Here is a 113,914-nt window from a genome sequence, read left to right on the forward strand (position 1 = left end):
CGTGTCGGAAAAGACCCGCCAGCGGATCGAGCACGCCATGCAGGCGCTCGACTTCGCGCCGTCCGCCGCCGCGCGCATGCTGCGCGGGCGTCCGACCGATCTCGTGGCCGTCATCGCGGACCAGCTCACCACGACCCCCGATTCGTCCGAGATCATCAAGGGCATCCAGTCCGTCTGCGAAGACCTGGGCAAGATGCTCATCATCGGCGAGACGGGCGGACAGGCGCACGTCGCCAGCCGCCTGGTGGCCGACATGCGCACCCGCCGTGTGGAGGCGATCATCTTCGCCACCACGTTCCACCGTCCCGTGACGGTCACCGACACGCTGGGCCAGACGCCGGCCGTGCTCGCGAACTGCTTTGAAGCGGCATCCCGGTTCGCGGAGGTCATCCCGGACGACGAGGGCGGCGGCTATGCGGCGGCCGAGACCGTGCTGCGCGCGGGCCACCGCAAGATCGCGTTCCTGCAGCTGATCGAGGGCATGGTGGCGACGCGCCTGCGCCTGCAGGGTTTTCGCCGCGCCATGCAGGACCACGGCGTACGGCCGAACGACGCCTGGCTGCTGCACGGCGCCACGCCCGGTGTCGAGGACGAGTTCGCGCAGTTGCGGACGACGATCGACGGCCTGTTCGCGGGCGCCGAACGTCCCACGGCCATCCTGTGCGGGAACGACAAGATGGCGATCCGCGTGATCTTCCTGCTGCAGCGGCGCGGCCTCCGGGTGCCGGAAGACGTGTCCGTCGTCGGCTTCGACGACTTCCGGCTTCTGTCGGAGGCGTCCGATCCCGGCCTGACGACCGTCACCCTGCCGTATCGCGAGATCGGTGCGCTCGCCGCGCGCCGGGCGCTCGCCAAGGACCTGGAGCCGGGCATCGTCCGCGTGCCATGCCGCGCCGTGCTGCGCGGTACCGTGGCGGCGCCGTCGGGCGGCAAGGCGGGACAATGATGAAACGGGCGCTGCTTCCGGTACTCGCCATGGTGGCGTCGCCCGCCCTGGCGGCGCCCATCGACATTACTGTGTGGCGCCACGATACCGGCGACGCCGAAATGGTCGCGAGCCGGAACATGGTCGACCGGTTCAACCGCGCCCAGGACAAGTGGAAAGTCGTCGTCGAGACGATCCCGCAAGGCACGTACACGGAATCGATCACGGCGGCGTCCCTCGTCGGGCACCTGCCGTGCGTCATGGCGATCGACCAGCCGGCCGTGCCGAACTTCGCGTGGGCCGGCACCATCCGTCCGCTCGACCGGCTGCTGCCGGCATCGGCGGTGCAACCGTTGCTGCCGGGCGGGCGCGGCACGTACCAGGGACGCCTCTACAGCGTGGGCCAGTTCGACGTCGTGCTGGCGCTGTTCGCGCGCCGGTCGCGGCTCGCCGCCGAGGGCATCCGCGTGGCGACCATCGAACGGCCCTACTCGGCGCGCGAACTCCACGACATCCTCCTGAAGGCCAAGCGCGCCGGCCATTACCGCTATCCGCTCGACCTGAACGGCAAGGCGACAGGCGAGTGGTTCAGTTATGCCTTCTCGCCCTGGCTCGAGAGCGCCGGGGCGGACCTGATCGACCGCGGCGACTACCTGCGCGTCGAGGGTGTGCTCAACGGCGACCCCGCCGTGGGTGTCGCCCGCTACTACGGCCGCCTGTTCAGGGACCGTCTCGCCGAACGCAATCCCGCCGACGACAAGAGCTTCGAACAGGGGCGCTCGCTGCTCCAGTACACCGGGTCGTGGAAGGCGCGCGACTACAGCGAACGCTTCGGCGACGATCTCGTCGTGATGCCGCCGCCCGATTTCGGCCATGGCCCCCGGATCGGCGCGGCGTCCTGGCAGTGGGCGGTGTCGAGCAGCTGTCCTTATCCGGCGGGTGCCGCGGCGTTTCTCGAGCACGTGCTGTCCGCACGGGAGATGGCCGAGTTCTCGCGCATGACCGGGCTGGTCCCGGTCACGGCGGATGCCGCGGCGCTCACGGCGCACTACCGCCCGGGCGGCGCCTGGCGCATCTATTTCGACTTCGCCGCTCGCTATGCGCGGCCGCGGCCCGCGACGCCGGGCTATCCCGCGATCTCGGCTGCGTTCGAGAAAGCCATGGCGGATGTCCGTGCCGGGAAGGATGCGGCCGAGGCGATGGACGAGGCGGTCGAGACGATCGAACACGACATCGCCCGCAACGGCGGCTACGGATTCATCCGGCACGAAGCGGTGGCGCGCCAATGAAGACACTGCCCGGCCGCGACCATCCGCTGGCGATCGCCGGCTTCGCCGGTCCGGCGCTGCTGCTGCTCGGCTTCTTCATGCTGTTGCCGCTGCTGATCGCGGCCGGCGCCACGTTCACCGATCACCGGCTGGTGTCGCCGGCGCCGACCCGCTACGTCGGCCTGGAGAACTACCGGCGCCTGCTGGCGCTGCAGGTGGTCGAGGTGGGGCCGCTGCGCGACGCGGCAGGCGCGGCGTTGCGCGACGAGGAGGGCATCCGCTTCCCCACGTGGCGCCAGACGCGCCGCGCGCAGCCGCAGCTGGCGCAATACCGGCCGGCGTGGCAGGTCCAGCTGGGCGAGCGCCGGTTCGTGCTGGCCGCGACGGACCCGCTGTTCTACCGCTCCCTCATCAACACCTTCCTGTTCGCGCTGCTGGTGCTGCCGCTGCAATGCGGCGCGGCGCTGGGGCTGGCGCTGCTGGTGAACCAGCGCATCGCCGGGCGCGTCTTCTTCCGCACCGTGTATTTCGCGCCCGTCGTGACGTCGATGGTGGTCGCGTCCATCGTCTGGTCGTTCATGCTGAACACCGACCGCGGCATGATCAACGAACTGCTGCGCGCCGTGACGGGCGATCCGAACGTCGGGCCGGACTGGCTGGGCGAGCCCCGCTATGCGCTGCCCGCCATCGCCATCATGTCGGCCTGGCAGGGCGCGGGATTCCAGATGCTCGTGTTCCTCGCCGGCCTGCAGTCGATCGCGCCGGAGCTGTACGAGGCCGCGACCCTGATGGGCGCGAATGCGTGGCAGCGCTTCGTGCACGTTACCTTGCCGGGGCTGCGCAACACGATCGTGTTCGTCGTCGTGTCGACCCTGCTGCTGGCGTTCGGCCTGTTCACCCAGGTCGACGTGATGACGCAGGGCGGACCGCTCGATTCGACGACGACCGTCGTGTACCACGCCGTGCGCTCCGGGTTCCGCCAGCAGGACATCGGGTACGGCTCGACCATCGCCATGGTCTTCTTCGGCATCGTGCTGCTGGTCGCCGTGCTGCAGCGCGTCCTCCTCGCGCGGGGAGAGAACGCATGAAGCCGTTCCTCCGCACCGCCTTCCTGGTCGCCGTCATGGGCGTGCTCGGCGTCGTGTTCGCGGCCCCGCTGCTGTTCATGTTCGCGTCGTCGTTCAAGCGCGACGACGCCATCTTCGCCAACCTCGCCAGCTGGTCCGCCTTCGTCCCCGATGCGGGATGGTCGCTGGCCAACTACGCGGCGATCTTCGAGCGCAGCAACCTCCCGCTGTTCCTGCTGAATTCCACGATCATCGCGGCGTGCGTCGTCGTCGGCGGCGTCCTGGTCAACAGCATGCTCGCGTTTTCCCTGAGCCGCATGCGCTGGCGCGGCCGCCGCGCGGTGCTGGCCGTCGTGGTCGCGCTGATGATCGTCCCGTTCGAAGTCATCGCCATTCCCCTGCTGTCGCTGGTCGCGCGCCTGCCCTGGCCCGGCATCGAACAGGGCGCGCTGACGTGGCACATCGGCTGGTTCAACAGCCTGCACGTGCAGATCATCCCGTTCCTCGCCAACGCCTTCTGCGTCTTCCTGTTCTACCAGTTTTTCCGCGACATCCCGCGCGAGCTGGACGAAGCGGCCAGGATGGACGGCGCCGGGCCGTGGACCCTGTTCTTCCGCATCATCCTGCCCAACAGCCGCCCGGTGATCGCGACGGCCGCGATCGTGCTCTTCATCGCGGCGTGGAACCAGTACCTGTGGCCGATCATGGTCGTGCAGGGCGAAGCGGCGCGCCCCGTGCAGCCGGGCATCCAGCAATTCTTCGGGCGTTCCAATTCCTGGGGCCAGATCATGGCCTACGCGTCCGTGGTCACGCTGCCCGTGCTCGCCGTATTCCTCGCGTTCCAGCGCCAGTTCGTCGCCTCGGTGGCGGGTTCCGGCATCAAGGGCTGAATCGATTCAATCATCATGACACTCAAACTCGACGACAAATACATCTGGGATTTCTGGCACTACGCGGAAGGCGACGCCCAGCACCTGTTCATGCTGCAGGCCGACCGCGCGATCGGCGATCCGGACCTGCGCCACTGGAACGTCTCCATCGGCCACGCCGTGTCGCGTGACCTGCGGCACTGGGATTACCGCGGCACCGTGTTCGGGCCGTCCGCCGGACCCGCATGGGACGACTTCACGACGTGGACCGGTTCCGTGATCCATGCGGAAGGCCGCTACCACCTGTTCTACACGGGCACGTGCCGCGCCGAGAACGGGCTGCGCCAGCGCATCGGCCACGCGACCTCGAGCAGCATCGACGGCCCGTGGACCCGCGTCGGCGACGGCCTCGCGCTGGATCTCGACGAACGCTTTTACGAAGAACATGCGGAGGGCCGCTGGCACGACCGCGCGCTGCGCGACCCCTGGGTGCTGCCGGACCGGATCGACGGCATGTACCACATGTTCTTCACGGCGCGCCGCAACGACGGCCCCATGTTCGAGCGCGGCGTCATCGGCCATGCCGTCTCGCCCGACCTCGTGCACTGGGAAGCGACGGCGCCCGTGTACGAGGGCGGCCACTACGGCCAGCTGGAAGTGCCGCAGGTGTTCGCGCGCGACGGACAGTGGTTCTGCACCTTCTGCAACGTGCGCGACCACTGGGCCGAGGCGCAGCGCGCGCAGCAGGGCGGCGGCGTCTCGGGCACGCACTACCTCGTGGCCGGGAATCCGCTCGGCCCGTGGCAACCGGCCGAAGGCTTCCTGGATGGCGACGTACCGTGCCGGCGCTACGCGGGCAAGATCCTGCGCGACCCGGTGACGGGCGAGGACTGCCTGATGGCCTTTCTCGATGCGGGGCCGGACGGCCGGTTCGTCGGCCAGATCAGCGACCCGATCCCGCTGCGCTTCGAGCATGGCCGCTACCGGCTGGACGACATTTTGGCACCGGAATGACAACGATGGACAACCATCATTGAGGAGACACCGTGATTCCCTTTGACCAGACAAGCCGGCCGTGGCGGCGCGGGGTGGCTGCAATGCTGCTGGCGCTGCTCGCGCCGGCCCGTGCCGGAGCGGCGACCGACATCGCCGCCTGGCCGCTCGACGAGCAGCGCGGCAGCAGGACGATGGAAGCCGTCTCGGGCCGCCACGACCCCGTCGACTACGTCTTCAACCATGCCCGCTTCAAGCCGGATTCCGATCCGCTGTGGCGCCCGGCTGCGGCGTGCGTCAAGGGCGGCTGCCTGCTGTTCGACGGCTACTCCACGGACATCACGGCACCCGGCCTCGCGGCGGCGCAGCTGGGCGCCGGCTGGACGATCAGTGCGTGGGTGGCGCCGCATGCGTTCGAATGGGGCGACGGCGGCCAGTACTCGGCGTTCCTCAGCCAGTTCGACGAGGGCAGCAAGACCGGTTTCGCGTTCGGGATGTATCGCTTCGGCACCTGGGGCATCAAGCTGGGATTCGGCAGCGCGGAATTCGACCTGCGCGTGAGCGACCGCAAGCTGCCGAAGGACGCGTGGTCGCACGTGGCGGCCAGCTACGATCCGCGCGGCCGCGTGGTCCGGCTATTCCTCGACGGCGAACAGGTGGCGGCCGGCACGGTGCCGGCGGAAGGCAGCTTCGCGTTGCCCGCGCGGGCGCTGACGATCGGCCGCTATTCGCAGCCGCGCACCGTGGAAGGCGTGTTCCAGCTGAATACCTTCCTCGGCCTGATGGACGAGGTCCGCATCACGGCGGGCGCCGCGACGGGGGAGGATATCGCCCGCAAGGTGCACGCCGACCTGGCGGCCCACGGCGGCAGCGCGCCCGCGCTGGCGCAGGCCGACGTGACCATCGCTCCCGTCACGTTCGCCGGCGACCGCCATCGCCCGCAGTACCACGCAATGCCGGATTCCGGCTGGATGAACGAACCCCATGCGCCGTTCTACCAGGACGGCCGCTACCACCTGTTCTTCCAGAAGAACCCGTTCGGCCCGTTCTGGCACCAGATCCATTGGGGCCACTGGGTCAGCCCGGACATGGTCCACTGGCGCGAACTGCCCATCGCGCTGGCGCCGGAAGACGACACGCTCGCGCCGGACGGCATCTGGTCCGGCAGCGCCACGCATGCGCGCGACGGCACGCCGGTGCTGTTCTTCACGGCGGGAAACGACAAGGCGCCCATCCACGAGCGCACCGGTCTCGCGCGGCCTGCGGACGCGGACCTGGTGCGGTGGACGAAGTATCCGGTGCCGGTGACCGAGCAGCAGCCGGGCCCCGGGCACACGGGCGATTTCCGCGACCCGTTCGTGTTCCGCGACGATGCCGGCGACCGCTGGTTCCAGCTTGTGGGCTCGCGCATCGCGGGCGGCAGCGGCACGGCGCTCGTCCACGAATCGTCCGACCTCGTCCACTGGCGTTATCGGGGGCCGCTGTTCACGCTCGATGCGAAACGCTATCCCGGCTTCGACAAGACGTTCGAGCTGCCCGTGCTGCTGCCGATCGGGATGGGGACGGACGGCCGCCCCCGTCACGTGTTCCTCACGGACGTGGGGGCGCAGGCGTACTACTGGATCGGCGTGTTCGACCCCGCCGCCGCGCGCTTCGTGCCGGACCGCGAGGCCCCGCGCGTGTTCGACCTGGGCGATCACCATTTTTCCGGTCCCAGCGGTTTTATCGATCCAAAGACGGGTCGCACCATCGTCTTCTCGATTGCCCAGGGCGAACGCAGCCTGCGCGACGAATGGGCGAGCGGCTGGGCCCACAACGCGGGCCTGCCCTTGACGCTCGCGATCGGCCCGGACGACGACCTGCGCCTGGCGCCCATCGACGAACTCCGGAGCCTGCGCCAGGAGGTGTTGCTGGACCTGGCCGACGTCACGCCCGCCGCAGCGGCGGCCCGGCTGGCAACGATCAAGGGCGACGCGCTGGAAGTGGAACTGGACATGGAACTTGAACCGGCGGCGGACGGCCTCGCGCGGCGCGGGCTCGTCGTCCGCAAGACGCCCGACGATGCCGAGCACACGGACCTCGTCGTGGATACCGCGCGCGAGCGTTTCGAGATCGACCGCACGCACACGACGCGGGATGCGGACGCCCGCTCGCGCGGCGTGCAGGGCGGCGCGTTCGACCTGCGCGGCGAGCACGTGCGCCTGCGCGTATTCGTGGACCGGTCGATGGTCGAAGCCTATGTCAACGAACGCAAGAGCATCACGAGCCGCATGTATCCGTCGCGGCTTGACGCGACCGGGCTCGGTTTGATCGCGGCGCCGGGCGACCGTGTCGTCAGGCTGAAAGTATGGCGCATGGGCGGGCTGGATGCGGGGGCCTCGGCATGGCATCCATCACGTTGACCGGCGTGGGCAAGACCTACGCCGGCAAGCACGCCAACCGCGTCCTCGAGAACATCTCGTTCTCGATCGCGGACGGCGAGTTCGTCGTGCTGGTCGGTCCTTCGGGCTGCGGCAAATCGACCGTCCTGCGCATGATCGCGGGCCTGGAAGAGGCCAGCGGCGGCGAGATCCGCATCGACGGCGCGCGCGTCAACGGGACGCCGCCGGCCCGGCGCGGCCTGGCGATGGTGTTCCAGGGCTATGCGCTGTACGCGCACATGACCGTGTTCGAGAACATCGCCTTCGGCCTGCGCCTCGCACGCGTGCCGAAGCAGGAGGTCGAGGCATCCGTACGCACGGTCGCGTGCATGCTGCAGCTCGAGCACCTGCTGGACCGCAAGCCGCCGCAGCTGTCGGGCGGGCAGCGCCAGCGCGTGGCCATCGGCCGCGCCATCGTGCGCAAGCCGCGCGCCTTCCTGTTCGACGAACCGCTGTCGAACCTGGACGCCGCGCTGCGCGCCGACATGCGCGTCGAGATCGCGCGGCTGCACAAGCAGCTGGGCGCGACGATGGTCTACGTGACCCACGACCAGGTCGAGGCAATGACCCTGGCCGACCGCATCGTCGTGCTGGGGCCGACGGGCGTGCAGCAGGTCGGGGCGCCGATGGCGTTGTACGAGCGGCCCGCGAACGTGTTCGTCGCCGGCTTCATCGGCATGCCGAAGATGAACCTCGTCGACGGCACCGTCGACGCGCAGGGCCGGCTCGCGCTGGGCGGCGTGGCGCTGGACTGGCGCGGCCCGGCCGCAAGCGGCACCCCGGTGACGGTCGGCGTGCGGCCCGAGCACCTCGTGCCGGATGCCGCGGGGCCGATCCGCGGCGGCGTCGCGCTCGTCGAGCGGCTCGGCGCGGAATCGCACGTGCACCTGGATGTCGCGGGGCTGGCGCGGCCCCTCGTGGTGTCCATCAAGGAGACGCCGCCGCCGCCCGGCAGCGCCTGGGCCGTCGCGCCCGCGGACGGCGCGCTGCACGTGTTCGGACCGGACGGCAGGCGTATCGAAAACAATTTCAATCGGCAGGAGGAAGCATGATCGTTGTGTGTGGTGAAGCGTTGTTCGATGTGTTCGCGGCGGAGGAGGGGGGAGAGAAGCGGGCGGCCGCCATCGACCTGTCGGCCTGCCAGGGCGGTTCGCCGTTCAACCTGGCGACCGGCGTGGCGCGGCTGGGCGGCACCGCGTCGTTCTTCGGCGGCCTGTCGCGCGACCTGTTCGGCCGCAAGCTGCACGCGGCGCTGGCGGCCGAGGGCGTGGACCTGTCCGCCGCGCCGCGTCCGGACGCACCGACCGCGCTCGTGATGGTCAGCGTCGACGAGCGCGGCGTGCCCCTCTACACGTTCTACGGCAGCGGCACGGCCGACCGCATGGTGACCCAGGCCGACCTGGCGAGCGTGCCCGCCGACGCGGCGGCGATCCACGTGGGCTCGTACTGCATGGTCGTCGAGCCCGTGGCGTCCGCCTTGCGCGCGCTGGTCGACCGGCAGCGCGGCCGCAGTCTCATCGTCTACGACCCGAACGTCCGGCTGACCATCGAGCCCGATGTCGACACCTGGCGCGAATCCGTGCGCTGGATGCAGCGCCGCGCCGACGTGCTCAAGGTCAGCGAGGAAGACATCCACGCGCTGTATCCGGGCATGCGCGTCGACACGTTCATCGCGCAGTCGCTGGAAGCCGGCGTGGCCCTCGTCGTCGTGACATGGGGCGAGCGGGGCGTGGTGGCGGTCACGCGCTCGCAGCTGGCGGTGGAAGTGCCGGCCGTGCCCGTCACGGTCGTGGACACGGTCGGCGCCGGCGACACGTTCCAGGCCGGCCTGCTCGCCTGGCTGCAGCGCGCCGGCAAGCTCACCCGGCGCGCGGTGGAAGGCCTGGTCCAGGACGAACTGGTGGAGGCGTTGCGTTTCGCCGCGCGCGCCGCCGCCGTCACCTGCTCGCGCCGCGGCGCGGACCTGCCGTACACGAGCGAACTGGCCGATGTGGAAGGTTTCGAATTTTTTTAAAAATTTTTTCAAAAGAAATGACAACGTTGGACATCCGGTTCAAAAGACCGGCAGCTGGAAAAGCGAAGGCAAAGAAGTCAATATCACACAGGAGATAAATACAAATGCGTTACTCGCTCACCCCCTATATCGGCCGCTCGGCCGCCCTCGTCATCGCGCTGGCGCCCGCCCTCGCGTTCGCGCAGCAGCAGGCCGGCGCGGCCGCGGAGCAGTCCGCGGCCAAGGCCGACGAGCCCAATAACGTCGTGATCGTCACGGGCGTGACCCGGACGACGACCAAGAAGAACGCCACGTTCTCGATCAACACGCTGAGCGCGGAAGACATCCAGCGCCTGGCGCCGATGAGTACCGCCGACCTGCTGGGCAACCTGCCGGGCATCTATGCCGAGGGCAGCACCGCCGGCGAGGCCAGCAACAACATCACGGTGCGCGGCCTGCCCGTGGTCGGCGGCTTCCGTTTCGCGCCGCAGCTGATCGACGGCCTGCCGGCGTACGAGGAATCGGAAGCCCCGTTCCTGAACAACGACGTGTTCGTGCGCGACGACCTGATGACGGAAAGCGTGGAGGCGGTGAAGGGCGGCCCCGGCGGCATCTTGTATTCGAACGGCCTGGGCGCGACCATCAACCACATCACGCGCACGGGCGGCGACCACCTGGAAGGCGGCTACAAGCTCGAATACGCGGACTACGGCTTCATCCGCCAGGACGCGTTCGTGTCCGGCCCGCTGGGCAGGAACCTGACCGGCGCCGTCGGCGGCTACTATCGCAGAAGTCAAGGTATCCGCGATACGGGCTACACGGCGGACCGCGGCGGCCAGATCCGCGGCAACGTCATCTACACGAGCGACGACCGCCGGACGACGGCCCGCTTCGACGCGCTCGTCATCAACGACCGCACGGCCTTCTACCAGAACCTGCCGATCTCGGTGCCGCGCTTCACCCAGTCCGGCACGCCGGCGCATCCGACGGTCCTCAGCCAGGACACCATCCAGCCGCTGGGCATCGATTTCGCGCACGGCACGACGGCGTCGCCCTACAACCGCCGCTTCAACCTGATCGGCGAATACGGCACGCGCACGATCGACCAGGCCGACGGCATCCACCCCGACTTCAAGATGTTCACGCTGAAGCTGGGGCATGACTTCGACTCCGGCCTGAAGGTCACGGCCGGCCTGCGCCGCACGGGCGGCAGCAGCGGGTTCAATTCGGTCTTCACGGGCAACGACACGGCGACTGCGGCCACGTTCCTGAACGCGCGCTTCCAGAACGACGTGATCTCGCCGGCGCACGGGGCGGCGCTGGGCTGCAACCTGAGCAATGCGAAACTGGTCGGCTACTTCAAGAGCGGCACGTGCGCGGACTTCGCCAACATCAGCCGCGAGGACTTCATCGCGAAGTACGGAAAGGGCGCCGGCGTCGTCGGCACCTACCGGAACGACGGCACGCGCGTGGCGCCGGGATCCTACATGAACTTCCTGGTGCCGTTCATCGCCGACACCGACGCGGCCAGCACGGTCCTCGACCTGAAGGGCCAGCAGACGTTCAAGGCGGCCGGCACGCACGACCTGACGTTCGGCGTGTACCGCAGCCATTACACCTACGATCCGAACTTCCAGGCCGGGCTGCTCGTGTCGGAAAGCGCCCCCAACGCGCGCCTCATCGACCTGACGGTGGTCGATGCCGCCGGCAACCAGGTGGGCCCGTCGCTGACGTCGGGCGGCGCGATCCTGCCCGGCTGGTTCGGCTGGGTCAGCCACATCAAGGCCGATGGCCATGCAGCCTACCTGCTCGACCACTGGGAAACGCTGCAGGGCAAGCTGAAGATCGACGCGGGCGTGCGCTGGCAGGACGTGCGGGCCAACGTCGACCGCCGCGAACGCAACACGGCGGTCGACCTGACACCGGCGAACGTCGTCGTCGGCTCCACCCAGGATACCGCGGCGGACAACGAGATCCAGTTCCCCGGCCAGCCCAACCTGCTGAACAAGACCTATCACGGCATCGGCTGGTCGCTGGGCGGCAACTACAGCTTCAGCCGGCCCCTCGCCGTGTACGCGCTGGCGTCGTACTCGTTCCGCCTGCCGAGCCTCGAGGACCTCAACAACCTGAGCACTGCGGGCGCAGTGGTGGTGAACGGGCGCCCCGTCGAGCTCAGCGCCGTCGAGCACATCCGCCAGTACGAAGGCGGCCTGCGCTACCTGACGCGCGAGTTCGGCGCCTCCGTCGCGCTGTTCTACAACAAGTTCTCGCCGCGCAGCGCCGTGAACATCTACAAGGACTTCCAGTCGCCGGCATGCTCCACGCTCGGCGGCGTCACGCAGATCAACTCGTGCCCGGACGTGGCCCAGCTGTACAAGCGCGGCGTGCGCAACGTCGGCACGGAGATCGAACTGAGCTGGCGTCCACGCATGATCGAAGGGCTCGAACTGAAGGGTAACGTCGTGGCGCAGAATCCGAAGGTCGACGGTGCGCGCTACCAGATCACGCAGGAGGACAAGGATCCCCAGGGCGTGATCACGGGCTACCACTACGTGCAGATCAGCGAAGACGGCCGCCGTCCGCGCCGCCTGGCCAAGATCATGGCCAACTTCCAGCCGTCGTACGACCTGCTCGCCATGACGGGCATCCCGATGACGGTGTACGGACAATACCAGTACGTCGGCGACCGGTTCTCCGAGGCGACCGATACCAACGTGACCCTGCTGCCGTCGTACCACATCATCAACATGGGCGCGCAATACCAGGTCTCGTCGCGCTGGATGGCGCAGCTGCACGTGGCCAACCTCACGAACCAGCTGTCGTTCACGGAAGGCGATCCGCTGTTCTCCGACCTGCTGTCGCCGGACGGCACCCGTAACCGGGGTATCGCGCGGCCACTGTTCGGCCGCACGATCCGCGCCAGCCTCACGTACCGCTTCTGAGCGCACCGACGACTGCATCACGGGCGGCCGGGAGGCTGCCCGTCTCCGACACCAACAAGGAATTCCTGTGGCTTTGACCTTCCGATTCTCTCTGCTCGCCCTCGGCGCGGCGCTGCTGGCCGCCGGCTGCGCGAGCAGCTCGCCCGATCCCGCCCCGACCTACGGTGAGCCATTCCGCCCGCAACTGTCGTTCTCCCCGCAACGCAACTGGATGAACGATCCGAACGGCCTCGTGTACCACGACGGCGAGTATCACCTGTTCTACCAGTACAACCCGAACCAGAACACCTGGGGCGACATGTCCTGGGGCCACGCGGTCAGCCCCGATCTGCTGCACTGGACCGAGCTGCCGCTGGCGCTGCCCGTCGAACAGGATGCGAGGGGCGAACCCACGCAGATGTTCTTCTCGGGCAGCGCCGTCGTCGATCACGCCAACACCAGCGGATTCGGCCAGCCGGGCAAGCCGGCGATGGTGGCCATGTATACGTCCATGTTTCCGCAGGCGCGCACGGTGAACGGCAAGCCTGTGCGCGCCGGCACGCAGGCACAGTCGATCGCCTACAGCCTCGATCGCGGCCGCACGTGGACGCAGTACGCCGGCAACCCGGTGCTGCCGGAGCCGCCCGCGCCCTACGCGGCCGAGTACCGCGAATTCCGCGACCCGAAGATATTCTGGTACGAGCCCGGACACAAGTGGATATTGGCGACGGTCGTCGCGAAGCAGCACAAGGCATTGTTCTACAGTTCGCGCGACCTGGTCCACTGGGAGTGGACGGGCGAGTTCGGCCCGGCCGGCGCGACCGGCGGCGTGTGGGAGTGCCCCGACCTGATCGAATTGCCGGTCGACGGCGACCCGGCGAAACGTAAATGGGTTCTCGTCATCAGCCTCAATCCCGGCGGTCCGGCGGGCGGGTCGGGCATGCAGTACTTCGTCGGCGACTTCGACGGCAAGACCTTTACGCGCGACCGCGATGCCGCGGGCGACGCGCCGCGGTGGCTCGACTACGGCGCCGATTTCTACGCGGGCGTGACGTACAACGATGCGCCGGGCGGCCGCAAGCTGCTGGTCGGCTGGATGAACAACTGGCTGTACGGCGAGAAGGTTCCGACGGCGCCGTGGCGCAGCGCCCAGTCGCTGCCGCGCGAACTGGGTCTGCGCACGGTGAACGGGCAGGTGAAGCTCGTGCAGCAGCCGATCGCCCAGGCGCGGGGTTTGCGCGGCCCGTCGCTGTACAGCGGGGCCGGACAGGCCATCGCGCGCGGTACGAAGGCGGTGCCGCTGGCCGGCACGGCGAGTGCGCCGCTGGAATTGAAGATGGTCCTGCAACCGGGCACCGCGACGCGCGCCGGCATCCGCCTGGGACAGGGTACCTATACCGAGATCGGCTACGACGCGAAGCAGGGCGCCGTGTACGTGGACCGCACGAAGTCGGGCGAAACCGGCTTCCATCCGCAGTTCGCCGCGCGCCACGCCGCGCCGGTCGCGCTGCGCGCTGGCGGGCTGCCGCTACGCATCCTCGTGGACCGGGGCTCGGTGACGGTGTTCGCCGGCGACGGCGAGGCGGTACTGACCGACCAGGTGTTCCCGCCCGCCGGGGCGGGGGGCGTGAGCCTGTTCAGCGTGGAGGGCGACGCGCAGGTGCGCGACCTGGACATCTGGTCCCTGAATTCGATCTGGAAGGAAGCACGATGAATACGTTGTTGAAGGGAACCCTGGTTGGCGGCCTGGCGGGGCTGCTGTTCGGTTTCGATACGGCGGTCATCGCCGGCACCACGCAAGGCCTCACGCAGGCCTTCCGGCTCGACCCGTCGGGCCTCGGCATGACCGTGTCGAGCGCGTTGTGGGGCACCTTGCTGGGCGCGCTGTTCGCGGGCCGCCCGGGCGACCGCTTCGGGGCACGCAACTGCCTGCGCGCCATCGCGGGCCTGTACATCGTCTCGGCGCTGGGCTGCCTGTTCGCGCCCAGCCTGGCGGTGCTGGTCGCGGCGCGCGTGCTGGGGGGGATCGCGATCGGCGCCTCGTCCGTGCTGGCGCCGATCTACCTGGCGGAGATCGCCCCGGCGCACCGGCGCGGGATGCTGGTCGGCGCCTTCCAGTTCAACATCGTGCTGGGCATCCTCGTCGCGTACCTGAGCAATTACCTCGTCGGCCTGGCTGACCTGGGTGCCGACGAGTGGCGCTGGAAATTCGGCGTGGCGGCGCTTCCGGCGCTGCTGTTGTGCGGCCTCCTGTTCGTGATTCCCAACAGCCCGCGCTGGCTGGCCGTGAAGGGCAGGACGAAGGAGGCGGAACAGGTGCTGCGCGAGATCGGCGCCGCCGACGTCGCGGGCGAGCTGGCCCGCTACGCGCGCGGCCACGTCGCCGCGGGTTCGACGCTGTCCTGGAGCCGCTACCGCAAGCCGATGCTGCTGGCGTTCGCGATCGCGGCGTTCAACCAGCTGTCGGGCATCAACGCCATCCTCTACTATGCGAACGACATCTTCGCGGCGGCCGGATTCGGCAAGGTATCGGCGGACCTGCAGTCGGTGATGATCGGCGCGACGAATTTGCTGTTCACGCTGCTGGCGCTGACCGTCATCGACCGCCTGGGCCGCAAGACGTTGCTGATCGTGGGCTCGGTCGGCATGGTCGTCGCGCTGACGGGAACGGCATGGATCCAGTGGAGCGGCATGCACCGCGACCTGCTGCTGTGGGCGCTGGTGCTGTTCATCGCGGCGTTCGCGTTCTCGCAGGGCGCGGTGATCTGGGTGTACATCTCCGAGATCTTCCCGACCGAGGTGCGGGCGCGCGGGCAGAGTCTCGGCGCGTCCACGCACTGGCTCATGGATGCCATCGTCGCCGGCGTGTTCCCGGCGATGGCGGCGCGCTCGAACGGCCTGCCGTTCGTCCTGTTCGCGCTGGCGATGCTTGTGCAGCTGTTCGTCGTGGCGCGCTGGTTCGTCGAGACGAAGGGGACGCGGCTGGAGGATATCGACGTGTGACAGGCGTGCCCGCCAGGCCGTCAATGCGGGAAGACGGCCTTGGCGGCTGCATCCGGCCGGTCCGCCGGCTGTGTATACATCTGCATCTGCGAAACGGGATGGTAGCGCCGGTGCCACGGCCGCGTCAGGACGCGCAGCGCGACGTCGAACGGCACGCCGTTTTCGCACAGGGTGCGCGCCGCATACGCGGTACCCTCGGCGGCGCTCGCGCTGATCACGGCGTCGACGAGGAGGGCGGTGACCAGGTCGGTCCGCTGCCCGGAACCGGCGGGTGCCGGCTGTGAGGTGGTCGCGCAGTGCGGACAGGCCACCCGGAGCGTGCAGCCGCACCCGGTGCACGTGCACTCGACGATGTTCTTCGTTGTCATCTTGCTATTCTACATCTGGAACGTGATAGCTGGATGACTCGGCCCGCTTTTCGCAACCGATATTTTCCGGTCAATGCGCCAGCAACACCGGAATGCGCGCATCGGCCAGCACCGCGCGGCTGGCCCCGCCCAGGCAGAGTTCGCGCAACTTGCTGTGGCCGAAGCAGCCCATCACCAGCAGGCCGCAATGCAGTTCGGCGGCCAGGTCCAGCAGGTCGTGGCCTGCGTCCCGCCGCGGCGCCCGCACGAGCATGTGCGGCGTGACGCCGTGGTGGCCGAGGAACCGGAGCAGGTCGGGCCGCTGGGACTCCAGTTCCGCCGCGCCGGCGTCGGGGCCAGTGAGCGCGGCGATCGTCACGGCACTGGCGCGGTGCAGCAGGGGCAGCGCGGCGGCCAGGGCGTGCGCGGCTTCCTTGCCGCCGTCCCATCCCACCAATACGTCGCGGGCGGCGCCCGGCGCCGCGTCCGTGCGCGGCAACACGAGCACGGGTCGGGGGCTGTTCAGGATCACGTAGTCCGGCAGGTGGACGGCCCGGTCCGGCAGCGCCTCGTCGGGGTCGTCCTGGCTGATGACGACGAGGTCGGCGAAACGGGCCAGCCGCGCCAGCCCGTCGTCGGCCTGGTCGCACACGAAGCGGGACTCGTGGGGGACGCGCATTGCGGCGGCGATCGCTTCGAATTGCGCCAGTGCCCGCCTGGCGTTCTGCTCGAGGGGATCGAAGTAGCTGGCTTCGAGCGTACCCGGTCTCGATGTGTAGCCGAGCGGGAAGATACTGCGCGACACGCCGAACATGGCCGCGCCCAGCAGGTGCGCCTGGTGCGCGTGCGCCAGCGCGGCCGCGTAATGCATGCGTGCGGGCGCGTGGGACGACTGGTCGACGTGCACGAGGATGGTTTTGTAGTTCATGATGACCTCCCTGCCGCCTGCAGGCCCAGCACCATGACGGCGGCCGTGAGCGCCGCCAGCACCAGCCAGGGACCCGGTGGCGGCGCGAAGCGGAACAGGTCGGCCAGCGCAGGCAGCCATAGCGCGGCCGCCAGCAGGCCCAGTGCGCCGAGGACGACGGAGGCGAACACCGGATTCGGCGTGCGCAGTGCCGCGCCGACCCCATGCTGGCGGTGGCTCAGCAGCAGGCCGAGGTTGCACAGGATGAGGGCGCTGAACGCCGTCGCCCCCGCCTGCGCGGGAGGAAGCCGTGTCAGCGCCCAGCCGTAGCAGGCGGCGAGCAGCAGCGCTGCCCACAGTCCGCGCAGCAGGGCCGCCAGCAGCGCGCGCCGGTCGAGCACGGATTCGTCGTGCGGGCGCGGCGGGCGCCGCATCAGGTCCGGTTCCTCCGGCTCGTTCTCGAACGCCAGCGAACAGGCCGGATCGATCACCAGTTCCAGGAAGACGATGTGCGGGGGATACAGCAGGACCGGCCAGCCGAGCAGCGGCGGCAGCAGGGCCAGTACGGTGATCGGCACGTGCGCGGCCGCGACGTAGCGCATCGACTTGCGCATGTTGCTGAAGATGCGCCGCCCCGCGCGCAGTGCCTGCACCAGCGCCGGGAAGCGGTCGTCCAGCAGCGTCAGTTCGGCCGCCTCGCGCGCGACGTCGGTGCCGCGCAGTCCCATCGCCACGCCCACGTTCGCCGCGCGCAGGGCGGGCGCGTCGTTGACGCCGTCGCCGGTCATCGCCACGACGGCGCCGTGCCGTTGCAGCGCGCGCACGATCGCCAGCTTCTGGCCGGGCACGATGCGTGCGCAGACGCTCACGCCTTCGAGCCGCGCCGCGAGCCCTGCCGCATCCAGCCGGGCGATCTCCGGGCCCGTGACGGTGCCGCCTGCCGCCCGGCCGGCCTGGCGCGCGATGGCGCATGCGGTCTCGGGATGGTCGCCCGTGATCATCAGCACGCGCACGCCCGCGCGCCGGCACTCCGCCACCGCCTCCGGGATGTCCGCGCGCAGCGGGTCGGCCAGCGCCACGAGGCCGAGGAGGCGGTAGCGCCACGCCGCCGGATCGTCCGGCCAGGGCGGGGCGACATCGGGTGCCTCGGCAACGGCGAGTACGCGCAATCCGGCGCGCGCCATCGTCGCCGCAGCCGCGAGCGCCGGTGCACGCTCTTCAGGCGAGCACAGCGCCACGATGGTTTCCGGCGCACCCTTGGCCGCGGCGACGGCCTCGTGGCCATCGCTCCAGACCCTGACCATTGCCGGCCGGTGCGCCGTCAGGCCGTATTCGCGCACCATCCGCGCCGGCGGCCCCGGTGGGGCGCGCGCGGGCTGGGCTGTTGCGGCTTGCCGCAGCGCTTCTTCGATCGGGTCCGGCGAGCGGGGCCGGCTGGCGCGCACGGCGGCGTCGAGCAGTTCGCGCAGCGCCGGCGGCAACGGGTCGCCCGGCACGACGTCGTGGCCGGTGCCGGCGCGCCACAGGCTGCGCAGTACCATGCGGTTTTCCGTCAGGGTGCCGGTCTTGTCGACGCACAGCACCGACGTCGACCCGAGGATTTCGATGGCCGCCAGGCGCCGCGTCAGCACACGGCTGCGCGCCAGGCGCCAGGCCCCGATCGCGGGGAAGACGGTGAGGATGACGGGGAACTCGGCCGGCAGCACGGAGATCGACAACGCCACGCCCGCCAGCAGCGCGTCGAGCCAGTCGCCCGAGCGCCAGCCGAGCAGCAGCACGAGCAGCAGGCTCACGGCGAGGCCGAGGATGGCCAGCCGGCGCGCCAGCAGGCGCGTCTCGTGCTGCAGGCGCCCGGACGGCGGGCGGATCGTGCCGAGCGCTGCGCCGATGTGTCCCAGCTCGCTGTGCGCGCCGGTGGCCGCGACCAGCGCCAGGCCGTCGCCCTGGACGACGAGGGTGCCGGCGAAGACCCACGGCAGGTCCGCGCCGCCCGGGCGGACCCGCGGCGCGGTGGGCAGCCCGGCCCGTTTGCCGACGGGCACGGACTCACCCGTCAGCAGCGATTCGTCGGCCTGCAGGCCGTTCGTTTCCACCAGCACGGCGTCGGCCGGCACGCGGTCGCCTTCGGCCAGCACGACGAGGTCGCCCCGCACCACGTGCGCGGCCGGCACGCGCTGGAGGCGGCCGTCGCGGATCACGGCCGCGGCCGGCGCGCTCAGGTTGCGCAGGGCCTGCAGCGCGCGTTCCGTCCGCCCTTCCTGGTACAGCGTCATGCCCAGCATGAGCACGACCATCAGCAGCAGGAAGATGCTCTCGCGCGGCTCGCCCAGCGGCAGGTAGAGCAGCGCGGCGCCGAGCAGGAGCAGGAACATCGGTTCGCGCGCCGCCTCGCCGAGGATGGCGTGCCACCCGCGCCGCGCGTGGTCCGGCAGGGCGTTGGGGCCGTCGGCCGCGAGCCGGCGCGCGGCTTCCGCGCCGGTCAGGCCGTCGCGGCGCAGTTCCGGGGACGTCTCCTGGTGGCCCAGGTGCGCGCCGTCCACGTCCACGACAGCCTCAATGGGCCAGCAGCAACGGTACGGGCGCGCGCTCCAGCAGCTCGCGCGTCACGCCGCCCAGCACCCATTCGCGGTAGCGGCTGTGGCCGTACGCGCCGGCGACGATCAGCCCGGCACCCGCGGTGCGCGCAAGCGCCATCAGGGTGTCGCCGACGGTCGCATGCGTGCGCTCGAGCACGACGTCGACCTTCACGCCGTGGCGGGCCAGGTAGAGCGCCATGTCGGCGCCCGGCTGTTCGCCGTGCGCGTCGGACAGCTGGTCCGGATTGACGAGGACGAGCCGCACGCCGTCCGCGCGCGCCAGCAGCGGCAGGGCGGCGGCGAGGGCGCGCAGTGCCTGCGTGCTGCCGTCCCAGCCCGCGACGACGGTGGCGGCGATCGGCGCGTCCGCGTAGCCGGGCGGAACGACCAGCACGGGCCGCGGACTGCGCAGCGCCACGTGTTCCGGCAGCCTGCGCACGCGGGGCGGGATGCCGGGCCCGGGATCGACGTCGCGGCTGAGCACGATCAGGTCGGCATAGCGCGCCTGCAGCAGCAGCGCGCCGTCGGCCGTGTCCTCGACGAGCCGCGTTTCCACCGAGGCGACGCCGAGTTTAGCGGCCTGGTCCGTGAAGGCGCGCAGATGCAGCGCCGCGGTCTCGCGCAGGCCGTCGAAATCGGCTGGCGGAACCGGCGCGGCCATGGATCCGGTGAGTAACAGGTAGTCCGTCCACGAGATGCCGGTCGCCGCGCTGCCCACCAGGTGCGCGCCGTGCTCGCGGGCGAGGCGGGCTGCGGCGGCCATGCGGCTGTCCTGCTGCTCACTGCCGTCGACGTGAACGACGATGGTCTTGTACATCGCAAATCCTTTCGAAGACGCACCGCGCTGCCGGAATGGCGTGGTGCAGTCGTTCGACCGGGATTTGCCCGCTTAGTGCCGCGTGTCGTTGTGGAAGCGCGCTGTCAAGCGCTTCGGTCAAGCCGGCACGGTGCCGACGAACGCTTCCAGCTGCCGGTTGAACTCCGCCGCATGCGTCACGTTCATCCCGTGCGATGCGCCGGCAATGGTCCGCGCCGCGGCGCCTGCGATCCATGCCGCGAGCTGCCCGACATTGTCGCGATACATGCGCGGGCTCTTCTCGCCGGCGATCAGCAGCGTCGGGCAGCCGATGGCCTGTGCCGCGGCGCGGGTGTAGGCGGGCAGCGGGTCGCGGAACTGCATCGGCAGGGTGGCCGCGTTGTCGATCGCCATCGTGCGGAACGCCGCGGGGCTCTTGCGCCAGATGCCCGGCAGGCTGACGGAATCGACGAACAGTTCCAGGCCCGCGTCGACGTCGCCGTCTTCGATCAGCCGGGCTGCCCTTGCGCGCAGGGCTTCCGTCGCGGGCGGCAGCGACGCGTCGGCGTGCAGCGGGCCGCCGGGATCGGCCAGGGTCAGCGATTTCACGAGGTGCGGATAGTCGCGCGCCAGGTGGAACGCCACGCAGCCGCCGCGCGAGTGGCCGACCAGGTGCACCGGACCGAGGCCCATGGCGGTGATGAATTCGGCGAGTTCGGCGACGTGCGTCCACCAGTTGAACGCGCCCTGCAGCGCGAGGTCGTCGGCCGGCCAGTAGTGGCTGAGGCTCACGGAGACGCACTGGAAGCGTTTCGACAGCGCGGTCGTCTGGCCGTTCCAGTAGCGGTAGTCGCACAGCGAGCCGTGGACGAACAGCAGCGGCTCGCCGGCACCGCGCATCACGTACGGCATGCGCACGCCGGACGGCAGGGTGGCGAAGTAGATCTCGGGGACGGACAGGGCGTGCTGGTCGGTGCGTGCGTTCATCGTTGACTCCTTTTGCGCTACTATGCCGCACACGAAGTCCCAAGAAAATCGCATAATACTGAATCTATCAATCAGATTTTCTGATACCAATGAAAACACTCGACCTCGACGTCCTGGCGATGATCGTCGCCGTGGCGGATACCGGCAACATCAGCCGCGCGGCGGAAGTGGTGCACCGCTCGCAGTCGGCCGTGAGCATGCAGATCAAGACCCTGGAAGGCGCGCTCGGCAAGCCGCTGTTCGTGCGTGGCCCGCGCAGCGTGACGCCGACACAGGACGGCGAGGTCCTGCTCACCTACGCCCGGCGCATGCTGGCCTTGCGCGACGAGGCGTGGGCCGCGGTCGTGCGGCCGGACATCACGGGCCGCGTGGTCATCGGCGTGCCGGACGATTACGCGTCGTCGCTGTTTCCGCCGATTCTGAAAAAATTCTCGGCGACGTATCCGAAGGTGCAGATCCAGGTCGTGGGCCTGCCGAGCGTGGCGCTGGCGCCGATGGTGAAGGATGGCTCGGTCGACCTCGTGTGCGCGACGCGCGTGAAGGGGCTGTCCGGCGAGTTCGTCCGGTTCGAGCCGATGGTGTGGGCCGCGACGCCGAGCAGCCGCGACCTCTGGCGCGAGCGGCCGCTGCCCATTGCCGTGTTCCTGCCCGGCAGCGTGGCGCGCGAAAACGCGATCCGCAGCCTGGAAAAGGCGAAGATTCCCTACCGGACGTCGTACGAGAGCCCCAGCCTGATGGGCCTGCTCAGCATGGTCGAGGCGGGCCTCGCCGTGGCCCCGCTCGCGCGCTGCGCCGTGCCCGCGCACCTGAGCCTGCTCGGCCAGGCGCAGGGCCTGCCGGAAATCGACCCGCTCGAAGTCATCCTCGCGCGCAGCACCAAGTCGAAGCGGCCGCCGTGCGACTTCCTGGCCGAGAAAATCATGTCGGAGTTGCGGCGCTGACCGGCCGTCAGCGGGCCGCGACCTTGTCGATCCCGCCCGGTTCCCATCCGCCCCCGAGCGCCTTGTAGGCCGCCACGGCCGCCCGCGCCACGTCCGTCTGGGCCTGCGCGCGCGCATCGGCCGTGCGCAGCAGCGTGTCGTCCGCGCGCAGGACCTCGATCAGGCTCGCGGCGCCCCGCCGGTAGGCCGCGAACGACGCCGCGCGCGAACGGGCGAGCGCCTCCTCGCCGCGCACGAGGACGGCCGTTTGCTGCGTGCGGTTGGCCAGCGCCGAGAACGCGTTCTCGACGTCCTCCGTCGCGTGTAGCACGGCGAGGCGGTAGGCCGCAAGCGACTCCGCTTCGCGCCCCTTGGCCTGGGCGATCTGCGCGTCGATGCGGCCGAAGTCGAACAGGCGCCAGCGCACGCCGAGGAGGGCGGCGCCCTCGCCGGCACCGCTGCCGAACAAATGGCCGGCGGACAAGGTCGTCGCGCTGCCGAGCAGGGCGCCCAGCGACACGTGCGGATAGTATTCCGCCATCGCCGCGCCGATGCGCGCATTACCGGCGGCCACGCGCCGCTCCGCCGCGATCAGGTCGGGCCGGCGCTGCAGAAGGTCGGCGGGCGTGCCCATCGTGCCGATGACCGGCACGGCCGGGATGGCGGCCGGCGCGCGCAACTCGGCGCGATGCGTGCCGGGCGGCGTGCCGAGCATGACGTCCAGTGCGTTGAGCGCCGCGTCCAGGCCGGCCTGCAACGCGGGCACGGCCGCTTCGGCCTGCGCCAGTTCTCCCTCCGTCTGGTCGACCTGGTATGCGGGCGCCACGCCCTTGTCGTGCAGCAGCCTGACCTTGGCGAGCAGGTCGCGGCGCGTGGCGACCTGCTGCTGCGCGATGCCGAGGCGGGCCTGCAGGCCGCGGATGCCGATGTAGATGTCCGCCGTCTGGGCGGCGACGGCGAGCCGGGCCGCGACGAAGTCCGCCTCGGATGCCTGGTAGTCGGCACCCGCCGCTTCGCGCCCGCGGCGCAGTCCGCCGAACAGGTCGATCTCCCAGCTGGCGGCCGCGTTCACGTCGTAGGCGTTGCCCCAGCGTTCGTAGCCCGGTGTCGCACCGAGGACCCGGCCCAGCGGCGTCTCCACCGACTGGTACGCGCGTGTGGCGGATCCATTGACCGTGCCGGACGGCAGCAGCGCCGCGTCGGCCGCGTGCAGGCCGGCGCGGGCCTGGGCGACGCGCGCGGCGGCCTGTGCGAGGTCGAGGTTGCTTGCCAGGGCCTGCGCGACGTAGCGCGCCAGTTGCGGGTCGCCGAAGCTGCCCCACCAGGCGGTCAGGTCGGCGGCCCGGCCTTGCACGGTGACGGGTTGGCCGAGGTAACGGTCAGGGACGGGCGCATCCGGCCGCCGGTAATCGGGGCCGACGGCGCAGCCCGTTGCCGCGACGGCGACGACGGCGGCCGCGAGCAGGCGAATCGTGATCATGGTGTATCCTCGTGTTTTGTGACTAGTGACTATAATACTTATTGGTCACACTTTGTCAAACGTTTCTTCAACGCGTTAAGCTATCGCCATGAACACGACAATCACTTCTTCTTCCCCGAGCAGGGGCCCGCTGGATCACGACGTACGCACGCAGATCGTCGACGCCGCGACGGATTACTTCACCCGCTACGGCTATACCAAGACGACCGTGTCCGACCTGGCCAAGGCGATCGGTTTTTCCAAGGCCTATATCTACAAGTTTTTCGATTCCAAACAGGCGATCGGCGAAGTCATCTGCGCCAACCGCCTGGGCGAGATGATGCGCGCCGTCGATGCCGCGGTCGCCGCAGGGACCAGCGCATCCGACCGCTTCCGTCGCATGTTCCGGGCGTTCGTCGACGTGGGCACGACGCTGTTCTTCGAGGACCGCAAGCTGTACGACATTGCCGCGACGGGCGCCAGCGAGGCTTGGCCGTCGGTGCAGGCCTACGAGCGCTATATCGAGGAGCTCATTGCGAAAATCGTCCGCGAAGGGCGCGAGGCGGGCGAATTCGAACGCAAGACGCCTCTGGACGAGACGGCGAACGCGATCTGCCTCGTCATGAAGCCGTACATCAATCCGCTGCTGCTGCAATACAACCTGGACGGGGCGCAGGACGCCACGGTGCACCTGTCCAACCTCGTGCTCAGGAGCCTGGCCCCGTAAAAAATATCGGTTGTGACCATTGACTTATTTGGTCACTAGTAGAAAAATGGGGACTTTCTTACCAAAGGGAGCTCCCATGTCCATTCGCTCACGCAGCGCGCAGGTCCTGTGCCTGCTGCCGATCGCCCTGGCGGCATGCGGCGACAAGCCCGCCGCCGACGCCCGCACGGCGGCACCCCTGGTCGAGACCGTTCTCGTCCAGGGCGCACCGGCCACCGCCCGTTCATTCACCGGCGTCGTCGGCGCCCGGGTCCAGAGCGACCTGGGCTTTCGCGTGCCGGGCAAGGTGGTGCAGCGCCTCGTCGACGTCGGCCAGACCGTCCACCGCGGCCAGCCCCTGATGCGCATCGATCCCGTCGACCTCGGCCTGCAGGCGCGTGCGCAGGCCGGGGCCGTCACGGCCGCCCGCGCCCGCGCGCGCCAGGCGGCCGACGACGAGGCCCGCTACCGCGACCTCGTTGCGGCAGGCGCGGTGTCGGCCTCCTCGTATGAGCAGCTGAAGGCCGCCGCGGACTCGGCGAAAGCGCAGCTGAGCGCGGCCGAGGCGCAGTACGACGTCGCCCGCAACGCGGCCGGCTATGCGCTGCTCGTGGCGGACGCGGACGGCGTCGTCGTCGACACGCTGGCGGAGCCGGGCCAGGTCGTCGGCGCGGGCCAGACCGTCGTGCGCCTCGCGCACGCGGGGCCGCGCGAGGCGGTCGTCCACTTGCCCGAGACGATGCGGCCCCGGCCCGGATCGCAGGCGCAGGCCACGCTGTATGGCGGACAGGCTGCCGGCGTGGCCCGCCTGCGGCAGCTCGCGGACGCCGCCGACCGCCTCACGCGCACGTACGAGGCGAAATACGTCCTCGACGGGCCGCTGGCGGACGCGCCGCTCGGCGCCACCGTCACCTTGCGCCTGGACGGTGAACGTGGTGGCGACAGTGACGGCAAGGTCGGCGCGCTGCAGGTCCCGGCCGCGGCCGTCCTGGACGCCGGCAAGGGCAGCGGCGTCTGGACCGTCGCGGGCGATCCCGCCAAGGTGACGTGGCGCCGCGTCGACGTGCTCGCGATCGGCGACGACATGGCGCGCGTGACGGGCCAGTTAAAGCCGGGCGAGCGCGTGGTCGCGCTGGGTGCCCATCTGCTGCACGAAGGGGATACCGTGCGCCTCGATCGCGTGCCGGGCCGGCTTGCCGCCGCAACCGTATTGCAAACCGCGCCACAAACCACGCCACACTTCGCGCCGGGAGCCGCACGATGAGCCGCTTCAACCTGTCCGCGCTGGCCGTGCGCGAGCGGTCGGTCACGCTGTTCCTCATCCTGCTCGTCTCGCTGGCCGGCGTGCTGGCGTTCCTGAAGCTGGGCCGCGCGGAAGACCCGCCGTTCACGGTGAAGCAGCTCACGGTGATCACGGCCTGGCCCGGCGCCACCGCCCAGGAAATGCAGGACCAGGTGGCGGAACCGCTCGAAAAGCGCATGCAGGAACTCCGCTACTACGACCGCACGGACACCTATACCCGTCCGGGCCTCGCGTTCACGACGGTCACGCTGCTGGACAGCACGCCGCCCGCCGACGTGCCCGACCAGTTCTACCAGGCGCGCAAGAAGCTGCAGGACGCGCAGGCTTCGCTCCCGGGCGGCGTCATCGGCCCGATGGTCAACGACGAATTCTCCGACGTCACGTTTGCCCTGTACGCCCTGAAGGCGCGCGGCAAACCGTCACGCCTGCTGGTGCGCGATGCCGAAACCCTGCGCCAGCGCCTGCTGCACGTCGCCGGCGTCAAGAAGGTCAACATCATCGGCGAACAGGCCGAACGCATCTTCGTGTCGTTCTCGCACGACCGCCTCGCCACGCTGGGCATCGCCCCGCAGGACATCTTCGCGGCCCTCAATGCGCGCAACGTGCTGACGCCCGCCGGTTCGATCGACACGAAGGGCGCGCAAGTATTCGTCCGCCTGGACGGCGCCTACGACGAGCTGCAGAAAATCCGCGACACGCCGGTCGTCAGCCAGGGCCGCACCTTGAAGCTGTCCGACATCGCGACGGTCGAACGCGGCTACGAGGATCCAGCCACCTTCCTGATCCGTAACAACGGCGAACCGGCGCTGCTGCTGGGCGTGGTGATGCGCGACGGCTGGAACGGCCTCGACCTGGGCAAGGCACTCGATGCCGAGGTCGGGTCCATCAACAAGGACGTCCCGCTGGGCATGAGTCTCGCCAAGGTGACCGACCAGGCCGCGAACATCAGCGGCGCCGTCGATGAATTCATGGTCAAGTTCTTCGTCGCGCTCCTCGTCGTGATGGTTGTCTGTTTCCTCAGCATGGGCTGGCGCGTGGGACTCGTCGTCGCCACGGCCGTGCCGCTGACCCTGGCGGCCGTCTTCATCGTGATGGCCGCGACGGGCAAGAACTTCGACCGCATCACCCTCGGCTCCCTGATCCTCGCGCTCGGCTTGCTCGTCGACGACGCCATCATCGCCATCGAAATGATGGTCGTGAAGATGGAAGAGGGCTACGACCGCGTGCAGGCGTCCGCGTACGCCTGGAGCCATACGGCGGCCCCCATGTTGTCCGGCACGCTCATCACGGCCATCGGCTTCATGCCGAATGGCTTCGCGAAATCGACGGCCGGCGAATACACGAGCAACATGTTCTGGATCGTGGGCATTGCCCTCGTCACGTCGTGGATCGTCGCCGTCGTGTTCACACCCTACCTGGGCGTCAAACTCCTGCCGGCGATTCCGAAGATCGAAGGCGGTCATCACGCCATCTACGACACGCCGAACTACAACCGGTTCCGGCGGCTGCTGGGTACCGTGATCCGGCGCAAATGGCTGGTCGCGCTGATCGTGATCGGCACCTTCGTGCTGGCCGGCGCCGGCATGGCCGTCGTCAAGAAGCAGTTCTTCCCGACGTCCGACCGGCCGGAAGTGCTGGTCGAGGTGCAGATGCCCTACGGGACCGCGATCGGGCAGACGTCCGCCGCCGCCGCGAAGATCGAGGCGTGGCTGGCGAAGCAGAAGGAAGCGCGCACCGTCACCGCGTACATCGGGCAGGGCGCGCCGCGCTTCTACCTGGCGATGGCGCCGGAGCTGCCGGATCCGTCGTTCGCCAAGATCGTGATCCGCACCGACAATGAACAGGAACGCGAAGCGCTCAAGCTGCGCCTGCGCGGCGCCATCGCCGACGGCCTGGCGCCGGAGGCCCGGGTGCGCGTCACGCAGCTGGTGTTCGGCCCGTACTCGCCGTATCCGGTCGCGTTCCGCCTGTCCGGCCCCGACCCGGACACGCTGCGCGCCAGCGCCGCGAAGGTGGAAGCCATCCTGCGCGCGAGCCCGCAGATGCGCACCGTGAACACGGACTGGGGTACGCGCGTGCCGACCCTGCATTTCACCCTGGACCAGGACCGCCTGCAGGCCGTCGGCCTGACGTCGGCCGCCGTGGCGCAGCAGCTGCAGTTCCTGTTGAGCGGCGTGCCCGTCACGGCGGTGCGCGAGGACATCCGTTCGGTGCAGGTCGTTGCCCGCGCGGCCGGCGACGTGCGCCTCGACCCGGCGCGGATCAATGCCTTCACGCTCGTCGGCGCGGCCGGACAGCGCATCCCGTTGTCGCAGGTCGGCACGGTCGACGTCCGGCCGGAAGAACCGGTGTTGCGCCGGCGCGACCGCGTGCCGACCGTCACCATCCGCGGCGACATCGCGGAGGGCCTGCAGCCGCCGGACGTGTCGCTGGCCATGCAGCAGGCGCTGCAACCCGTCGTGGCGGCGCTGCCGTCCGGGTACAAGCTCGCCATGGCCGGGTCGATCGAGGAGGCCGGCAAGGCGAATGCCGCGCTGCTGCCGCTGTTCCCCGTCATGCTCGCGTTCACCCTCCTGATCATCGTGTTCCAGGTGCGCTCGATCGCGTCGATGGTGATGGTGTTCCTGACCAGCCCGCTGGGCCTGATCGGCGTGGTGCCGACGCTGATCCTGTTCCGCCAGCCGTTCGGCATCAATGCGCTCGTGGGCCTGGTCGCGCTGTCCGGCATCCTGATGCGCAACACGCTGATCCTGATCGGGCAGATCGACCACAACCGCGCGGAGGGACTGAATCCGTTCGACGCCGTCGTCGAGGCGACGGTGCAGCGCGCGCGCCCCGTCATCCTGACGGCGCTGGCGGCGATGCTGGCCTTCATTCCGCTGACGCACTCCGTGTTCTGGGGCACGCTCGCCTACACGCTGATCGGCGGGACGTTCGCAGGCACGGTCATGACGCTCGTGTTCCTGCCCGCGATGTACGCCATCTGGTTCCGGATCGTTCCGGCGTCCGAGCCCGCGCCGGCACTGGCCGAGGCGGCGCCGGCCTGAGGCCGCAACAAAAAGCCCGGGCGGGCCTTGCGGCACCGCCCGGGCTGGCGTCGGTCGTGACCGGAATCAGAACTGGTTCATCGTGTTGTGCTTGCCGCCGGCCTTCAGCGCCGCTTCGCCGCTGAAGTATTCCTTGTGGTCGTCGCCGATGTCCGAACCGGACATGTTCTGGTGCTTGACGCAGGCGATGCCCTGGCGGATTTCCTTGCGCTGCACGCCGGCCACGTAGCCCAGCATGCCCTGATTGCCGAAGTAGTCCCTGGCCAGGTTGTCCGTGGACAGGGCGGCCGTGTGGTAGGTCGGCAGCGTGATCAGGTGGTGGAAGATGCCCGCTTCGCGCGCCGCGTCGGCCTGGAACGTGCGGATGCGCTCGTCGGCGACCTTCGCCAGGATCGAGTCGTCGTACTCGGCGCTCATCAGGTGGGCGCGGTCGTAGGCCGACACGTCTTCGCCGCGGGACTTCATGCCGTCGTACACCTGCTGGCGGAAGTTCAGCGTCCAGTTGAACGACGGGCTGTTGTTGTACACCAGCTTCGCGTTCGGGACGACCTTGCGGATTTCCTTGACCATGCCGCCGATCTGGCCGATGTGCGGTTTCTCGGTCTCGATCCACAGCAGGTCGGCGCCGTTCTGCAGCGACGTGATGCAGTCGAGGACGCAGCGCGCTTCGCCCGTGCCTTCGCGGAACTGGAACAGGTTGCTCGCCAGGCGTTTCGGGCGCAGCAGCTTGCCGTTACGCTGGATCACGACGTCGCCGTTCTTCAGTTCGGCGGCCGCGATTTCTTCCGCGTCCAGGAAGCTGTTGTACTGGTCGCCCAGGTCGCCCGGTTCATGGGTGACGGCGATCTGCTTGGTCAGGCCGGCGCCCAGCGAGTCGGTACGGGCGACGATCACGCCGTCGTCCACGCCCAGTTCGAGGAACGCGTAGCGCACGGCGCGGATCTTCGCGAGGAAGTCCTCGTGCGGGACTGTGACCTTGCCGTCCTGGTGGCCGCACTGTTTTTCGTCCGACACCTGGTTTTCCAGCTGGATGCAGCAGGCGCCCGCTTCGATCATCTGCTTGGCCAGCAGGTAGGTCGCTTCCGCGTTGCCGAAGCCGGCGTCGATGTCGGCGATGATGGGCACGACGTGCGTGACGAAGTTGTCGATCTTGTCCTGGAGCGCGGCCTTGGCGGCGCCTTCGGCCGCGTCCAGCTGGCGGAACAGGCCGCCCAGTTCACGGGCGTCGGCCTGGCGCAGGAACGTGTACAGCTCCTTGATCAGCGCGGGGACGGCGGTCTTTTCGTGCATCGACTGGTCCGGCAGCGGGCCGAATTCCGAGCGCAGCGCGGCGATCATCCAGCCCGACAGGTAGAGGTAGCGGCGGTCGGTGCTGTTGAAATGCTTCTTGATCGAGATCAGCTTCTGCTGGCCGATGAAACCGTGCCAGCAACCCAGCGACTGCGTGTACCTGGACGGATCGGCATCGTAGTTCGCCATGTCGCGGCGCATGATCGCGGCCGTGTAGCGGGCGATGTCGAGGCCGGTCTTGAAGCGGTTCTGCGCACGCATGCGGGCGGCGGATTCCGGATTGATGGCGTCCCAGCCGCTGCCGTAGCGCTGCTTGAGGGTGGCGATGGCCTGGATATCGTTTTGGTACTCGGACATGTCGAACTCCATGAAAAGTGAATCGAAAGTGGTGAAGCGCATGGGTTCATCATACGAGATCCAGGTGTCTAAATCTTCTGTCTTATATAAGACATAGAACTAAAATTAAACGATTGTATTCAATGGGTTATCTCAAGCATTCCGCAATGCGGCAAGAAATTTTGCGAAATGGAATATTCATCCCACCTATTGAAAGGCAAAAATTTCATATTGTGGAATGTTATTCAGCCGAGTGAAAAATGGCGCCGGATCCGGCCCGGGAGCGTAGGGGCGAAAAAAAAGCCCGCTGGTTGGCGGGCTTGAATCTATTTTCTTGGAGGAAGATAGAGGAGACAGGAAGCATTATGCTGCGTTGCACAAAAAACCGTCCAATGATGTTTCGTGATGACTGTCATCCGCCAGGCGCATGACTGGGCATGCGCGGCGGTCAGAGGTGGTAGTGACCGGCGCGTTCCGGCTGGTAGATCACCTCGACGACTTCCACGCCGAGCGTCCGGCCGTCCGGGTGGGTCCACTCGATGCGGTCGCCTTCCGCCAGGCCCAGCAGGGCGCTGCCGACGGGCGACAGCACGGAGACCGTGTCGTCGCCCTCGCCGATTTCCTTCGGATAGACGAGCGTCTTGCACCACTCGCTGTCCTTGCCGTCCAGGCGGAAGCGGACGGTGGAACGCATGGTCACGACGCGGGGCGGCATGTCCCAGGGCGCGACGACGTCGGCCCGCGCGAGTTCATCGGACAGCGCGTCGCGCGCGGCCGCCTGGGCCAGCGGGAGCCGGTCCAGCATCAGGTCGATGCGGTCGAGGTCGAGCGTCGAAATGGTGATGGCGGGATACATGGCGGTCCTCCTTCAGTCGACATGGAGCAGCAGCCAGCCGAGCGGCAGGCAGACGGCGAGGGCGAGGCCGATGCGCTGGCGCAGGCGCTTGCGGTGCGCGATCAGGTCGTTGATGGCCCGGATGCTGGGCGGGCGGCGGAACAGCGAGGGTCGATCGAGTTTCATAATAAGTCTCTTGATGTCCTGGACAGGAATGGGGCATGGCCGCCCGATGCGGGTCGGGCGGATCGTCATGTTCTGTGGAGCCCGGCCAACGGCTGTGCCGCCGCCGAGCTTAATGAAGCCGGGCGAGGACGCGCGGCAGGGCGTAATCGGGCAGGCGCAGGCAGGCCGCCGTCGCGCGGACGGGGGCGTGGGGCTGTCGGCAGATCAGGAACTTCTCGTGAGCCATTGCGCTGCTATGTAACGAAGATCGATCGTTCATTGTACATCCGGTCGGGGCAAAGTGGCGCGCCGTTAGGCGTGGCCAGGCGCCGGTCCCATGCGTCGATAAACGAAGTAAGATGCAGGATTGTTGATACACCGTGTAATGAATGGGAACCTTCGATGAGCCGCCAGTTCGACGACATCCTGCTCGGCAGCATCGAGCTGTTCTGCTCCGCCGCGGAATTGGGCAGCTTCACGGCGGCCGCGACGGCCGCCGCCGTCACGCCGGCCGCCGTCAGCCGCGCGGTCTCGCGCCTGGAAGCGCGCCTCGGCGTGCGCCTGTTCGTGCGCACCACGCGCACCTTGAACCTGACGGAAGCGGGCCGCGAATATTTCGACCAGTGCCGCCAGGCGCTGGCCCAGCTGGTCGAGGCCGAGCGCGCCGTCACGGGCCGCCAGAGCGCCCCGTCCGGCCTGCTGCGCATCAGCATGCCCACGCCGTACGGCCATTACCGCGTGCTGCCGATCCTTCCCGAATTCACGCGCCGCTATCCCGACGTGAAGGTCGACTTCCACCTCAGTAACCGCAATGTCGACTTCGGCGACGAGGGCTTCGACCTCGCGATCCGGGGCCGCGCGCCGGCCGACTCGACGATGATCTCGCGGCCGCTGGAAGACGCCGAACTGGTGGTCGTCGCCGCGCCCGACTACCTGAAGCGCATGGGTAGGCCGAAGACGCCGGACGACCTGCGCGGCCACAACTGCATCCAGTTCGCGCTGCCCAGCACGGGCCGCAACATCCCCTGGCTGTTCCGCGTGGACGGCGAGGATATCGAACTGCCGACGGCAGGCCTGTACTGCTGCGCCGAGGACATCCTGGGCGCCGTCACGCTGGCGCGGGCGGGCGGCGGCCTGTTCCAGACCTACCGCTTCATCGCCGACGCCGACCTGAAGGCCGGCCGCCTCGTCGAGGTGCTGCCCACGTTCGGCGGCCGATCCAGGCCGTTCTGCCTGATCTACCCACATAACCGGCACGTGGCGGCGCGGGTGCGCGCGTTCGTCGATTTCCTCGTGGAGCATTTGCGCGAACCCCCGCGATTCATTACATGATGTATCGATTGTCTTGCTGCAACCCATCTTTTTCCGGCCGCAGCCTGTTCATATAGTTGTCTCCACGGACGACGCATCCGCGCCGTCGACAACCAGGAGAACAGCATGAACGCAGCAGTCCATCACCCTCGTACCGTCGTCATCACCGGCGCCTCCAGCGGCATCGGCCTTGCACTGGCCAAGGCATACATCGACCGCGGCGACAACGTCGTCGGCAATGCCCGCGGCGCGGCCCGCCTGGATGCCGCGGCGGCCCAACTGGGCAACCCGGCCAACTTCGTCGGCGTCGCCGGCGACATCGCCGAGCCGGCGACGGCGCAGGCCCTCTTCGAGACGGCGATCGCCCGCTTCGGCAAGGTCGACGTCCTGATCAACAATGCCGGCATCTTCAACGCGAAGCCGTTCCACACCTACACGCCGGACGAAGTCGACCGCCTCGTCGACACTAACCTGAAAGGCTTCTTCTATCCGTCGCAACGGGCCGCCGCACACATGGCCGCGAACGGCAGCGGCCACATCGTGAACATCACGGCGGGCATTGCGGTGCAGCCGAACGTGAAGGTCCCGGCGGTGCTGCCGGTGCTCGTGAAGGGTGGCCTGAACAGCGCGACGCGCGCGCTGGCGATCGAACTCGCGGCGAGCGGCGTGAAAGTGTCGGCCGTGGCGCCGGGGATCATCGAGACCCCGCTGCACGGGGACTACGAAGGCACGCGGGCCTTCTACAACACGCTGGCGCCGAGCGGCACGACCGGCACGACGGACGACGTCGTCGGCGCGGTGCTGTACCTGACGGACGCGCGCTTCACGAGCGGCGTCGTGCTGAGCGTGGACGGCGGCGCCACCGCCGGCACGTGGTAAGGCGGCCACCATGCCTTACATCCTCATCCAGGTGACCGACGAAGGGGTCACGAAGGAACAGAAGGCGGCCCTGATCGCGGGCGCGACCGACCTGATGGTGAACGTGTTGAACAAGGATCCGGAAGCGACGTTCGTCGTCATCGACGAAGTGAATACCGATAACTGGGGCCACGGCGGCGAAGTCGTGACGAAGCGCCGCCAGCGCGCGGCGGATGGACGCAAGGCCTGAAGCCATGGACGACCAGCGCGCCATCGCCGCCGTCCTCGGCGATTACTTCAAGGGCCTGTACACGGGGAACACGTCGCTGCTGCGCGCCGTGTTCCACCCGGACGCCACGCTGTTCGCGGAGCGGAGCGGGCAGCCGTACCACAAGCGCCTGGACGACTACCTGGACGGCGTGGCGGCGCGGGCGTCGCCCGCGGCGCTGGGGGAGCCGTACCGCATGCGGGTGCTGGCGATCGACGTCACCCACGACATCGCGATGGCCCGCGTGCACGTGCCGGCGCTCGGGTTCGACTACGTGAATTACCTGTCGCTCGTGCGCTGGCACGGGCGCTGGATGATCGTCAACAAGGTGTTTACGGATGTGCGGGTCAGCGGGTGACCGTCAGCGCGACGACGATGCCCAGGATGGCGAGCAGGACAATCCAGCACAGGCGCCGCAGGCCTTTGTACCTGCGCAGCTGGACGTTGAGGACGCTTTCGGCGATGGCTTGCAGGATCACGTCACCCGCCATGGGGTTTCTCCGGTGGTATGCTGGTCGGCATATATTGACAGATGCGGCAAGTCGTTGCAACCGGGCAGCAACGCATCCATCCAAAGACGGAGTCGTATTCGCGGGCGCGGGTGTAGATTCGGGCGATCCGTTTCAATCATCAAGGAGTCATCATGACCACACCCGATCTCAACCTCGCCAACGTCCGCGCCGCCGCACCCGCCGACGGCTTCGACCGCACGGTGCGCACCGCGGGCCGCGTGCTCGTCGGCGTGCTGTTCCTGTGGGCCGGTATCGACAAGGTGCAGGGCTGGCAGGGCGCGCTGCAGGAAGTGGTGACCGGCGGCCTGCCGGCGCCGACACTCCTGCTGGCGCTGACCATCCTGCTGCAGGTGGCCGGCGGCGCCGCGATCATCGCGGGGCGGCTGCTGAAACCCGCGTGCTGGGCGCTGGCCGGGTTCACGGCGCTGGCGACCGTGCTGTATCACGGCTTCTGGCACGCGACCGGTGCCGCGCGCCATGCGGAACTGATTCCGTTCATGGAGCACGTGTGCATCGTGGGCGGCCTGCTCGTCGTGTCGACGCTGGAACCCAAGCGCCGTTGATCAGCCGCCGACCGGGTTGCGCCACACGACCCGGTTCCTGCCTTCCTGCTTGGCGCGGTACAGGTGTTCGTCCGCCGCCTCGAACAATTCGGCCGCGCTCTCCGGCCCGTGGCCGCCGAGCGTCGCGCCGCCCACGCTGACCGTCAGCACCGGCGCCACCTGCGACGCCGCATGCGGCATTTCCAGCGCGGCGATCGCGGCGCAGATCTCGTCCACCACGTGGCGCGCGTGGACGATGTCCGTGTCCGGCAGCAGCAGCACCAGTTCCTCGCCGCCGTAGCGCGCCGCCAGGTCGGCCGGGCGGCGCAGGCCGGTCGCCGCCGTGCGCGCGATGGCGCGCAGCGCGCGGTCGCCGGCCGGGTGGCCGTAGTAGTCGTTGTACTGCTTGAAGGCGTCGATGTCGAGCAGGGCCAGCGACAGCGGCCAGCCGTTGCGCTGGGCGCGCTGCCATTCCTGCGCGTACAGCTCGTCGAAGCGGCGCCGGTTCGCCAGTTCCGTCAGGCCGTCCACGTGCGCCAGGCGTTCCAGCATGCGGCGCTGGCGCACGAGCTGCAGGTGCAGCGCCACGCGCGCCATCACGACGGTGGCGTTGAACGGCTTGGCGATGTAGTCGGCGGCACCCAGCTTGAGGCCGTTCGCCTCGTCTTCCGGGCGGTCCAGGCCGGAGATGAAGATCACGGCGATCTGCTCCGTCTGCGGATCGGCGCGCAGCCGGCGCAGCACTTCGTAGCCGTCCAGGTCCGGCATCATCACGTCGAGCAGGATCAGGTCCGGCGCGTGGCGCGTGGCCCGTTCCAGCGCCTGTTCGCCGTTCTTCGCCAGCAGCACCGTGTATTCCGGCTTGAGCAGCTCGGCCAGTACCTGGCGGTTGATCACGTCGTCGTCGGCGATCAGGACTTTTTGCGGTTCCACGTTCACGATGCGGCCTCCACGCGGCTGTCGATGGCGTGCTCCAGCACGTCGAGATGGACCAGCGCGCGCTCGTATTCGATCTCGTCGACGGCCGCGCGGATGGCCGCCAGCGGCGCCGCGTGGCGCGGGTCGGCCAGCGCGGCCTGCACTTCGGCCAGCGCGTCCTCGGCACGCGCGTCATCGGTCTCCAGGAAGCCGCGCAGGCGCGCCAGCAGGGCGCCCGCATCCAGGCCGGTGACGGCCGGCGCCTGGACGGCGTCGATGCGCGCGAGGCCGGACAGCACGCTGTCCAGCGCGACGATCAGGTCCGGCGCCAGCACCGGCACCCGGTCGATACGGCCGGCGCGGAGTTCCTGCTCCAGGCTGCCCGCGAGCGTGGCCAGCGGCATGGCGCCGATGTACGCCGCGCCGGATTTCAGGTTGTGCGACAGGGACTGCAGCGGCGCGTAGTCGCCGTGCGCCAGCGCGTCGCGCATCGCCTGCGGCGCCTGCACGTACTCGCGCAGGAAGCTGGCGATGCGGCGGCGCAGGCGCTGCTGCTGGCCGCCGGCGTTGGCCAGCGCGCGGTTCCAGTCGATGCCGCGCACGAGCGGCAGCGCCGTCGGCGCGGGGGCGGGCACGGGGACTGGCGCTGCGGCCTGCGGCGCCGTGCGGCCTTGCAGGCGTGCCGGCGCGATCCACTTGACGAGCGTGCGCAGCAGCAGGTCCGGGTCGATCGGCTTGACGACGTGGTCGTTCATGCCGGCGGCCAGGCTCTTTTCGCGGTCGCCGGCCATGGCATGCGCCGTCATCGCGACGACCGGCACGTCGGCACAGCCGGGCAGGGCGCGGATCGCGCGGGTGGCCGTGTAGCCGTCCATCTCGTGCATCTGGATGTCCATCAGCACGAGGTCGTAGTCGCCCGCCTTCGCCATGCGCACGGCTTCCTGGCCGCCCGTGGCGACGTCGATCCGCATGCGCGCCACGGCCAGGAAGTCGAGCGCCACCTCGCGGTTGTTGGCGTTGTCGTCGACGAGCAGGATGCGCGCGCCGGCCAGGCGGTCGGCGTCCGGACGGTGGCCGGCGGGCGCGGGCGGCTTGTCCGCCGGCGCGGCCAGGTCGGGGCGCAGCACCTGCAGCAGGCTGTCGTACAGCAGCGCCGGGCCGACGGGCTTGGTGAGGAAACCGTGCAGCGGCAGGTCGCCTTCCTGCTGCAGCACGCCTTCGCGCGTGCAGGCGCTGACCATCAGGATCGCGGGCGGCGCCGCGAAGCGCGCGTCGGCGCGGATGCGGCGGATCGTCTCCACGCCGTCCCAGCCCGGCATCATGTAATCCATCAGCACGACCTGGTACGGGCTGCCTTCCTGCACGGCCTGCGCCAGCCGCGCCAGCGATTCCTCGCCCGACGCGACGGCGTCGGCATGGATGCCGAAGCCGTCCAGCATCTCGACGAGCGCGTCGCGCGCGCCCGCGCTGTCGTCGACGACCATCACGCGCATGCGCTGCAGTTCCGCGCCCGGGGTGGTCGCGGCCGCGGCGTCGGCGTCGGCGATGCCCAGCGGGACCGTGAACGTGAAGCGGCTGCCGACGCCCGGCGTGCTGGTGACGGCGATCGTGCCGCCCATCAGTTCGACGAGCTGCTTCGAGATCGACAGGCCCAGGCCCGTGCCGCCGTATTTGCGGGTGATGGAGTTGTCGGCCTGCGTGAACGACTGGAACAGGCGCGCGAGCTGGTCGGCGTCCATGCCGATGCCGGTGTCGCTGACGGAGAAGCGCAGCACCACGCGGTCTGCCTCGCGTTCGACGACGTCGACGGCGACGACGATCTCGCCGTCCTCGGTGAACTTGACGGCGTTGTTGGTCAGGTTGATCAGCACCTGCCCCAGGCGCAGCGGATCGCCCACGAGGCGGCCCGGCACGCCGCGCGGCACGCAGAACACGAGTTCGACGCGGCGCGCATCCGTCTTGATGGCGGCGATGCTGGCGAGGTGCTCGAGCATGTCGTCGAGGTCGAACGGCACCTTGTCGAGAGTCATGCGGCCGGCCTCGATCTTGGAAAAGTCGAGGATGTCGTTGATGATGCCCAGCAGGTGCTCGCCCGCGCCGAGGATCTTGCCGAGGTAGTTGCGCTGCTTTGGATTCGGATCGGCCATCAGCGCGAGGCGGCTCATGCCGATGATCGCGTTCATCGGCGTGCGGATCTCGTGGCTCATGTTGGCCAGGAATTCCGATTTCATGCGGGTCGCCGCTTCCGCGCGGACCATCGCGTCCTGGATGCTCTTGGTGCGCAGGCCCAGGATGCGCATGAACACGAGCATGTCGAACGTGCCGCCGAACTGCGTCGAATTCAGCGTCCAGTAGGTGGCGTCCATGCCGCCCTTGATCACCTGCGCCTGGACGACGGAACTCATGAAGCTCGCGGCCCAGCCGACGAGGAAGTAGATGCCGACCGTGTCGCCGCGGCGCGCGCGGTTGAACGCGCCGGGGAGGCCCAGCAGCATCGGCATGATGCCCAGCGAGCCGACGACGGCGACCAGGGCCTCGTCGTGGATCAGGCCGAGGCCGAAGGCGATCGCGGCGATCACGCACAGCACGGCGCCCGTCTGCATCAGGCGCGGGAACACGCGGTCGACGCCGGGCCGCGTCAGCGCGGAGCCGACGAACAGGTAGGCGCCGCACGACGTCATCAGGGAGATGATGCCGGTGGCGTTCGCGGTGGCCCACGCGCTGGCGCCCCACAGGTATTCGGCGCCGAGGCCCCACCACGCGATGTTGTACAGGGCCAGGCCGCCGATCAGCAGCGAGTACTTGGCGAACAGGCTCTCGCGCAGGTTGGCCCATTGCGCGAGGCTGTACAGCAGCAGGCACAGGAACAGGCCCGTGAGGATGCCCTGCACGAGGCGGTCGCGCAGCGCCTCCTCGTAGAACACGCCCGGCTTGGCGAAGCTGATCGGGAGGATCTTCGGACCGTTGGTCTCCACGCGCAGCAGCACGTCGTAGCGCTGGCCCGGCTCCAGTTGTAGCAGGAAGGCCGGCACCGGGCCGCCGTGGAAGATCGACGGCCGTTCGCCCGTGCGTTCCGAGCCGGCCTGCGCATGGCGCTCGATGCGGCCGCCGCGCACGAGGTACATGTCGACGCGGTTGAGCAGCCCGAAATCGATCTTCAACGTCCACGCGCCGTCGCTGCCGGGCGCCGGCTGCACGGGCACGCGCACCCAGACGACGCCTTTTTCCATGCCCAGCGTCGCGTACGCCGATTGCGGGGCCGCGAAGCGCCCGGGCGCGGCGACGAGGTCGGCGACGTCGAGGCGGCCGGCGGGATCGCGCACGAGCGTGACGGCGGGCCACGCCTCGACGCGGGGCACGGCGTCGTCCAGCACGAGCGGCGCCGGGGCGGCATGGGCCACGTTCAGCAGGAACAACACGAACAGCGGCGCGAAGCAACGGAATACGGACATCGTTTATCCTTGATGGGCGGCGGGCTTGAGGCGCCCGGTGAAACGGCGTTCGAGGGCATTGACCCAGCGCGGCGCCTTGTCGTCATTGTGCCAGGCGTGGACGGCGTCGCCGACTTCGCCCAGCAGCGTGTCCGGCAGTTTCAGCGGACGGGTCTCGTCCATCAGCAGCTTGACCGTGAGGTTGTAGCCGAGGATGCGCGTGACGAGGCGCGAGATCGAGAACCCCGGGAACACGAGCCGCGCCATGGCATCGACGCCGCGGATGAAGCCGAACACCAGCACGAACAGGCCGCGCGACAGCAGCGACACGCGTTGATCGAGGCCCAGGTCGCGCGAGGACGCCTTGCCGATCAGGTGGCGGGTGAGGAGCACCGGGAACGGTTTCAGGATGCGCGGCGGCAGGTAGCGCTGGATGTTCGCCATCAGCGCGCCGGCCAGCGCCGGGCGCGGGTCGTCCTTGCGCTGCCGGGTGCGCGTCTCCGCCTGGATGGCGGTGAACATGCGCTCCGCGTCCGCCATCGTGTCCGTCATCTGCTCGCGTTCGATGCCGAGCACGGCGCCCAGCACGTTCCAGGCGTGCATGTACGCTTCCTCGTCACCCTGCTCGAGGCGCAGGCCGAGGCGGCGCAGGCCCTGCAGGAACACATAATTAAACGTCAGCAGCGTGTAGCCCAGTTCTTCCTGGTTGCAGGGCAGGCCGAGGCGGTCGATGTCCCAGCCGTGCGCGTACAGCACTTGCGGCATCGTCTTCGCCTGCGTCAGCAACCGGGGCAGCCGGCGCGGCGCCACGAGGGCCTCGGCCACGTCGCCGCGCAGCACGAGGTGGCGGATCATGGCGTGGATCAGGCGCACCTTGATGGCTTGCGCGACGCCGCCGCCGGACGGCGCCGTCAGGCCCCCGCGCATCATGACGGGGAAGATCATGGCGGCGGTGGCGCGCACGCGGTAGTCCGTGTGCTGTTCGAGTTCGCCGGCCGCATGCAGCACGGCCGCGAGGTCCGGCATGATGTAGCACTGGGGCAGGCTCGCGCAGAACAGCAGCGTGCACGACGCCATGCTCATTTCCATGAACAGCACTTCGGCGCGCGCGATCTTCGCGGCGTCGGCCCAGTCGGGCAGCACGCTGGCCTCGACCACGTACGCTTCGAGCGCGGCGGCCATGTCGGGCGGCAGGCCGGGGCTGGCGCGCCAGCCGTCCAGGTCCCCGTTCAACTGCCAGCGCGCGATCTCCCGGTTCAGGAGGCCGATCGTCGCCATGTCCGGACCGCCGGGCTGGCCGGGGCCGAGGATGCGCGCGATGGTGGCGTCGGCCAGCGGGTCGGCGCGCAGCGCCGGGTTGTCGACGAGGCCGGGTTCGAGGACGTCGCGTCTCACGCGGCCTCCTTCAGCGCTTCGGCCGGCACGGCAGCCGTCGGTTCGTCGATGGCCGGACGGGCCAGGATGCCTTGCCGGCGCAGCAGGCCGATGGTCGCCGCGAGCAGCGGGAATCCCATCGCGAACAGCGCGATCGTGCGCGCCTCGACGGGGTAGCCGAGCAGCACCTGGAACACCATCAGGCCGGCGTAGACGCCCAGCGGCACGAACACGTGGCGCATCGTCGGCAGCACTGCGCCTGCGTCTTCCGGCGCCGTGCGTACGCGCGCGAGGCGGCGGAACGCGAACAGGATCGCGAACGACACCGTCATCCAGCCGGCGAAGCCCTGCACCGTCTCGCCGAACCACCAGCCGTCCTTCTCCGTCATGATCCAGGCCTTCAGCACGTAGACCATGTACGGGTCGACGCCGAGGTCGTAGCACGTGACGACCATCGCGCCCAGCAGCGCCATGATCGCGTCGTGGCCCGGCGACGCGGGGCGGTCGACGGGGTCGTGCCACACGATCAGGTTGGCGATCACGTAGCCGACGTACGCCAGCGCGAACCACATCAGCGGGATCACGACCGGGACGTCGCCCAGCGCGGGCCCGAGCACGGGCGTGTACGTGTAGCTGCCGAAGAACCAGCCGTACGACGACCCGAGCTGCTCGGCCAGCCAGCCGACACTCGTGGCGATGGCGACGAGGCGCAGCGCGGCACCGCCGCCCAGCAGGTGGGCGGCGCTGGCCCAGCAGCAGCCGAACATCAGCAGCGAGCTGGCGACGAGGGCGACGGTGGTGTCGCCGCCGATGCGCTTGGCCAGGACGAGGAGGAAGGCCGCCAGCAGCGTGGCGGCAAGGACGGGCAGACGACGGCGCAGCAATGGGGTCATATGAGGCTCCAGGGGCACGACGTAACGGTGAAAATGCGGCCACCGGCGGGCGGCGGCCGCGCTTGAAATCAGAAGCGGTAGTCGAACCGGACGTCGGCCGTGCGCGGTTCGGTCGGCACGGCGAGGCCCGACGAACTGATCGTCATCGGCCGCACCTTGTCCTCCACGTTGCGCACGCGCGCGAGCACGCTCCACGGCGCACCGTCCGGCTCCCAGCCGAGGCGCAGGTCCGATTCCGTGTGGCCGGGTACGCGGAACTTCAGGCCCGCCTGCGGCACGCCCAGCAGGTAGCTGGCGCTCGCGCGCGTGCCCGCGCCGGCCGTCAGCACGCCGCCGTTGATGCGCGTCCGGTGCTCCCAGCCGAGCGACAGCGTGCGCGCCGGCGTGCGGTCCAGCTTGACCCCGGCCCACGAATGCACGCCGTCCGGCAGGTAGCTGGCGTAGTGCGCGTCGAGCAAGGTGAGGGCGTACGTGAAGCGGTCGGCGCTCGTCGCGAGCACCTGGCCATCCGCTTCCAGGCCGCGGATCGACGCCGCGCCCGCATTCGTCGTCTCGTAGCGCGGCCGGCCGTTGATCACGACCTCATTCGACAGCTGCAGGTTGCGGTAGTCGTAGTGGAACACGGCCACGTTGAGTGTCGCGCGGCCGTCCCGGAAGCGGGTCTTCACGCCCGCCTCGTAGGCGCGCACGGTCTCGGGCCGGTACGTGAGGCTGGCGGCCGGCAGCGCGGTGGCGGCGGGGCAGCCGACGCCGTTGCGCGAATCGCCCGCGGCGCAGCCGTCGTTGAAGCCGCCGGCCTTGTAGCCGGTCGCGATCGAGCCGTAGACGAGCGTGGCCGGGGCCAGGTCGTAGTCGAGGCCGAGGCGCCACGTCGTCTTGTCGGTGGAGATGCTGCCGGCGTTCAGTTCGCGCAGGTCGGTGGCCGCGTTGAAGGCCGCGGTGCGCTGGTAGCCGATCGTGCCGGTGCGCGACTTGTCGTCTTCCGTGTAGCGGGCGCCGGCCGTGGCGCGCAGGCCGTCGGCCAGGCGGACCGTCGCCTGCCCGAACACGGCCTTGCTGCGCGCTTCGACCGGGTCGTTGCCGAACACATAGTAGGGCGGCAGGCCGACCGCTTGCAGGTCGCGGAAATAATAGGTGTCGCGCGCCCGTTCGCGGAACCAGTACACGCCGCCCTGGGCGGTCACGGGGCCGGCGCCGTTCGTCGCGAGGCGCAGCTCGTGCGAATCCTGGCTGTACGTGCCGGTGAACGGCTGGCGCACGCCCAGCGCGATCGTCGGCGCCACGCGGTAATAGAAGTTGTACAGGTAATCGTGGTCGAAGCTGCGGTGCGCGCCCAGCCACGACAGGGTCGCGGGGCCGAGGTCCCAGCTCAGGTCCGCCGTCAGGCTGGACGCCTTCTTGCGCGAATAGCCCTGTTCGAAGCGTGTGTTCGGCGGGTTGAAGCGGTAGGTCAGCTGGCGGTCGGTCGAATCGCCGTTCCACACCGGCTGGCCAGTGGCGATGCCGTTATAAAAATTCGAGTCGGGCACCGTGCTGTCGTTGTTGCTGTCGTCGCGGCTCGCCTCGTAGCGGACGAGCAGCGTGGCGTTCTTTGCGAGCGCGAGCCTGGCCGACAGGCGCGCGGCGCGGTCGTCGCGGTCCAGGCCCAGGCCGCGCGGCGTGTTCGAACCGTTCTTCAGGTAAGCGTCGTGCTCGTTCCAGGTGGCGGCGGCGCGCAGCGCGAGCACGTCGTTCACGGGCACGTTGACCATGGCGCCGACCTTGCGCTCGCCCCGGTTGCCGAAGGCGGCGTTGACGTCGCCCTCGAAGCGGCCGACGGGCGCCTTCGTGATCACGTTGACGACGCCGGCCGTCGTGTTGCGGCCGTACAGCGTGCCCTGCGGACCGCGCAGCACTTCGACGCGCTCGACGTCGTACAGCGCCGTGTTCTGGCTCTGCGGCCGCGCGACGTAGACGCCGTCGGCCATGAAGGCGGCCGACGGGTCGCCCTTTTCCGTGACGTCGGCGTTCGAGACGCCGCGGATCGTGATGCGCAGGCCGTCGTACGAATTTTCCAGGTACGTATTCGGCAGGCGCGCGGCGAGGGCGCCGGGCGTGTCGGCGCCGATGGCGTCGAGCTGGCGCGCCGTGAGCACGCTCATCGCCACCGGCGTCTTCGATGCCGGCGCGGCCGTGCGCTGCGCCGTGACGATCACCTCCTGGATGCCGTCGCCCTGTGTCTCCACCTGCGCGCACGCCGGCGCGCTCCATGCGATCGCCGCGATCGACATGGCGAGCAGGTTGGGGGTCAACCGACCCTGCTGATTCTTCATGAACTATCCCAGTTTTTTTATAGTCGTTGCTTGGTGCGCCGTGTCGTTTGCACTGGCGTCGCCTGCCTGCGTGATTTTCGTGAGAGTTTATTGCAGGCGGGTGAAACGGAGGAGTCTATCAGGTAGTGCGAACGGGCAATAGTGCCCAGTAACCACAAAGTGGTGCAATAAGGTTCACAAGTCGTTGTTTCCGGGGCACGCGCACGACTGATCCGGCGCAAACGCGCGCAGCCTCGCCTCCTTATGCTTGTTGCATGACGACGACATCTGTCCAACCCCGCGTGAGCGTGCTGGTGCCGACCTTCGACCAGGCGCACTTCATCGCCCGCGCGCTCGCGAGCCTGCAGGCCCAGACGCTCGACGCGTGGGAGGCCGTCGTGGTGGACGATGGCTCGCGCGACGCCACGGCGGCCGTCGTCGCGCCGTTCCTGGACGATGCGCGCATCCGCTACCTCGCGCTGGACGCGAACGAGGGGCTGGGCCGGGCGTTGAACGTGGCGCTGGACGCGACGACAGCACCGCTCGTCGCCTACCTGCCCGCCGACGACGTGTTCTATCCGCGCCACCTGGAGACGCTGGCGGCGGCGCTCGGGGCGGCGCCGGAGGCGGTGCTGGCGGTGTCCGGCGTGCGCTGGCGCTACAACCGCGAGGCGGAAGGACCCGTTCCCGGCGAGGGCCTGCAGCTCGTCCAGGCGATGCACTGGCGCACGGGCCTGCGCTGGACCGAGCGCGCGGCGCTCGAGTCCGACGACCTCGACCGCCTGTACTGGTCGCGCCTGCAGGCGCTGGGCGCCAGCGTGGGGACGGGCGTCGTGACCTGCGAATGGGTCGACCACCCGCGCCAGCGCCACAAGCTGATGCGCGAACCGGCAGGCGGGATCAACCCGTTCCGCCGCCACTACCGCGTGCGCGCGCCGCTGCGCTTCCACACGCGCAGCGGCAATGCTATCGACGAGGTCGCGCTGTACCGCCGCCTGCGCGAGCGTCCGCCCACACCGCGCGCAGCGGACGGCCTCACGATCCTGCTCGTGGGCGAACTGGCGTACAACGCGGAACGGGTACTGGCGCTGGAAGAGCAGGGGCACACGCTGTACGGCCTGTGGACGGACACGCCATACTGGTTCAACACGGTGGGGCCACTGCCGTTCGGCCACGTCGAGGACCTGCCCCGCGACGACTGGCGCGCGGCGCTGCGAAGGCTGCGTCCCGACGTGATCTACGCGCAGCTGAACTGGCAGGCCGTGCCGTTCTGCCACGACGTCCTGCTCGCAAGCAGCGGCATCCCGTTCGTCTGGCATTTCAAGGAAGGGCCGTTCATCTGCCTGGAACAGGGCACATGGCCGCAGCTGCTCGACCTGTACCGCATGGCGGACGGCCGCATCTTCAGCAGTCCCGAGGCGCGCGACTGGTTCGAGCTGGCGGCGCCGGGCCTGGTGCGCACGCGTCCGTGCCACGTGCTCGATGGCGACCTGCCCAGGCGCGACTGGTTCGACGGCCCCGTGGCACCGCCGCTGTCCGCCGCCGACGGCGACGTGCACACTGTAGTGCCGGGCCGCCCGATCGGGCTGCATCCGCCCACCGTGGCAGCGCTGGCGGCGGCCGGCATCCACCTGCATTTCTACGGCGACTACACGCACGGCCAATGGCGCGAGTGGATCGCAAAGACGCAGGCGCTGGCGCCGCACCACCTGCACCTGCACGGCAATGTGGCGCAGGACCGCTGGGTCGAGGAATTCTCGCGCTACGACGCCGGTTGGCTCCATTGCTTCGCGAGCCGCAACGGCGGCGACCTGTGCCGCGCGGACTGGGACGACCTGAACCTGCCGGCCCGCATCGCCACATTGGCGGCGGCCGGCCTGCCGCTGATCCAGCGCGACAATGGCGATGCCGTCGTGGCCGCGCAAGCGCTGGCGCGCCGGCTCGGCGTCGGCGTCTTTTATGACGACATCGACTCACTGGCGGCGCAACTGCGCAACCGTCTGCACATGGACGCACTGCGCGCGCACATGTGGGCGCAGCGCGAGCAGTTCTGGTTCGATACGCACGTGCCGGCGCTCGTCGCGTTTTTCCGGCAAGTCATCGCCAATGCGGGCCGCGGGCCGCGGGTGGCGGGCTAGGCGGCGCTCATGGCGATGCGTGATCCAGGCGTTCGAGGTAGCCGGCGGCTTCGTTCACACCTTCCTCGGCCGCCTTGTGGAGCCATGTCCGCGCTTCGGCGATATTTTTCTGGATGCCGTATCCCTCCGCCAGGGCCACGCCATAGTGATAGCGGGCCAGGCTCGGATAGCTCGATCCGTCGTCCAGCTGGGCCGCCCGGCGCATCAGCGCCGTCGATTGTGCGGCGTCCTGCCGGATGCCGATGCCGGTTTCGTACATCTGCGCAAGGCCGATCATGGAAAACACGTCGTTCCAGCGCCGGATGCAGTCTTCGAAGATCTGGATGGCGGCCGCGTGGTCGCCTGTCTTGTTCGCCGCATAGCCGTACAGGCATTTGATGCGCTTGTCGCTTGTCACGTAGGACCGATAGCTCAGTTCGCTTTCGGCGGACTTGATGTCGGTTGCGCCATCGCCTGGCGGCCGGGCATGCGCCGCCGTGCCGTAAAGGGTGGCGCAGCATACGGTCGAGATAAGTAACGTTCGCATCGGATCTCCCTGGTTGTGAAGGTGGTTGATCCTCGAGCAATATCCGGGCCACATGTTGGCCGCCAGCGAGCGCGACGATGTGTCACGTTATGGCACATTCTTGTGCCCCCGCTGTGTTCAAGGCTGCCGCAACAGGTCCGCGCGCGGATAGCCCCAGTCCGGCATGGGACGGGGGCAGGGCGTATCTGCGAGGTGGGCATAGGCCAGCGTCGAGAAATTGGCGCTGCCCAGCGGGCTCCAGCGCGCATCCGTCGCCGTCGTGCCGTCGATGGCCGGCGCGCGGGCGAACCGCATCCAGGCGTTGAAGTGGCAATTGTTCTGTTGCAGGTCGTGAAGTCGCGCAAGGCTGTCACGAGCGTCCCCTTGCCAGGCCAGTTGCGCATCGGCGCCGGCGGCACGGCCCGCGATCCCGGCCGGGCAGGACGCGACCGGCGTGATGCCCGGTGCGACGCTGAGCTGGCCGCGGCGCAGGTGATAGCTGCCGTGCGCGGCATCGGTGGCCACCGTCACGAACGACCAGCACAGCGGATTGGCGGGATAGGCGGACAGGGCCGTATCGAGCAGGCGCTCGCCCGGATCGAGGCGGGCGATGGCGGCAGCGACCGTGTCCCGGGCCGTGTGCATGGCCGCCGCCTGGACGAGGACGAAGGCGAGCGCCGCGGCCAGCCCGGCAGCCAGTGCGGTGCGGCCACGGTCGCCGCCGGCTCGCCGCGCCCGCCAGCGTGCAATCCACGCCAGGGTGCCGCCGAGGGCCAGCAGCCCGGCCAGCGAACCCCATTGCAGGAACCCGGCGAACGTGACGGCGACGGGCACGCCGACCAGCAGGGCCAGCAGCAGTCCGCGCCATACCGGTCCCCTCGCCATGAGGGCGAGCGGGATGCCGAACGCGATCCAGAACACGGGTTCGACGATGAAGATGAGGTCGCCGTAATACCAGCGCGCATCGAACGGCCAGAATGGATGCACGCCGTAGACGTTGAGTCCGTCCATCGAGATGTGCAGCACCATGCCCACGCAGGCCATCAGGAGCGCCGCGAACCGGGCGCGCGGGCTGGTGCGCAGCAGTCCGCGCGCCGCCGGCCACAGCAGCCAGACCAGGCCCAGCAACAAGGCAACTTCGCCGAGTGCCGCCAGCAATGTGTGCGTATGGCCGCGGTGATGCAACAGATAGCCCAGCGGTGCCTCGAGCAGCTTCGTGAGCACGAGGTCCAGGTCGGGGAAATTGCTGGCGAGGCAGCCGATGGTGAGGAGCAGGCGCGTGCGGACGCGCTGCGCGTCGGATGCGGGCTCGGCAGGCACGCTGCGGTCGATCAGCGCGCCGATGCCGAGGCCGACGACGGAGTGGGTGAGATTATCCATCCTGCAATCTTACCCAAACCGCAAGCTGGCGGATCGAACTGCTTACTGCGCCGACGGTGCGTTCAACGCGGTCCGGCAGATCCGGGCCGCTTGCAAGCCCAGCCAGGCAGCGTTCGTCCAGAAGAAGACGTAAGGCAGGGCGACGAGGGCGACGCCGGCCGTCCGCGCGTAGAACGACAGCAGGATCGTGACCGCGCCGCAGAATGAGGCGAGCACGAACGCCGCGCTATGCCGTGCAGCCGTTTCCGACGTGCCGGCCGCGAAGCCGATCAGCAGCGCGATGGCGAGGCAGATGGCGATGACGGCGGTCGAGGCGATCCCGGAAAAGCTGTTGTGGAGGCGGGCAAGAACGACGACGGTCGCGAGGTATCCACCCAGGAAAACGGTAAGTTGGCGTAATTTCATTGGAACTCAGGCAAGCTGTGCCATCGTCGGCAGAAAATGCGACGATGCGCGAATGCCACAAGTATACATGCACTCAGGAAAACCTGCCGCGGCCTCGAACATTACTGCAGTAAAGGGATTCCCTGCAATTTGTCTGGATTCCGCACTACATATATACGCGAAATGGTGCCGTCGTGAATGCAAAACGACTGCACGGATTCGACTTTCCCATCGATGTAACGAACCAGTCCCGGTTCGCCGTTCACACGTGCCATCTTGTAGACAACCCGATCGCGGAACGCATTGTCAACCGCCCAATACAGCCCTGCTACGCGTCCTGTCCCGATGAGGACCTTGTGCAGGGACTCCACTTTTCCTCCGCCGTCCGCCCGGAATTCGACATCGGCCGACAGGAGCGTCTTCATCGCAGCGCGATCGGCGTTGGCGGCCGCCTGCATGAATTGTTCGAGGACGACGCGATGCATCGACTTCGAGACCGTGAAACGCGGACTCTCCTGGCGTATCCGTTCCTGGGCGCGGTGGACCAATTGCCTGCACGCGGCTTCGCTTTTGCCAAGCATGGCCGCGACGTCACCATAATCCTGGTCGAATACTTTGCGCATCAGGAATGCGGCCCGCTCTTCCGGCGTGAGCCGTTCCAGCACCCAGAGCATGGCGACGGAGACATCGCTGGCCAATTCGGCAGCGGCCTCGGGCGTGTCTTCGACGATCTCGACGACGGGTTCCGGAAGCCACCAGCCGGTGTAGGCGTCACGCTCGGTTTTCCGGCTGCGCAGGCGGTCGATCGACAGTCGCGTCGTGATGGTCACCAGCCAGGCCTCGGCCGACCTGACGTCGTCACGCACGCTTGCGCTGTACCGCAGCCAGGCGTCCTGGACGACGTCTTCTGCGTCGGCGCGCATGCCGAGCATACGATAGGCAATCAGGAAAAGACGTGGGCGTAATGCTTCGAACACAAGCAGGTCGGCAGACTTCATGGCTACCCCAGGGACTTGAACAATACTGACTAGACGATCCGGCACCGACCGTTGTGACGGATCCGTCCGGTGTGTCACGGCGGCGCGCGGTCGCACGTCTTGTGGAAAGCGGCGGGCAGGGTTGCCAACCGCATGACCAATCACCGCATGAAAGGAAAACGCACGATGAATCGCGCAAACTGGTTTCAAGTGTCGCAGGAAGGCGCCAAGGCGCTGGGAGCACTCCACCATTACGTAACGACGGGCTCGGGTCTGGAACCGGGACTCATACACCTTGTTTTCCTCAGGACGTCCCAATTGAATGGTTGCGCACATTGCATCGACGTCCATACCCGCGATCTCATCAAACACGGGATGTCCGTCGACAAGATTGTACTGGTGCCGGTATGGGAAGAAGCCGCCTATCTGTTTTCGGACGAGGAACGGGCGGCCCTGGCGTGGACGGAGGAAGTGACGCGCGTGAGCGAGACCCATGCATCGGACGCGGCCTACGCGGCGGCATTGGCCGCGTTTGGAGAACAGGCCCTGGTCGAACTGACGATCGTGATCGCGGCCATGAACGCGATCAATCGCATGGGCATCAGCTTCCGGTTGAAACCGCGCGCAAAGGCCTGAAACGGCGCCGGTGCCGACGGACCGTCAGCGCTGCGGACATGGCGCGGGCAGCACCGCGACGGTACCCGCGTAACCGTCCGGCAGCACCAATGACAGGCAGGTGCACGCCGCCAGCAGGGGTTCGTCGCAGCCCCCCCATTCCGCTAGCGCCAGCCCCCGGCATTTGAGCCTGGCTTCGCGCTCGCTCCACGCGCGCGCGAACGCGGGCACGCCGGCCAGCGTCGCCGCGGCCGCCGGGCCGAGATAGTCGCGGGCGACGGCTTGCCAGTCCGGGACGTCGGTGACCTGCATAACGTCGATGCCGACGGCGCCGCCATCCAGCCGCAGGGCCGCCACGGACAGGTCGCCGTCGTGGCTGATCGACAGCGCGACGCGGCGGCCATCGTCGAGCAGCGCCCAGGGCGCCTCGCCCGGCGCACCACACAGCCGGATCGACGACGGCGAGAGCCCGCTCGCCTGCGCCAGCGCGGCCAGCAGCGCCGAACGGATCGTGCGCCGGGCCGTCGCGCGGTCAGGTTGCCCGCGCACGCCGACGACGTGCATGGCCGCGTCGAAAGGCGCGTCCGCGAATCCGCCGCCGTCCCACCAGCGCACGGGCAATGCGCGATCCATCACACGCGCTGCGGCGCCGCCGGCAACCCGTTCCAGCTCGTCGCGGCCGGAATGTGCTCGCCCTTCATGACAAGGGTCAGCGGCCCGATGCGGGCATTGTCCCCGACCTTCGCGCTGTACAGCACGGCGCTGCGCGGGCCCAGGTACACCTTGCTGCCGATGTCGACGTGATCGATCTTCATCACCCGGTCTTCGAACAAATGGGTCTGCGGACAGGACAGCGCGTTCAGCTCGCTATGGTCGCCGATCGTCACGCAGTCGAATTCCGTGATGTCCGTCGTGTCCATGTAGACGCCGCGGCCGATGCGGCAGCCGAGCAGGCCGAACGCGACCGGCAGCCAGGGCGTGCCGCGCAGGTAGCGCATGAAGTTGGGCACGGCGATGCCTTCGTACATGTTCGTGACGCCTTCGGACAGCCAGACGAACGGCGTCCACATCGGCTCGGCCCGCTTCTTGTAGCGGCCCAGCAGCAGCCATTTGAACGCGAGCACGAACAGATAGTTGCCGATGCCGTAGGCGAGGCTGATCAGGGCGAGGTCCCAGATCACTTCGCCCCAGCGGCCGGCCCCGGCGATCGGCATCAGGTCCAGCACGACCGTGTAGCCGACGGCGATGACGACCGCGTGCGGCGCGACGATGCGGAACGCTTCCACGAGCGCGCGGCCCAGGCGGCGCGCCGGCGACGGGCGGTAGGTCAGGTGTTCCGGGTAGCCGCTGACCTGTTCGCGCGCGGGCAGGTGGATCGGCGGCGAGCCGAGCCACGTGTCGCCGCCCGTCATACGCTCGTTCGCGGGCGCATGCGTGTGCACGCCCACAAGGACGCCTTCCGGCAGCACGGTGCCGTCCGGGATGTAGCTGCCGTTGCCGACGAAGCTGCGGTTCGAGACGACCGTCGCTTCCATCGTCATCCAGCCGCCGTCGATCTGCTCGTCGCCCAGCATGACGGCGTCGGCGATGAAGGTCTCGTCGCCCAGCGTCAGCATGTCGGGGACGACGCCCAGCGCCGTCGAGATCTCGGCGTCGCGGCCGACCTTCGCGCCCAGCAGGCGGTACCAGAACGGCGCGAACACGGTCGCGTAGATGCCGTGCAGGACGTTCAAACTCGATTCCTGGATATGGCTCACGAGCCATTTCTTACAGTACGCGTTGCTGTGCACGGCCGAGCGCCCCGGCATCATGCGGGGCAGGAAGCCCCAGCGGATGGCGGCCGACACGAGCATCGTCAGCGCGATCAGCACGGCGGACGCGGGCAGTGCCAGCACGAAGTAGCGCAGCAGCTGGCCCTGGATCGAGTTCTGCGCGAGGATCGGCAGGGTGCCCCGTTCGTCGAACCAGTCGATCAGCACGAAGCTGGGGAACACGGGCATGAAGAACAGCGTGGCGACGAGCAGCATGCCGAACACGAAGAACAGGGCTTCGCCGGCGAGGCGGGCACGGCTGACGCGCGGGCGCGGCGGCAGGGTCGACGGGTCGAACGCGCCGGCGTCGCGCGCGGGCGAGCCGTTCCAGACGCGGCCGGCGGGGACAATCCCTCCATCCGGCAGCGCGGATTGTCCCTCCAGGTGGCCGCGCCGGCCCACCTGCGTATTGCCTTCCAGGATCGCGTACGACGACACGCAGGCGTCGTCGTCGAGCGCGATGCGGCCGAGGATCAACCGGCCCCGTTCCACGCGCGCGTTCTCGAAGTTGACGGCATTGCCGATGCTGACGTTGGCGCCGATGGCGAGCAGGTCGGGCGCGCGGATCGTCAGCGAGCCGATCACGACGTCATGCCCGATCTTCGCGCCCAGCAGGCGCAAATACCAGCCGTACAGCGACGAGCCGGCCAGCAAATAGGTCGGGGCCGCCTCGACGAGGCGGTCCGCGAGCCACCAGCGGAAATAGGTCGCGCCCCACAGCGGATACACGCCGGGTTTCAGGCGGCCCGCGACGAGCCACTTGCCCCCGATGGCGAAGACGAATTCCAGCAGGGTCGCGAGCAGGAACACGACTATCGACGCGGCGATGGCACGCGCCACGGAGTCGCCCGGGTCGCCCGTGAAGAAGTGGTACGTGAAGAACGGCGCCAGCCATTGGGCCATGCGCAGCGTGATCAGCACGGGCACGGTCGCCAGCTGGGCGATGCCGCACAGCCAGCGGCGCGCTTCCGACGGCGGCGTCCAGTCGGGCTCGACGGCGGCCGTGCCGGCGGCCTGGTCCAGGCTCGAGGCGATGGCGCCGATCTGGCGTTGCGAATAAATGTCGCGCACCGTGACGTGGGCGAAGCGCGGGTCGGCGCGCAGTGCCGCGGCGAGGCGGGCGGCGAAGAACGAGTGGCCGCCCAGGTCGCTGAAAAAGTCCAGTTCGCGGCGGATCGGCTGGCCCGGGAACAATTTCTCCAGCGCGGCGAACAGCGCTTCCTCGCCCGGCGTTTCCGCCACGTCCGATTCGGCCGGATCGCTCGGTAGCGGGGCCGACAGGGCCATCGCCTTCAGCGCCTTGCGGTCGATCTTGCCTGACGTCAGGCGCGGCATCACGGACAGCTGTTCGAAGCGGCTCGGCACCATGTACGGCGGCAGCTTCCCGGACAGCGCGCGGCGCAACGTGGCCGGTGCGAGCTGTTCCCGCGTCGCGCCGGCGGCCGGCACGAGGTAGGCGACGAGGCGGTCGATGCCGTCGTCCTTGCGCAGCAGCACGGCTGTCGTGCCGACGCCGTCCTGTTGCGCGAGCTGGGCCTCGATCTCGCCCAGTTCCACGCGAAAACCCCGGATCTTGACCTGGTCGTCCGTGCGGCCCAGGCACACGACCTGGCCGTCCGGCTCGATGCGCGCGAGATCGCCCGTGCGGTACAGGCGCGGATCGTCCGGTCCCGCGCTCCACGGGTTCGGGAGGAATTTCTCGGCCGTCAGGTCGGGGCGGCCGAGGTAGCCGGCCGACAGGCCCGGGCCGACGATGCACAGCTCGCCCGTGTCGCCGCGCGGCAGCAGTTGCAGGCCCTTGTCGGTCTCGGTGGAAATGACCAGCAAACCGTAGTTCGGCAGCGGCGTGCCGATCGTGATCAACCGGCCCGGCTCCAGGCGCGCGAGGCTGGCCGACACGGTCGCTTCCGTGGGGCCATACGTGTTGAACATCTGGCGGCCCGGCTTCGAAAAACGCTCGACCACCGTTTCCGGACACATTTCTCCGCCCAGGTTAATGATGCGCAGGCTGGGCACGTCGTCCGCGAACAGGGCGAGCAGGGTCGGCACCGCGTGCAGTACGGTGACGCCATTCTCCGAAAGCAGGCGCGGCAGCGCCTCCGGATCGCCGGCCGTCTCCTTCGGCCCGAGCCACAAGGTGGCGCCGACGAGGTAGGAAATCCAGATTTCTTCGAACGACATGTCGAAGGCGACCGAAAAGCCCTGGTAGACGCGGTCGGTGGCCTTGACGCCCAGCACTTCGTTCTCGCTGCGCAGGAAGTGGCAGATGCTGCGCTGGTCGATGAGGATGCCTTTCGGCTTGCCCGTCGAGCCCGACGTGTAGATGACGTAGGCGGGGGCGTCGCCGTCGACCTTGCTCCGGCGGCGCAGTTCGTAGCCGTCGGGCGCGGGCGCCAGCAGTGTTTCGGCGGTGTGGATCGGTTGCGTCACGGTGCCGAGACGGTCGCGCATGCGCTCGCTGCTCACGAGGGCAGGGGAGCCGGCGTCGTCCATGCACACGAGCAGGCGCTCGACGGGCGTGTCCTCGTCGACCGGCAGCCAGGCGGCGCCGGCCTTGGCGATCGCCGCCTGCATGACGAGCAGGTCGATGCCGCGCGGCATCCACAGGCCGACGATATGGCCGGGCCGGATGCCCGCGTCGATCAGGCGCGACGCGGCCAGGCTGGACAGGGCGTCGAGCTCGCGATACGTGAGGCGGCGGTCGCCGGCGATGAGGGCCGGCTGGTCCGGTGCGCGTGCCGCGCTTGCTTCCAGCAGGTCGGCCAGGATCTCGTCGCGCAACAGCTCGGGCTGGTGCGGGCCGTACAGGACATCGGGGTGCCGTGTCAGAGGAGAGATATCGTTCATCGACGGCTATCTTGGGGTTGGTTGAATTTCATCAAGACACAAAATGCAAACCTGGCAGCCACATCCGCGCAGGGTACTCCATTTTAACGGCCGGGCGGCGCATGTGTTCATTACGCCCGTGTTCATCAGCCAATCCGTCATTTTTGATCTGGATCAAGGATTTAGGCGGACCAGATTTCATAAAATTTCCAAAAAACAATATTTCCTCACTAAAAGCCAGGAGCCACGCTTGCGTACCAACCTACCCGTCACGGGCATCGAATACCCGGTGCATGACGGCCAGTCCATCGTGTCCAAGACGGACACCAAAGGCCGCATCACCTACGTCAACCCCACGTTCATCGAAGTCAGCGGTTTTACCGAAGATGAGCTGATCGGCAAGGCCCATAACATCGTCCGCCACCCGGACATGCCGCCTGCGGCGTTCGCCGACCTGTGGCAAACGCTGCAGGCGGGCGAACCGTGGACAGGACTCGTGAAAAATCGTCGAAAAAATGGCGATTTCTACTGGGTCGTGGCAAACGTCGTGCCCATCAAGCAGGAAGGGACGACGGTGGGCTACATGTCGGTCCGCACCCGTCCCGCGCGCGACCAGGTCGAACGCGCCGAAGCGATCTATCAACGCCTGCGCGACGGCCGGGCCGAGGGGCTCGCGCTCCGCCGCGGCGCCGTCGTCCGCACCGCGTGGTGGGCGCGCCTGCTGGACCTGCGCACCTTGCCGCTGGGCCGGCGCCTGGGCGTCATGATGTGCACGCAGGCGCTGCTGATGGGCGTGCTGGCCTGTGCCACCCAGGCCTGGGGCTGGCGCCTGCTGGCGCTGGCCGGGGCGGCGCTGACCCTGCTGGCCTGGGCCGAGCTGCACCGGTCCATCGTGGCGCCCATGCACCGGGCGCTGGAGGCCGTCCACGCGCTGGCCGGGGGCGATCTGTCGCGCCCGCCCGCACGGGGACGCGACGACGAGATGGGCCGCCTGCTGCTCGCGCTGCGCCAGTTGAACATCAACCTGACGGCGATCGTCGGCGACGTGCGCACGGGCGTCGGCGCGATCCATGCGGCCACGCGCGACATCGCGACGGGCAACCACGACCTCGCACGCCGCACGGAGGCGCAGGCCGCGAGCCTGGAGCAGACTGCCGCGAGCCTCGCCCACATCGCGGCCAAGGCGGGCCAGAACACGGACGGCGCCGAGCGCGCCGACAACCTGGTCGGCGAAGCCTCCCGGGTGGCGGGACGCGGCGGCGCGGCCGTGCTGGAAGTCGGCACGACGATGGGCCAGATCAGCGGCTCGGCCACGCGCATCGTCGACATCATCGGCCTGATCGACGGCATCGCGTTCCAGACCAACATCCTGGCGCTGAATGCCGCCGTGGAAGCGGCGCGCGCGGGCGAACAGGGGCGCGGGTTCGCCGTCGTGGCGGGCGAAGTCCGCAGCCTGGCCCAGCGCTCGGCGGGCGCGGCGAAGGAAATCAAGGCGCTGATCGAGGATTCCGTGCACCAGGTCGGGCAGGGCAACGAGCTCGTCGACGCGGCGGGCCAGACGATGCGCCAGGTCGTGGGCGCCGTGCAGGACGCGGCCGCCATCATGGGCGACATCACGGCGGCGTCGCGCGCGCAGAACGAGGGCATCGCGGAAGTGAATGGGGCGATGGTCGAGCTCGACGGCATCACGCGCGAGAACGCGGCCCTCGTGGAGGAGTCGGCCATGGCGTCCGCCAGCGTGGCGGAGCAGGTGGGCCATCTGGGACAGGTATTGTCGGTTTTTAAACTTGGACGTCGGTAACACACTGGCCTCGGTGATTTTTGATGCAAGTCAAGGATTTTGCGACCCCGCCTCAATAGACTCATCTTGTATGTTCACGCCGCAGGCCCAGGAGTTTCCCCGATGTTAGATGCAGTTTCCGCATTCCAGCCCGTCGTCGAGTTCGACGCGGACCTGATCGCCCGGCTGAGCCGCAACGGTCCCCGCTATACGTCGTATCCGACGGCGGACCGCTTCACGGAATCGTTCGGCTACCGCGATTTCCTGCACGCCGTGGCGGACCTGCGCACGCGCGGCGGCGGCAAGCCGCTGTCGCTGTACCTGCACATTCCGTTCTGCGACACCGTCTGCTATTACTGCGCCTGCAACAAGATCGTCACGAAGAACCGCGAGAAGGCGGCGACCTATCTCGCTTACCTGAAACGCGAAGTCGAGATGCAGGGACGCCTGTTCGCCGGCATGAACGAGGTCGAGCAGCTGCACTTCGGCGGCGGCACGCCGACTTACCTGTCGGACGCGCAGATGGCAGACCTGATGGCGCACCTGCGCCGCTGCTTCCGTTTCGCGCCGGATGCCGTCGGCGAATACTCGATCGAGATCGACCCGCGCACCGTATCGGCGGCGCGCGTGCACGGCCTGCGGCGCCAGGGGTTCAACCGCATCAGCGTCGGCGTGCAGGACTTCGATCCGGACGTGCAGCGCGCTGTCAACCGCATCCAGCCCGAGGCCGCGACGCGCGCCATCATCGCGGCTGCGCGCGATGCGCATTTCCGCTCCGTCAGCATCGACCTGATCTACGGCCTGCCGAAGCAGACGCCGGCCACGATGCGCACGACGCTCGACAAGGTGATCGATGCGGCGCCGGACCGCATCGCCGTGTACCACTACGCGCACCTGCCGCACCTGTTCAAGCCGCAGCGCCGCATCATTGAAGCGGACATGCCCGACAGCGACACGAAGCTGCGCATGCTCCAGCTGTGCATCGAACGCCTGACGGCCGCGGGCTACGTGTATATCGGCATGGACCATTTCGCCCGGCCAGACGACGACCTCGCCGTCGCGCAGCAGCAGGGCCGTCTGCACCGCAACTTCCAGGGCTATTCGACGCATGCCGACGCGGACCTCGTCGCATGCGGCGTGTCCGCCATCGGCGCGGTCGGGGCCACATACAGCCAGAACGTCAAGACGCTGGACGCCTATTACGATGCGCTCGACCGCAACGAGCTGCCGGTGGCGCGCGGTGCGCGGCTGTCGATGGACGATGCGCTGCGCCGCACGATCATCCAGAAGCTGATGTGCCAGTTCGAGCTGTCGATCAGCACCATCGAACTCGCGTTCCCGATCGCGTTCCACGCCTATTTCGCCCGCGAGATGGCGCAGCTGGCGGAACTGGAGCGCGACGGCCTCGTCGAACTCGCGCCGGACTGGATCAGCGTCACGTTGAAAGGGCGCCTGCTGATCCGCAACGTGTGCATGGTGTTCGACCGCTATCTCGCCACGCGCGGCCCGGCCGCGCATTCCAGGACGGTGTGACCCCATGAACGTCGCGCTCCTTCCCGTCTTCGTGGTAGGCCTGCTGGGCAGCGTCCACTGCGCCGGCATGTGCGGCGGGATCGTGGGCGCGCTGTCGGTGGCGCCTTCCGTCGGACGGGTCATCCCCGTGCGGGTAGCGACCAGGCGGGCGCCCGTCGCCAACGTCCTTGCCTACAACGCGGGGCGGATCGGCAGCTACATGGTCGCGGGCGGGCTGGCCGGCGGCTTCGCACAAGGCGCGCAGGCGCTCGCCAGACTGCCGGCGCTGCAGGCAGGCGCGTACTGGCTCGCGAACCTGATGCTGGCCGCGCTGGGCCTCTACCTGATGGATGCGTGGCGCGGCCTCGCGCGCCTGGAGCAGGGCGGCCGCTTCGTGTGGCGCGGCGTGCAGCCCCTGCTGAAAAGAGTCGGGCCGCTGGACCGGCCCGCGCGCATGTTCGTCGCGGGCGGCCTATGGGGCTGGCTGCCGTGCGGGATGGTCTACAGCGTCCTGGTCACCGCGATGCTGAGCGGTTCCGCCCTCCACGGCGCACTCGTGATGCTGGCGTTCGGCCTCGGCACCCTGCCGATGCTGCTCGGCCTGGGCCTGATGGGCGCGCGCCTGCGCGGCTGGCTCGCGAGCCCGCGCGTGCGGGTCGCGTGCGGCGTCCTCGTGCTGGGCTTCGGCCTGCTGGGCCTCGCGCGCGCGGCCGGCGGCCTGCCGCACGGCTGGGTGCAGGAGATCTGCGTCGCACCTGGAGCCGGCGCATGAGCGCGGCCGTCCTCGGCACCGCCGCGTGCTGGCACTGCGGCCAGCCGGCACCGGCCGCGAGTCCGTGGTCGGCCGTCGTCGACGGTGAACGCCGCACCATGTGCTGCCCCGGCTGCGCCGCCGCCGCGCAGACGATCGCGGACGCCGGCCTCGCCGACTATTACGACAACCGCACCGAATTCGCCGCGCGCATCGGGGATGACGCCGGCCTGGCCGCCCTGCGCGCATACGACGACGCGGTCGATGGGGACGATGTCGTCTTCACCATCGAAGGCATGCGCTGCGCCGCGTGCGTGTGGCTCATCGAACGCCGCATGAACGCGCTGCCCGGCGTGACGGACGCGCTGCTGAACGTGGCGACGGAGCGCCTGCGCGTGCGCCGCGATCCCGCCGTGGCGAAGGCCAGCGACATCATCGCGGCACTGCGCGCGATCGGCTACACGGCGTATCCGCTCGATGCGGAGCGCCAGGCGGCCCACCTCGAACGGGAGCGCAAGACACTGTTCCGCCGCCTGTTCGTGGCGGGCATGGCGATGATGCAGGTGATGATGTACGCCGTCCCCGTGTACCTGGCGACGGACGGCACGATGGATGCCGACATGCGCGCGCTGATGCACTGGGCCGCGCTGCTGCTGACCGTGCCGGCCGTCGCGTACTCGTCGTGGCCGTTCCTGGCAGGTGCCTGGATGGACTTGCGGCGCGGCGTTGCGGGCATGGACGTGCCGGTGGCGCTGGGCATCCTGGCCGCATCCGCCGCCAGCGTCGTCGCGGTCGTGCGCGGACACGGCGACGTGTACTTCGATTCGATCACGATGTTCGTGTTCCTGCTGCTGGGCAGCCGCTACCTGGAGCTGGACGCGCGCCGGCGCGCCGCGCGCGCGCTCGAGGGCCTGCAGCGTGCAGGGCCCGCGACGGCGCAGCGCTTCGTCGACTTTCCGGGCGCGCGCGCGATGGACACCGTCCCCGCCGGCGCGCTCGTGCCGGGCGACGTCGTGCTCGTGCCGCCCGGTCAGGCCGTGCCGGCCGATGGCGTCATTCTGGAAGGCGACACGGAAGTCGACCTCGCGCTGCTGACGGGCGAGAGCCGCACGCGCGCGCTGGGGCCGGGCGCGCCACTGCCCGGCGGCGCGGTCAACGTCGCGCAGGCGATCGTCGTGCGCGTGACGAGCAGTGCGCGCGACAGCACGCTGGCGCTGCTGGTGCGCCTCGTCGAGCGCGCCGGGCAGGACAAGCCCGCGCTGGCGTTGTGGGCCGACCGCGTCGGCGCGTGGTTCGTGCTCGCGCTGCTGGTGCTGACGGTCGTCGTGTGCGCGGGCTGGTATCTCGTCGATCCGGCGCGCGCGTGGCCGGCGGCGATCGCGGTGCTCGTCGTGTCGTGTCCGTGCGCGCTGTCGCTGGCGACGCCGACGGCGCTCGCCGCCGCCACCGACCGCCTGCTGCGTAGAGGCGCGCTGGCCGTCAAGCCGCATGTGCTGGAAACACTGGGCCGTGCGACGCACGTCGTGTTCGACAAGACGGGCACGCTGACCTACGGCCACCCCGTGCTGCGCCAGACGGTAACGTTCGGCGGCGCGAGCCGGCGCATGGCGCTGCAGCTGGCCGCCGCGCTGGAAGCGGGCAGCGCGCATCCGCTGGCGCAGGCGCTCCGCGACGCGGCCGGGCCGGCCGCGCTGGTCGCGAACCTGGTCAACCAGGTCGTCGGCAAAGGCATCGAGGGCGAGATCGGCGGCCGCCGTTACCGTCTCGGCAACGCCGCGTTCGTGGCCGGCATCGCGCGCGGCGGCGTCCCGGGCGGCCAGCCGGGCGGCGTCACGGCTGTGTGGCTGGGCACCACATCCGGCTGGGTCGCGCGCTTCGACCTCGTCGACGACATCCGGCCGGAGGCGCGCGACGTCGTGGCCGGCCTGCGCGCGGCCGGCAAGACGGTCGTGCTGCTGTCCGGCGACGACGACGAGGCCGCGCAGGACGTCGCCATGCAGCTCGGCATCGCGCACGCGCTGGGCCACCAGTTACCCGAAGATAAACTGACCGTCGTGCGCGGCCTGCAGCGCGAGGGCGCCGTCGTGGCGATGGTCGGCGACGGCATCAACGATGCGGCCGTGCTGTCGGGTGCCGATGTGAGTTTCGCGATGGGGCAGGGCGCGCAGCTGGCGCAGCTGCACGCCGACTGCGTGCTGCTGGGTGAGGGCCTGCGCCCGCTGGCGGCCGCGCTGGACACGGCGGCGGACACCTTGCGCGTGATCCGCCAGAACCTGGGGTGGGCGATGCTGTACAACGTGGCGGCGATTCCGGCGGCGGCGAGCGGCCTGCTGAATCCGTGGCTGTCGGGCGTGGGGATGGCCGCGAGTTCGGCGCTCGTGGTGCTCAACGCGGCACGGCTGAGGAGGGAGTCATAATGGAAGCCTTGTATTTGCTGGTGCCGCTGAGCGTGATGCTCGTTGCGTTCGCAGTGTGGATCTTTTTCGGCGCGGCGGACAGCGGGCAGTTCGACGATCTGGAGGGACCGGCGTTGCGGATTCTCAGCGACGACGATTGACGGACTCCGTCGTTCCCGCGCAGGCGGGAACCCATGCTGAAGATCAGCATTCAGTACGTCGGAAACACCCGGGCGGATCTCGGCGTTCGACTTCAGAGGCTCAGTATGGGTCCCCGCGTGCGCGGGGACGACGTTACATGCTCGGCCCGCGGCCCGTCCGCTGTTCCTTCTCGATCCGCTCCTGGCACGCGGTGCGGGTCTTCTTCGGGGCGGCGGACAGCGGGCAGTTCGACGATCTCGAAGGGCCGGCGTTGCGGATTCTCGGCGACGACGATTGACGGACTCCGTCGTTCCCGCGCAGGCGGGAACCCATGCTGAAGATCAGCATTCAGTACGTCGGAAACACCCGGGCGGATCTCGGCGTTCGACTTCAGAGGCTCAGTATGGGTCCCCGCCTGCGCGGGGATGACGGTGATCCGCGCAAGCGAAGGTATTACATGCTCGGCCCACGGCCCGTCCGCTGTTCCTTCTCGATCCGCTCCTGGCAAGCGATACACGTCCGCACCGTCGGCGTCGCCAGCAACCGCGCTTCCGGAATATCGCGCCCGCACGACTCGCAGATCCCGATCGCGCCCGATTCCAGGCGCCCGATCGCCGCGTCGATCTCGTGCAGCAGGTTCGCTTCGTGTTCGGCCAGGTGTTCCTCGTTATGGCTGAGCATCTCGCCCGCCGGCGCGTCGTCGTTCTGGCCCATATGGGCATTCGGCGAGATCGCCGGGCGGTCGTCGGTATCGCCATCCGTGCGCGCACGCACGGCGGCCAGCGCATCCTCGCGCGCCTTGTGCAGGCGCTGGCCGAGTTGCTCGTGGAGTTTAGGTGAAATTGGCGGCATGGTCCTCGTCCTCTTCGTTGTGAGCGTCATGTTTGACGCACTTCATATCGTCCGTTCAAAACGCCAGTCTGCTTTCAGCAACATCGAGGAAGAAGCCGGCTCCTTCCTTGGACCCAATCTGGAATTTTTGATTCACATCAAGGATTTGGAACCCCCAGGAAACCTACCCTGACGGTGTCGTCTTTCTTATTCTTCAGGGAGTGCACCTTGGACAGCAGTCTAAACTATAACTACAAGATCGTGCGCCAGTTTGCCGTCGCAACTGTCGTCTGGGGCGTGATCGGCATGCTCGCGGGCGTGTGGATTGCCGCGCAGCTCGCCTGGCCGGCATTGAACTTCGATATCCCGTGGCTCACGTACGGCCGCCTGCGGCCGCTGCACACGAACGCGGTGATCTTCGCGTTCGGCATCTGCGGCCTGTTCGCCACGTCGTACTACGTCGTGCAGCGCACCTGCCAGGTGCGGCTGTTCTCCGACCGGCTGGCCGCCTTCACGTTCTGGGGCTGGCAGGCGGTGCTCATGGCGGCCGCCATCACGCTGCCGCTGGGCTTCACGCGCGGCAAGGAATACGCCGAGCTGGAATGGCCGATCGCCATCCTGATTGCCGTCGTGTGGGTCGCGTACGCCGTCGTCTTCTTCGGCACCATCGTCAAGCGCCGCGTGCAGCACATCTACGTCGCCAACTGGTTCTTCGGCGGCTACATCCTCGCGGTGGCCATCCTCCACATCGTCAACGGCATGTCGATGCCCGTCACGCTGTTCAAGTCGTACTCGATGTACGCCGGCGTGCAGGACGCGATGATCCAGTGGTGGTACGGCCATAACGCCGTCGGTTTCATCCTCACGGCCGGCTACCTGGGCATGGTCTACTACTTCATCCCGAAGCAGGCCGAGCGTCCGGTGTACTCGTACCGCCTGTCGATCGTGCACTTCTGGGCCCTGATCTTCACCTACATGTGGGCCGGTCCGCACCACCTGCACTACACGGCGCTGCCCGACTGGACGCAGTCGATCGGCATGGTGTTCTCGCTGATCCTGCTGGCGCCGTCGTGGGGCGGCATGATCAACGGGATCATGACCCTGTCCGGCGCGTGGCACAAGCTGCGCTCGGACCCGCTGCTGAAATTCATGATCGTGTCTCTGTCGTTCTACGGTATGGCCACGTTCGAAGGCCCGATGATGTCGATCAAGACGATCAACTCGCTGTCGCACTACACGGACTGGGGCATCGCCCACGTGCACGGCGGCGCGCTGGGCTGGGTCGGTTTCATCACGATGGGTTCCCTGTACTACCTGATCCCGCGCCTCGCCGGCAAGAAGCAGATGGCCAGCATGGCGCTCGTCGAGACGCACTTCTGGCTCGGCACCATCGGCATCGTGCTGTACATCGCCGCGATGTGGATCGCCGGCGTGATGCAGGGCCTGATGTGGCGCGCCGTGAACCCGGACGGCACGCTGACCTACACCTTCGTCGAAGGCGTCAAGGCGACGTATCCGTACTACGTGATCCGTTTCGGCGGCGGCCTGATGTACCTGACCGGCATGTGCCTGATGGCGTACAACACGTGGCTGACGATGCGCGGCACGAAGTCCGTCGACGCGCGCATCCCCGCACTGCCTTCGCATGGCACGACGCATGCGGTCCCGGAACACGCCTGATAGAACACGCAGGAGCATAACCATGAAATTCACCCATGAGTGGATCGAGAAGAACCCCTGGCTGCTGATCGGCCTCGTGCTGGTCGTGGTCTCGTTCGGCGGCCTCGTCGAGATCGTGCCGCTGTTCTTCCAGCATTCGACCACCGAACCCGTCGCCGGCCTGAAGCCGTATTCGCCGCTGCGCCTCGCGGGCCGCGACGTCTACATCCGCGAAGGCTGCTACAACTGCCACTCGCAGATGATCCGCCCGTTCCGCGCCGAGACGGAGCGCTACGGCCATTATTCGGTCGCGGGCGAATTCGTCTACGACCACCCGTTCCAGTGGGGCTCCAAGCGCACCGGCCCCGACCTGGCGCGCGTCGGCGGCCGCTACTCGGACGAGTGGCACCGCACGCACCTCGACAACCCGCGCGACGTCGTGCCGGAATCGAACATGCCCGGCTATCCGTGGCTCGCCACGGCGAAACTGGACCCGCAGTCGATCGTGCCGAAGATGCGCGCGATGCAGCGCCTGAACGTCCCGTACACGGAGCAGGACATCAAGGACGCGCCGGCGCAGCTGGCCGACAAGACCGAGCAGGACGCGCTGGTCGCCTACCTGCAGGGTCTCGGCACGCAAATCAAATCGAGGAATTGAGATGGCCATCCAACATATATTCGACGACGCGAGTCGCGTGATGACGGTCGTGAGTTTCACCACCTTCCTGGGCATCCTCGCCTGGACCTTCCTGCTGCGCAAGGAACCGGATTTCGCCGCGACGGCCGCGCTGCCCTTTGCCGATGAAGAAGTGGAGGACGACTATGTCTGACTTCACGAGCGGTTTCTGGAACTGGTACATCGTCCTGATCACGGTGCTGGGCATCGCGGGCTGCGCGATCCTGCTGTGGTCGCAGTCGCGCCACAAGGTGCGCCTGGACGAACACGGCCAGCCCGAAAAGACGACGGGCCACGTGTGGGACGAGGACCTGACGGAACTGAACACGCCGATGCCGCGCTGGTGGATGTTCATGTTCTACCTGACGATCCTGTTCGCCATCGGCTACCTGGTGCTGTATCCGGGCCTCGGCAGCTATGCGGGCCGCCTCGGCTGGCAATCGGCCGGCGCGTACAGGCAGGAACTGGCGAAGGCCGATGCCGACTACGGCCCCCTGTTCGCGCAATACCTGAAGCGCGACCTCAAGGACGTGGCAGGCGATCCGCAGGCCCACGCCATCGGCGAGCGCCTGTTCCTCACGTACTGCGCGCAATGCCACGGCTCGGATGCGCGCGGCAACAAGGGCTACCCGAACCTGACGGATACCGATTGGCTGTACGGCGGGGAACCGTCGGTGATCAAGGAAACGATCATGAAGGGCCGCAACGGCCAGATGCCGCCGATGGGGGCGGCGCTCGGCTCGGACAACGACGTGGAAAACGTCGCGCACTACGTGATGAGTCTCTCCGGCGCGCCGGCCGACCCGATCAAGGTCGCCTTCGGCAAGCCGAAGTTCGCCGCCTGCGCCGCATGCCACGGCCCCGACGCGCACGGCAATCCGATGCTGGGCGCGCCGAACCTGACCGACAAGGTATGGCTGTACGGCGGCAGCGCGGAGACGATCATGGAGACGATCCGCAAGGGCCGCAACAACACGATGCCCGCGTGGGGCGAATTCCTCGGCGAAGGCAAGGCGCACGTGCTGGCCGCCTACGTCTGGTCGCTGTCCAACACGCCGGGCACGCCCCGCGAGGTGGCGGCAAAATGAACGCGCGCGCGCCCAAGGAGGCGGTCATCAAGATGTACGCCAGGCGCGAGGACATCCATCCGCGCGAGGTGAAGGGCCCGTTCGCCACCCTGCGCTGGGCCTGCGTCTGGCTCACGCAGGCGCTGTTCTACGGCCTGCCGTGGCTGTCCATGCACGGCCGCCAGGCCGTGCTGTTCGACCTGGGCGCGCGCAAGTTCCACCTGTTCGGCCTCGTGCTGTGGCCGCAGGATTTCATCTATCTCGCGGGCCTGCTGATCATCTGCGCGTACGGCCTCTTCCTCGTGACCGCCGTGGCGGGGCGCGTGTGGTGCGGCTATGCCTGCCCGCAGACGGTCTACACGGAGATCTTCCTGTGGATCGAGCGCCGCATCGAAGGCGACCGCAGTGCGCGCATCCGCCTCGACCGCCAGCCGTGGACACTGGAAAAGCTGGGCAAGCGCGGCGCCAAGCACCTCGCCTGGGGCACGGTCGCGCTGTGGACGGGCTTTACCTTCGTCGGCTATTTCACGCCGATCCGCGCGCTGGGCGACGCGGTGGCGCACCTGGGCCTCGGCCCGTGGGAAGCGTTCTGGATCCTGTTCTACGGCTTCGCCACGTACGGCAATGCGGGCTGGATGCGCGAGCAGGTGTGCAAGTACATGTGTCCGTACGCCCGCTTCCAGAGCGCGATGTTCGACCGCGACACGCTGATCGTCAGCTACGACACGGCGCGCGGCGAACCGCGCAAGATGGAACGCAATGCTGCGCGCGACAGCGCAAACGGTGGCGACCGCCGAGGCGACTGCATCGACTGCTCGCTGTGCGTGCAGGTCTGCCCCGTCGGCATCGACATCCGCGACGGCCTGCAGTACGAATGCATCGGCTGCGCTGCCTGCATCGACGCCTGTTCCGGCGTGATGGACAAGGTAGGCAGGCCCCGTGGCCTGATCCGCTATTCGACCGAGAACGCACTCGCCGGCGGCTGGAACGCGAAGCAGATCCGCGCCCGCCTGCTGCGCCCGCGCACGCTCGGCTACGGCCTCGTGTTCGTCCTGATGGCGGCGGGCCTGGGCACCGCGCTGGCGCTGCGCACGCCGCTGAAGCTGGACGTGATCCGCGACCGCGGCTCGATGGGCCGCGAAGTCGAAGACGGCAAGATCGAGAACGTGTACCGCCTGCAGCTGATGAACACGGGCGAGCGTCCGCACCTGTTCCACATCGGCGTCTCCGGCATCCCGTCGGCCGCGATCGCCGACGAAGACCTCGTCGAGCTCGACGGCGCCTCCGCGCGTGCGGTGCCCCTGCGCGTGCGCGTGGACCATGGCGCCGCACGCACGGGATCGAATGCGCTGACGTTCACCGTGACGGCGCAGGACGATCCGGCACTGCGCGTGACCGAGAAGGCCGTCTTCATCGTGCCGCGCTGAACTAATAAGGATAGAACATGCACGCGACTCCGACTCCCTGGTACACCCACCGCTGGCCGTGGCTCCTGATGCTCGGACCGGCGACCGTGCTGGCCGGCGGCGGCTACGTGGCCTGGCTGGCCGCCGGCCACCCGGACGCCCTCGTCGTCGACGACTATTACAAGCAGGGCAAGGCCATCAACCAGGACCTGCGCCGCGACCGCGCGGCGACGGCACTGGGCCTGTCGCTGCGGGCGGAATACGATCCGCGCGCGGGCACGCTGGCCGGCCGCCTGGCGGGACAAGCGGCGCCGTTCACCATCTACCTCGCGCATCCGACCCTGCCGCGGCGCGACCTGCGCGTGTTCGTGAAGCCCGCGCCGGACGGCTCGTTCAGCGTCGCGCTGCCGGACCTGGAGCGCACGCACTGGCAGGTCGTCGTGGAAGGGGCGTTGCGCGACTGGCGGCTGGCCAAGGGGTGGGATGGCGTGCGGGCGCTGGAGATCGTCGCGGACGAGCCCTGAGCGGACTCACAGCGCCTGGCCGAGGCGCTGTTCCAACTGGCCGCGGTAGGTGCGGCTGACCTTCGTCCGCCCGCCGTGCTTCAGCACCACGTCGAACTCGCCGTGCGACAGCGGTTCGAGGCGCAGGATGCTTTCGAGATTCACGATGGCCGAGCGGTGGATGCGCACGAAGTGGGCGGGATCCAGCTTGTCGGCCAGCACATGGATCGGTGACCGGTACAGCAGCGCCTTGCCGCCGACGTACAGGTTGACGTAGACGCCGACGGCTTCGATCCAGTCGATGTCCGTCGTCTTGACGATGTGCGTGGCGCCCGCGGTTTTTACCACCAGCCGGTCCCAGCGCGGCGGTTCTTCGGCTGGACGGTGTTCTTCCAGCCGCGCGAGGACGCGCCGCATGGCCGCCTCGAAGCGTTCGTCGCTGAACGGCTTCAACAGATAATCGAGGGCGCTGGCCTCGAACGCGCGGACCGCATACTGGTCGTAGGCGGTGACGAAGACGGTGACGGGCATGCGGCCGGCACCGACGGTGCCGACGACGTCCAGGCCGGACGGCCCTGGCATCTGCATGTCCAGGAAGACGGCGGCGGGGCGATGCTCGGCGATCATCCGCACGGCCGCCGCGCCGTCCCCGGCTTCGAGCACCTCGCCGACCCCGTCTACCCTGGCCAGCAGGTCGACGAGACGCCGCCGCGCCGGCGCTTCATCGTCGACGACGAGTATCTTCAATGGACTGGCGGGCGGCATGCGCGGCATCTCCTCGTTCAAGTCAGGGGCAGGACGATCGTCGCTTGCGTGCCGCCGCCGGGATGGGGCGCGATGGCGAACACGCTGGCACCGGACGGGTACATGGCCGCCAGGCGGTCGCGCGTCACGCTGATGCCCAGTCCGCGCGCGGCGTCCATCGTCCAGCCGGGCGGCAGCCCGACGCCGTCGTCGGTCACGCGGATCTCGACCTGGTCGCCCACGCGCCGCGCCGACACGTCGACCTTGCCGCCGGACGCGCGGACCGCAATGCCGTGGCGGATCGCGTTTTCCACCAGCGGCTGCAACAGCAGCGACGGGACGCGCGTGTGCGCCACGTCGGGCATGACGGACACCGTGACCGCCAGGCGCTCGGCGAAGCGCATCCGGTGCAGTGCGAAGTAATGCTCGAGGAACTCGACTTCGTCGGCCAGGCTCACCTCACTCCGGTTCCGGGTGTCGAGCGTGAAGCGCAGCAGGTCGCCCAGGTGCTCGATCATGCGGCGGGCCACCCTCGGCTCGTGCTCGACGCACGCGGAAATGCCGTTCAGCGCGTTGAACAGGAAGTGCGGATCGAGCTGGGTGCGCAGCGTGTTCAACTGGGCTTCGAGAAAGCCGCGCTGCAAGCGCTCGATCTGCAATGCGTCGACGAGCACCCGCCGATAGTATTTCAGGCCGGTCAGCGCACCGATGATGACGCAGTACACGAGCATCGCCCAATAGAACCAGTCGAGCAGGCCCAGGGGCTGGCTCCAGGGATCCCAGTCGAGCAGGCCGAGCCGGTCTTCCACGGCCGCCGCCGTCAGGACGTACAGCGCCGTCAACGCCAGCCCGCACACGGCATGGGTAGCCAGCAGGGGCAGGGCGCGCCGGAACGTCGCGGCCAGGCGGTCGTGCAGGCGCCTGATAAGCGGCGTCAGCGCGCCCCACAGCCAGCAATTGATGGTGACGGACAGCAGCGCGCTCCAGCCGGCGCCGCGCAGGATGTACGGCAGCGCGAACACGCCGCCGGCGGCCGTGCAGGCCAGGATTGCGACGACATAGCGTGAGGTGCGTTGTTTCACTGGTTGATCGTTGACGTGTAAGCGACCCGCGCACGGGGACGGGGCGCCGCCCGTTCGATGGGCGCCGCAACCGTCTCGCAACAGCGGAATCCGGACTGTGACAAAGCCATTGTAAATACCTATTGCACTCCGGCATTCTACCCAAAAAAACGGAGACCTCAACCTATGCCCCCGATGAAATCCCATTACGAAGCCCTCGATGGCCTGCGCGGTACGGCCGCGCTCTGCGTCCTCATGTTCCATTTCTGGGAAATGATGGTGCCCGACATCGCCCACAACCCGATGGGCCATGCCTTCCTGGCCGTCGATTTCTTTTTCGCGCTGTCCGGATTCGTTCTCGGCCACGCCTACGACGCGCGCCTGGCGCCGCACGCCGCGCCCCGCGAGGCGCTGTCCCTGTCCGGGTTCTTCAAGCGCCGCCTGATCCGCCTCCATCCGATGACGCTGGCGGCGCTGGCGATCAGCGTGACGGTGTACCTGCTCGATCCGTTCGTCGGCGACACCCAGCGCATCGGCGAAAAGATCTCGCTCGCGGCGTTCGCAGGCACGATCGCGCTGAGCGTGCTGTTGCTGCCGACGCCGAACGTGCCGAACAGCTTCGGCGAAACGCATTCGCTGAATGGGCCGTGCTGGACGCTGTTCCAGGAATACATCGCCAACGTCCTGTACGGCGTCTTCGGGCACAGATTGACCCGGCGCCTGCACGTGGGCCTGTGCGTGCTGAGCGCCGTCGCGCTGGTGTGGACGGCGCATCATTTCAATGACCTGAGCCACGGCTGGGGATGGGCCGATTTCTGGGCCGCTCCGGTGCGCCTCGCCTGTCCATTCCTGGCCGGGCTGCTGGTGTACCGGACGGGGTTCCGGCTGGCGGTGCCGCAACCGTTCGTCGTCCTGTCGCTGGTGCTGGCCGCGATCTTCGTGGCGCCCCAGATGGGCACCTGGAACGGCCTGTTCGAAGCGGCCTGCGTGATCGTCGTGTTCCCGCTGGTCCTGGCCGCGGGTGCGGGCGTGACCCGGACCGAGGGCGCGATCGGCGCACTGTGCCGGTTCATGGGCGAACTGTCCTATCCCGTCTACGTCGTCCACTACGCGTTCGTCTACCTGTTCGCGCACTGGAACTGGAATACGCATCCGGCGCCTGCGCGGGTGGCGCTGGTGGCGGCGGCATCGCAGATCGGTATCGTGCTTCTGGCGTACGCGTTGCTGCGCTGGTTCGACCGGCCGGTGCGTGCGTGGCTCACGCGGAAGTATGCGGGGCCGGTTCCCGTTTCCGCCGCGGTGGCTGAGGTAAACGCGTAACCCCGGCCCTCTTGCAGACTCATCCATGATAGATTGCCATCGCCAGGCTTACCGAGCCGGCGACTACCACTATCCATGGAAAAGAGAGAGATGCCCAAGAACCATCTTCACGCGCGCGCCCGCACGGCCGCCGCCATCGCCACCCTGTTCGTTCCCCTCGTCCTCGGCACCGCCGCGCCAAACATCGCGGCGGCCGCGCAAACCGCACAGGCGGTCAAACCCGACGCCGCCTTCGACACCTGGTCCGACCGTTTCGCCGCCGACTGGGTCCGCGCCAATCCGCAGCTCGCCACGTCGACGCAATACTTCGACGGCGCCGAGCAGGAAGCGCTGGATCGCCAGCTCACGCCGTTGACGGCCGCGCACCGCAAGAAGATGATCGCGCTGGCGCAGGCCGGCGTCGCGCGGCTCGATAAATTCCTCGCCGGACCACTGGGCGAAGAACAGCGCACGTCCGCGTCCGTGATGCGCTGGAGCCTGGCCAACACGGTCGCCAGCGCGCCGTACGAGGATTACCAGTTCGTCTTCAACCAGTTCGGCGGCACGCAGATCGGCCTCGTCAACTTCATGACGACGACGCATCCGCTGCGCCGCGCGTCCGACGTCGCCAGTTACCTGGCGCGCCTGGACCAGGTGGCCACGCGCATGGACGAAGCCCTCGCGCGCGCCCGCGCCGCCACGGGGCGTGGCCTGATCCCGCCCCGCTTCATCCTCGAGCGCGCGCAATACCAGGTCGACCTGTTCCTGAAGCCGGCGGCCGAGCAGAACGTCCTCGTGACGACGTTCGCCCAGCGCACCGAAAAGCTCGCGGACCTGGCGCCGGATGCGCGCGCCAACGCCATCGCCGACGCCACCCGCATCGTCGAGACGAAGATCCGCCCCGCGTACCTGCGCGTGCAGGCTTACATGGCGGAGCTGCACCCGAAGACGAACGACACGGCCGGCATCGCGCGCCTGGCGAACGGCGCGGCCGCCTACCAGCAGGCGCTGAAGACCTATACGAGCACGAATTTGACGGCGCAAGAGATCCACGCGATCGGCCTGCGCGAAGTGGCGCGCATCGAGGCCGAGATGGACAAGCACCTGCGCGCCCTCGGCTACGCGGAAGGCGGCATCGAAGAGCGCATGAAGCAGCTGGACGCGACGTTCCAGCCCAAGACCGCGGGGTTGGGTAACCCTGATCCGCGCCCCGAACTGCTGCAGCGCTATGCGGGCATCGTGCAGGACGCATTGAAACGCAGCGACGCGCTGTTCGACCTGAAGCCGCGCGCGCCGGTCGACGTGCGCCGCGAGCCGCCGCTGACGGAGCCGTCGGCCGCGGCGCATTATTCGCTGCCCGCGCCGGACGGCAGCCGACCCGGCATCTTCTGGGTGCCGATGCGCGGGCCGACGTTCGACGTGATCCGCATGCGCAGCCTGTCGTACCACGAGGCCGTCCCGGGCCACCACTTCCAGCTCGCGATCCAGCAGGAGCGCACGGACCTGCCGAAGTTCCGCGCCCAGCGCATCTTCGGCGGCGGCAGCGCGCACAGCGAAGGCTGGGCGCTGTATGCGGAGCGGCTCGCGGTGGAGCAGGGCTGGTACGAGGGCGACGTCCCGGGCCTGCTGGGCGCCCTCGGCTCGGAACTGTTCCGCGCGCGCCGGCTCGTCGTCGACACGGGCCTGCACACGAAGGGCTGGACGCGCGAGCAGGCGATCGCCTACGGCATCGGCGCGCAGGAAGTGGAGCGCTATGTCGCGTGGCCGGGCCAGGCGTGCGCGTACATGATCGGCATGCTGCGCATCATCGACCTGCGCGAGCACGCGAAGCAGGAACTGGGCGCGAAGTTCTCGCTGCCCGCGTTCCACGACGTCGTGCTGCGCAACGGTTCCGTGCCGCTGGACGTGCTGGGCGAGATCGTCGAGCGCTGGATCGCGGCGCAGAAGCGGGCTTAGAAGCAGGCCGCGTGATCAGAAGTTGTGGCGCATGCCGAGCACGTACGCCTTGAGCGTCGCGCCCGGCGTGGCACCCAGACCGTTGATCGCGAAGTCGTAGACCCCGTTCGCGCGGTTGTCCAGGCGCGTCGTGTACGCGTACAGGCTGCTGCGCTTGCTGAGCGTGTAGTCGTAGCCGAGCGTCGCATGCGTGGCGCCGGTGCCCGCGCCGGCGCGCACGAAGCCGATGCGCGTGCCGGCCGGCCCGCTCGCGTCGCCCGCGCGCGCGATGGCGATGCGGATGCCGTGCGGCCCCACCTGGTGCGACACCGACAGGTAGACGGCATTGCGCGCCAGCTCGCCGGCGCCCGTCCCGTATTTCAAACGTTCGGCGACGACGGCGATGCGCGTCTGCGGGAACTGGTAGGCGAGGGCGGCCTTCGCCCCCGTGTCGTCCAGGCCCGGTCCCTGGTACTCGTGGTGGCGTTCGCCCGCCAGTACGGCATACCACGGGCCCCGTTCGTAGATCGCGGCGGCCGACGTCAGCGACGGCTGCGCGCCGCTTGCCGGCTTTTCTTCGTTCAGGCCGTGCGTCACCCGCAGCGACAGGCCGTGCCAGGACGGGCTCCAGTAGTGAATCGAATTGGACTGGCGCCGGTCGAACGACGACTTGTCGCTGACGTTGTCCGCGTCCCCCGCGGATCCATTGCCCATGATGCTCATGTAGCCGGCCGTCGTCGGATAGAACGGGTCGAGGCCGGACGTGGCGCTGTTGTAGGCCGTCGTCCAGTGGCCCGCGAACAGCGTGCCCCACGTGCCGGCGAGGCCCACGCGGGTATCGCGTGCGGCGAGGGCGCCGGTGCCCGTGTCGGGCGACAGCGTGCCTTCGACCTGGAAGATGGCTTTCAGGCCGCCGCCCAGGTCTTCGCCGCCGCGGAAACCCAGCACGGAGCGGTTGTTCACGAGGCGCGTGAGGCCGGGGCCGGAGGACGCCGCCGCGTGTTCGAGGGCGACGTTGAGGCGGCCGTAGATCTGCACGGCGTTGTCTTGCGCGTGGACGGTGCCCGCGGCCAGCAGCATGGCGGCGGGGATTGACTTGATATGCATGGGGGATCTCCTTTGCCCGCATTGTCGATGCGGACGGGGAGACCGGGAACTACCGAAAGGTCAGGCCATCGGACTGCACTGCTCCGTCCCGGCCGCCATCGCCTTCAGGCGCGCCGGTTCGAGCAGCACGACCTCGCGCTTGTCGACCTGCACGAGCCCCAGCTTTTTAAAACGGGACAGCAGGCGGCTGATGCTTTCGATGGTCAGGCCCAGGTAGTTGCCGATGTCTTCGCGCGACATGCGCAGCTGGAAGCGCGTGGACGAATAGCCGCGCGCCGCGTAGCGGGCCGAGAGGTTGATGAGGAACACGGCGAAGCGCTGCTCGGCGCGCATGTTCCCCAGCAGGAGCATGACGTTCTGTTCGCGCGTGATCTCCTGGCTCATGATGCGGTGGAAGTGGCGCAGCAGCGCCGGCACCTGGCCGAACAGGTCCTGCAGGTTCCCGAACGGGATCTCGCACACTTCGCTGTCTTCCAGTGCGACGGCGTCGCAGTGGTGGCGGTCGGCGCTGATGGCGTCCATGCCGAGCAGCTCGCCGGCCATCTGGAAGCCCGTGATCTGCGCCTCGCCGGCCGCGTTGATCTGGTACGTCTTGAAGTGGCCGAAGCGCACGGCGTACAGGTTGCGGAACGGCTCTCCCATCTTGTACAGCGGTTCGTCGCGCTCCAGGCGGCGGCGCTTGCCGATGATCCGATCCAGGCGGTCGATGTCCGCGTCTTCCAGCCCCATTGGCAGGCACAGCTGGTGCATGCTGCAGGCCGCGCAACTGGACTTGAGTGCGGTGACGTTGACAGGGGGTGCGGACGTGGTATCAGCGGCAATCATGGCAAGTACCTTCGGGTGATGTCTCGATTATAGACGTGCAGCCCGACTGCAACGAGGGAATTTGTCCCGACGTTGGTTGCCTTGCCAACGAAATGTCGCGTGGACGTCAAGCGTGCGCGCCTTTGCGTTGTCAAGGATTACACTTCCCATGAATATTTGCCAACGGGAGAACCATGTCCGTCGAACAGCGTTCTGCTTCATCCGATTTGCATGACGGCGTGGAGAGAGCCGTCGCGCCGCCGCTGGCCGACGAAGACCAGGCCCGCGCCGACTTCTACGCGCTGTTCGCACGCCTGCTGCTGGCCCCGCCCGACGACGCACTGCTCGCGGCACTGGCCGCCGCGGATCCGATCGGCGCCGCCGGCGAATTCGCTCTCGAGGACGCCTGGCTGAAGCTGACCCAGGCCGCCACCGTCGTCGATGCGGCCGCCGCAGCCGATGAATTCTCGGCCATGTTCATCAGCACCGGCACGCCGCCGCTGAATCCGTACGGTTCCTTCTACCTCACGGGCCACCTGAACGATGCGCCGCTGGCCGACCTGCGCCACGACCTCGCGCGCCTGCGTCTCGCGCGGGCGCCAGGCGTGGGCGAGTTCGAGGACCACCTGGGCACGCTGTGCGAGACGATGCGCGTATTGATCCAGGGCGGACCCGGCATGCCGCCGCGTAGCCTGGCCGTGCAAAAACACTTTTTCGAAACGCATGTCCGGCCGTGGTATGCGGCCTGCCTGGCCGACATCGCGGGGAGTGCCGACGCGAATTTCTACCGGATCGTCGCAGGCGTCGTCGATGCCTTCCTGTCGATCGAAGCGCAGGCGTTCGCCGTGCTCGATGCCACCGACCCGATTGCCGCATGAGGACCATCATGAACGATGACAAGCAACCCGATCCGACCCGCCGCAGCCTGTTGAAGGCCGCGCCGCTGGGCGCGCTGGCCGTCGCCGCGGCCGCGCGTGCGCGGGCGCCCGAGCCGCAGCCCGAGCCTGCGGCACCGGCGGCGCCGCAGCGGGCCAAGGGCTATCACGAGACGGAACACATCCGGCGCTACTACCGCACCGCGGCTTACTGGTAGAAGGAGACCACGACCATGACCCTGGTGAAGACATCACGCGACAGCGGACTGAAACGGCGCCGCTTCCTCGTCGGCGCGGGCGTGACGGCCGGCGCGGGCGCCCTCGCGCGCCACCTGCCGCTGAACGTGATCCAGCCCGCGACCGCGGCGGACCCCGTGCCGGCCAGGCCGAACACGGAGGTCAAGCACACCGTGTGCAGCCACTGCTCGGTGGGCTGCTCGGTGGAGGCGGTCGTCAGCAACGGCGTGTGGATCCGCCAGGAGGCCGCGTTCGACTCGCCGATCAACATGGGGGCGCACTGCGCGAAAGGCGCGTCGGTGCGCGAGCACGGGTTCGGCGAACACCGCCTGCGCTATCCGATGAAGCTCGTGAACGGCAAGTACGAGCGCATCACGTGGGACCAGGCCGTGGGCGAGATCGGCGACCGGCTGCTGAAACTGCGCGAGCAGTCCGGGCCGGATGCGCTGATGGTGATCGGCAGCTCGAAGCACAGCAACGAGCAGTCCTACCTGCTGCGCAAATGGGTGTCGATGTGGGGTTCCAATAACTGCGACCACCAGGCCCGCATCTGCCACTCGACGACGGTGGCGGGCGTCGCCCAGACCTACGGGTATGGCGCGATGACGAACTCGTTCAACGATCTCCACTACAGCAAGGCCGTGCTGTTCATCGGCTCGAACCCGGCGGAGGCGCATCCGATCTCGATGCTGCACTTCCTGCATGCGAAGGAACTGGGCGCGAAGATGATCGTCGTCGACCCGCGCTTCACCCGCACGGCGCGCTTCGCCCACCACTACGTGCGCATCCGTCCCGGCACGGACATCGCATTCGTGTGGGGCATGCTGTGGCACATCTTCAACAACGGCTGGGAAGACAAGGCGTACATCGCCGCGCGCACGTACGGCATGGACGACGTGCGCAAGGAAGTCGCGAAGTGGACGCCCGATAAGGTCAGCGACGTGACGGGCGTGCCGGAAGCGTCCGTGCGCATGGCGGCCGAAATGCTGGCGACGAACAAGCCATCGTCCGTCGTGTGGTGCATGGGCATCACGCAGCACCACGTGGGCACGGCGAACGTGCGCGCGCTGTCGATCCTGCAGCTCGCGCTGGGGAACATCGGCGTGCAGGGCGGCGGCGCCAACATCTACCGCGGCCACGACAACGTGCAGGGCGCGACGGACGTCGGTCCGAACGGCGAGTCGCTGCCCGGCTACTACGGCATCGCGGAAGGCGCGTGGAAGCACTTCGCGACCGTGTGGGGCGTCGATTACGACTGGGTCAAGTCGCGCTTCGGCTCGAAGGAGCTGATGGAAAAGCCGGGCATCACGGTGTCGCGCTGGTTCGACGCGGTCCTGGAAGACAACCAGTACGTCGACCAGCCGACGAATCTCCGCGCCGTGTTCTACTGGGGCCACGCGCCGAACAGCCAGACGCGCCTGCCGGACATGAAGGCGGCGATGCAGAAGCTCGACTTCATGGTCGTCATCGATCCTTATCCCAGCATGACGGCGGCGATGCACGGCAGGAGCGACGGCGTCTACCTGCTGCCGGCCGCGTCGCAGTTCGAGACGCAGGGTTCCGTCACGGCGTCGAACCGCTCGATCCAGTGGCGCGAGCGCGTGATCCAGCCGCTGTTCGAATGCAAGACGGACCACGAGATCATGTACCTGTTCGCGAAGAAGCTCGGCTTCGGCGAACAGCTCGTCAAGAACATCAAGGTCGTCAACAACGAACCGGTCATCGAGGACATCCTCCGCGAGATCAACCGCTCCTGCTGGACGATCGGCTACACGGGCTGCTCGCCCGAGCGACTGAAACTGCACATGGAGCACAAGCGCGATTTCAATCCGACGACGATGCGTGCGGAATCCGGTCCGTGCAAGGGCGACTATTACGGCCTGCCGTGGCCGTGCTGGGGCACGCCGGAGATGAAGCACCCGGGCACGCCGATCCTGTACGACCTGCACAAGCCGGTGGCGGAGGGCGGCCTGCCGTTCCGCGCAAACTGGGGCGTGGAGCACAACGGCGAGCCCCTGCTGGCGGCCGACGGCTCGTTCACGAAGGACAGCGAGATCGACACCGGCTATCCGGAATTCGACCACGTGTTCCTGAAAAAGCTGGGCTGGTGGGCCGAGCTGACGCCGGAGGAGCAGGTGCAGGCCGAGGGCAAGAACTGGAAGACGGACCTGTCGGGCGGGATCATCCGCGTCGCCATCGCCCACGGCTGCGCGCCGTACGGCAACGCGCGCGCCCGCTGCAACGTGTGGAACTTCCCGGACCCCGTGCCGACGCACCGCGAACCGCTCGTCACGCCGCGGCGCGACCTGGTGGCCAAATACCCGACTTACGACGACAAGGCCGCGTTCTGGCGCCTGCCGACGCTCTATAAATCCGTGCAGGCGGTCGACTTCTCGAAGGAGTACCCGCTGATCATGACGTCGGGCCGCCTCGTCGAATACGAGGGCGGCGGCGAGGAGACCCGGTCGAATCCGTGGCTCGCCGAACTCCAGCAGAACATGTTCTGCGAAGTAAATCCGGAAGACGCGGCGCAGATCGGCGTGAAGCTGGGCGAATTCATGTGGGTCGAGACGCCGACCGGCGCGCGCCTGAAGCTGATGGCGATGGTGACGCCGCGCGTGCCCGTGGGCCTCGTGTGGATGCCGTTCCACTTCGGCGGCTGGTGGATGGGCGAGGACCTGGAAAAGCATTATCCGGACGGCGGCGCGCCCGCGGTGCGCGGCGAGGCAGTCAATACCGGGTGGACGTACGGGTACGACGCCGTGACGATGATGCAGGAAACGAAGGTGTCGCTGTGCCGGCTGGTGCGCGCGTAAGGAGACTGAGATGGCACGAATGAAGTTCATCTGCGACACGGAGCGCTGCATCGACTGCAACGGCTGCGTGACCGCCTGCAAGAACGAGAACGAGACCCCGTGGGGCGTGAACCGCCGCCGCGTCGTCACCATCAACGACGGCGTGCCGGGCGAGCGCTCGATCTCCGTCGCGTGCATGCATTGCAGCGACGCGCCGTGCCTGGCCGTCTGCCCCGTCAACTGCATCTATCACACGGAAGACGGCATCGTCCTGCACGACAAGGACCAGTGCATCGGCTGCGGCTACTGCTATTACGCGTGCCCGTTCGGCGCGCCGCAGTTCCCGTCAACTGGCCTGTTCAACCACCGCGGCAAGATGGACAAATGCACGTTCTGCTCCGGCGGTCCGGAGCCCGACACGTCCGAGGCCGAGTTCAGGAAGTATGGCCGCAACCGCATCGCCGAAGGCAAGCTGCCCGCGTGCGCGGAGATGTGCGGCACGAAGGCGCTGATCGGCGGCGACGCGACCGTCATCGCCGACATCTACCGCCAGCGCGTGGAGACGCGCGGCTACGGTCCGGAGCTGTGGGGCTGGAAGATCGCGTACGGCAAGCCGAAACGCGGCGGCGACATCAAGGCGACGGGCGAAGGCCCGCGCGAGAACCAGAATCTCAAGGACTCGCAGAACGACGAGGGGAGGCTGCCGACATGAAGCGCATCCTCATCCTCTGCCTGCCGCTGGCGCTGCTCGCGGGCTGCCTCGAAGTCGACCAGCATCCGAACTGGGTGCACGGCATGGTCGCCGGGAAGAAGGACGACCGGCCGTTCTTGCGCCACTTCCACAACGACAAGCTGTCGTGGTGGGGCACGATCAGCAACCGCAACATGAACCAGAACGAATACAACCGGGCCAACCCGTAACAGGAGCCGACCATGTCATTCACGCTACGATCGATATTGTCATTGCTCCTGTCGCTGTGGCTCGTCGGCATCGCGCACGCCGGCGTCCCGAACAACCGCGCCGAGCCTGCGTATGCCGAGGAACAGACGATCCTGCAGGCCGAGAAGGATTCGCGCACGCCCGAGCCGGGACTGGGCTCGTCGGCCTCCGGCCGCGTGCACATCGACCGTCACTACCTGGGCCAGTACGGCAGCACGGAAGGCACCGTCATCGTGCAGCGCGGCGGCAACCAGTGGCGCATCTGGCGCAACGGGCCGATCGCGACGGCGATGGGCACGATCCTCGTCGTCGTGCTCGTCGCGATTTTCTTCTTCTACCGCGCCATCGGTCCCGCGCGCACCGAAGAACCGGACACGGGCCGGCGCATCCGCCGCTTCACGGGCTGGGAGCGCGGCGTGCACTGGGCGACCGCGATCAGCTTCATCATCCTCGCGGTGACGGGCCTCGTCATCATGTTCGGCAAGAAGCTCCTGATCCCGCTCGTCGGCCACGACGTGTTCGCGGCGCTGGCCTACATCTTCAAGTACCTGCACAACTTCGTGGGTCCGCTGTTCATCGTGTGCTCCGTGCTGATGTTCTTCACCTTCCTGCGCCGGAACTTCTTCCGCCGCATCGACTGGCAGTGGGTCAAGCAGGGTGGCGGCCTCGTGTCGCACAAGCACGTGCGGGCCGGGTTCTTCAACGCGGGTGAAAAATCCTGGTTCTGGCTGGGGGTGACCCTGCTGGGCCTCGTGATGTCGATCAGCGGCCTGGTCCTGGACTTCGTGACCTTCGGACAAACGCGCTACATCATGCAGGTCGCGAACTACCTGCACATCGCCGGCGCCACGTTCTACATCGCGGCCGCGATGGGCCATATCTACATCGGCACGTGGGGCACGCCGGGCGCCTACGAAGCGATGCGCCACGGGACCGTGGACGAATCGTGGGCCAAGGCGCACCACGCCGTGTGGTACGACGAAGTGAAGGCGGGCGTGGAACCGGGCACGTTCGACGACCGCGTGCCGCCGGACCAGCGGCCGCCGGCCGGCAGTCCGCCGCCGCGGCCCGCGCATTGAGGAGCCGCCGATGAAAACGACGATGAAGGTCATGGCCGTGCTGCTGGCACTGGCCGCCGTGGGCTGCAAGCAGCATGGCGACGACGCCCAGCGCAAGACCAAATTCCCCGGCATGGTGACGGCCGACGGCGGCACGAGCGGCCAGGTGATGGCTGCACATGGCGGCCCGAAAACGAACGCCGTGTACGCGGGCGGCACGCCAGGCATCGCCGGCGGCAGCGGCGGCAACACCGCCGGCGCCGCGACCGGCGGCTCCGTGCAGGAGACGGGGCAAGGCCCGAGCCAGGGCGTGACGCCGCCCAGCGGTCCCGGGACGCTCGACACCACGCAGACCCAGCCCGGCGACCATGGCAAGCCGGCCGCGCCGACGCCGGCCGAAGTGGGGCCGCTGCCGGGCGCCGTCAACCGCGACCCGAGCCACTCGGCGGCGCCGGGACGATGAGGAGACCAGGATGAGCCACATGACCAGGATCGCGGCGCTCGCGCTGGCGCTGTCCGCCGCGACGGCCCACGCCGCGCTGCCGCCGCCGACACCGGCGCAGCAGGAGGCCGCCGCCGCGAAGAAGGCGGCCGCGGATGCGCAGGCGGCCAGGGACAAGGCGTTGCTTGCCGCATCGATGGACGCCATCACGGCCCGTTGGCGCAGCCGCGCGTCCGCGCAGGGCTGGAAGGCGCATGCGCAGGTCGCGATCGCGGCGGCCGCACCGGCGCAAGCGGCCGCACCGGCCGGACAGCCGGAAGGCAAGCTGACCGCGGCTGGCGCCGCCGCACCCATCAAGAGCGAAAAATTGGGCACGGCGCCGCCCAGCGCGGACGTGAAGGCCCACCCGACGCGGGCCGAGCCGGCGGGCACGCCGCCGACCGTCCAGAAAGGCACGCCGAAGGTGAACAACAGATGAAGATGGGATCCATGCCGATCGCCGTGCTGATGCAGCGGCGGACCCTCCAGCACCGCTGGGCCGACGAGGCCTGGGAAGCGATCGGCGTCGTGCCGGACCGCGGCGACCTGCCGCCGCTGCAGGTGCTGAGCCAGACGCCCGGGCGCGACTACTACCTCGTCTCCGGCCTCGAACTGGAACTGTATCCGGACGAGAACGAAGGCTATTACGAGAACTGCGTTGCGCCCGAATCGAAGGTCTTCGTGCTGTGGCGGATGGAGAACGGCCGCGCGATGCCCGTGCGCGCATCGGTCAGCTATGTCGAGGGCACGCGCATGTTCGACTCGGGAGAAAACGCGGACGGCGTGACGATGCCGGCCGAGATCTATGCGTGGCTCGCGGGCTATCTGCGCGCGCACTACCAACCGAAGCCGCGCCGCGGCCGCCAGCACGGATGACGGACGAAGGCTTCCTGCGCCGCTGGGCGCGCCGCAAGACGGAAGCGCGATCGGGTATCGAGCCGCTCCCGGAAGCGGCTGCGCCGGTCGAAGACCTGCCGGTTCCCGTCGTCGAAGCGCCTGCCGTGGCACCGGCCGACGTGCCGCTGCCGACGATGGACGACGTCGCCCGCCTGACCGGCGACTCCGATTTCTCCGCCTTCGTCACGCGCGGCGTCGATGCGGCCGTGCGCCGGACGGCGCTGAAAAAACTGTTCGCCGACCCGCACTTCAATGCGATGGACGGGCTGGACGTCTACATCGACGACTACACGAAGCCGAGCCCCGTGTCCGAAGCGATGCTCGCGTCGCTCGAGCACGCGAAGAATGCGTTGCAGCGGGTTGTCGACGCCGTCGAAGAACCGCCGGCCGCGGAAGATGCGCCGGAGGATTCCAATAAAACCACCTGAAACCGGGACAGCATGAACATCCGTTTGATCGAAGGGCAGGGCGTCGCCCTCGACCCCGTCCAGGACGACCGCGACCGCGTCGCCCGCAACGCGGCGCTGGCCGCGCTGTCCGAGATTCCCGCACCCGACCCGCTGGACACGGTCGGCTACAAGTCCGCCGGCCGCACGCTCGTCATCGGCACCCGCGCCGACGCGCTGCCGTGGGCCGAGCGCCTGGCTGCCGCGCTGCCCGTCACCGTGCTGCTGCTGGACGACGACGGCGGCGACACGGCGCTGCGCCTGTATCCCGTGTTCGCGGCGCGCGCGCTCGTCGTGACGGGCTGGCTCGGCGCGTTCGACGCGACGTGGCAGACGGGAGGCAGCAAGCCGGAACACGCGCGCTTCGACCTCGTGCTCGACCTCGGCGCGGCGCCGCAGATCGCGACGCACCAGCGCCCGCACGGCTATTACGCGCCGGGCCTCGATCCCGCCGCGCGCCAGGCCGCCGTCGACGAACTCGTCGGGATGGTCGGCGAATTCGAGAAGCCGAAATACTTCGCCTACAAGGAACGCCTGTGCGCGCACGGCCGCAACCGCAGGAGCGGCTGCAATGCGTGCATCGAGATCTGCTCGGCGGGCGCGATCTCGGGCGCGGGCGACCTGATCGCCGTGAACCCTTACCTGTGCGCGGGCTGCGGCGCGTGCACGACCGTCTGCCCCACGGGCGCGCTGGGCTATGCGTATCCCGGCGCGGCGCACACGGGCATGCGCATCAAGGCCGCGCTGAACGCCTACACGCAGGCGGGCGGACGCGAGCCGGTGCTGCTCGTCCACGGCCTGGAAGGCGCGGCGCTGCTGGAGGCCGTCGACGTGCCGGGACGGGTGCTGCCGCTGGGCGTGCACCACACGGCATCGACCGGCATCGACATCTGGCTCGCGGCGCTCGCCTGGGGCGCGGCCGGCATCACGGTCCTCATGACGGACGCCGAGGCCCCGCAGTACGCGGCCGCGCTGGATGAGCAGATGACGATCGCGCAAACCATCATGACGGGCCTCGGCTACGCGGGCGCGCACGTGCGGCTGCTGCGCGTGACGGGGCCGGACGAGCTGGCGCGCGCGCTGCTGCACGCGCCGCGCGGCGAGGTGCCGGCGCGGCGGGCCGGCTTCAACGTGGCGGCGGACAAGCGCAACACGCTCGACTACGCGCTCGAGCACCTGCTGCGCGAGGCGCCGCAGCAGGTCGAGGAGATCGCGCTGCCGGCCGGCAGTCCGTTCGGTACGCTCGACGTCGACGCCGGCAAGTGCAGCCTGTGCATGGCGTGCGTGGGCGCGTGTCCGGCGTCGGCGCTGCAGGATGGGCAGAAAGCGCCGCAGCTGCGCTTCATCGAAAAGAACTGCGTCCAGTGCGGGCTGTGTGCCGATACGTGTCCGGAAGATGCGATCCGGCTGGTGCCACGCCTGTCGTTCAGCGACACGCGCAAGCAGCCCGTGGTGCTGAACGAAACGCAGCCGTTCCACTGCATCCGTTGCAACAAGGCGTTCGGGACGCTGCGCATGGTCGAGAGCATGCTGGCGCGCCTGGCCGGACATCCCGCGTTCGCCGGTCACCTCGACCGCATGCGCATGTGCGGCGACTGCCGCGTGATCGACATGATGACGCCGACGGACGAGCAGACGATCCACCAGGCGCAGGAGCTGCGCCGGCGCTGACCGTGGCAGAATAGGCACGAGCCGCTATACGACCACCGGAACGGGCGCTCACGAGGCGCCCGTTTCGCAACCACAAGGAGACGACCGATGGCATCCCCGTACGAGCGCTTCATCCGCGCGCGCGACTTCCTGCACCAGCATCGCACCGACTACGCGACGGCCTACCGCGACTACGAGCCGCCCGGGCTCGACGAATTCAACTGGGCACTCGATTATTTCGACATGCAGGCGCAAGCCAACACGACGCCCGCGCTGTGGGTCGTGGAACAAGACGGCAGCGAGCGCAAGATCGGTTTTGCCGACATGGCGGCGCGTTCCAGCCAGGTCGCGAACTGGCTGCGCGATTGCGGCGTGCGGCGCGGCGACCGCGTGCTCCTGATGCTGCCGAACCGCGTCGAGCTGTGGGAGGTCATGCTGGCGGGGATCAAGCTGGGCGCCGTCCTCGTGCCGACGACAATGCTCGTGTCCGGCAACGACCTGCAGGACCGCCTGCAGCGGGGCCGCGTGCGCCACGTGATCGCGCAGGCGTCCGAGACGCACAAGTTCGCGGACCTCGCCGGCGATTTCACGCGCATCGCCGTCGGCGCAAGCACCCCCGGATGGCGCGATTACGCGGACAGCGCGACGGCGGCGGCAGGCTTCGTTCCGGACGGGGTCACGCGCGCCCTTGACCCGCTGCTGCTGTACTTCACGTCGGGCACGACCGCGAAGCCGAAGCTCGTGCTGCACAGCCACCAGAGCTATCCGGTGGGCCACCTGTCGACGATGTACTGGATCGGGCTGCGGCCGGGCGACGTCCACTGGAACATCAGCTCGCCCGGCTGGGCCAAGCATGCGTGGAGCTGCTTCTTCGCGCCGTGGAACGCGGGCGCCACCGTGTTCGTCTACAACTACGAACGCTTTTCCGCGCGCGCCTGCCTGGACACGATCGTGCGCTGCGGCGTGACGTCGCTGTGCGCGCCGCCGACCGTGTGGCGCATGATGATCAAGGAGGACCTCGCGCAGTGGCAGCCGCCGCTGCGCGAACTGGTCGGCGCGGGCGAGCCGCTGAATCCGGAAGTCATCGAGCAGGTCGAGCGCGCGTGGGGCATCCGCATCCGCGACGGCTTCGGCCAGTCCGAGACCACGTGCCAGATCGGCAATCCGCCCGGCCAGCCCGTGAAGCCGGGCTCGATGGGCCGGCCGCTGCCGGGCTACCGCGTCGCGCTGCTCGACATCGACGACCAGCCTGCGGAGGAGGGAGAGATCTCGCTTCGCCTCGATCCGGCGCCGCTGGGCCTGATGCTGGGCTACGAGAACGACGAGGCGAAGACCGCGGACGTCATGCGCGCCGGCCACTACCACACGGGCGACACGGCGCGCGTGGACGAGGATGGCTATTACTTCTACGTGGGCCGCAACGACGACGTGTTCAAGTCGTCCGACTACCGCATCAGCCCGTTCGAACTGGAGAGCGTATTGATCGAGCATCCGGACGTGCTGGAAGCGGCCATCGTCCCGAGTCCGGACCCGGTGCGCCTCGCGGTGCCGAAGGCGTTCATCGCGCTGCGTCCGGGCGTGGAGCCGACGCGCGCACTGGCCGCCGCGATCTTCGCCTTCGCGCGCGACCGGCTGGCGCCGTACCAGCGCATCCGCCGCATCGCGTTCGCGGACTTGCCGAAGACGATCTCCGGCAAGATCCGCCGGGTCGAGTTGCGCAGGGCGGAGGCGGCGGGCGATCGGGCCGTGCTTGAATTCAGGGACGACGAATTCGGCGCCTGAGCAGCCGACACGGTAAGATAAAGGCGTGCGGCAGGAATGCCGCGATCCGATCAATAATAGATCGTGTCCATCCAACCGAACGCCGATCCATGAACCCGTCCGTCAATCCGACCACATCGAAGCAGACCGCAAGCAAGGGCGCCGGCAAGCCGGCCCGCCCGGCCTCGTACGAGGTTCGGCAATCGCCCGTGCACGGCAACGGCGTGTTCGCGCTGCGCGACATCCCGGCCGGCGAGCGCATCATCGAATACCGCGGCGAGCGCATCACGTGGGACGAAGCGACGCGCCGTGCTGCCGAACGGGGCGGCCCGGTCAATCACACGTTCTATTTCAGCCTCGCCGACGGCAACGTGATCGACGGCGGCCGGCGCGGCAACGACGCCCGCTGGATCAACCACGCGTGCGAACCCAATTGCGAAGCCTACGAAGAAGACGGCCGCGTGTACATCCACGCGCTGCGCGACATCGACGCGGGCGAGGAACTCAATTACAACTATGCGCTGATCTACGACGAGCGCCACACGCCCGCGCTGAAGCGTTTGTTCGCCTGCCGCTGCGGCACGCCGGCCTGCCTCGGCACGATGCTGGCGCCCAAGAAGCGTGTGCGCAAGCAGGGGCCGCGCAAATCTGCCGGCGCCCCGACCTGAAGCATCCGGACCAGACATCGACACCACAACAACAGGAACCCCCGCCCGCCCATGAAACCCGTCGTCCGCAGCCTGCTCGAAACCGATCTCTATAAATTCACCATGTGGCAGGCTTTGATGCACATGCACCCGAACGCCATCGGCGAATACGAGTTCAAGTGCCGCAACACGCCCGCCTATCCGCTGGCGGAATTGAAAGAAGAAGTCGAACGCGAGTTGGACCATCTGTGCACGCTGATGTTCACGGAGGACGAGGTCAGTTACATGAGGTCCCTGCGCTTCATCAAAAGCGACTTCGCCGACTTCCTCACCTTGTTCCGTTTCCAGCGCAAGTTCATCCACGTGGAAACGGACGGGCCGCACCTGCGCATCCGCGCCTGCGGCCCCATCGTGCACGTGATGGGCTTCGAGATCTTCGTGCTGTACATCGTCAACGAGCTGTATTTCCGCCGCTTCGACCAGCAGGCCGCCATCGAGGAGGCGCGCAAGCGGCTCGACCAGAAAATCGCCGAGTTCCGCGCCTTCGACCAGGAACCGAAGAAGACCAACCCGTTCGAGTTCTTCGATTTCGGCGTGCGCCGCCGCTTCTCGGGCGACTGGCACGAGGAAGTCGTCGCCACGCTGGCACGCGAGCTGCCGCAGTTCTTCAAGGGCACGTCGAACGTCTACCTGGCGAAGACATTCAACCTGGTGCCGATCGGCACGATGGCGCACGAATACATGCAGGCGTTCCAGTCGTTCGACGTGCGCCTGCGCGATTTCCAGAAGAAGGCGCTGGAGGACTGGGTGCAGGAATACCGCGGCGACCTCGGCACGGCGCTGACGGACGTCGTCGGCATGGACGCCTTCCTGCGCGATTTCGACCTGTATTTCGCCAAGCTGTTCGACGGCCTGCGCCACGATTCCGGCGACCCGGTGGAGTGGGGCGAGAAGGCCATCGCGCACTACGCCAAACTGCGTATCGACGCGCGCACGAAGCGCCTCGTGTTTTCGGATGCGCTCACCGTGCCCAAGGCGCTCTCCCTGTACCGCCACTTCGCCGACCGCGTGATGACGGGCTTCGGCATCGGCACCAAGCTCACCAACGACACGCAGTACGACCCGCTGAACATCGTCATGAAGCTCACGCGCTGCAACGGCCAGCCCGTCGCCAAGCTGTCCGACAGCCCCGGCAAGGGATTCAGCACGGACGAGACGTTCATCGCCTATCTGCGCCAGGTGTTCGACCAGCACATCTGAACGGTTGCCGCTGTCAGTTTTTTCGCGACAAAGACTTTCGTGCTTTTTTATTGCGTTGAGTCTACTATTGTTTTGATATCGCTCACATTTGTATCGAATTCCCGGGGCGTCGCTCGGCCCTGACAGCAACGTCCACCAGGAGCGCACGTTTTGATAATGTTTTGGCAAAAAAATCCGTGTCGGGAGGGGCGGTCGCGTGCCATCACAAGAGGACCGGCCAGGCGCGCCTACCGGCTGACCGGATTGTTATTGGCGGTGGCCGGACTGCCGTGCCAGGCGACGCCGCAGGGCAGCGCGTTGCTCGACCTCAGTTTCGACCAGCTGGCCGATATCCGCGTTACCTCCGTGTCCAAGAACAGCGAGCGCCTGGCGGAGGCGGCGGCTTCCGTATTCGTCATTACGAGCGACGACCTGCGCCGCAGCGGCGTTGCCAGCCTGCCGGAGGCGTTGCGCCTGGCCCCGAACCTGCAAGTGGCCGAAGCAAGCGCCTACGGTTATACGATCAGCGCGCGCGGCTTCAACAGCAGTGCAGCCAACAAATTACTGGTGCTGATCGACGGCAGGTCGGTGTATACGCCGTTGTTCTCAGGCGTGTTCTGGGACGCGCAGGACGTGATGCTGGAAGATGTCGAGCGGATCGAAGTGATCAGCGGGCCGGGCGGAACCCTGTGGGGCACGAATGCGGTCAACGGCGTCATCAACATCATCACCCGTTCGTCCGCGGATACGCAGGGCGGCCTCGCCGGTGCCGGGGGCGGTAACCGCCGGGCCGATGGCGCGGTACGTTACGGAGCGAAGCTGGACAGCGGTGCGACCTACCGGATGTACGCGAAATACACGGGCCTCCGGCACACGTCGCTGGCAACCGGCGACCCCATCGACGACGGCGCCCACCATGTACAGGCCGGTTTTCGTGCCGACTGGCAGCACGGTATCGACCGGTTCACCGTCCAGGGTGACGCTTACCATGGTATCGCGGACCAGCCTTTGCCCGGCATGATCGCGATATCCGGGATGCAGCTTGCGCTGGGCCCGATCACGCTGGCCGGCGCGAATCTCAACGCCCGCTGGGAGCGCCAACTGGAAGCCGGGGGGCGCTTCAGCCTCCATGTGATCGAAGATCATACCGAACGCACCGTGCCGCCGACGTTCGGCGAGGTGCTCGATATCGTCGATGTCCAGTTCCAGCACAACCTGGCGCCCATCGGCATGCACGCGCCGGTGTGGGGCGCGGGCTACCGCTACAGCATCGATCGGGCCCGCAACAGCCGCTACGTCGCCTTCCTGCCGGCGGACCTGAACCAGAAATGGGCCAGCCTGTTCGTCCAGGACGAGGTGTCCCTGCGTGCCGACCTGCACCTGACCGTCGGCACCCGCCTCGAACGCAACGACTATACCGGCGTCGAAATTCTGCCCAATGCCCGGCTGGCCTGGACACCGGCACCCGGGCACACCCTGTGGGGCGCGTTGTCGCGCACCGTACGCGCGCCGTCGCGCTTCGACCGCGACATCTATGTGCCGGGCGCGCCGCCGTACCTGCTCGACGGCGGATCGACCGTGAAGTCGGAGACGGCGCGGGTCGCGGAACTCGGCTATCGCGGCCAGGCCACCGCGACGCTGTCCTATTCGGTCACGGCGTTCCATGCCCGATACGACGATCTGCGCACGCAGGAGGTCGCGGCCAGCCGCACCTATGTTTACTACGCCAGCAAGATGGAGGGGAGCACCCGCGGCATCGAGATGTGGGGCACGTGGCAGGCCGCGCCGCACTGGCGCCTGAACGCGGGGATGAATGCGCTGCATGAAGGGCTGCGCCTGCAACCCGGCAGCAACGACGCCGGGGCCACCGCGACGGCCGGGCTGGACCCCGCGCATCAATGGCTGCTGCGTTCATCGCTGGACCTGGACGGCGGGCGTTCGCTCGATTGCACGCTGCGCCATGTGGCCGCGCTGTCCGGCCCCGACGTGCCGGCCTACACGAGCGTGGATCTGCGGTATGGCTGGCGGCCGCGCCCGGACTGGGAGTGGTCGATCGCCGCGCAGCACCTGAACGGCGGCGGGCACGCGGAATTCACCCCGGCGGCGACACGCAGCCAGTTCGGCCGCGGCGTCTATGCCAAAGTCGTCCATCGCTTCTGAACCGCCCGCGCCACGACGACGACCATGTTCATTTCCAGGCTCCAGCGTAAGGGCGCCGCCGGCTTGCGGGGCCGGCTGTCGGTGCTTGCATGCGTTCTCGTCGTCATGGCCGGCGCCGCGCGCGCCGATACCCAGGCGAACGGAAGCTCCGGCCAGGTCGTGCGTCAGATCGAGGCCGCTTATCTGTACAAGTTTGCCAGCTTTGTCGAATGGCCGCCCGAGGCGTTTGCCCGGCCCGACAGCAGCTTCACGATCGGCCTGGCCGGCTCGGACGCGCTGGCCGACGAACTCGAGGCCAGCCTGGCGGGACGCACCGTGAACGGGCGCAAGGTGGCCGTGCGCCGGCTGCGGCGCGGCGAGGCGCCGACCGACGTGCAGATGCTGGTCGTCGGCACGCCGGATGCCCGCTGGGCGCGCGAGCTGTATGCGGCCATCAAGGACCGCCCGGTCCTGACGGTCGCCGAACCCGGTGCCGAGCCCGGCGCCGACAGCATGATCAGCTTCACCGTCGTCGACGACCGCCTGCGCTTCGAAGTGGCGCTCAGGCCGATCAAGCCGAGCCGTCTGAAGATCAGCGCACTGATGCTGAGTGCAGCTTACAAAGTGGAAAAAGGGAATCCGTGATGCTGCGCTCCTACTCCATCCGCAACAAGATGTTCGTCATCGTGTTGTCGACCACGCTGGTGGCGCTCGCCGTGGCGCTGGTCGGCAATGTGGCCGGCGACATCTGGACCTACCACCGCGGGCTCGTGACGGAAATGACGACCCAGTCGACGCTGCTCGGACGCATGACGGCGCCGGCACTGGCGTTCGACGATCCGAAGCTGGCGACCAGCAACCTGCACTTGTTCGACACCTGGCCGAACATCGAGGCCGCGGCGATTTATGACGAGCACGGCAAGCTGTTCGCGTCGTATGTGCGCCCTGGCCACGGCAAGGACCTGCCGGTGCTGCCGGAGGCGGACGGCGCGCAGGTCGACGGGGCGCGCCTGAACGTGTTCCGGCGCATCGTCGGCGAGAGCGGCATCGTCGGCACCGTCTACATGTGTGCCAGCTACGATCCGACGAGGACTGTTGCGGTCGACGTCGCCATCGCCGTGGTCGTCTGGCTGATCGCGATGGCGATTGCCCTGTTGATGGTCGTGCGCATGGAGAAGCTGGTGAGCCGTCCAATATTGGCGGTCGCGGAGACGGCGCGCGACGTGGTGGCCCAGCGCGACTATTCGCGCCGCGTCGAAGCCAGCAGCAGCGACGAAGTCGGCATGATGGTGGGCGCGTTCAACGACATGCTCGGCGAGATGGAGCGCCGCACCGGCGAACTGGAGTCGTCGAACCTGGCCATCATGCGCGAAGTGGAACAGCGCGAGCGCGCCCAGCGCGAGGTCATGCGCCTCAACGTCGACCTCGAGCAGCGCGTGACGGAGCGCACCTCGGAGCTGGAACTGGCCAAGGCGGCGGCGGAGGAGGCGAACCAGGCAAAATCGTCGTTCCTGTCGAGCATGAGCCATGAATTGCGCACGCCGCTCAACGCCATCCTCGGCTTTACGCAACTGCTTGCCAACGACGCCCAGCCGAACAACGTCGAGCGCAAGAAGGAATTTACCGGCTACATCCTCAAGGCGGGAAAACACCTGCTCACGCTGATCAACGAGGTGCTCGACCTTGCCAAAGTCGAGTCCGGGGCGGTCACGCTGTCGCTCGAGGCCGTGGCGCTCGAGGAAGTCATCCAGGAATGCCGGGCCATGATCGAACCGCTGGGCGACCAGCGCGGGTTGCGCATGACGTTTCCCGACGCGCCGGGCGTGACCGTGCTGGCCGACCGGACGCGCCTGAAGCAGATCCTGTTGAACCTGTTGTCGAACGCGATCAAATACAATCGGGCCGGTGGCGTGGTGGCGCTCGACTTTGTGCCGGACGCGGCACGGCGGGTGCGCATTTCCGTGCGCGATTCCGGGCCCGGCCTGAGCGCGGCGCAAATGGAGGAGCTGTTCCAGCCGTTCAATCGCCTGGGACAGGAAGCGGGCACCGAGGAGGGAACGGGCATCGGCCTCGTCGTCACGAAGCGCCTGGTCGAATTAATGAACGGCAGCATCGGCGTGACCAGCACGGTCGGGATCGGCAGCGTGTTCTGGATCCAGCTCGACAGTGTGGCGCCGGCCGCGTCCGGCACCGCGGACGGCGCGGCGGCGCCCTCGCCCGCGGCCGCGGCGCGGGATCCGCTTGCCGTCGGCCATGGCTACACCTTGCTGTATGTGGAGGACAATCCCGCCAACCTGAAACTGGTCGAATCGATCATCGCGCTGAGCCCGGACCTGCGCCTGCTGTCGGCGCCGGATGCCCACCTCGGCATTGCGCTGGCGCGCGCGCATACGCCCGACCTGATCCTGATGGACGTGCACCTGCCCGGCATGAGCGGCATCGACGCGCTCAAGGTCCTGCGTGCCGACCCCGCCACGGCGGACATACCGGTGATCGCCGTCAGCGCCAGCGCCATGTCGCACGACATCGCACTGGCGATGAGCAATGGTTTTTTCCGATATGTCGCCAAACCGATCGATATCGCAGAATTTTCCGCCGCGATCGACAGCGCGCTGGAAGCCAACGGCGCCGTTCGCCGTCCAACCATAGCGGAGCGAAAAGAGGGGCCATGATTTCCTTATCCGACATCCATCGTGCCCGCATCCTGATCGTCGACGACCAGGAAGCAAACGTCAAACTGCTCGGCTATATGCTCGAAGACGCGGGGTACACGTGCGTCACGCTGGCTACCGACTCGCGCACCGTGCTCGACCTGCACCGCGCGAATCGCTACGACATCATCGTGCTCGACCTGAACATGCCGCACATGAACGGCTTCCAGATCCTCGAGGGCCTGCGGCCGCTGGAAAGCGACGGCTACCTGCCGGTGCTCGTAGTCACCGCCGAGCCCGCGCACAAGCTGCGCGCACTGGAAGCCGGCGCCAGGGATTTCGTCAGCAAGCCGTTCGACCAGGTCGAGGTGCTCACGCGCATCCGCAATATGCTCGAGGTGCGGCTGCTGTACACGGCGACACGCGAATATGGCCTGCGCCTGGCCCGCTTCGACACGGTCACGGGCCTGCCGAACCGCATGCTGATGCACGCCTCGCTCGACCAGGCGCTCGCGCAGGCGCAACGCGACGGCGAGATGGTCGCGGTGATGGCGATCGACCTGGACCGCTTCAAATACGTCAACGATACGCTCGGCCACGTCGGCGGCGACGAGTTGCTGTGCCAGTTCGCGCAGCGCCTCGGCGACTGCGTCCCCGCGCGCGCCGCCCTGGGCCGCGTCGGGGGCAACCAGTTCGGATTGGTACTGGCGGGACCGCAAATGCAGCATGACGTGCTGCAGATCGACCAGCGCATCAGGGCGGCCCTGCGGCGGCCCTTCGCCCTCGAGACGCAGCACTTCACGATGACCGCGAGCATCGGCGTCGCGCTTTATCCGGCCGACGCCACCGATGCGGCGACCCTGCTCAAATATGCCGATACGGCGTTGCACCAGGCCAGGGCCGAGGATCGGGGACGATGCCACTTCTTCACCGATGAAATGAACGTCCAGGCGCGGCGCCGGCTGACGATCGAGAACGCACTGCGCGCGGCCATCGGCAACCATGAGTTCGAGCTCCATTACCAGCCGAAGGCCGGGATCAATACCGGCCGCATCACGGGGGCCGAGGCCCTGCTGCGCTGGAATCGTCCGGGGCACGGCCTGATATCGCCGGGAGAGTTCATTCCCGTGCTCGAGGACACCGGCCTGATCGTCGAGGTCGGAAGCTGGGTGATCGACGCCGCATGCCGGCAGATTGCAGCGTGGACGGGCGTGATGTCGGCGCCGATGCATATCGCCGTCAACGTCTCGGGCCGCCAGTTCGCGGGCGGCGGCCTGGAGACGGCCGTGCTGGAGGCGATCGACGCGCATGGCATCGACGCCGGCATGCTGGAGCTCGAAGTGACCGAAAGCGCGCTGGTCGACAATGTGGAATGCGCGGTCGCCACCCTCCAGCGTCTGCGGGCGCGCGGCGTGCGCGTGTCGATCGACGACTTCGGCACCGGTTATTCCAGCCTGGCCTATCTGAAACGGCTGCCGCTCGATGCCCTGAAAATCGACATCGCGTTCATCCGCGAGGTCACGACCAATCCGGACGATGCGGCCATCACGGAGGCCATCATCGGCATGGCGCACAGCCTGAAGCTCGACGTGATTGCCGAGGGCGTGGAAACGGTGGCCCAGCTGTCCCTGCTCAGGCGCTATCGCTGCGACCAGATGCAGGGTTTCTACTTCAGCCGCGCGGTGCCCGCGCAGCAGTTCGAGGCGATGCTCCGTCAAGGCGCGGCCCTGGCGCTGCCGCAGGACCTGGCGGCGGCACCGCCGCGTACCCTGCTCATCATCGACGACGAGCCGAGCGTGCTCGCGTCGCTCAACCGCCTGCTGCGCCGCGACGGTTATCGCATCCTGACGGCATCGGGCGCGGCGGAGGGATTCGAGATGCTGGCGCTCCATCCCGTTCACGTCATCCTGTGCGACCAGCGCATGAGAGGGACGAGCGGCACCGAGTTCCTCGGTAAAGTGAAGGAGATGTATCCCGACACGTTCCGGATCGTGTTGTCGGGGTACCCCGACCTCGACACCATCATGGACGCGGTCAACCTCGGGGCGCTGTATCGCTTCTTTACGAAACCATGGGACGACGAGGTGCTGCGCGGCAGCATACGCGCCGCGTTCCGGCACTACTGGCAATTGCACGGCATGGAGCCGGACAATGGCCGGCCGGCGCCGCCGTAAGAGGCCTCAGGCGCGCGCCGTGCCGGGCGGGCCCGCGGCCGCATCCGTGTCGTCCGCCCCCAGCGCCCGCCGCAGGTCGTCCAGGCTGGCCGGCTTGGTGAGATGCAGGTCGAACGCGGCGCCATCCGGCGGCGCGTGCGCGGCCACGCCGGCACGGCGGCCGTAGCCGGTGAGCGCCGTCAGCCGCAGCGGTGTCACGGCCGCGCGGCGCATGGCGGCGGCGAGGGCGTAGCCGTCCATGTCGGGCAGGCCGATGTCCAGGATCGCGGCGTCCGGCGGCCAGGCCGCCTGCACGTCCAGCGCCGCGTTCGCCGTGTGCGCTGTTTTCACTTCGTGGCCCAGTTCGCGCAGGATCGCGGCCGTGAGGGCGGCGGCGTCCTCGTTGTCGTCCACGACCAGGACGCGCAGCGGCCGGCTCGCCGCGCGGATGGGCGCGGGCGCCGTGGCGGACGGCGGTGCGCCGAGCGGCAGCATGATCTCGAAGCGGCTGCCCAGGCCGGGCCCGTCGCTGTGCGCGCTCACGCGGCCGCCGTGCAGCTCGACGATGCGCTGCACGATGGCGAGACCGAGTCCCAGGCCGCTGTGGTGCGCCAGCGCTTGCGGCGCCTGGTAGAACGGTTCGAACACGCGCTGCGCCAGCGCGGTATCCATACCTAGGCCATTGTCGGCGACGACGAGGCGGGCTACGCCGCCCGCGCGCTCGAGGACGACGTGCGTGTCCGTGCTGCCGAAGCGGGCCGCGTTCGACAACAGGTTGCCCAGCACCTGCGCAAGACGGTGCTCGTCGCCGGCGACCCACAGCGCCGCGGGGGCCTGCAGGCGGAGCGGCTGGTCGGGCCTGGCGGCGACGGCGTGGCGCACGACGGCCGCCAGGTCCACGGGGGCGACGTCGATGCGCAGCTTGCCGGACGCGATGCGCGACACGTCGAGCAGGTCGTCGACGAGGTGTTTCAGGTGCGCGACCTGGCGCCGCATGATGCCGCGCTCGCGGCGCGAGGCGGCGTCGTCGCGCAAGTCCATCAGGTCGAGCGCGCCGGCGATGGGGGCCAGCGGATTGCGCAGTTCGTGGCCCAGCACGGCGAGGAACTCGTCCTTGGCGCGGCCGGCCTGGCGCGCCAGTTCCAGCGCGTCCTCGCGGTCCCGCTCGTGCGCCGCGCGGCGTGCGCCCGCGGCCCGCAGCGCCGCGCCCATCGCGTCGATTTCCTGGATGCGCGACGAGGGCACCACCGGGTCGGTGCCGGCGCCGAGGGCGGCGGCGCCCGCCGCGAGCGTCGCGATGCGGCGCACGATGCGGCGCGCCAGCAGCGTCGCGAGACCGATGCTGAGCGCGAGCGACAGCGCGATGCCGGCCCCGTACCACGCAAAGCCCGCCCCGCCGGCCCAGCCCGCGGGCGGCGCGCCGACGGCGACCGTCCAGCCGTAGCGCGACAGCCGCGTATAGGCCGTCGTGACGGCACTGCCTTCGAGCGTGACGGTGGCGCCGGCGCCTTCCGGGCCGTTCAGCCGGATCAGCCGCGCCAGGCTCGGGCTGGGCGGCCCGCCGGCGTGGTCGCCCAGGCCGTGCGAACGGGCGACGATCGCGCCGTCGCCGTCCAGCACCGAAATCACCGAGCCGGCCGGCACCTGCTGGCGCGCGAGCGCGCGCATGATGCGGTCGGGCTGGACGACGGCCGTCAGCACGTACGGATGGCCGGCGGCGTCGCTGACGGGAAAGCGCACGGGGACGGCGGCCCGCCCGCCCTTGCCGTGCGCGACGTGGCCGATGACCGGGCGGCGCAGCAGCAGCGCCTGGCGCAGGCTGGACGGATCGGCGACGGGTTGCGGCGGCGCGTCGAAGGGCGCGGTCGTGCGGAAGACCATGTTGCCGTCGCCGTCGGCCAGGATCACGCCCAGCCATTCCGGCTGCGCCCGGGCCTGGTCGCGCGCGATGGGGTAGAAGGCCCGCACGTTGCCGTCGCCGAGCGCAGGCGTGCGCGCGATGCTGGCGAGGGTGGCGACGGTGCCGTCCAGTTCCGCGTCGACGGTGCTCGACAGCGCGCGTGCGAGGTCCAGCAGCGCCCGTTGCTGTTCGCTCTGGTGGTACTCGGCGGCGAGATGCACGCTCCAGGCGCCCAGCGCGGCCAGCGGGAGCAGGCCGGTCGCCGTCAGCAGGACGAGGAGGTGACGCAGGGACAGCGAGGGGCCGCGTTGGGCGCGCATGGAATCGGGATTCGAGAAAAGGCCGATTATAAGTCCAAACCGGTGCGGCGGACATTTGCGCATGCGTTGGTGAAATTGGGTGATTCGGCAATTAACCATTTGTGGAAAACCAAATGTCTGGAAGCCGCAACAACCGTAGATTCTCACAAAATATTTCACGGAAAGGACGCGGGAAGCGCTCGAAGCGCAAAAACTGGCGATATTATATTTACGGAGCTCATCGATAAATGACTTGCGGAATTCGCGGCGGTCATTGAAACAAGAGGTTTTATATATATTTCAGGAATGAAATATGACGCCACAACGACTGTCGATATCGGAAACGCCCATTCGCGTCATGGTGGTGGAAACCCACCAGTTGATCCTGTGGGCTTTGACCAAACTGATCAATAGCCATCGGCCGGGCATGGAAGTGGTGGCCGTCGCCGGCACGCAATCCGATGCGTTGTTCCAGTTGCCCACGGCGGTGCCCGACCTCGTGCTGATGAAGTACGAACTCGCGGTCACGGCCCGCCAGGCCGACCTGCCCGAGGCGTTGACGTGCGGGCGCCACACGCTGCTGTTCGCGGAAGAGGTGGAGACGGACACGCTGGCGTCGACGCTGCGCTGCGGGGCGCACGGCCTGCTGAGCCGCCGGTCCAGCGCCGACGAGATCGTCAAGGCCATCGAGAAGACGCATCAGGGCGAACTGTGGTTCGGCCGCGAAGCGACCTGTCTCGCGCTCAACGCCTTGCGTGGCGGCGAGCCGGTGCGGGCGCATCCGCACCACGACGGCCTCGACGCGCTGACGCCCCGCGAGCGGCGCGTCCTGCAGACCGTGGTGGTCAACAAGGTCCGGACGAATCGGGATCTGGCGAAAATCCTGTTCATTTCCGAATCCACGTTGCGGAATCACTTATCGTCGATTTATCAGAAACTGGGCGTGAGTAATCGGCTCGATTTATATGTATACGCGCAAAGCCATTTGGTAACAAATACCGCCGAAATGGCCTGAATCGCGGTTCCCTGATTAATGGAGGAGCAGCGGGGCGATGGTCCGGATAATCTGGATGATGGCCGGTCCGAGCACCACCATGATAATCGCCGGGAAAATGAACAGGACCAGCGGGAATAGCACCTTGGTCGGGATTTTCGCGGCCTTTTCTTCCGCCCGGGTCTGGCGTTTGTGGCGCAAGTCGTCGGAAAACACCCGCAGCGAATCGCCGATGCTGACGCCGAACCGGTCGGCCTGGGTCAGCATCGTCGCGAACGACGTCAGTTCCTCGACGCCCGTGCGCAGCGCCAGGTTGCGCAGGGACGTCTCGCGCGTGCCGCCGGCGCGCATCTCGAGGTTCGCCAGCTGGAGCTCTTCGGCCAGGGCCGGGCTCCGGGCCTGCATTTCCTCGGCCACGCGCGTCAGCGCCGTGTCCACGCCCAGGCCCGCCTCGACGCATACGAGCAGCAGGTCGGCGGCGTCGGGGAAGCCGTCGAAGATGTCGCGCTTGCGCGCGCGCGCGGCCAGCGCCAGCGCGATGTCCGGCAGGTAGCAGCCGGCCGTCGCCGCGGCGACGACCCACAGCAGCAGGGTCATGCCCGTCGCCTCGTGCGACACGCGCAGGGCCAGGTACGTGGGCGCGCCGGCCAGCGCCGGCAGCAGCGTCTTCAGGCCGAAGAACAAATGCGGCGCCTTCGGATGGCGGATCCCGGCATGCATGAACCTGACGCGGATCGGCGACGTGTCCCAGTCGCCGGACGGCGTCGACAACCGGGCGAACGGCGTCACGGCGTCGGTGATCCGCTCGCGCCAGGCCGGCGCGGCCGGGGCGCCGGGCGCCAGCGCGTGCAGGCGCTGGTCGGTGCGGTCGGGGGCCAGCCACAGGTACAGGCCGACACAGCCGAAGCTGACGGCGAGGAACACGACGATGGGCAGTAACATGGCGTTCTCCTTCAGACACGGATACGGGTGATGCGGCCCAGGACGACGATGCCGAGCAACATCATGCACAGCAGGGCACGCAGCATGGCGACGCCGATGGGGTCGACCCACAGCGGCCGCATGAAGTCGGGATTGACGAGGTACAGCAGGGCACCCAGCAGGAAGGGCAGCAGGGCCAGCGTCCAGGCGGACATCCGGCCTTCCGCCGACAGGACGCGCACGCGCGCGAGCAGTTTCAGGCGTTCGCGAATCAGGTGGCTCAGGTTGCCGATCACTTCCGCCAGGTTGCCGCCCGACTGCCGCTGGATCAGGACGGCCACCGCGAAATACCGGTAGTCCGTCAGCGGCACGCGCTCGCACAGGCCCGCCAGTGCCTGCTGCAGCGAGACGCCGAAGCTGACCTGCTCGTGCACGAGCCGGAACTCGGCGGCGATCGGCTCCGGCATTTCATCGGCCAGCATCTGGATGCCCAGCGGCAGCGAGTGGCCGGCGCGCACGGCGCGCGTGATGAGGTCCAGCGCTTCCGGCAGCTGCTGATCGAGCCGGCGCAGGCGGCGCCGGCGTTGCGTCGCCACGTAGCCCCAGGGCAGGGCGGCCAGCAGGCCCGCGAGGACGAGGCGGAAGTACAGCGGCTGCGCGCCCATCATGCCCAGCGCCAGCCCGGCGGCGCCGGCCGCGGCGCTGAGCAGCAGCAGGCGCGCGACGGTCCAGTGCAGGCCGGCCTGGCCGAGCAGGTTGTGCAGGGTCGACGCCACGACGACGCCGCTCAGGATGCGGGCCACGAACGACAGCTCCGACAGGCGGCCCCGCTTCAGCAGCGGGCGGCGGGCCGGGCTGGCGGCCGTGTGCGCGAGCTGGTCGAGGCGCCGCTGCAGCCGCATCGCCTCCGGGCCGCGGCGCGCGCGGTACAGCAGCCACGCGCCCTCGACGAGCAGGATGACGGACACGAACACCAGCAGCAGGATCACGAACAGGGCATGGCCGGACGGGTTCTCTGACATGACGCTCTCCTCAGGCAAGGCGGCGGGACGGATCGAACATGTGGTCGGGCAGGTGGATGCCGAATGCGCGCAGCCGCTCCGCGAAGCGGGGACGCACGCCCGTCGCCTGGAAATGGCCGACGATGCGGCCGTCGCCGTCGACGCCCGTCTGGTGGTAGGCGAAGATTTCCTGCATCGTGATCACGTCGCCTTCCATGCCCGTGATCTCCTGGATGCTCGTGACCTTGCGCCGGCCGTCCGTCAGGCGCAGCGCCTGGATGACGACCGTGATGGCGGACGCGATCTGCTGGCGCGCCGCCTTGTGCGGCAGGTTCAGGTTGGCCATGCCGATCATGTTCTCCAGCCGCGACAGCGCATCGCGCGGCGTGTTCGCGTGGATCGTCGTCAGCGAGCCTTCGTGGCCCGTGTTCATGGCCTGCAGCATGTCGACCGCCTCGGCGCCGCGCACCTCGCCGATGATGATGCGGTCCGGCCGCATCCGCAGGGCGTTCCTGACGAGGGCGCGCGCCGTGACCTCGCCCTTGCCCTCGATGTTCGGCGGCCGCGTTTCCAGGCGCACGACGTGCGGCTGCTGCAGCTGCAGCTCGGCCGCGTCCTCGATCGTCACGAGGCGCTCGGCCGCGGGGATGTAGCCGGACAGGATGTTCAGCAAGGTCGTCTTGCCAGCGCCCGTGCCGCCCGAGATCATCATGTTGACCTTCGCGCGGCTCAGGCCCTCGAGCATGTCGGCCATGTCCGGCGTGAGGCTGTGCATCTCGTCCACCAGGTTCGTCATCCTGAGCGGGATGTGCGCGAAACGGCGGATCGACATCATCGGGCCGTCCAGCGCGACGGGCGGGATCACCGCGTTCACGCGCGAGCCGTCGGGCAGGCGCGCGTCGACCATCGGGCTCGATTCGTCGATGCGGCGGCCGACGAGCGACACGATCTTGTCGATGATGCGCATCAGGTGGCGGTCGTCCGTGAACGTGACGTCGGACAGTTCCAGCTTGCCGTGGCGTTCGACGTAGACCTTGTCCCACGCGTTGACGAGGATGTCGGAGACGGCCGGATCGGCCATCAGCAGTTCGAGCGGTCCGAAGCCCAGCATCTCGTGCTGGATGTCGCGCACGAGCATGCGCCGTTCGAGGCCGCTGACGGGCGTGTCCTCGTCCAGCAGCATGCCGTCGATCGCGGCGGCGATCTCCTGGCGCAGGCGGTCGGCCGGCAGGCTTTCCAGTACCGTCAGGTCGAACCGGTCGAGCAGCTTCAGGTGCATCTGCTCCTTCAGCTGCTTGTAGGCGTCGCGCAGGATCGCCTGCTGGGCGCCGGTCTTGCCGGCATCCGCGGCGACGGGCATGCTGAGTTTATCGCGCAGGGACATGGCATCCTCCGTGGGTGGGTCAGGCGCGGCGGAACAGGCGGTCGAACAGGCCTGCGGGCGATCCCGCGGCAGATGGCTCGGCGGCGGGCGCCATCGCGCCGCCCAGTTCCGACAGGCCACGGATCACGCCGTGCTTGCGCTCCAACTGCACGAGCGGCACGCCGTGGTTGATCGCCGTGCTCACCTGGCGCCAGCCGTTCGCGATCATGTGGATCTCGTGCGCGCCCAGGGTGCGCCGGATCTTGTCGAGCGTGATGTCGTCGCGCTTGTCGTAGCGGTTCAGCAGCAGCTCGATCTTGTCCTTCGGGTAGTCGAGCGAGCGGAACACGGACAGCAGCTTGTCGGCATTGCGCAGGTGCGGCACGCTGGCCTGCAGCACGAGGAAGATCGACGCGGCCTGGTCCAGCGCCGTCATCAGCATGGCATCCACCACGCGCGGCAGGTCGAGCAGCACGAAGTCGTACTGCGTGACGGCCAACTTGAGGATGGCGTCGATGTGCTCCGGGCGGATGTCGGCGGCCTGGCCCGGTTCTTCCGGCGCCGCGAGGATGCTGTACGTGGGCGTGACCTTGATGGTGCTGGCCTGCAGCAGGGGAGGATCGAGGCGGTTGATGTCGCGCGCCAGGTCCGTGATCGTGCTCGCCGCGCGGGTGTCCTGCAGGAAGCTGAGCGCGTCGCCGAACTGCAGGTTCAGGTCGATCAGCAGCACCTTGTGCGCCTGCGCCAGCTGGTAGCCGAAGTTCGTCGCGAGGAACGTCGTGCCGCTGCCGCCGCTCGTGCCGATGAAGGCGTGGATCTTGCCGTGGTTGGCCGTGCGCACGGCCGACAGCTTCACGGCCGCGCGTTCGACGGCCGCCAGCAGCTCGCCGGGATGCACGGACGGCAGCACCTCGCGCACGCCGGCCCGCATCGCGTCGATCAGGAAGCCGGGCGCGCGCGCGGTGGACAGCAGCAGCACCGCCACGCCGGGACATTGCAGGGTCGTGCGCTCGATCTGGGCGAAGTCGAGCGCCTTGTCGTCGCGGCCGTCCAGCAGCAGCACGTCCGGCGCCAGTGCCTTGGCGAGCGTGCGCAGCTCGGCCGCGTTGCCGGCCGTGCTCATGATGTCATGGCCCGTGATGGCCAGGATCGAGGCCGCCAGCTTGAGGAAGGCCTTGTCCTCGGAAACGATTACGATTTTCATGGTGTCCTCTCGATGGGCTAGCAGAGCAGGGGGTTGTAGGTCATCATCTCGCGCGGGAGATAGGTCGAAAAACCGGGCAGCATCACCAGCGGGCTGGCCAGCAGGCTCGGGATGGGCGCGATCCAGCGGAATTGCAGGCCCGTGATCGAGACGGTGACGGATTCGCAGTTGGTCGCATCGCAGTTGGCTGGCTGCCAGGCGACGTCGATGTCGGAAATCTGCGGCATCAGGCCCCGCATCGTCGCGAGGATCCGTGCCTTGTCGGTCGGATCCGCGCACACGACGGCGTACCGGGCGCCGGCGCGGGCGGTCTCGCCGGCGACGTTCCACGTGTACAGCAGGCGCGCAAAGTCGAGGATGCCCAGCACGAAGCCGAGGAGCAGCAGGAAGGCGAGGGCGAATTCGACGCTGGTCGAACCCTTTTGTCTGGTGTTCATGACGGGCTCCGCATCGTGGCCTGGATCGTGCCGAAGACGATGTTGTTGAGACGCATGCCGAACACGTTGCCGGCCATCGGCACGAACGTGAATCCGGTGACGCTGACGGTGACGGTGTTCATGACCGGGTAGCTGCCCGTCGTGCTCCAGACGGGATCGGGCACGTTGGACGGCGTCAGTCCCGCGATGCGCGGGGAGCCGGTGCCGTTCGGGTTCCCGTAGACGATGATGTTCCTGGCGTTGGCGATGCCCGTGCCCTGGGCGCGGACCGACAGGTAGCGCGCCGACTGCCGTACCGCTTTCGTGATCGTGTCGTACTGGTAGTAGGCGCGGCCGAATTCCGTCGTCAGGAACAGCAGCATGACGAGCAGCGGCAGGACCAGGGCAAACTCGACGAGCGCAACGCCTTTGTGGTTCTTCATGGCGAACTCCTAACGTACGAGGACGGGAACGAGCGGCCCCGCGAGACCGCCCGGGAGACCGTTGGCCGTGCAGGGACTGGCCGCATCCGACGCGTTGCCCAGGAATTCCAGCTGCACGTCGTCGAACGGCGAGGGAATCGGCTGCAGCATGAGCATGCACGCGAAGTCGATTACGTTGCTGCCGCCGTCGACGACCGGCACCACGACGAGCCGCCGGTTGCTGCCGTACTTTTTGAGGTCACCGTTCGGCCCGCCCGTGGCGACCGTCTTGAACTGGTTGAGTTTGAGTTTGGTCAGGTTCTCACAGGCACTGACCGACGCGGCGCAGTTGGTAAAACTCTGGCGCTGATCGACGAAATCGTTGTAGGCATTGCTGCCAGCCTGCCAGGTGCCGGCCTTGGTATATACGTAGCCAGTAAAATCGGGGCTCGCGACATCCGGTCCGCTGTTGTTCTTGTAGATGCCGAAGCGTGTGTTCCAGGTATCCGCGATCGTTCCCTGCACACCGGGCGTGCCCAGCTTGCTGCCCACCCTGGTGCCGCAATAGCCTTTCAGTTCTGCTTCCGTTTCCGAGGCGCTGCTGCTGCCGTCCAGGTTCGCCCAGCCGATCTGCCCGGCTGAGGCATTGCTCTTGCTTAACAGCGTGACCCATTCGCCCTTGACGAACCCGTAATTGGGTTTGGCGCCGCCCGCCTTCGGTTTCAGTGCGAGGGGCATGGGGCAGGCCGACTGGGCCGGCGTGGTCGTCGCTTCCGCCAGGGCGGCGACGTCCATCTTCGCGGCGAACGCCGAGGAGCCGACGAGCAGGCCGGCCATGTGGACGAGGTTCGTCGCCGTGTCGTGCTGGGTGTGGTTGCAGCGTACGTAGCGCGCCGTCGCACTGGTGGCGCCCACGTCGTGGTTCTGGTCGCGGAACGTGATGTCGGCGGCCGTCACCTGGCCCTTGCCTTTCCACGTCGCGGACTGCAGGTCGACCCGGTTCGCGTTGCCGGCCGCGATGCCGGCATTGGTGGCCCGTGCCAGCGCATCGGGCTGGCCGTTCAATTCCTGCGCGGCGGCGAGGGCGCACGCGTCCATCGACGTTTGCAGTTCCGTCCGGATGATGAAGAGATGGCCGAGATCGAGCGCCAGTCCCATGAAGCCGAGCAGCAGGAACAGCAGGAGCGCGACGGTGACGATGACCGCGCCCGCTTCGTTTCTCCTCTGTTTGATCAGGAACCGCATGATCGTCCTCCTCCTCTCGCGATTCGTGGACCTGGCTTCCGGCAGAGGACCAGGTCCACGGTGGCCCGGTCTAGGTGCCGCTAGGGGTGCAGTTGCCGTTCAGGCAGTTACCGATCTTGGTGGCCAACGCCGAGAACGGATCGGAACCGGCGATCTTGGCGAGGCCGATGGCCAGCGCGATCGACACCAGGGCGATGATGAGTCCGTATTCGACGACTTGCGAACCTTCTTCTTCGCGTGCAAAGTCGGCGGCCAGGGTTTTCATGGTGGTCAGGATGTCCATGTCGAAGTCCTTTCAATGACTGGTTGGTGGAAAATCATGGGTCGACCGCGGTCGGCCCCTTGCTGCTTCTGCTACTACTTCATATCGGAGCCGACGGCGCTCCGCATTCGTCCAGGTGTGTCCTTTCAAGCTGATCGTGAGTGGAACATGTTCACCGGCCGCCGGAGCCGCCGTTGCCTGCGCCGAGCGCGCCGCCGATGTTGACGACGTTCACGACGGGCGGCGGCTCCTTGAACGAATCCCGGTAGCGCTTGATCGCTTCCTTCGCGGCGCGGCCGTCGATGCCCTTGACCTCGTCGGGGCGGCTGCCCGCGGCGGGATCGATCGTCATCGCCAGCCTGGCCTCGCGCACGGCCGCGCCCAGCTGCATGTCGTAGCGCGGGGTCGGGGTCGCCGCGCAACCGGCGGCCAGCAGCGCCAGCGCGCATACGGTGAGGGTCTTCATTTGTCGCTCCTTTCGAGGCTGCCGTTGAGGTACACGTCGGCCCGTGCCGGCGGCACGTGGTTGTCGGTGGGCAGGCGCGGCGTGGCGGCCAGCGGCTTGACGAGGCGGGGCGTGACGACGAACATCAGCTCCGTCTGGTCCTTCTGGAATTCGCTGCTGCGGAACAGCGCGCCGAGCACGGGGATCTCGCCCAGGCCGGGGAAGCGCTTGACCGTCTCCGTCGTGTTGTTCTTGATGAGGCCCGCGATGACGAAGCTCTGGCCGTCGTTCAGCTGCACCGTCGTGTCGGCGCGCCGCACGGTGAACGAGGGCAGCACCGAGGTGACGCCGTTGATCGTCGCGAACGGGTTGCCGGTCTGCGACAGGTCGGACACCTCGGACACCATCTTGAGGTTGACGCGCGCGCCGCCCAGCACCGTCGGCGTGAACTTGATGCCGATGCCGAATTCCTTTTCTTCCAGCGTGATCGTCGTGAAGCCGCCGGCGCCCGGATCGCGCGCGACCGGGATGAAGATCTTGCCGCCCGAGAGGAAGCTGGCCTGCTGGCCGCTGACGGCCATGATGTTCGGTTCCGCGAGCACGCGCACGAGGCCGTCGTCCTTCTGGCCGTCGACCTGCAGCGTCGTGCGGCCGAGCCGCATCGCCTGGGCGAAGCCGCCGCCTTCGCTGAGGAAGTTCGACAGCAGCGAGAACGTGTCCGTGCCGCCATTGCGGCTGCGGGCGAGGCCGACGCTGGAACCAAGTTTGTCGAGCAGCGTCTTGCTGACTTCCGCGATCTTCACCTCGAGCATGACCTGCTGGGCGCCCGCGACGTGCAGCAGGTTCACGACCTTCTTGCCGTCGCCGTAGGACGCGGCCAGCGCCAGCACCTGGTCGAGGACCGCGGCGTCGCTGACTTCGCCCGTCAGCACGAGGCTGTTTTCGGCGGCCTTGACGCGGATGCCGCGTTCGTCCGGCACCAGGTCAGCCAGCAGCGACTGCAGCGCTTCCGGATCGACGGTCACGACGATGTCCTTCAGGTGGCAGCGGCCGTCGGCATCCTGCAGGATCACGTTCATCGCGCCCGTCTTGCGGCCGAGGACGAACAGCTCCGTGGGGGCCAGCAGCGTGATGCGCACTTCCGACACGCCATCCTGTTCCGGCGCCGGGGCCGGCATGGCGGGCGCCGGCATGCCCGGCAGGGCGGCCGGTTGCGCCACGGCGGCACGCTGGCCGGGCTGGGCGCCGCCGACGGCCATGCGGATGACCGAATACGGCAGCATCACGACGGTCGACTTGCCGAGCGTGACATACGACGGCTGCTCGACCTGAGTGGCGGTGCACTGGCACAGCGCGGCGGCGTCGTGCCGGGCGGTCGCTGCCGAAGCCGCTGCGGCGGCGTTGGCGCAGCACAGCGCGGCGGCCGCGAGGGTGGTGAGGACGGTATGGCGCACGATTGACTCCTGTCCGGTTGCGTGGTTGCTAGTTGAAGCAGCTCTGCCTGGTCGAACCATCCGGCATCTCGATGACTTCGATGCAGTGGCTCGGCGCGGCGGGTCGCGGCCGGGGCGGCGTCACGCGGACGGGCGCCGCGGTCTTGAAGACTTTCGGCTCGCCCAGCAGTTCGGTGCGGGTGATGCCGGCTGTGCTGACGGTCGCTTCGTCCGACTGGTTGCGCAGGGCGAGCGACAGGGTGCCGATGCTGCGGGCCAGGTCGAGTTTTTCCGAGTCGGCCAGCGACAGCTCGAGCGTGACGGCGTTGACGACCTTCGGCTTGGTGTCGTCGCGGCCTGCTTCCTGCGCCACGGCCAGCACGAGCACATGTTCGAGCACCGTCTTGCTGATCGGCTTCGTCTCGCCCTTGCCCTCGTCGCGCTGGGCGTGGACGAGGATGTCGACGTAGTTCCCGGGGAGGGCGAAGCCGGCCACGCCGACGACGTCGTTGACGCGCACCGTCATCGCCCGCTTGCCCTCGGCGATGACGGCGGACAGGCCGCCCATCGTGCCGGCCGGGGCCAGCTTGCCGTCGATGATGGCCTCGCCGCGCACCACGTCCAGCTTGACGACGCGGGCCTTCAGCGCGGCGGGATCGGCCACCGCGCCTGTCGGCAGCGCGGTGGCGGGCCAGTCGATCGTCGTCAGCATTTCCGGTTCGAGCCGGCTGCCGGCCGGAATGTCGACGGTGGCGACGACCACCTTGTTGGCCGCGACCTTGTTGTGCCGGTCGACCCAGTTGTTGGCGTAGAGGGCGGCCACGAGGCCGAGGACGGCTGCGACCAGCAGCAGGGCGAATGCCTTGACGTTTTTCATGATGTCACCGGAGTCGTGTCGGAAGTCAGAGGAAACCGAAGTGCGCGGCGACGGTCGTCGTGATGGTGCCCAGCGCGAGGGGGACGCCGTACGGCAGCCTGCCGACGGAACCGTAGCCCGTCGTCGCGATCCGGACGGGAACGCCGGCCGCCACCGCGATGCCGCCCAGGTGCAGGATCCGCATGACGTTGCCCAGCATGACGCGCAGGTTGCGGTGGGCCAGCGCAAAGGCGATGGCGCACGCGCCGCCGGCGGCAAAGGAGCCGATCAGGGCGAGCGGGATGGCCTGCAGGCCGAGCAGCGAACCGGCCATCGCCATCAGCTTGACGTCGCCTGCGCCCGTGAGGCGAAGCAGCCACAGCGGAAACAGGACGGCGAAGCCGGCGCCGGCGCCGGCCAGCGCCCACAGGATGCCGTGGTCGCCCCAGAACGGCACGAACACGCTGTAGCCGAGGCCGAAGGCCAGGCCGCCCATCGTCAGCCAGTTGGGGATGCGCTGGTGGCGCACGTCCAGCACGGCGGCCACCACGAGCAGCACGAACAACACCACCGTGCGGGGATTCGTCGCCAGCATGCCGGCGAGTGCGAGAAAGGCGTCGAGCTCATTCATGTTGTTTGCTCCCTGCGTGACTCAGACCAGATATTAGTTTTCTTAGTGTCAATGCTTGGGAACAAGTCTATCGATAGAGAAATTCGCGGGCATCAGCCGAGTGTCCCGGTTTCGCTAGACAAACCTCCTGTTTATGCGTGGCAAACCCAGTACGGAACGACTAGTTTCATGGTCCAGCTTCCTTGCAACGTCCGCGCGGTCTCCTATGCTGCAAGGAGGCGGGGACATGGGGAGGACGACATGACGGGCTTGAAGAACGAAGTGGTCGACGGCCTGCGGACGGCGCTGAGAGGGCCGCTGCTGCAGCCGGGCGACCCGGACTACGATGGCGCGCGGCAGATCTGGAACGCGATGATCGACCGCCGGCCGGCGCTGATCGCGCGCTGCGCCGGCACGGCCGACGTGTGCACGGCCGTCGCGTTCGCGCGCGACCACGGCCTGCCGCTGGCCGTGCGCGGCGGCGGCCACAACATCGCCGGCAATGCGATCTGCGACGACGGGCTCGTGATCGACCTGTCGGGGATGCGGAGTGTCCACGTCGACCCGGACGCCTGCCTCGCGTACGTCGACGGCGGCGCGCTGCTGGCCGACGTCGACCACGAGACGCAGGCCTGCGGCCTCGCCGTCCCGCTCGGCATCAACTCGACGACGGGCGCGGCGGGCCTGACATTGGGCGGCGGCTTCGGCTGGCTGTCGCGCATGCTGGGGCTCACGGTGGACAGCCTCGTGGGTGCCGAGATCGTCACGGCGGACGCGCGCCGGCGCCACATCGGTCCGCGCCAGGAGCCGGATCTGTTCTGGGCGATCCGCGGCGGCGGCGGCAACTTCGGCGTGGTCACGCGCTTCGAATTCGCGCTGCACGCCGTCGGGCCGCTCGTCACGGCCGGGCTGGTCGTGTTCCCGGCAGCGCAGGGACAAGCGGTGCTGCGGCGCTACCGCGACTACGTGGACACGCTGCCGAACGACGTCTCGATCTGGGCCGTATTACGCAAGGCGCCGCCGCTGCCGTTCCTGCCGCAGGCCGTGCACGGCCAGGACATCGTCGCGCTGGCCGTGTTCTCGCCACGCCCGCCGGAGGAAGCGGAGCCGGTGCTGGCGCCCGTGCGGTCGTTCGGCGACGTGCTGGGCGAACACGTGGGCGCCGTCCCGTACGCGGCGTGGCAGAAGACGTTCGACCCCCTGCTGGCGCCGGGCGCGCGCAATTACTGGAAGTCGCACAACTTCACCACGCTGTCCGACGAGGCCGTCGACCTCGTGCTGCGCTACGCCGCCGCGGTGCCGACGCCGCAGTGCGAGATCTTCCTGGGCCTCATCGGCGGCCGCGCGAACGAGCCGGCCGTGGACGCCACCGCGTATCCGCACCGCAATGTGATGTATGCGATGAACGTGCACGGGCGCTGGCTCGATGCCGCCGACGACGCGCGCTGCGTGGCCTGGGCACGGGAGTTCTTTGCGGCCGTGGCGCCGTATGCGGCCGGCAGCGTGTACATCAATTTCCTGACTCAGGACGAGGGGGCGCGCATCCACGAGGCGTACGGCACGAACTGGGACCGGCTCGTGCAGGTGAAACGTCGCTACGATCCGGACAACCTGTTCCGCTTCAATCACAACATCGCACCAAGCGGGTGACGATCACCCCAGCGCCAGCGCGACGGCCGCCTCGGCATGCAGCCCCGTCGTGTCGTACAGTGGCACGGGGCTGTCCTCGGGCCCGACGAGCAGCATGATTTCGGTGCAGCCGAGGATGATCGCTTCCGCGCCGGCCGCGACCAGGCGCCGGATCACGCCGCGGTAGGCCTCGCGCGACGCCGCTTCGATGTGTCCTTGCACGAGCTCCTCGTAGATGATGCGATGGACCGTGGCGCGATCGTCCGCATCGGGCACGAGCACCTCCAGGCCGTGCCTGTCGGCCAGCCGGCCTTTATAAAAATCCTGTTCCATCGTGAAGGCGGTGCCCAGCAGGCCGATGCGCTCGTATCCAGCAGCCTTGATGCGCGCGGCGGTCGGGTCGGCGATGTGCAGCAGGGGCAGGTCGACGGCGGCCTCGATCTGCGGCGCCGCCCTGTGCATCGTGTTCGTGCAGATGACGAGGAAATCGGCGCCGCCGCGCTGCAGCCGCTGCGCCGCCTCGACCATCAGCCGCGCCGCATCGTCCCAGCGGTCTTCGCGCTGCAGGACGGCGATGTCGTCGAAGTCGAACGACCACATGAGGCTGCGCGCCGAATGCAGGCCGCCGAGACGGTCGCGCACGCCCTCGTTGATGAGGCGATAGTATTCGGCCGAGCTTTTCCAGCTCATCCCGCCCAGCATCCCGATGATCTTCTGCGTCATGCGTATCCCCTGTCGGTGTGTAGCCGTCGAGTATAAGCGGTTGTGCGCCCGCGCACGGACGGCGCGTCAGCGGATCACGTCCAGCGCCGCGAATTCCCGCACCGCGAAGTCGACGAACGCGCGCAGCCGCGGCGCCATGTGGCGGCTGCTGGGCATGACGAGGTGCACGGGCGCCGGTTCCGGCTCGTAGTCCACGAGCAGGCGGCGCAGCACGCCGGCCCGCAAATCCGGCTCGACCTGGTACGACAGCGCCCGTGCGATGCCGAAGCCGTCGCGTGCGGCCGCCAGCATGGCTTCCGTATCGTTCATGCGCAGGCGCGGGCTGTAGCGCACCACGTGCTCGCGGCCGTCCGCGCGGAAGCGCCATTCGGCCACGCTGCGTACGGCCGTCGACATGATCAATTCGTGGCCAGCGAGGTCGGCCGGGACCGCCGGCGTGCCGCGCCGGTCGAGGTAGGCGGGGCTCGCGACCGTCACGCGCCGCACCTCGCCCAGCCGGCGCGCGACGAGGCTCAGGTTGGCCAGCGCGCCGATGCGCAGCGCGGCGTCGATGCTTTCCTCGATCAGGTCCACGTTGCGGTCGGACAGCGTCAGGTCGACCTGGATGTCCGGATGCAGCGCGAGGAAGCGCGTGACGACGGGCGCCACGTGGCGGCGGCCGAACACGGTGGGCGCCGTGAGCCGCAGCAGGCCGCGCGGCGTGCCGGCGCCGGGCGGCTGCAGCGCGGCGTCGTAGTCGGCCAGCAGGCGGCGCGCCTGTTCCGCGAGGCGCAGGCCTGTTTCCGTCGGCGTGAGGCGGCGCGTGCTGCGTTCGAACAGCCGGGCGCCGGCGCGGCTTTCCAGCGTCCCCAGGATGCGCGTGACGGCCGCCGGCGAGCGGCCCAGCTTGCGCGCGGCGGACGCCATGCTGCCCGCGTCGAGGATGGCGAGGAACACGTGCAGCTCGTCGAGTCGGTCCATGATTATTGCAAAAGTCGGAATGCTGAATTGTCATTATGCCGGATTCCGGCGTGAATGGTCCGGCGCTACGATGCAGGGACCGACAACGACCACAGAGACGACCATGACCCGCATCCTCCACGGCACCCCCCTGTCCGGCCACACGCACCGCGCCCGGCTGTTCCTGCACCTGCTCGACCTGACCTACGACTTCGCCGACAGCCCGGCCGACGTGCGCAAGTCGCCCGCGTTCCGCGCGCTGAATCCTCTGGGCCAGATCCCGGTGCTGCAGGACGGCGACGTGGTGCTGGCCGACAGCAACGCCATCCTCGTCTACCTCGCGAAGCGCTACGCGCCGGGCAGCGCCTGGCTGCCGGAAGACCCTGTCGGCGCCGCCCGCGTGCAGCGCTGGCTGTCGCAGGCGGCGGGCGAGATCATGTTCGGCCCGGCCGCCGCGCGCGTGTCGGCCCGGTTCTACGACACCGGCGTGCCGGCGCCGCTGTCGCAGGCGCTGGCCGCCCGCGTGCTGGGCCTGATGGAAGGCGAGCTGGCCACGCGCGAGTGGCTCGCCGGCACCGCGCCCACGATCGCGGACGTCGCTTGCTACAGCTATATCGCGCACGCACCGGAAGGCGGCATCGCGCTCGATCCGTACCCGCGGGTGTGCGCGTGGATCGCCCGCGTGGAGGCGCTGCCGGGCTTCGTCGCGATGCCGGGGGAGTGAGGCGATCATGGATGGCGACCGTATCCCGATGCCGTTCCACAAAGGCGAGTTGATCGCGCAGGCGCTGGCCGGCGTCGACCCGTTCAACGCGCCGATCCGCAACCGCATGCCGGACCAGCACCGGACCTTTTTTCCGCTGCTGCCGTTCGTGGCCCTGGCCGTCGCGGACGACGAAGGCTGGCCGCTGGCGACTCTTGTGCAGGGGCCGCCGGGCTTCGCCAGCTCGCCCGATCCGGCGCGCCTCGACGTGGCCGCGCTGCCATCGCCCGGCGATCCCGTGCGTGCGCGGCTGGTGGCCGGCTCGAACGTGGGCATGCTCGGCATCGACCTGGCCACGCGCCGGCGCAACCGGCTGAATGGCATCGTCGCGATACGCGGAGAGGCCGGATTCGCGGTCGACGTCGCGCAATCGTTCGGCAACTGCCCGCGCTACATCCACGTGCGCGCGCTGCAGCCGGTCGAGCGCACGGCCGGCCCGGTGACGGCATTCGATGCCGACCTGCCGGCACGGGCGCGCGCGATGCTGGCGGCGACGCCCACGCTGTTCGTGGCCAGCGCCAGCGGCGCCGATGCGCAGGACGGTGCCGCGGGCCTGGACGTCTCGCACCGGGGCGGCCCGGCCGGCTTCGCGCGGCTGGATGGCGACGTGCTCGCTGTGCCGGATTACGCGGGCAACCGCTACTTCAACACGCTCGGCAATTTTCTGGCGGAGCCGCGCGCGGCGATCGTGGTGGCCGACTTCGCGACCGGCGACGTGCTGCAGCTGCAGGGTGTCGTCGAGGTGGACTGGGAGGCGGCCGAGCCGGAACGCACGCCGCCGGTGGAGCGGACGTGGCGGTTCCGGATCGTGCGCGGGTGGTTGCGGCCGGGGGCGTTCGGACTGACCGGTTAAACCACGACCTTCCACAATTGCGTCGGCAACGCCGCCGGCGCCTCCGGCTTGAAGAACGCCGAGTCCTGGATGTGCGACGTGGTCACGTAGATCGTCCCGTCCGGTCCCTGGCCGAACGTATCCGGCCAGCGCAGCCGCTCGTCCTGCACGACGATGCGCGCCTGCGCCGACGGGCCTTCGGACAGGTCGCGCACCTTGATCGCATCGTCCTGCACGGACGTCAGGTACATGAGCTCCGTGCCGCGCGCGATGAGGAGGCCGTCGTTGACGCCGTTCTTCCCGTACGGTTCGACCTGTGCGCCGACATCCTCGCCCCGGAACCCCGGACCGGTGAGGGCGGCCGTCGGGATGCGATACAGCTCGTCGCCCTTGATCGCCTGCCAGTACAGGTACTTGCCGTCGCCGGACAGCTCGATGCCGTCCGCCGAGAATTCCACGCCGCGGCCGTCCGGGCGGCGCAGGACCTTGCCGTCGGCCGTCACGTCCAGGCCCTTCTTCATCTGCGTGGACGGGTGGCCGTCCAGCACGCGCGCCGCCTTGCCGGACGCGATGTCGACGACGAGCAGCGCGCCCCGCACGCCGGAATCGGTGATGTAAGCGACCTTGCCGTCGCTCGAGAAGCGCACGTCGTTCAGGTAGGAGCCTTGCGGCGCGGCGTCCTCGTCGAAGGCGATCGTCTGCGTCACCTTGTCGGTCGCGAGGTCGATGCGCACGAGCTTCGCGCCGCCGGCCACCAGGTGCGCCTGCGCCGGCGCGGCCGGGTCGAGCACCCACAGGCTGCCGCGCTGGTCGGCGACGACGCTCTGCACGCACACCCAGTGGTCGTGCGGCGTCACCTCGTCCTTCTTCGCGTTGCGCCAGCCGTTCCAGCCTTCGTCCGGGTACGGGCGCAGCCGGCCATCCTTCAATTCGGCGACGGACACCGCGGTGTCCTCGGTCCAGCGCGGGAAGTTGACGAAGATGCGGCCGTCCTCGGCGACGGTCACCCCCGTCACCTGGTGGCCGAAACCGGCGACGAGTTCGATGCTGCTCATGGGGTTCCTTTCGTTGGTTGGATTCAGGCGGCGCGCCGTTTGACGGCCAGGTCGTTGGCGGCGGTCTCCTGCGCGAGGCGCCGTTCCAGCATCGCGAGCACGGCCGCCTCTTCGGGCTGCAGGTCCTTCAGGTCCTCGACGAGGCTTTCCTCGGCGCGGGCACGCAGGCCCTCGAGCATCGTGCCGTCGAGGTAGGCGTCCAGCACGGCCGGGTGCACGTAGCACTTGCGGCAGACGGACGGCGTGTTGCCCAGTCGTTCCGCGACGGATTCGATGGCGCGCACGACGTTCTTCTTCGCCTGCGTGTCGGAATCGACGGCTTCGAATTCCTGCAGCGCCATCGCGGCGAGGACGGTCCCGGACCACGTGCGGAAATCCTTCGCCGTGTAATCCTCGCCGGTGATCGTGCGCAGGTAGTCGTTCACGTCGCTGGATCCCACCGTGTGCGTTTCGCCATCTTCGTCGAGGTACTGGAACAGATCCTGGCCGGGCAGGTCGCGCGTGCGCTGGATGATGCGGGCGAGGCGCCGGTCGTGCACCTTGACGTCGTGGTATACGCCGCTCTTGCCGCGGAAGCGGAACCCGACTTCGCTGCCGTCGATCCTGACGTGGCGGTTGCGCAGCGTGGTCAGGCCGTACGACTTGTTCTCGCGGGCGTATTCGTCGTTACCGATGCGCATCATCGTCGCTTCCAGCAGGTAGACGATCGTCGCGAGGACTTTTTCGCGCGGCAGGCCGGGGAGGGACAGCGCGCGGTCGACTTCCTTGCGGATCTGCGGCAGCGCCTTGCCGAA

Annotated in this window: 101 protein-coding genes (2 of these 101 cut by a window edge); 58 read left to right on the forward strand and 43 right to left on the reverse strand. The window is 68.5% G+C overall.

Annotation, left to right across the window (positions count from 1 at the left end):
- From ACEN9G_RS23820 to ACEN9G_RS23870, 11 genes are all read left to right on the forward strand, one after another.
- A protein-coding gene (locus tag ACEN9G_RS23820; protein WP_413341800.1) for a LacI family DNA-binding transcriptional regulator crosses the window boundary here: on the forward strand, nt 1-946 show its 3' portion. The gene continues 80 nt to the left of window position 1, outside the view; the window shows 946 of its 1,026 coding nt (coding positions 81-1,026); the start codon falls outside the window, past its left edge; it ends in the stop codon at nt 944-946.
- Nucleotides 943-2,214, forward strand: coding sequence for a sugar ABC transporter substrate-binding protein (locus ACEN9G_RS23825; protein ID WP_483127051.1), 1,272 nt, complete (start codon nt 943-945; stop codon nt 2,212-2,214). The genes ACEN9G_RS23820 and ACEN9G_RS23825 overlap by 4 nt, the downstream gene beginning before the upstream one ends.
- Nucleotides 2,211-3,281, forward strand: coding sequence for a carbohydrate ABC transporter permease (locus ACEN9G_RS23830; protein ID WP_413341796.1), 1,071 nt, complete (start codon nt 2,211-2,213; stop codon nt 3,279-3,281). The genes ACEN9G_RS23825 and ACEN9G_RS23830 overlap by 4 nt, the downstream gene beginning before the upstream one ends.
- Complete coding sequence (locus tag ACEN9G_RS23835) at nt 3,278-4,150, forward strand: carbohydrate ABC transporter permease (protein WP_413341794.1); 873 nt, start codon at nt 3,278-3,280, stop codon at nt 4,148-4,150. The genes ACEN9G_RS23830 and ACEN9G_RS23835 overlap by 4 nt, the downstream gene beginning before the upstream one ends.
- A gap of 15 nt (nt 4,151-4,165) precedes the next feature.
- A complete protein-coding gene (locus ACEN9G_RS23840) occupies nt 4,166-5,143 on the forward strand; it encodes a family 43 glycosylhydrolase (protein WP_413341792.1) in 978 nt (325 codons plus the stop codon).
- 32 nt (nt 5,144-5,175) lie between these two features.
- Nucleotides 5,176-7,524 (forward strand): GH32 C-terminal domain-containing protein, encoded by a 2,349-nt coding sequence (locus ACEN9G_RS23845; RefSeq protein WP_413341790.1) that lies wholly within the window; start codon nt 5,176-5,178, stop codon nt 7,522-7,524.
- Complete coding sequence (locus tag ACEN9G_RS23850) at nt 7,506-8,594, forward strand: ABC transporter ATP-binding protein (protein WP_483127052.1); 1,089 nt, start codon at nt 7,506-7,508, stop codon at nt 8,592-8,594. Before ACEN9G_RS23845 ends, ACEN9G_RS23850 begins: the two co-directional genes overlap by 19 nt.
- Nucleotides 8,591-9,556 (forward strand): carbohydrate kinase family protein, encoded by a 966-nt coding sequence (locus ACEN9G_RS23855; RefSeq protein WP_495605456.1) that lies wholly within the window; start codon nt 8,591-8,593, stop codon nt 9,554-9,556. The genes ACEN9G_RS23850 and ACEN9G_RS23855 overlap by 4 nt, the downstream gene beginning before the upstream one ends.
- A 104-nt stretch (nt 9,557-9,660) precedes the next feature.
- The gene (locus ACEN9G_RS23860; RefSeq protein WP_483127053.1) at nt 9,661-12,477 is read left to right on the forward strand and encodes a TonB-dependent receptor; all 2,817 of its coding nucleotides are present in this window, start codon (nt 9,661-9,663) and stop codon (nt 12,475-12,477) included.
- A 67-nt stretch (nt 12,478-12,544) separates the two neighbouring features.
- Nucleotides 12,545-14,170, forward strand: a complete 1,626-nt coding sequence (locus ACEN9G_RS23865; protein WP_413342285.1) for a glycoside hydrolase family 32 protein — start codon at nt 12,545-12,547, stop codon at nt 14,168-14,170.
- The gene (locus ACEN9G_RS23870) at nt 14,167-15,459 is read left to right on the forward strand and encodes a sugar porter family MFS transporter (protein ID WP_413342283.1); all 1,293 of its coding nucleotides are present in this window, start codon (nt 14,167-14,169) and stop codon (nt 15,457-15,459) included. The genes ACEN9G_RS23865 and ACEN9G_RS23870 overlap by 4 nt, the downstream gene beginning before the upstream one ends.
- Before the next feature lie 20 nt (nt 15,460-15,479).
- On the opposite strand, the gene ACEN9G_RS23875 is transcribed toward ACEN9G_RS23870, so the two are convergent.
- From ACEN9G_RS23875 to ACEN9G_RS23895, 5 genes are all read right to left on the reverse strand, one after another.
- Nucleotides 15,480-15,827 (reverse strand): hypothetical protein, encoded by a 348-nt coding sequence (locus tag ACEN9G_RS23875; protein ID WP_413342281.1) that lies wholly within the window; start codon nt 15,825-15,827, stop codon nt 15,480-15,482.
- Between the two features lie 70 nt (nt 15,828-15,897).
- Nucleotides 15,898-16,734 carry a universal stress protein gene (locus ACEN9G_RS23880; RefSeq protein WP_413342279.1) on the reverse strand — a complete coding sequence of 279 codons (837 nt, stop codon included), beginning with the start codon at nt 16,732-16,734 and terminating at the stop codon, nt 15,898-15,900.
- Complete coding sequence (locus tag ACEN9G_RS23885) at nt 16,731-19,259, reverse strand: cation-translocating P-type ATPase (protein ID WP_495605457.1); 2,529 nt, start codon at nt 19,257-19,259, stop codon at nt 16,731-16,733. Before ACEN9G_RS23885 ends, ACEN9G_RS23880 begins: the two co-directional genes overlap by 4 nt.
- Before the next feature lie 7 nt (nt 19,260-19,266).
- On the reverse strand, nt 19,267-20,106 hold the full coding sequence (locus tag ACEN9G_RS23890) for a universal stress protein (protein WP_483127055.1): 840 nt from the start codon (nt 20,104-20,106) through the stop codon (nt 19,267-19,269).
- Between the two features lie 117 nt (nt 20,107-20,223).
- Nucleotides 20,224-21,072 carry an alpha/beta fold hydrolase gene (locus ACEN9G_RS23895; RefSeq protein WP_413344659.1) on the reverse strand — a complete coding sequence of 283 codons (849 nt, stop codon included), beginning with the start codon at nt 21,070-21,072 and terminating at the stop codon, nt 20,224-20,226.
- An 89-nt stretch (nt 21,073-21,161) separates the two neighbouring features.
- On the opposite strand from ACEN9G_RS23895, the gene ACEN9G_RS23900 reads away from it, so the two are divergent.
- Entirely contained in the window at nt 21,162-22,013 is an 852-nt protein-coding gene (locus tag ACEN9G_RS23900) for a LysR substrate-binding domain-containing protein (RefSeq protein WP_413344661.1), read from the forward strand.
- 7 nt (nt 22,014-22,020) lie between these two features.
- Here ACEN9G_RS23900 and ACEN9G_RS23905 read toward each other — a convergent pair whose 3' ends face one another.
- The gene (locus ACEN9G_RS23905) at nt 22,021-23,472 is read right to left on the reverse strand and encodes an efflux transporter outer membrane subunit (RefSeq protein WP_483127056.1); all 1,452 of its coding nucleotides are present in this window, start codon (nt 23,470-23,472) and stop codon (nt 22,021-22,023) included.
- Between the two features lie 88 nt (nt 23,473-23,560).
- Here ACEN9G_RS23905 and ACEN9G_RS23910 point away from each other — a divergent pair, with 88 nt between their 5' ends.
- The 3 genes from ACEN9G_RS23910 (at nt 23,561) to ACEN9G_RS23920 (ending at nt 28,507) form a co-directional block, all read left to right on the forward strand.
- Entirely contained in the window at nt 23,561-24,178 is a 618-nt protein-coding gene (locus tag ACEN9G_RS23910; RefSeq protein ID WP_413346189.1) for a TetR/AcrR family transcriptional regulator, read from the forward strand.
- 76 nt (nt 24,179-24,254) lie between these two features.
- Complete coding sequence (locus tag ACEN9G_RS23915) at nt 24,255-25,421, forward strand: efflux RND transporter periplasmic adaptor subunit (protein ID WP_483127057.1); 1,167 nt, start codon at nt 24,255-24,257, stop codon at nt 25,419-25,421.
- Nucleotides 25,418-28,507, forward strand: coding sequence for an efflux RND transporter permease subunit (locus ACEN9G_RS23920; RefSeq protein ID WP_483127058.1), 3,090 nt, complete (start codon nt 25,418-25,420; stop codon nt 28,505-28,507). Before ACEN9G_RS23915 ends, ACEN9G_RS23920 begins: the two co-directional genes overlap by 4 nt.
- Before the next feature lie 66 nt (nt 28,508-28,573).
- Here ACEN9G_RS23920 and ACEN9G_RS23925 read toward each other — a convergent pair whose 3' ends face one another.
- From ACEN9G_RS23925 to ACEN9G_RS23935, 3 genes are all read right to left on the reverse strand, one after another.
- The gene (locus tag ACEN9G_RS23925) at nt 28,574-30,154 is read right to left on the reverse strand and encodes an isocitrate lyase (RefSeq protein WP_413342931.1); all 1,581 of its coding nucleotides are present in this window, start codon (nt 30,152-30,154) and stop codon (nt 28,574-28,576) included.
- Between the two features lie 427 nt (nt 30,155-30,581).
- The gene (gene rnk, locus ACEN9G_RS23930; protein WP_413342933.1) at nt 30,582-30,989 is read right to left on the reverse strand and encodes a nucleoside diphosphate kinase regulator; all 408 of its coding nucleotides are present in this window, start codon (nt 30,987-30,989) and stop codon (nt 30,582-30,584) included.
- A gap of 12 nt (nt 30,990-31,001) precedes the next feature.
- Nucleotides 31,002-31,154 carry a hypothetical protein gene (locus ACEN9G_RS23935; RefSeq protein ID WP_413342934.1) on the reverse strand — a complete coding sequence of 51 codons (153 nt, stop codon included), beginning with the start codon at nt 31,152-31,154 and terminating at the stop codon, nt 31,002-31,004.
- Nucleotides 31,155-31,535: 381 nt separating this feature from the next.
- Between ACEN9G_RS23935 and ACEN9G_RS23940 the strand changes: the two genes are divergently transcribed.
- The 4 genes from ACEN9G_RS23940 (at nt 31,536) to ACEN9G_RS23955 (ending at nt 33,928) form a co-directional block, all read left to right on the forward strand.
- Complete coding sequence (locus tag ACEN9G_RS23940; RefSeq protein ID WP_483127059.1) at nt 31,536-32,465, forward strand: LysR family transcriptional regulator; 930 nt, start codon at nt 31,536-31,538, stop codon at nt 32,463-32,465.
- Between the two features lie 105 nt (nt 32,466-32,570).
- Nucleotides 32,571-33,323 (forward strand): SDR family NAD(P)-dependent oxidoreductase, encoded by a 753-nt coding sequence (locus tag ACEN9G_RS23945; protein WP_413344847.1) that lies wholly within the window; start codon nt 32,571-32,573, stop codon nt 33,321-33,323.
- Between the two features lie 10 nt (nt 33,324-33,333).
- On the forward strand, nt 33,334-33,552 hold the full coding sequence (locus ACEN9G_RS23950) for a tautomerase family protein (protein ID WP_413344845.1): 219 nt from the start codon (nt 33,334-33,336) through the stop codon (nt 33,550-33,552).
- 4 nt (nt 33,553-33,556) lie between these two features.
- Nucleotides 33,557-33,928 carry a nuclear transport factor 2 family protein gene (locus ACEN9G_RS23955; protein ID WP_413344843.1) on the forward strand — a complete coding sequence of 124 codons (372 nt, stop codon included), beginning with the start codon at nt 33,557-33,559 and terminating at the stop codon, nt 33,926-33,928.
- Here the strand turns inward: ACEN9G_RS23955 and ACEN9G_RS23960 are convergent.
- A complete protein-coding gene (locus ACEN9G_RS23960) occupies nt 33,918-34,061 on the reverse strand; it encodes a hypothetical protein (protein WP_413344841.1) in 144 nt (47 codons plus the stop codon). The genes ACEN9G_RS23955 and ACEN9G_RS23960 overlap by 11 nt on opposite strands.
- 152 nt (nt 34,062-34,213) lie before the next feature.
- On the opposite strand from ACEN9G_RS23960, the gene ACEN9G_RS23965 reads away from it, so the two are divergent.
- A complete protein-coding gene (locus ACEN9G_RS23965; RefSeq protein WP_413344839.1) occupies nt 34,214-34,645 on the forward strand; it encodes a DoxX family protein in 432 nt (143 codons plus the stop codon).
- Here the strand turns inward: ACEN9G_RS23965 and ACEN9G_RS23970 are convergent, their stop codons facing one another.
- From ACEN9G_RS23970 to ACEN9G_RS23990, 5 genes are all read right to left on the reverse strand, one after another.
- Nucleotides 34,646-35,563, reverse strand: coding sequence for a diguanylate cyclase (locus tag ACEN9G_RS23970; protein ID WP_483127060.1), 918 nt, complete (start codon nt 35,561-35,563; stop codon nt 34,646-34,648). It lies immediately after the preceding gene.
- Nucleotides 35,560-38,994 carry a hybrid sensor histidine kinase/response regulator gene (locus ACEN9G_RS23975; RefSeq protein WP_483127061.1) on the reverse strand — a complete coding sequence of 1,145 codons (3,435 nt, stop codon included), beginning with the start codon at nt 38,992-38,994 and terminating at the stop codon, nt 35,560-35,562. Before ACEN9G_RS23975 ends, ACEN9G_RS23970 begins: the two co-directional genes overlap by 4 nt.
- A gap of 3 nt (nt 38,995-38,997) precedes the next feature.
- Entirely contained in the window at nt 38,998-40,368 is a 1,371-nt protein-coding gene (locus ACEN9G_RS23980) for an oxygenase MpaB family protein (protein WP_483127062.1), read from the reverse strand.
- The gene (locus ACEN9G_RS23985) at nt 40,365-41,240 is read right to left on the reverse strand and encodes a carotenoid biosynthesis protein (RefSeq protein WP_413346320.1); all 876 of its coding nucleotides are present in this window, start codon (nt 41,238-41,240) and stop codon (nt 40,365-40,367) included. The genes ACEN9G_RS23980 and ACEN9G_RS23985 overlap by 4 nt, the downstream gene beginning before the upstream one ends.
- A gap of 68 nt (nt 41,241-41,308) precedes the next feature.
- Nucleotides 41,309-43,552 carry a TonB-dependent receptor gene (locus ACEN9G_RS23990; protein ID WP_483127063.1) on the reverse strand — a complete coding sequence of 748 codons (2,244 nt, stop codon included), beginning with the start codon at nt 43,550-43,552 and terminating at the stop codon, nt 41,309-41,311.
- 254 nt (nt 43,553-43,806) lie between these two features.
- On the opposite strand from ACEN9G_RS23990, the gene ACEN9G_RS23995 reads away from it, so the two are divergent.
- Complete coding sequence (locus ACEN9G_RS23995) at nt 43,807-45,669, forward strand: glycosyltransferase (RefSeq protein WP_413343815.1); 1,863 nt, start codon at nt 43,807-43,809, stop codon at nt 45,667-45,669.
- Between the two features lie 7 nt (nt 45,670-45,676).
- Here ACEN9G_RS23995 and ACEN9G_RS24000 read toward each other — a convergent pair whose 3' ends face one another.
- The 4 genes from ACEN9G_RS24000 to sigJ form a co-directional block, all read right to left on the reverse strand.
- Entirely contained in the window at nt 45,677-46,195 is a 519-nt protein-coding gene (locus ACEN9G_RS24000; RefSeq protein ID WP_413343813.1) for a tetratricopeptide repeat protein, read from the reverse strand.
- A 117-nt stretch (nt 46,196-46,312) separates the two neighbouring features.
- A complete protein-coding gene (locus ACEN9G_RS24005) occupies nt 46,313-47,554 on the reverse strand; it encodes a metal-dependent hydrolase (RefSeq protein ID WP_483127064.1) in 1,242 nt (413 codons plus the stop codon).
- Between the two features lie 42 nt (nt 47,555-47,596).
- Nucleotides 47,597-47,959, reverse strand: a complete 363-nt coding sequence (locus ACEN9G_RS24010) for a hypothetical protein (RefSeq protein WP_413345018.1) — start codon at nt 47,957-47,959, stop codon at nt 47,597-47,599.
- A gap of 101 nt (nt 47,960-48,060) precedes the next feature.
- Nucleotides 48,061-48,936, reverse strand: a complete 876-nt coding sequence (sigJ, locus tag ACEN9G_RS24015; protein WP_413345020.1) for an RNA polymerase sigma factor SigJ — start codon at nt 48,934-48,936, stop codon at nt 48,061-48,063.
- A gap of 165 nt (nt 48,937-49,101) precedes the next feature.
- Here sigJ and ACEN9G_RS24020 point away from each other — a divergent pair, with 165 nt between their 5' ends.
- Nucleotides 49,102-49,551 (forward strand): carboxymuconolactone decarboxylase family protein, encoded by a 450-nt coding sequence (locus ACEN9G_RS24020; protein ID WP_413345022.1) that lies wholly within the window; start codon nt 49,102-49,104, stop codon nt 49,549-49,551.
- Between the two features lie 24 nt (nt 49,552-49,575).
- Here ACEN9G_RS24020 and ACEN9G_RS24025 read toward each other — a convergent pair whose 3' ends face one another.
- Nucleotides 49,576-50,163: a 4'-phosphopantetheinyl transferase family protein gene (locus ACEN9G_RS24025; protein WP_483127065.1), complete on the reverse strand. Its 588-nt coding sequence runs from the start codon at nt 50,161-50,163 to the stop codon at nt 49,576-49,578.
- Entirely contained in the window at nt 50,163-54,188 is a 4,026-nt protein-coding gene (locus ACEN9G_RS24030; protein ID WP_483127066.1) for a Pls/PosA family non-ribosomal peptide synthetase, read from the reverse strand. The genes ACEN9G_RS24025 and ACEN9G_RS24030 overlap by 1 nt, the downstream gene beginning before the upstream one ends.
- Before the next feature lie 229 nt (nt 54,189-54,417).
- On the opposite strand from ACEN9G_RS24030, the gene ACEN9G_RS24035 reads away from it, so the two are divergent.
- The 6 genes from ACEN9G_RS24035 to ACEN9G_RS24060 all read left to right on the forward strand — a co-directional run bounded on the left by ACEN9G_RS24035 (nt 54,418) and on the right by ACEN9G_RS24060 (nt 61,045).
- Nucleotides 54,418-55,968: a methyl-accepting chemotaxis protein gene (locus ACEN9G_RS24035; RefSeq protein ID WP_413343341.1), complete on the forward strand. Its 1,551-nt coding sequence runs from the start codon at nt 54,418-54,420 to the stop codon at nt 55,966-55,968.
- A 102-nt stretch (nt 55,969-56,070) separates the two neighbouring features.
- Nucleotides 56,071-57,480: an oxygen-independent coproporphyrinogen III oxidase gene (gene hemN / locus ACEN9G_RS24040; RefSeq protein WP_413343340.1), complete on the forward strand. Its 1,410-nt coding sequence runs from the start codon at nt 56,071-56,073 to the stop codon at nt 57,478-57,480.
- A gap of 4 nt (nt 57,481-57,484) precedes the next feature.
- The gene (locus ACEN9G_RS24045; RefSeq protein ID WP_483127067.1) at nt 57,485-58,231 is read left to right on the forward strand and encodes a sulfite exporter TauE/SafE family protein; all 747 of its coding nucleotides are present in this window, start codon (nt 57,485-57,487) and stop codon (nt 58,229-58,231) included.
- Entirely contained in the window at nt 58,228-60,627 is a 2,400-nt protein-coding gene (locus ACEN9G_RS24050; protein WP_483127068.1) for a heavy metal translocating P-type ATPase, read from the forward strand. Before ACEN9G_RS24045 ends, ACEN9G_RS24050 begins: the two co-directional genes overlap by 4 nt.
- Nucleotides 60,627-60,767 (forward strand): cbb3-type cytochrome oxidase assembly protein CcoS, encoded by a 141-nt coding sequence (gene ccoS, locus ACEN9G_RS24055; RefSeq protein WP_036240176.1) that lies wholly within the window; start codon nt 60,627-60,629, stop codon nt 60,765-60,767. Before ACEN9G_RS24050 ends, ccoS begins: the two co-directional genes overlap by 1 nt.
- 137 nt (nt 60,768-60,904) lie before the next feature.
- Nucleotides 60,905-61,045: a cbb3-type cytochrome oxidase assembly protein gene (locus tag ACEN9G_RS24060; protein WP_413340851.1), complete on the forward strand. Its 141-nt coding sequence runs from the start codon at nt 60,905-60,907 to the stop codon at nt 61,043-61,045.
- A gap of 155 nt (nt 61,046-61,200) precedes the next feature.
- Here the strand turns inward: ACEN9G_RS24060 and ACEN9G_RS24065 are convergent, their stop codons facing one another.
- Nucleotides 61,201-61,599 carry a TraR/DksA family transcriptional regulator gene (locus ACEN9G_RS24065; protein ID WP_413340850.1) on the reverse strand — a complete coding sequence of 133 codons (399 nt, stop codon included), beginning with the start codon at nt 61,597-61,599 and terminating at the stop codon, nt 61,201-61,203.
- A 207-nt stretch (nt 61,600-61,806) separates the two neighbouring features.
- On the opposite strand from ACEN9G_RS24065, the gene ccoN reads away from it, so the two are divergent.
- The 6 genes from ccoN to ACEN9G_RS24095 are packed head-to-tail and all read left to right on the forward strand — an operon-like array spanning nt 61,807 to nt 66,910.
- Nucleotides 61,807-63,258: a cytochrome-c oxidase, cbb3-type subunit I gene (gene ccoN, locus ACEN9G_RS24070; protein WP_413340848.1), complete on the forward strand. Its 1,452-nt coding sequence runs from the start codon at nt 61,807-61,809 to the stop codon at nt 63,256-63,258.
- 22 nt (nt 63,259-63,280) lie between these two features.
- Nucleotides 63,281-63,895: a cytochrome-c oxidase, cbb3-type subunit II gene (gene ccoO / locus ACEN9G_RS24075; RefSeq protein ID WP_413340846.1), complete on the forward strand. Its 615-nt coding sequence runs from the start codon at nt 63,281-63,283 to the stop codon at nt 63,893-63,895.
- 1 nt (nt 63,896) lies between these two features.
- Nucleotides 63,897-64,067, forward strand: coding sequence for a CcoQ/FixQ family Cbb3-type cytochrome c oxidase assembly chaperone (locus ACEN9G_RS24080; protein WP_413340844.1), 171 nt, complete (start codon nt 63,897-63,899; stop codon nt 64,065-64,067).
- Nucleotides 64,060-65,001: a cytochrome-c oxidase, cbb3-type subunit III gene (gene ccoP / locus ACEN9G_RS24085; protein WP_413340842.1), complete on the forward strand. Its 942-nt coding sequence runs from the start codon at nt 64,060-64,062 to the stop codon at nt 64,999-65,001. The genes ACEN9G_RS24080 and ccoP overlap by 8 nt, the downstream gene beginning before the upstream one ends.
- Entirely contained in the window at nt 64,998-66,407 is a 1,410-nt protein-coding gene (ccoG, locus tag ACEN9G_RS24090) for a cytochrome c oxidase accessory protein CcoG (RefSeq protein WP_483127069.1), read from the forward strand. The genes ccoP and ccoG overlap by 4 nt, the downstream gene beginning before the upstream one ends.
- Nucleotides 66,408-66,424: 17 nt before the next feature.
- Nucleotides 66,425-66,910: a FixH family protein gene (locus ACEN9G_RS24095; RefSeq protein WP_440967800.1), complete on the forward strand. Its 486-nt coding sequence runs from the start codon at nt 66,425-66,427 to the stop codon at nt 66,908-66,910.
- A 6-nt stretch (nt 66,911-66,916) separates the two neighbouring features.
- On the opposite strand, the gene ACEN9G_RS24100 is transcribed toward ACEN9G_RS24095, so the two are convergent.
- Nucleotides 66,917-67,654: a LytR/AlgR family response regulator transcription factor gene (locus ACEN9G_RS24100; RefSeq protein WP_483127070.1), complete on the reverse strand. Its 738-nt coding sequence runs from the start codon at nt 67,652-67,654 to the stop codon at nt 66,917-66,919.
- Between the two features lie 17 nt (nt 67,655-67,671).
- The gene (locus ACEN9G_RS24105) at nt 67,672-68,715 is read right to left on the reverse strand and encodes a sensor histidine kinase (protein WP_413340835.1); all 1,044 of its coding nucleotides are present in this window, start codon (nt 68,713-68,715) and stop codon (nt 67,672-67,674) included.
- Between the two features lie 165 nt (nt 68,716-68,880).
- Between ACEN9G_RS24105 and ACEN9G_RS24110 the strand changes: the two genes are divergently transcribed.
- Nucleotides 68,881-70,014 (forward strand): acyltransferase family protein, encoded by a 1,134-nt coding sequence (locus ACEN9G_RS24110; RefSeq protein WP_483127071.1) that lies wholly within the window; start codon nt 68,881-68,883, stop codon nt 70,012-70,014.
- A 90-nt stretch (nt 70,015-70,104) separates the two neighbouring features.
- A complete protein-coding gene (locus tag ACEN9G_RS24115; RefSeq protein ID WP_413340832.1) occupies nt 70,105-71,949 on the forward strand; it encodes a DUF885 domain-containing protein in 1,845 nt (614 codons plus the stop codon).
- Between the two features lie 15 nt (nt 71,950-71,964).
- Here the strand turns inward: ACEN9G_RS24115 and ACEN9G_RS24120 are convergent, their stop codons facing one another.
- Both ACEN9G_RS24120 and fnr read right to left on the reverse strand, forming a co-directional pair.
- On the reverse strand, nt 71,965-73,035 hold the full coding sequence (locus ACEN9G_RS24120; RefSeq protein WP_483127072.1) for a porin: 1,071 nt from the start codon (nt 73,033-73,035) through the stop codon (nt 71,965-71,967).
- Between the two features lie 60 nt (nt 73,036-73,095).
- Nucleotides 73,096-73,860, reverse strand: coding sequence for a fumarate/nitrate reduction transcriptional regulator Fnr (gene fnr / locus ACEN9G_RS24125; RefSeq protein WP_413345235.1), 765 nt, complete (start codon nt 73,858-73,860; stop codon nt 73,096-73,098).
- 218 nt (nt 73,861-74,078) lie between these two features.
- Between fnr and ACEN9G_RS24130 the strand changes: the two genes are divergently transcribed.
- The 18 genes from ACEN9G_RS24130 to ACEN9G_RS24215 all read left to right on the forward strand — a co-directional run bounded on the left by ACEN9G_RS24130 (nt 74,079) and on the right by ACEN9G_RS24215 (nt 93,829).
- Nucleotides 74,079-74,717, forward strand: a complete 639-nt coding sequence (locus ACEN9G_RS24130; RefSeq protein ID WP_413345237.1) for a TorD/DmsD family molecular chaperone — start codon at nt 74,079-74,081, stop codon at nt 74,715-74,717.
- 8 nt (nt 74,718-74,725) lie between these two features.
- The gene (locus ACEN9G_RS24135) at nt 74,726-74,932 is read left to right on the forward strand and encodes a formate dehydrogenase (protein WP_483127073.1); all 207 of its coding nucleotides are present in this window, start codon (nt 74,726-74,728) and stop codon (nt 74,930-74,932) included.
- A 15-nt stretch (nt 74,933-74,947) separates the two neighbouring features.
- Entirely contained in the window at nt 74,948-77,767 is a 2,820-nt protein-coding gene (locus ACEN9G_RS24140) for a formate dehydrogenase subunit alpha (protein WP_413343797.1), read from the forward strand.
- Between the two features lie 10 nt (nt 77,768-77,777).
- Complete coding sequence (gene fdh3B, locus ACEN9G_RS24145; protein WP_413343799.1) at nt 77,778-78,458, forward strand: formate dehydrogenase FDH3 subunit beta; 681 nt, start codon at nt 77,778-77,780, stop codon at nt 78,456-78,458.
- Nucleotides 78,455-78,667, forward strand: a complete 213-nt coding sequence (locus ACEN9G_RS24150; RefSeq protein WP_413343801.1) for a hypothetical protein — start codon at nt 78,455-78,457, stop codon at nt 78,665-78,667. Before fdh3B ends, ACEN9G_RS24150 begins: the two co-directional genes overlap by 4 nt.
- A gap of 36 nt (nt 78,668-78,703) precedes the next feature.
- Complete coding sequence (locus tag ACEN9G_RS24155) at nt 78,704-79,765, forward strand: formate dehydrogenase subunit gamma (protein ID WP_495605458.1); 1,062 nt, start codon at nt 78,704-78,706, stop codon at nt 79,763-79,765.
- Nucleotides 79,766-79,775: 10 nt separating this feature from the next.
- The gene (locus ACEN9G_RS24160) at nt 79,776-80,207 is read left to right on the forward strand and encodes a hypothetical protein (RefSeq protein ID WP_483127075.1); all 432 of its coding nucleotides are present in this window, start codon (nt 79,776-79,778) and stop codon (nt 80,205-80,207) included.
- 10 nt (nt 80,208-80,217) lie between these two features.
- Nucleotides 80,218-80,664 carry a hypothetical protein gene (locus ACEN9G_RS24165; protein WP_483127076.1) on the forward strand — a complete coding sequence of 149 codons (447 nt, stop codon included), beginning with the start codon at nt 80,218-80,220 and terminating at the stop codon, nt 80,662-80,664.
- Complete coding sequence (locus tag ACEN9G_RS24170) at nt 80,661-81,101, forward strand: DUF3305 domain-containing protein (RefSeq protein WP_413346721.1); 441 nt, start codon at nt 80,661-80,663, stop codon at nt 81,099-81,101. The genes ACEN9G_RS24165 and ACEN9G_RS24170 overlap by 4 nt, the downstream gene beginning before the upstream one ends.
- Nucleotides 81,098-81,550: a DUF3306 domain-containing protein gene (locus ACEN9G_RS24175; RefSeq protein WP_483127077.1), complete on the forward strand. Its 453-nt coding sequence runs from the start codon at nt 81,098-81,100 to the stop codon at nt 81,548-81,550. Before ACEN9G_RS24170 ends, ACEN9G_RS24175 begins: the two co-directional genes overlap by 4 nt.
- 12 nt (nt 81,551-81,562) lie before the next feature.
- Entirely contained in the window at nt 81,563-83,239 is a 1,677-nt protein-coding gene (locus ACEN9G_RS24180; RefSeq protein ID WP_483127078.1) for a 4Fe-4S binding protein, read from the forward strand.
- Between the two features lie 87 nt (nt 83,240-83,326).
- Entirely contained in the window at nt 83,327-85,000 is a 1,674-nt protein-coding gene (locus ACEN9G_RS24185) for an AMP-binding protein (protein ID WP_413342154.1), read from the forward strand.
- Between the two features lie 89 nt (nt 85,001-85,089).
- Nucleotides 85,090-85,647 carry an SET domain-containing protein gene (locus ACEN9G_RS24190; RefSeq protein ID WP_413342156.1) on the forward strand — a complete coding sequence of 186 codons (558 nt, stop codon included), beginning with the start codon at nt 85,090-85,092 and terminating at the stop codon, nt 85,645-85,647.
- A gap of 51 nt (nt 85,648-85,698) precedes the next feature.
- Entirely contained in the window at nt 85,699-86,886 is a 1,188-nt protein-coding gene (gene pncB, locus ACEN9G_RS24195; RefSeq protein ID WP_413342158.1) for a nicotinate phosphoribosyltransferase, read from the forward strand.
- 156 nt (nt 86,887-87,042) lie between these two features.
- Entirely contained in the window at nt 87,043-89,025 is a 1,983-nt protein-coding gene (locus ACEN9G_RS24200; RefSeq protein ID WP_413342160.1) for a TOL_0244 family TonB-dependent receptor, read from the forward strand.
- Between the two features lie 24 nt (nt 89,026-89,049).
- Nucleotides 89,050-89,649: a TOL_0243 family YfiR-like periplasmic protein gene (locus ACEN9G_RS24205; RefSeq protein ID WP_413342162.1), complete on the forward strand. Its 600-nt coding sequence runs from the start codon at nt 89,050-89,052 to the stop codon at nt 89,647-89,649.
- Nucleotides 89,649-91,676: a sensor histidine kinase, YfiR-like protein-associated gene (locus ACEN9G_RS24210; protein WP_495605459.1), complete on the forward strand. Its 2,028-nt coding sequence runs from the start codon at nt 89,649-89,651 to the stop codon at nt 91,674-91,676. Before ACEN9G_RS24205 ends, ACEN9G_RS24210 begins: the two co-directional genes overlap by 1 nt.
- The gene (locus ACEN9G_RS24215) at nt 91,673-93,829 is read left to right on the forward strand and encodes an EAL domain-containing protein (protein WP_413345209.1); all 2,157 of its coding nucleotides are present in this window, start codon (nt 91,673-91,675) and stop codon (nt 93,827-93,829) included. The genes ACEN9G_RS24210 and ACEN9G_RS24215 overlap by 4 nt, the downstream gene beginning before the upstream one ends.
- A gap of 6 nt (nt 93,830-93,835) precedes the next feature.
- Here the strand turns inward: ACEN9G_RS24215 and ACEN9G_RS24220 are convergent, their stop codons facing one another.
- Nucleotides 93,836-96,028: a hybrid sensor histidine kinase/response regulator gene (locus tag ACEN9G_RS24220; protein ID WP_495605460.1), complete on the reverse strand. Its 2,193-nt coding sequence runs from the start codon at nt 96,026-96,028 to the stop codon at nt 93,836-93,838.
- Between the two features lie 292 nt (nt 96,029-96,320).
- On the opposite strand from ACEN9G_RS24220, the gene ACEN9G_RS24225 reads away from it, so the two are divergent.
- Nucleotides 96,321-97,022, forward strand: a complete 702-nt coding sequence (locus ACEN9G_RS24225; RefSeq protein ID WP_413345687.1) for a response regulator transcription factor — start codon at nt 96,321-96,323, stop codon at nt 97,020-97,022.
- A gap of 15 nt (nt 97,023-97,037) precedes the next feature.
- Here ACEN9G_RS24225 and ACEN9G_RS24230 read toward each other — a convergent pair whose 3' ends face one another.
- The 12 genes from ACEN9G_RS24230 to ACEN9G_RS24285 form a co-directional block, all read right to left on the reverse strand.
- Complete coding sequence (locus ACEN9G_RS24230; protein WP_483127081.1) at nt 97,038-97,943, reverse strand: type II secretion system F family protein; 906 nt, start codon at nt 97,941-97,943, stop codon at nt 97,038-97,040.
- An 11-nt stretch (nt 97,944-97,954) separates the two neighbouring features.
- Nucleotides 97,955-98,944, reverse strand: a complete 990-nt coding sequence (locus tag ACEN9G_RS24235; RefSeq protein ID WP_483127082.1) for a type II secretion system F family protein — start codon at nt 98,942-98,944, stop codon at nt 97,955-97,957.
- A 10-nt stretch (nt 98,945-98,954) separates the two neighbouring features.
- A complete protein-coding gene (locus tag ACEN9G_RS24240) occupies nt 98,955-100,307 on the reverse strand; it encodes a TadA family conjugal transfer-associated ATPase (RefSeq protein WP_413345275.1) in 1,353 nt (450 codons plus the stop codon).
- 19 nt (nt 100,308-100,326) lie between these two features.
- Nucleotides 100,327-101,490 carry an AAA family ATPase gene (locus ACEN9G_RS24245; RefSeq protein ID WP_483127083.1) on the reverse strand — a complete coding sequence of 388 codons (1,164 nt, stop codon included), beginning with the start codon at nt 101,488-101,490 and terminating at the stop codon, nt 100,327-100,329.
- A 17-nt stretch (nt 101,491-101,507) separates the two neighbouring features.
- Nucleotides 101,508-101,927 (reverse strand): TadE/TadG family type IV pilus assembly protein, encoded by a 420-nt coding sequence (locus ACEN9G_RS24250; protein WP_413344168.1) that lies wholly within the window; start codon nt 101,925-101,927, stop codon nt 101,508-101,510.
- Nucleotides 101,924-102,349 carry a TadE/TadG family type IV pilus assembly protein gene (locus ACEN9G_RS24255; protein ID WP_413344166.1) on the reverse strand — a complete coding sequence of 142 codons (426 nt, stop codon included), beginning with the start codon at nt 102,347-102,349 and terminating at the stop codon, nt 101,924-101,926. Before ACEN9G_RS24255 ends, ACEN9G_RS24250 begins: the two co-directional genes overlap by 4 nt.
- 9 nt (nt 102,350-102,358) lie before the next feature.
- Nucleotides 102,359-103,573 (reverse strand): pilus assembly protein TadG-related protein, encoded by a 1,215-nt coding sequence (locus ACEN9G_RS24260; RefSeq protein ID WP_413344165.1) that lies wholly within the window; start codon nt 103,571-103,573, stop codon nt 102,359-102,361.
- Between the two features lie 70 nt (nt 103,574-103,643).
- Entirely contained in the window at nt 103,644-103,856 is a 213-nt protein-coding gene (locus tag ACEN9G_RS24265; RefSeq protein WP_413344164.1) for a Flp family type IVb pilin, read from the reverse strand.
- Nucleotides 103,857-104,007: 151 nt separating this feature from the next.
- Nucleotides 104,008-104,301, reverse strand: coding sequence for a hypothetical protein (locus tag ACEN9G_RS24270; protein ID WP_413344163.1), 294 nt, complete (start codon nt 104,299-104,301; stop codon nt 104,008-104,010).
- The gene (locus ACEN9G_RS24275; RefSeq protein WP_495605461.1) at nt 104,298-105,734 is read right to left on the reverse strand and encodes a type II and III secretion system protein family protein; all 1,437 of its coding nucleotides are present in this window, start codon (nt 105,732-105,734) and stop codon (nt 104,298-104,300) included. The genes ACEN9G_RS24270 and ACEN9G_RS24275 overlap by 4 nt, the downstream gene beginning before the upstream one ends.
- A gap of 28 nt (nt 105,735-105,762) precedes the next feature.
- On the reverse strand, nt 105,763-106,590 hold the full coding sequence (gene cpaB, locus ACEN9G_RS24280; RefSeq protein ID WP_483127085.1) for a Flp pilus assembly protein CpaB: 828 nt from the start codon (nt 106,588-106,590) through the stop codon (nt 105,763-105,765).
- Nucleotides 106,591-106,615: 25 nt separating this feature from the next.
- Nucleotides 106,616-107,200, reverse strand: a complete 585-nt coding sequence (locus ACEN9G_RS24285) for an A24 family peptidase (RefSeq protein WP_413345864.1) — start codon at nt 107,198-107,200, stop codon at nt 106,616-106,618.
- A 240-nt stretch (nt 107,201-107,440) separates the two neighbouring features.
- Here ACEN9G_RS24285 and ACEN9G_RS24290 point away from each other — a divergent pair, with 240 nt between their 5' ends.
- Nucleotides 107,441-108,829, forward strand: a complete 1,389-nt coding sequence (locus ACEN9G_RS24290; protein ID WP_483127086.1) for an FAD-binding oxidoreductase — start codon at nt 107,441-107,443, stop codon at nt 108,827-108,829.
- 3 nt (nt 108,830-108,832) lie between these two features.
- On the opposite strand, the gene ACEN9G_RS24295 is transcribed toward ACEN9G_RS24290, so the two are convergent.
- Entirely contained in the window at nt 108,833-109,531 is a 699-nt protein-coding gene (locus tag ACEN9G_RS24295) for an aspartate/glutamate racemase family protein (protein WP_413345758.1), read from the reverse strand.
- Nucleotides 109,532-109,597: 66 nt separating this feature from the next.
- Nucleotides 109,598-110,491: a LysR family transcriptional regulator gene (locus ACEN9G_RS24300; RefSeq protein WP_483127087.1), complete on the reverse strand. Its 894-nt coding sequence runs from the start codon at nt 110,489-110,491 to the stop codon at nt 109,598-109,600.
- 103 nt (nt 110,492-110,594) lie between these two features.
- Here ACEN9G_RS24300 and ACEN9G_RS24305 point away from each other — a divergent pair, with 103 nt between their 5' ends.
- Nucleotides 110,595-111,194, forward strand: coding sequence for a glutathione S-transferase family protein (locus tag ACEN9G_RS24305; protein ID WP_413346223.1), 600 nt, complete (start codon nt 110,595-110,597; stop codon nt 111,192-111,194).
- A 7-nt stretch (nt 111,195-111,201) separates the two neighbouring features.
- Complete coding sequence (locus ACEN9G_RS24310) at nt 111,202-112,086, forward strand: pyridoxamine 5'-phosphate oxidase family protein (RefSeq protein ID WP_483127088.1); 885 nt, start codon at nt 111,202-111,204, stop codon at nt 112,084-112,086.
- Here the strand turns inward: ACEN9G_RS24310 and ACEN9G_RS24315 are convergent.
- The gene (locus tag ACEN9G_RS24315) at nt 112,083-113,120 is read right to left on the reverse strand and encodes an L-dopachrome tautomerase-related protein (protein ID WP_413345097.1); all 1,038 of its coding nucleotides are present in this window, start codon (nt 113,118-113,120) and stop codon (nt 112,083-112,085) included. The genes ACEN9G_RS24310 and ACEN9G_RS24315 overlap by 4 nt on opposite strands.
- 23 nt (nt 113,121-113,143) lie before the next feature.
- A protein-coding gene (locus ACEN9G_RS24320; protein WP_413345095.1) for a DNA topoisomerase IB crosses the window boundary here: on the reverse strand, nt 113,144-113,914 show its 3' portion. It continues 357 nt past the right edge of the window; only the last 771 of its 1,128 coding nucleotides appear in the window; its start codon lies beyond the right edge, outside the window — the gene reads right to left on this strand; it ends in the stop codon at nt 113,144-113,146.

The sequence above is a fragment of the Massilia sp. Masssp94 genome, from assembly GCF_059491305.1.

Bases quoted from the DNA above. Each gene is read 5' to 3' on its own strand.
- ACEN9G_RS23825 (WP_483127051.1), top strand. From the start codon at position 943: ATGATGAAACGGGCGCTGCTTCCGGTACTCGCCATGGTGGCGTCGCCC.
- ACEN9G_RS23830 (WP_413341796.1), top strand. From the start codon at position 2,211: ATGAAGACACTGCCCGGCCGCGACCATCCGCTGGCGATCGCCGGCTTC.
- ACEN9G_RS23835 (WP_413341794.1), top strand. From the start codon at position 3,278: ATGAAGCCGTTCCTCCGCACCGCCTTCCTGGTCGCCGTCATGGGCGTG.
- ACEN9G_RS23840 (WP_413341792.1), top strand. From the start codon at position 4,166: ATGACACTCAAACTCGACGACAAATACATCTGGGATTTCTGGCACTAC.
- ACEN9G_RS23850 (WP_483127052.1), top strand. From the start codon at position 7,506: ATGGCATCCATCACGTTGACCGGCGTGGGCAAGACCTACGCCGGCAAG.
- ACEN9G_RS23855 (WP_495605456.1), top strand. From the start codon at position 8,591: ATGATCGTTGTGTGTGGTGAAGCGTTGTTCGATGTGTTCGCGGCGGAG.
- ACEN9G_RS23860 (WP_483127053.1), top strand. From the start codon at position 9,661: ATGCGTTACTCGCTCACCCCCTATATCGGCCGCTCGGCCGCCCTCGTC.
- ACEN9G_RS23870 (WP_413342283.1), top strand. From the start codon at position 14,167: ATGAATACGTTGTTGAAGGGAACCCTGGTTGGCGGCCTGGCGGGGCTG.
- ACEN9G_RS23875 (WP_413342281.1), bottom strand. From the start codon at position 15,827: ATGACAACGAAGAACATCGTCGAGTGCACGTGCACCGGGTGCGGCTGC.
- ACEN9G_RS23880 (WP_413342279.1), bottom strand. From the start codon at position 16,734: ATGAACTACAAAACCATCCTCGTGCACGTCGACCAGTCGTCCCACGCG.
- ACEN9G_RS23890 (WP_483127055.1), bottom strand. From the start codon at position 20,106: ATGTACAAGACCATCGTCGTTCACGTCGACGGCAGTGAGCAGCAGGAC.
- ACEN9G_RS23895 (WP_413344659.1), bottom strand. From the start codon at position 21,072: ATGAACGCACGCACCGACCAGCACGCCCTGTCCGTCCCCGAGATCTAC.
- ACEN9G_RS23900 (WP_413344661.1), top strand. From the start codon at position 21,162: ATGAAAACACTCGACCTCGACGTCCTGGCGATGATCGTCGCCGTGGCG.
- ACEN9G_RS23905 (WP_483127056.1), bottom strand. From the start codon at position 23,472: ATGATCACGATTCGCCTGCTCGCGGCCGCCGTCGTCGCCGTCGCGGCA.
- ACEN9G_RS23910 (WP_413346189.1), top strand. From the start codon at position 23,561: ATGAACACGACAATCACTTCTTCTTCCCCGAGCAGGGGCCCGCTGGAT.
- ACEN9G_RS23915 (WP_483127057.1), top strand. From the start codon at position 24,255: ATGTCCATTCGCTCACGCAGCGCGCAGGTCCTGTGCCTGCTGCCGATC.
- ACEN9G_RS23920 (WP_483127058.1), top strand. From the start codon at position 25,418: ATGAGCCGCTTCAACCTGTCCGCGCTGGCCGTGCGCGAGCGGTCGGTC.
- ACEN9G_RS23925 (WP_413342931.1), bottom strand. From the start codon at position 30,154: ATGTCCGAGTACCAAAACGATATCCAGGCCATCGCCACCCTCAAGCAG.
- rnk (WP_413342933.1), bottom strand. From the start codon at position 30,989: ATGTATCCCGCCATCACCATTTCGACGCTCGACCTCGACCGCATCGAC.
- ACEN9G_RS23935 (WP_413342934.1), bottom strand. From the start codon at position 31,154: ATGAAACTCGATCGACCCTCGCTGTTCCGCCGCCCGCCCAGCATCCGG.
- ACEN9G_RS23940 (WP_483127059.1), top strand. From the start codon at position 31,536: ATGAGCCGCCAGTTCGACGACATCCTGCTCGGCAGCATCGAGCTGTTC.
- ACEN9G_RS23945 (WP_413344847.1), top strand. From the start codon at position 32,571: ATGAACGCAGCAGTCCATCACCCTCGTACCGTCGTCATCACCGGCGCC.
- ACEN9G_RS23950 (WP_413344845.1), top strand. From the start codon at position 33,334: ATGCCTTACATCCTCATCCAGGTGACCGACGAAGGGGTCACGAAGGAA.
- ACEN9G_RS23955 (WP_413344843.1), top strand. From the start codon at position 33,557: ATGGACGACCAGCGCGCCATCGCCGCCGTCCTCGGCGATTACTTCAAG.
- ACEN9G_RS23960 (WP_413344841.1), bottom strand. From the start codon at position 34,061: ATGGCGGGTGACGTGATCCTGCAAGCCATCGCCGAAAGCGTCCTCAAC.
- ACEN9G_RS23965 (WP_413344839.1), top strand. From the start codon at position 34,214: ATGACCACACCCGATCTCAACCTCGCCAACGTCCGCGCCGCCGCACCC.
- ACEN9G_RS23975 (WP_483127061.1), bottom strand. From the start codon at position 38,994: ATGTCCGTATTCCGTTGCTTCGCGCCGCTGTTCGTGTTGTTCCTGCTG.
- ACEN9G_RS23985 (WP_413346320.1), bottom strand. From the start codon at position 41,240: ATGACCCCATTGCTGCGCCGTCGTCTGCCCGTCCTTGCCGCCACGCTG.
- ACEN9G_RS23990 (WP_483127063.1), bottom strand. From the start codon at position 43,552: ATGAAGAATCAGCAGGGTCGGTTGACCCCCAACCTGCTCGCCATGTCG.
- ACEN9G_RS23995 (WP_413343815.1), top strand. From the start codon at position 43,807: ATGACGACGACATCTGTCCAACCCCGCGTGAGCGTGCTGGTGCCGACC.
- ACEN9G_RS24000 (WP_413343813.1), bottom strand. From the start codon at position 46,195: ATGCGAACGTTACTTATCTCGACCGTATGCTGCGCCACCCTTTACGGC.
- ACEN9G_RS24005 (WP_483127064.1), bottom strand. From the start codon at position 47,554: ATGGATAATCTCACCCACTCCGTCGTCGGCCTCGGCATCGGCGCGCTG.
- ACEN9G_RS24010 (WP_413345018.1), bottom strand. From the start codon at position 47,959: ATGAAATTACGCCAACTTACCGTTTTCCTGGGTGGATACCTCGCGACC.
- sigJ (WP_413345020.1), bottom strand. From the start codon at position 48,936: ATGAAGTCTGCCGACCTGCTTGTGTTCGAAGCATTACGCCCACGTCTT.
- ACEN9G_RS24020 (WP_413345022.1), top strand. From the start codon at position 49,102: ATGAATCGCGCAAACTGGTTTCAAGTGTCGCAGGAAGGCGCCAAGGCG.
- ACEN9G_RS24025 (WP_483127065.1), bottom strand. From the start codon at position 50,163: ATGGATCGCGCATTGCCCGTGCGCTGGTGGGACGGCGGCGGATTCGCG.
- ACEN9G_RS24030 (WP_483127066.1), bottom strand. From the start codon at position 54,188: ATGAACGATATCTCTCCTCTGACACGGCACCCCGATGTCCTGTACGGC.
- hemN (WP_413343340.1), top strand. From the start codon at position 56,071: ATGTTAGATGCAGTTTCCGCATTCCAGCCCGTCGTCGAGTTCGACGCG.
- ACEN9G_RS24045 (WP_483127067.1), top strand. From the start codon at position 57,485: ATGAACGTCGCGCTCCTTCCCGTCTTCGTGGTAGGCCTGCTGGGCAGC.
- ACEN9G_RS24050 (WP_483127068.1), top strand. From the start codon at position 58,228: ATGAGCGCGGCCGTCCTCGGCACCGCCGCGTGCTGGCACTGCGGCCAG.
- ccoS (WP_036240176.1), top strand. From the start codon at position 60,627: ATGGAAGCCTTGTATTTGCTGGTGCCGCTGAGCGTGATGCTCGTTGCG.
- ACEN9G_RS24060 (WP_413340851.1), top strand. From the start codon at position 60,905: ATGCTCGGCCCGCGGCCCGTCCGCTGTTCCTTCTCGATCCGCTCCTGG.
- ACEN9G_RS24065 (WP_413340850.1), bottom strand. From the start codon at position 61,599: ATGCCGCCAATTTCACCTAAACTCCACGAGCAACTCGGCCAGCGCCTG.
- ccoO (WP_413340846.1), top strand. From the start codon at position 63,281: ATGAAATTCACCCATGAGTGGATCGAGAAGAACCCCTGGCTGCTGATC.
- ACEN9G_RS24080 (WP_413340844.1), top strand. From the start codon at position 63,897: ATGGCCATCCAACATATATTCGACGACGCGAGTCGCGTGATGACGGTC.
- ccoP (WP_413340842.1), top strand. From the start codon at position 64,060: ATGTCTGACTTCACGAGCGGTTTCTGGAACTGGTACATCGTCCTGATC.
- ccoG (WP_483127069.1), top strand. From the start codon at position 64,998: ATGAACGCGCGCGCGCCCAAGGAGGCGGTCATCAAGATGTACGCCAGG.
- ACEN9G_RS24095 (WP_440967800.1), top strand. From the start codon at position 66,425: ATGCACGCGACTCCGACTCCCTGGTACACCCACCGCTGGCCGTGGCTC.
- ACEN9G_RS24100 (WP_483127070.1), bottom strand. From the start codon at position 67,654: ATGCCGCCCGCCAGTCCATTGAAGATACTCGTCGTCGACGATGAAGCG.
- ACEN9G_RS24110 (WP_483127071.1), top strand. From the start codon at position 68,881: ATGCCCCCGATGAAATCCCATTACGAAGCCCTCGATGGCCTGCGCGGT.
- ACEN9G_RS24115 (WP_413340832.1), top strand. From the start codon at position 70,105: ATGCCCAAGAACCATCTTCACGCGCGCGCCCGCACGGCCGCCGCCATC.
- ACEN9G_RS24120 (WP_483127072.1), bottom strand. From the start codon at position 73,035: ATGCATATCAAGTCAATCCCCGCCGCCATGCTGCTGGCCGCGGGCACC.
- fnr (WP_413345235.1), bottom strand. From the start codon at position 73,860: ATGATTGCCGCTGATACCACGTCCGCACCCCCTGTCAACGTCACCGCA.
- ACEN9G_RS24135 (WP_483127073.1), top strand. From the start codon at position 74,726: ATGAACGATGACAAGCAACCCGATCCGACCCGCCGCAGCCTGTTGAAG.
- ACEN9G_RS24140 (WP_413343797.1), top strand. From the start codon at position 74,948: ATGACCCTGGTGAAGACATCACGCGACAGCGGACTGAAACGGCGCCGC.
- fdh3B (WP_413343799.1), top strand. From the start codon at position 77,778: ATGGCACGAATGAAGTTCATCTGCGACACGGAGCGCTGCATCGACTGC.
- ACEN9G_RS24150 (WP_413343801.1), top strand. From the start codon at position 78,455: ATGAAGCGCATCCTCATCCTCTGCCTGCCGCTGGCGCTGCTCGCGGGC.
- ACEN9G_RS24160 (WP_483127075.1), top strand. From the start codon at position 79,776: ATGAAAACGACGATGAAGGTCATGGCCGTGCTGCTGGCACTGGCCGCC.
- ACEN9G_RS24165 (WP_483127076.1), top strand. From the start codon at position 80,218: ATGAGCCACATGACCAGGATCGCGGCGCTCGCGCTGGCGCTGTCCGCC.
- ACEN9G_RS24170 (WP_413346721.1), top strand. From the start codon at position 80,661: ATGAAGATGGGATCCATGCCGATCGCCGTGCTGATGCAGCGGCGGACC.
- ACEN9G_RS24175 (WP_483127077.1), top strand. From the start codon at position 81,098: ATGACGGACGAAGGCTTCCTGCGCCGCTGGGCGCGCCGCAAGACGGAA.
- ACEN9G_RS24180 (WP_483127078.1), top strand. From the start codon at position 81,563: ATGAACATCCGTTTGATCGAAGGGCAGGGCGTCGCCCTCGACCCCGTC.
- ACEN9G_RS24185 (WP_413342154.1), top strand. From the start codon at position 83,327: ATGGCATCCCCGTACGAGCGCTTCATCCGCGCGCGCGACTTCCTGCAC.
- ACEN9G_RS24190 (WP_413342156.1), top strand. From the start codon at position 85,090: ATGAACCCGTCCGTCAATCCGACCACATCGAAGCAGACCGCAAGCAAG.
- pncB (WP_413342158.1), top strand. From the start codon at position 85,699: ATGAAACCCGTCGTCCGCAGCCTGCTCGAAACCGATCTCTATAAATTC.
- ACEN9G_RS24200 (WP_413342160.1), top strand. From the start codon at position 87,043: ATGTTTTGGCAAAAAAATCCGTGTCGGGAGGGGCGGTCGCGTGCCATC.
- ACEN9G_RS24205 (WP_413342162.1), top strand. From the start codon at position 89,050: ATGTTCATTTCCAGGCTCCAGCGTAAGGGCGCCGCCGGCTTGCGGGGC.
- ACEN9G_RS24210 (WP_495605459.1), top strand. From the start codon at position 89,649: ATGCTGCGCTCCTACTCCATCCGCAACAAGATGTTCGTCATCGTGTTG.
- ACEN9G_RS24215 (WP_413345209.1), top strand. From the start codon at position 91,673: ATGATTTCCTTATCCGACATCCATCGTGCCCGCATCCTGATCGTCGAC.
- ACEN9G_RS24220 (WP_495605460.1), bottom strand. From the start codon at position 96,028: ATGCGCGCCCAACGCGGCCCCTCGCTGTCCCTGCGTCACCTCCTCGTC.
- ACEN9G_RS24225 (WP_413345687.1), top strand. From the start codon at position 96,321: ATGACGCCACAACGACTGTCGATATCGGAAACGCCCATTCGCGTCATG.
- ACEN9G_RS24230 (WP_483127081.1), bottom strand. From the start codon at position 97,943: ATGTTACTGCCCATCGTCGTGTTCCTCGCCGTCAGCTTCGGCTGTGTC.
- ACEN9G_RS24235 (WP_483127082.1), bottom strand. From the start codon at position 98,944: ATGTCAGAGAACCCGTCCGGCCATGCCCTGTTCGTGATCCTGCTGCTG.
- ACEN9G_RS24240 (WP_413345275.1), bottom strand. From the start codon at position 100,307: ATGTCCCTGCGCGATAAACTCAGCATGCCCGTCGCCGCGGATGCCGGC.
- ACEN9G_RS24245 (WP_483127083.1), bottom strand. From the start codon at position 101,490: ATGAAAATCGTAATCGTTTCCGAGGACAAGGCCTTCCTCAAGCTGGCG.
- ACEN9G_RS24250 (WP_413344168.1), bottom strand. From the start codon at position 101,927: ATGAACACCAGACAAAAGGGTTCGACCAGCGTCGAATTCGCCCTCGCC.
- ACEN9G_RS24255 (WP_413344166.1), bottom strand. From the start codon at position 102,349: ATGAAGAACCACAAAGGCGTTGCGCTCGTCGAGTTTGCCCTGGTCCTG.
- ACEN9G_RS24260 (WP_413344165.1), bottom strand. From the start codon at position 103,573: ATGCGGTTCCTGATCAAACAGAGGAGAAACGAAGCGGGCGCGGTCATC.
- ACEN9G_RS24265 (WP_413344164.1), bottom strand. From the start codon at position 103,856: ATGGACATCCTGACCACCATGAAAACCCTGGCCGCCGACTTTGCACGC.
- ACEN9G_RS24270 (WP_413344163.1), bottom strand. From the start codon at position 104,301: ATGAAGACCCTCACCGTATGCGCGCTGGCGCTGCTGGCCGCCGGTTGC.
- cpaB (WP_483127085.1), bottom strand. From the start codon at position 106,590: ATGAAAAACGTCAAGGCATTCGCCCTGCTGCTGGTCGCAGCCGTCCTC.
- ACEN9G_RS24285 (WP_413345864.1), bottom strand. From the start codon at position 107,200: ATGAATGAGCTCGACGCCTTTCTCGCACTCGCCGGCATGCTGGCGACG.
- ACEN9G_RS24290 (WP_483127086.1), top strand. From the start codon at position 107,441: ATGACGGGCTTGAAGAACGAAGTGGTCGACGGCCTGCGGACGGCGCTG.
- ACEN9G_RS24295 (WP_413345758.1), bottom strand. From the start codon at position 109,531: ATGACGCAGAAGATCATCGGGATGCTGGGCGGGATGAGCTGGAAAAGC.
- ACEN9G_RS24300 (WP_483127087.1), bottom strand. From the start codon at position 110,491: ATGGACCGACTCGACGAGCTGCACGTGTTCCTCGCCATCCTCGACGCG.
- ACEN9G_RS24305 (WP_413346223.1), top strand. From the start codon at position 110,595: ATGACCCGCATCCTCCACGGCACCCCCCTGTCCGGCCACACGCACCGC.
- ACEN9G_RS24310 (WP_483127088.1), top strand. From the start codon at position 111,202: ATGGATGGCGACCGTATCCCGATGCCGTTCCACAAAGGCGAGTTGATC.
- ACEN9G_RS24315 (WP_413345097.1), bottom strand. From the start codon at position 113,120: ATGAGCAGCATCGAACTCGTCGCCGGTTTCGGCCACCAGGTGACGGGG.